Origin of the sequence: Pseudomonas sp. 2024-210, assembly GCF_045062345.1 — a bacterium.
In the GTDB taxonomy this organism is placed as follows: Bacteria; Pseudomonadota; Gammaproteobacteria; order Pseudomonadales; family Pseudomonadaceae; genus Aquipseudomonas.
In genome coordinates, this window is the sequence record NZ_JBJGEJ010000008.1 from 1 (window position 1) to 113,171 (window position 113,171).

The following is a 113,171-nucleotide window of genomic DNA, read 5'->3' on the forward strand; positions in this document are numbered from 1 at the left end:
GGGCTGAGCGGGCTTTGCTGGTGCGCAGCAGCAGGTCGATAAAGCTGTCCAGCAGGTGGGTGGCTTTGGCGGTGACGGTCATCGTTGGCAGAACTTTGGCAGTGTATTTGACTGCCAGCCCCATCCCTCCGGTCAGAACAACACCGATCAGGATGTCGATCAGCACCTCGCTGGTCAGGCGCGTAACTATTTCAGTGCATAGGAGTGGCGGCAGCAATTGCAGCCAGGCTTGGAAGGTGGAGAAATACGCCCACAGCAGCGGTTCGTCACTGGCGATTAAGTAGAGGGCCTGCAACGATTGGCCCGAGGCGTTTATGAGGTCGTCGAGTTGTTCCGGGTTAAGGAACTCTGCGAGTTTTTCGAGATTCTTTTTCGGGTGCGTGATGAGATCGAACAGTTTGACGAGGCTGTCCCAAAGTCCGATCAGCGTATTGCCAAAACCCTTGAGGGCGCTTTGTGCGTGCAGCAGCAGTTGGTCTGCATTACTGGCGTTATCGTAGGCGCGCCAGAGTGGCTGGAATTCGCTGTTCCATTGCTGCGAGAGCCAGCCACCGAGATCGTTGAGCAGACCTTGATAGGAGTCGAAGTAGGCGTCGATCTCTTGCGGTGTGGTCTGGGGGTAGAAGGTGACGCGATAGCGCTGATCGGGTTTACAGCCTTCGAGCAGCTTTATGCCGCTATTGTCGATGAGGGTGTGGAGCTCTTCACCGTCGGTATCAAGTGAACTGGCAAAGCCATAATTGTCCGGACGCAGGGGTTTTGAGCGCAGGGGCGTCAGACGGACAGGGGTGTTGCCAATCGGCACAAAGTGCGCGGATTCGAAGGCATGAATCAAGGTCAGCGTGCCGTCTTTCTTGCATTGGGCATAGTGAATCGCCGGGCCTTTGCTCTCTATATTGCGGGTGATGGCACTGTCGCCGGCACTGAATTTTTGCTCAGCGGCAATAAGGCCGCCGTACCACTTTGAGGTTTGCAGGCGGTACTCGGCCAGGCAGTTTCTGTGTCGCAACAGGAGGGTGGGTACATCGGGCTGGATGCTGTCAGTCATTGACCTGTTTCCTTACGCTGGAGAGCACCTGAGGTCCTTCAACCATCAGGATTTTTCGGTGGCGCAAGTGTGCAAGGCGATAATTAAAATGGCTGTAAGACGGGTCTATAGCTGAGGGGGGTTTAAAGCGTGTTTTGAGTGAGATGCCTTACTGGTTGATGTCAGCGGTCTCTGACATGAATCAAGGCTGAAGAGAATTCAGAGCATAAAAAAGGCCACATTAAAGTGGCCTTTGATCAAACAGATAGCGTGCAATCAATAATCGTCGTCTTTATCAAACTGCCGCGCTTCACGCTGCAGTTGATAGACAAAACGTTCAACCTGGCGCTGCACGGCACCGCTGATGTTGTGAAAACGCATGCCAGCAAAGGTGATGTTGAGTCGCTCTTCAAAATGCAGGTAACGCATCTCCACCGGCGTCGTCATGGTGCCAAAGGGCAGGGCAGCGTTAAAGCGTTCATACACCTGACCCAGTTGCATGCTTTGACTGATATCACCCTCAAAGCGCAACTTGCAGCCTGTGGCGGAGACGTCCAGCAATTTACCTTTGATCGGGGTTTTGAGCTTCTCGCCCGCCACTTCGACACTGATCAGGTTGGCCAGTCTTAACGCCGCGCGGAATGCGTTTCGGCGCTGGTGATAGACCACTTCGCCCGGGAGTGCGCCGCGATAGCAGCGATGACCGTTGACGTCATCAATGGTCAGTGAGGTGGTGCATTCCCAGGCAATTCTTACGCCGTCATGGAAGCCTTCGACCCGAAAAGGTACGCCCGCTTCAAGAAAACGTTCACCCTCTCGAGGGATCATTTCGTCCAGCGCGAGGCTGTTATTCTCACGATTTACATCCACCACATAGCTCTGGAAACGCTGGGTGCGATCCTGGAATGTGATGATCAACGGGTCATGGCTCTCTTGTAGCAACCGCAGGTTAGAGGCTATTTCCAGCGGGGTGGTCAGCACCTTGGGCGGCTGCGGAGCATCTTGGGCATCGAACACGGTTCATCTGTCTCCAGGCAAGTACAGCAACACAAGAGTGCGGCATTTTGCCATCATGCTGAGCATCTCGCTAGGCTGCTTGACGACTCGCGTTCACACCTGGCTGTAGGCGCGAGGCTTGTTTAGCATCGAGGTGGTGCCGCGTGCGGTGTACAGGGAGGGCACTTCGCCGCCATGCAGGATGCGCAGTTGATTGACCGTAATCGCCTGTTGGGTCTGAATTGATTGGCCATTGAGCTGATTGGCGGCATGGCACTGCGCAAGCAACTGGCTCAACAGATCGCTTTGGCTAAGCAACTGCTCGCCCACGCTTGAATGGCTGGCGAGGCTTTCGAGGCCTTTGCGGTTGGTCGTCAGACCCAGGCTGGCCAAAATCTGGCTGCGTTTGCGGCCATGTTGATCGAGCAAAATGATCAACGAATGTTTACGCGCCAGAATGTGTTCCAAGTGCACCATATCGCGCCCTTTGAGGGCGATGGACTCTTCCTGCAACAAACCGAGCAGTTGCTCAGCGGGTGCGAGGTCGTCATTGATCAGTTGCAGCAAATTTTCGTCGTGCATGGCGGGCTCTGGGAGTTAAGCGTCCAAAAGCCTGGCACCCGCCCCAAGGGCTAGTGCTGGGCTTCGATGTTTAGCAGTTTGCTGGCGACCCGACTGCTGTCGACTTTATAACTGCCATCGGCAATGGCTTGTTTCAGCTCGGCGACTCGATCGCTGTTGACCACCGGTTGATCGCGCAGTGAGTCGCTGATTTTTTGTAACTGCTGAGCCTGCGGGCTCAAGCTAACCGATTCACCGCTCGGGGCACTGGTGGTGGGCTCAGGGCTTTGCGCAGGGGCCGCTTGCGTGGCGCTGCCTGCTTCTTGGGCGGTATTGCTGCGCGTACTGCCGGTAACTGGCGGGGCGCTGTTGAGACGACTGAAGTCGATAACCATAACGAAAAACCTCTGGGTATTTGGACGCTTGCCATGTTTTCGGCCATACCCGGAAAAACTTTAGGCTTGATTAATCATAGGTGTGACTGAATACGTACTGATCTGGGTCAGGTAACAGTGTAGGAAAGTCGCAAGACTGATGCCAGAAAAGCTTACAGTGCCACCTCGACTTGACCAGGCCCAGTGATCCGCGCCTTGATCACACGTTTGGAGTTCAGGTTTCTGACGCGTATCTGCTCGCTCAAGCCGCCGTCTGACAGCGCCTCGCCGGGCATCTTGACGCTTAGGGTGCCGCTGCGAGCACTGATGACCACGTGGTCGCCTTTGCGCACGGCGGCGTTTTGCTCCAGATGCGTCAGGGTCAGCACTTGGTCAGTCACCACAGGACGCAGCAGTTTTTGCCCCACGGCCAATTCGGTCGCGGTCATATAGCCTTGATTGATTTGGCTGACGTCACGTTCGCGCAAGGTGACATCGGCGTAGTCCACAACCATGCCGCGTTTCAGTGGATGGGTGACGATCACCACATCGCGGAAAAGTCTGACTTGAGCCGGGACAAAGATGGTCCAGGGTGAGGCCCCTTCGCAACGAACCCGCACGATCACTCGGCCCATGGGCTGGGCCGGGCTTTCAAGCGTGGCTGTCAATTCTCTGTCGCACTCCGCCAGACGCAGGCGTGGATCGAGATTGTTCACTTGAATCTCATAGCGGCCTTCTATCTGACCAGTGGCAAGGTAGTCTTCGACAGTGAACTCAAGAAAGCCCTGAGTGACGCCGATAAGCTGAGTAGGAGATGTGAAGCCATCAGCGTAGGAATATTTGCCTACGCTAAGCAGGCACGCGACTGCCAACAGACTCAGGCATCGACGGCGAAGGCTGAAGGGGTTGGACTCGCGGCAGGAATTTGTCGTTTTGCTGTTCATGAAAGATAAATAGCAAAGCCCGTGCCGTTTACCGGGCTGCGTGTGTCGTAACTTAAAGTTTTAAAAGGAGCTGAGTATGGCTGGGGTGATGGATGCGGTTAACCAGCGCACTCAATTGGTGGGGCAAAACCGTCTGGAGCTGTTGCTGTTTCGTCTGGACGGGCCGCAGCTTTATGGGATCAATGTGTTCAAGGTCAGGGAGGTGCTGCAATGCCCCAGGCTGACGATGATGCCTCGATCCAATCCGGTGGTGTGCGGCGTGGCGAGCATTCGCGGCGCGACTATTCCGATTCTTGATCTGGCAATGGCCACCGGCGCGGGTCCACTTAAAGAACGGGATAACCCGTTTGTCATCATCACGGAGTACAACACCAAGACTCAGGGCTTTCTGGTGCGTTCGGTCGAACGCATTGTCAACATGAATTGGGAAGACATACATCCGCCACCTCAGGGCGCAGGCCGTGATCATTATTTGACGGCGGTGACGCGCATGGATGAGCAGTTGGTCGAAATCATTGATGTGGAAAAAGTACTGGCCGAAGTGTCGCCTACCCCTGAGACCATTTCCCAGGGTGTGGTGGATGTTGAGACTCAGGCCAGGGCATTGTCTTTGCGGGTGCTGACCGTCGATGATTCATCGGTGGCGCGCAAGCAGGTGGCCCGTTGTCTGCAAACGGTCGGGGTAGAGGTGGTTTCGCTGAACGACGGCCGTCAGGCGCTCAACTATCTGCGCCAGATGGTGGAGGAGGGTAAAGACCCGGCCGAGGAATTTCTGATGATGATCTCGGATATCGAGATGCCGGAAATGGACGGTTACACCCTGACAGCCGAAATCCGCAACGATCCACGCATGAAAAAGTTGCACATCATTCTGCATACTTCTTTGTCCGGGGTATTTAATCAGGCGATGGTCAAGAAAGTCGGTGCTGATGACTTTTTGGCCAAGTTTCGGCCCGATGACCTGGCATCCCGGGTAGTTGACCGGATTAAAGCAGCAGACCACAGCCAGGGTCAGTCCCTGGCGGTCAACACGATTTAAGAGGCAGGATCATTTGTCGACGGCTAATTTGGATTTTGAACAGTTCCGGGGCTTCCTGGAAAAAGCCTGTGGCATTGTGCTGGGTGAAAACAAGCAATACCTCGTTTCGAGCCGCCTTAACAAGCTGATGGAGCAGCAGAGCATCAAATCGCTGGGTGAGTTGATTCAGCGCATGCAAAGCCAGCCTCGCAGCGGGCTGCGTGAACAGGTGGTGGATGCCATGACCACCAATGAAACCTTGTGGTTTCGTGATACCTACCCGTTTGAAGTATTGAAGAACAAGGTCTTGCCCGAGTTTATCAAGGCCAATCCGGGGCAGCGGTTGCATATCTGGTCGGCGGCGTGTTCCTCGGGGCAGGAACCGTATTCGCTGTCGATGAGCATTGACGAGTTTGAACGCAGTAACCTTGGGCAATTGAAGGCAGGCGCACAGATCTTTGCCACTGACTTGTCCAGTCTGATGCTCAATACGTGCAAAACCGGTGAGTACGATAATTTGGCGATTGGCCGAGGCTTGTCGCAGGAGCGCTTGCAGCGCTATTTCGAACCCAAGGGGCCGGGGCGTTGGGTAATCAAGGCGCCGATCAAGAGCCGGGTGGAATTTCGTTCATTTAACCTGCTGGACAGCTACGCAGCGTTCGGCAAGTTTGACGTCGTGTTCTGTCGCAATGTGTTGATTTACTTCTCGGCCGAGATGAAAAAAGACATTTTGCTGCGACTCCACAGCACATTGAAGCCGGGTGGTTACCTGTTTCTGGGCGCCTCAGAAGCCCTCAACGGGTTGCCCGACCATTACCGGATGGTGCAATGCAGCCCCGGAATCATTTATCAGGCGAAATAGGCTGCGTTAACCCGTAGCAGCTGCCGAAGGCGGCGTTCGGCGACGCAGTCGTCGCAAAGAGTTCTAAACCTCAGTGCTCATTGTTGCGATCGCTGCGCGATCGGACGCAGCCTTCGGCAGCTGCTACGGGGGGGCGCGCACGTGCAATCAGGCGGCAGAAAAGCGGCAGTCAGCGGTCAGCCTTTGCCGCTTTTCTGACATTGGCGCCGCCCACTCCCTGCGCAAAGCCCTGAAACATGCGGTTATTCGATCTGGCACGAGGTTTGCTGTGTACCTGTCATCCACACCTGAATCCGTTTCAGGTCAGCTGACAAAGGTTTCCCGACATGAGCATCAGCTTCGATAAAGCGCTCGGTATCCATGAACAAGCCCTGGGTTTTCGTGCACAACGTGCCGAAGTGCTGGCCAACAATATTGCCAACGCTGATACCCCGAACTACAAAGCGCGGGATCTGGATTTCGCTTCTGTGCTCGCGGCACAGAACGACAAGAACCAGAACGCCACCTTTGCCCTGAACAAGACCAACAGCCGCCATATCGAAGCCCAAGGCCTGAGCATGGGTGACGAAGCCCTACAGTACCGCACGCCGATGCAGCCCTCGATCGACCAGAACACCGTGGACGCTCAGCTTGAGCAGTCGAACTATGCAGAGAATGCGGTCAACTTTCAGGCCAGCTTCACCTTGCTCAACAGTAAATTCAAAGGGCTGATGTCGGCCCTGCGCGGGGAGTAACTCATGTCTTTAGCCAGTGTGTTCAATATTGCCGGCAGCGGCATGAGTGCCCAGACCACGCGTCTGAATACCGTCGCCAGTAACATCGCCAACGCCGAAACCGTCTCGTCGAGCCTCGATCAGACGTACCGCGCCCGTCATCCGGTATTTGCCACAATGTTTCAGGGGGCGCAAAACGGCACCGGTGATTCGCTGTTCAATAATCAGGATGCCGCCGGCCAAGGCGTGCAGGTGTTGGGTGTGGTCGAAGACCAGAGCAACCTCGAAGCCCGTTACGAGCCCAACCATCCTTCTGCCGACGCCAAGGGCTATGTCTACTACCCCAACGTCAACGTGGTCGAAGAAATGGCTGACATGATTTCCGCCAGCCGTTCGTTCCAGACCAACGCGGAAATGATGAACACCGCCAAAACCATGATGCAGAAGGTGCTGACCCTCGGTCAGTGATAAGGGGCAAGGCAAATGAGTGTGACCGATTCCACCAGTGGCATGAGCCTCAATCAGGTTCTCGCCAACTCCGGCCAGACCACCACGACTGACAACAGTCTGGCAGCGGCTTCCAAGGCGGTGTCAGGCAGCTCCTCGCTGGGCAAGGATGCGTTTCTGCAATTGCTGGTGACCCAGCTGAAAAACCAGAACCCGCTGGACCCGCAGGACAACACCGCGTTTGTCGCGCAGTTGGCCCAGTTCAGTAGCCTGGAAGGCATCACCACCCTCAATGACACGGTTAATTCGATCTCGGGCAATTTCCAGTCCTCGCAAGCGTTGCAGGCCTCATCCCTGGTGGGCCGTTCGGTGATCGTGCAAACCAGCGAAGCCTATGTCGACCCGGCCAGTGGCAAGGCATTCAACGGCACGGTTGTGGTCGCTGATGCCAACTCGACGCCGACGGTCACTATTACCAATGCCGACGGTGAGGTGGTCAGAACTCTGGATCTGGGCACACAGCAAGCCGGCAACAGTGAATTCACCTGGGACGGCAAGGATGACGAAGGCGTTCTGCTGGATAAAGGGTCTTACACCTTTACGGCGGCGAGCAAAACCGACACCGGCAGCACGGCCCTCACCACTTACCTGCCGGCCACGGTCAACAGCGTGACACTGAGCAAAACCGGTGGCGAAATCATGCTCAACCTCGCGGGGCTGGGCAGTATTGGCATGTCAAAAGTTCAGACCATTGGCCTTTAAATCCTAAGCCGACTTACATGTTTCAAGGAGTTAACCATGTCATTCAATATCGGTCTTAGCGGCCTCTATGCGGCAAACAAACAACTCGATGTGACCGGCAACAACATTGCCAACGTCGCCACCACGGGCTTCAAATCCTCCCGTGCAGAATTTGCCGACGTGTACTCGGCCAGCAAGCTGGGCGTCGGCAGCAAGACCATCGGCAGCGGCGTCAACCTGGCCAATGTGTCGCAAAGTTTCAGTCAAGGTGCGATCAATAACACCGGCAACCTGCTGGACATGGGTATTCAAGGCAGCGGTTTCTTTGTGCTGAGCGACAACGGCGCCTTGAGCTACACCCGTGCCGGCACGTTCAAGGCCGATAAAGATGGCTTTGTGACCAGCTCCGATGGCACCCAGCGCTTGCAGGGTTATGGCGTGGACGCTAACGGCAAGATAATCAACGGTGTGTTGACCGACTTGCGCATCGACACGTCCAACCTGGCACCCAAGGCCAGCAGCACCGTGGACTCGACCATTAACCTGAATTCCAGCTCGGACGTGATCGATCAAACGGTGAATGCATTCGATCCAAACGAAACTTCCAGCTACAGCAAAAAGTTCAGCACCACTATTTACGACACTCAGGGCAATGCGCACCCGATGGACCAGTACATGGTCAAAACAGGTTCCAACACCTGGGAGACCTATACCCTGATCGACGGGCGTAACCCTGACGGTACTGCGGTGACGGGGGCGAATGCAGTAGCCCCGGTGCCGTCGACCATGGTGTTCGACTCGGCCGGTGCGCTGACCAGCGTGACCACGCCCAACCCGGTGACGGGTCAGCCTGACATCGTCAGCAGCACCTTGACCGTGAGCAACTGGATGCCGGGCGCTACGGTCAATGGCGACTGGGTTTCCAACGGCGCTGCGGCGAACGGTGACGGAATTGCCATCAATATGGCCAAGACTACTCAGTACAACACTGACAGCTCGCGTAATCCGCCGACTCAAGACGGCTACGCCACCGGCCAGATCAACAACCTGAGCATCGACGGTTCAGGCGTATTGTTCGCCAACTTCAGTAACAGCCAGAGCCGTGCTATCGGTCAGATCTCGCTGGCCAGTTTCACCAATGAGCAGGGCTTGCAGCCTGCGGGCGGCACCGCCTGGAAAGAAACCTTCGCGTCAGGTCAGGCAGGCTACGACGCGCCAAAAGTCGGCACTTTGGGTTCCGTTGTGTCCAGCTCGCTGGAAGATTCCAACGTTAACCTGACCAGCGAATTGGTCGATTTGATCAAGGCGCAGAGTAACTACCAGGCCAACGCCAAAACCATTTCGACTCAAAGCACCATCATGCAGACCATCATTCAGATGACCTGATAACAGCGGCGGCGCGTGATGAAAAAACCCCGGCGCCAGCGTCGGGGTTTTTGTTATTACGCCATGAGCTTAGTGGCGTGCCGTTGCCACCTGTTCCAGCATTTGCCTGAAGCAGCCCAGTTGCTGCGGCGTGCCCCCGCAAGCCTCCCACACGTGCTCGATCTGGGCCGGTGTTGCGTGCTTGAGCAGCAACAGTTCAATTGACCGGTGCCATAGGGCCCGCTGACAGTGTGGGCGCAAGTCAGGGGCGAGGGGCAGTGTCAGGCCTTGGATGATCAGTTTGGCAGCCGCTTTGAAGGGCTTTTCGACGCGCAGCAGGCGAGGCAGTGCCTTGATTTTGGCCAGCAGCGACGGCTCCGGAAAAAACACTGGCACCCTCGCGGATAGCCGTGGCAGTGCCGGGTGGTACTGCTCGCCGTGCTTGTCGAAGAAGCCTCTGTTCATTGCATGGTAATAGCGTTTTTTGGCGTAGTAATGGTTGATGCAATCGTGGGCCGTAACCACACGCGACTGGCCCATCGCGAAAGACACGGCAATCTGTTCGATGGTGTGCAGCTTGCAATAGTGATCTTTCCAGGCGTCGATGCGTTCGATGACACCGTCCATGATCCCGCCATTGCTGCGTACAATCCCGCAGATCCCGCTGTTGTAGAGCTTCATGCAATCGTCAGGGGCTGTACCTTTGGTTGTCAGGTCATGGGCGAATGCCACGTAGTCGGGCCGATGTTTCGCTTCAGCCCATGTCCACTCGAACTGATCCATCAGGTACTGCTGTTCGGTGACGCGGCTAAACAGTTGCGCGGGGTCTTTGAAAAAGACCGTGTCGGTGTCAACGAAAATGGTTTTATCAGCGAGTTTGACCCCCTCGGCAATTGCGCAAGCTTTGCGTCGGTGGGTATAGCCGTGAACACCTTGCCAGTGGGCCAGGGTTTCAGCGTCCAGTGCAATCACGGTGACGGGCCAGCCCTCGAACGCGTGCGGCTGGTCGGTCATTACGGTGATGGTGAAGCTTGCAGGCACGCGTTGCTGGCGAAGCGCCGACAGAATGCTGAATTTGGCTTCCTGGCGGTAAACGGCATTGTTGCCGTACAACAGGTACAACAGTTGATGGGAGTTCATACGTCCGTGCTTGTTGGTCGACCGGGGCGACGGCAGTGCTGCTTCAGCATGCGCCCTAAGTCCAATTGTCAGTTGGCGCGCATTATGCAATATCGCGCCAACTGCAAACAAATCTCAGATGTGATCCTTGTCACCGACCAACACGTTGGCTGAGCGGGTCAGTGCGTTTGAGCACTGTTGAATACCACCTGCTCAGGCACCCGGGTCATCAGCACCTTGCCACCCCGTATCGAGACGCGCGCCTTGGCCTGACGGCGTACGGCTTCGTAGTCACTGTCGGCGTCCAGTATCACCAGATTGGCCGGTCGCCCCACAGCGATGCCATAACCCTCGCCCAGATTGAGGGTGCGGGCGCTGTTGTCGGTGACCAAATCCAGACACCGTTGCAGGTCTTCAAAGCCCATCATGTGGCAGATATGCAAACCGGCATCCAGCACGCGCAGAATGTTGCCGTTGCCCAGTGGATACCACGGGTCCTTGATCGAATCCTGCCCCAGGCACACATTCATTCCGGCGCGATCCAGTTCTGCCACGCGGGTTACGCCACGGCGTTTGGGAAAGCTGTCAAAGCGCCCCTGCAAGTGAATGCTCTCGGTTGGACAGGAGACAAAGTTGATGCCTGACATTTTGAGCAGGCGGAACAATTTGAAGCAGTAGGCGTTGTCGTAAGAGCCCATGGCGGTGGTGTGGCTGGCGGTGACCCGGCTGCCCATGCCGCGCACCCGTGCTTCTTCGGCCAGCACTTCGAGAAAGCGTGACTGCGGATCGTCGGTCTCGTCGCAATGCACATCCACCAGGCAGCCGGTGCGTTCAGCCAGGTCCATCAAGAATTTTATCGAGCTGACGCCCTGATCCCGCGTGTTTTCAAAGTGCGGGATGCCGCCCACCACATCGGCGCCCATTTCCACGGCGCGGGTCATCAACTCGCGTCCGCCCTCGTAGGACTCGATGCCTTCTTGCGGGAAGGCGACAATTTGCAGGTCAATCAAGTGGCGGGCTTCTTCGCGGACTTCAATCATCGCCTTGAGCGCGCCCAGCGTCGGGTCGGTCACGTCGACATGGGTGCGTACATGCTGAATGCCATGCTCGGCAAGCATGCGGATGGTGGTGTGGGCGCGTTCTTTGGTGTCTGCGTGGGTAATGGTTTCCTTGCGCTGGGCCCAGCGTTCAATACCTTCGAACAGCGTACCGCTCTGGTTCCACTCGGGTTGGCCCGCGGTCAGGGCAGCGTCCAGGTGAATGTGCGGTTCAACCAGGGGCGCGATCAGCAGTTGGCCTTGTGCGTCGATATCGCCGGGCTCTGCCACTACACGGCCAGCCTGCAAGGTGATGGCACTGATGCGTGCGCCTTCGCAGGTGACGGTGTGCAGGCCTGGGGTTTTACGCAAGGTGGCATTGATGATGTTCATGGGCGTTCCTGTCGTTGAGTTTCGTTCATGCGCCACACGAGGAGGGCAACCGAAGCATTCATTCTGAAAAGTGGGTCGTCGAGCGACTGTCCGCTGTGTTGCTCGATACGCTGTATTCGTTGTGTAACCGTGTTGCGATGCAGATTCAAACGCTCGGCGGTCTTGAGGGCATTGCCGTTTTCTTGAAGCAGTGCGTCCAGCGTATCTATCAGGCTGTGAGGATGTTTGCGCCGGGGTTCAATGAGTCGGCCGAGGGTCTGCTGGACGAAAGCGTCGATCACCGAGCGGTCGCCAATGGCTTGTAAGAGGCGCAATACACCCAATTCATTGAAATCACACAATCCTGTAGCCGGTCGCAGGTTTTCCGCTACATCGAGCGCCTGGCGTGCCTGATTGAGTGCGTGACGGTAACCAGTACAATCTTCGACCGTACCCGACATGCCCATAAACAAGGCCAGCTCACCGATCATGGCGTGCAACGGCTGATACAGCTCGGCGAGTTGGATGCGGATCGCTTCGTGCTCGGCCAGCAACACTATAAACAGATCACCTTGCACGATCACCGGCAGGGGATCAGGTTGTGCCCGATTCCAGGCGTCGAGGTGATCCTGCACAGCTTGACGTATGTGCTGCAAGCGTCGCTCAGCCTCGTCGGGCGGATGACGATCAAATAATACGTTGACTGCCGATAAACGTAGCGCCACCAGCCGACGGCTATCGTCGAGCGGCAGTTGCAAGTGACTGGCGCGCTGACGGGCCGTGGCCAGGCTGGGGTAATCCCCGCTCAGCAACTGCGCCACAATGTCGTGGCGCGAGCGTTTGGTCTGAGCCATGTGCACCAGTGCCGTGCCGATCAGGTGCGTGACGATCACCATCTTCAGCAAGTACGGTTGCTCGACCAGCGGCAGGCCGCAGGCGTGTGCCCGTGTAATCACCGAAGCGGGTATGCCTTGAATAAACGCGCTGCCCGTTAGGATGACCAGTCCGGCAATGCCGCTGGTATGACCGTCTTCCACCAGTTGCAGCAAATTGGCCTCGTCGCGGGGATGGTTGATGCCCGTGACGAACACCAGCTCGCCGCCCATCACCCATTCGGCAATGCCTTCGTTCTCAGCGACATAAGGCCAGCGTACGCTGCGATGAAGGTTTTGCTCTCCTGCGCGCAGTGTCATTTCTTGCAGGCCGGGCAGGGCCAGAATCTCTTCCAGGGTGAGGCTCAAATGTCCTCCTGAGCGACGGGTAATACGGCGCGGCGACGGCTGATTTCGAGTAAGGCTACGTAACACACTGCCGAAGCACCAATGCCCACCAGCGGCGCGATCCAGGGCGAGCTATATGCCAGCACCGCCCCTGCGGCATACGCCGACAAGCCCAGCAGGTTGTAGCGCGGCAGGGTGACGCTGGCCAGCGTTGGGTACTGGCCGCGATGGCGATACCAGAAGTCCGCCATGATTACGCCACCAATGGGCGGGATGATTGAGCCCAGCAACACCAGAAACGGAATCAGCATTTCATACATCCCGCCGATGGCGAGCACCACGCCAATGGCGGCGGCGAGCAGGGTCATGGTGCGTCGACGTTCGCTGCGCACCAGATGGCAGGCGGCGGCAGAGACGTTGTAAATGGTTGGCCCCTGAATGGTCCACAAATTCAGGCACAGCATAATCACGGCGGCGAATGACAAACCCTGCAGCATCATGACTTCAACAATATCGGCCTGCTGGTAGACCATGGCGCACCAGGCGCCAGCGACCACCATCAAGCCATTGCCGAGCAGAAAGCTGACCACGCTGGCGATCACAGCCACGCGCCCACTGCGCGACAGTCGCGTCCAGTTGGTGGCTTGGGTGGCGCCGCTGGCAAAAGTGCCGAAGACCATGGTGATGGCGGCCGAGAAGGTCATGGTTTCATGCGGGATCACGGCGGCCAGCCCTTTGAAACCGCCGACATGCTGCGTGGCGATGTACATCGACACAATCAGCAGAATAAACATCAGCGGTACCGACACCCGCGACAGCACGTCGAGCCCTTTGAAGCCGATCAGTGCCGTGATGCTAAAGCCAAAACCGAACAGGATCATCAGCGGCGTGGCGAAGCCCTCGGTCAGGCCGAGCATTTTAACCAGCACGATGGCCACCGTTGCGGTGCCCCAGGCGTACCAGCCGAGTTCGGCAAAGCCGAGCAAAAAATCTGACAACCGACTGCCGGCTTCTCCGAAGCAAAACCGACCCATCAATACGGTGTTCAGGCCGCTGCGGGCGGCGATCAGCGCCAGGGCGGCGGCATACAGGGCCAGCAGGCTGTTGCCGATGACGGCAATCCACAGCATGTCGACAAAGTTAAAGGCCATGCCCAGCTTGCCACCCGCAAACATAGTGCCGGTGAAGAAGGTAAAGCTGAACAACACCATGGAAATGGACAGCAGGCCTTTGCGCGCGCTGCGCGGGGCTTCGCTCAACGGAAACTCGTCGGGTGAACTCATGTTGTATTCCTGCGCCTCAAATGGATAGGGCCGTGGTCAATGGCACACGAGGACAAGAGCAATAAGCGGGCCTGTTTTGGGCAGAGGCTTGCGGCACTCAAAAGCGGGCAGGGGGCATGACAGAAGATGTGCAACGTGCACATAACCGTTAAAAAAGGGAGGGATTCAATGTGCAGAGTGATTCATTTTGAGGCGTTGGTGCACTGTTTTAGCCTGCTGGCGCGATAGTCGTATCGACACCCCTAAAAGCCGCTGACGAGGTACGAGGCTACATCGCTTCGTTTAAGTCATTGACCTTTTTATCCCCACAAAACAAAACCCCCGTTTAAACCCAACTGTTACCAGGGTTTAAACGGGGGTTTTGAGTCAGGCGGTTAACCCGCCTGACAGCTCAGCTTATTGGCAAGCTTCGCAATCCGGCTCGTCAATCGCGCAGGCTTTTGGCACCGGTGCTGGACCGGCTGGCGCTGCAATGACGTCTTCACTGTTTTTACCGCTCGATACAGCGTTGAGCTTGCCCGTGTTGACGGTCGACTTCTCGGTGCTGGTCGCGGCCAGGGCACGGAGGTAGTAAGTGGTTTTCAGACCACGGTACCAGGCCATGCGGTAGGTCACGTCCAGTTTCTTGCCCGAAGCACCGGCGATGTACAGGTTCAGCGATTGAGCCTGGTCGATCCACTTCTGACGGCGGCTGGCCGCGTCAACGATCCACTTGGTGTCGACTTCGAACGCAGTGGCATACAGCTCTTTGAGCTCTTGCGGGATGCGTTCGATCTGCTGCACGGAACCGTCGTAGTACTTCAGGTCGTTGATCATGACCGAGTCCCACAGACCGCGAGCCTTGAGGTCGCGAACCAGGTACGGGTTGATCACGGTGAATTCGCCCGACAGGTTCGATTTCACATAAAGGTTCTGGTACGTCGGTTCGATCGACTGCGATACGCCGGTGATGTTGGCGATGGTCGCGGTCGGTGCGATGGCCATGATGTTGGAGTTACGAATGCCTTTCTGTACACGGGCGCGAACCGGTGCCCAGTCCAGGGATTCGTTCAGGTCAACGTCGATGTACTTCTGGCCGCGCTGCTCGATCAGGATTTGTTGAGAATCCAGTGGCAATACGCCTTTGGACCACAGCGAACCCTGGAACGTCTCGTAAGCGCCACGCTCGTCAGCCAAGTCGCAAGACGCCTGGATCGCGTAGTAGCTGACCGCTTCCATCGACTTGTCGGCAAACTCGACAGCGGCTTGCGAGGCGTACGGAATGTGCTGCAGGTACAGCGCGTCCTGGAAGCCCATGATGCCCAGGCCTACCGGACGGTGCTTGAAGTTCGAGTTGCGCGCTTGCGGCACCGAGTAGTAGTTGATGTCGATCACGTTATCGAGCATGCGTACAGCCACGTCGATGGTGCGCTTCAACTTGTCGGTGTCCAGCTTGCCGTCCTTGATGTGGTTCGGCAGGTTGATCGAACCCAGGTTGCAGACTGCGATTTCGTCCTTGTTGGTGTTCAAGGTGATTTCGGTGCACAGGTTCGAGCTGTGAACCACGCCCACGTGCTGCTGCGGGCTGCGCAGGTTGCACGGGTCTTTGAAGGTGATCCACGGGTGGCCGGTTTCAAACAGCATGGACAGCATTTTGCGCCACAGGTCTTTGGCCTGAATGGTCTTGAACAGCTTGATCTTGCCCGGGTACTGAGCCAGTGCTTCGTAGTACTCGTAACGCTCTTCGAAGGCTTTACCAGTCAGGTCGTGCAGGTCCGGCACTTCGGATGGCGAGAACAGGGTCCACGGGCCGTCATCGAAGACGCGCTTCATGAACAGGTCAGGCACCCAGTTGGCGGTGTTCATGTCGTGGGTACGACGACGGTCATCACCGGTGTTCTTGCGCAGCTCGATGAACTCTTCAATGTCCATGTGCCAGGTTTCAAGGTAAGCGCACACGGCGCCTTTACGCTTGCCACCCTGGTTCACGGCCACGGCGGTGTCGTTCACAACCTTGAGGAACGGAACCACGCCTTGGGATTTGCCGTTGGTGCCCTTGATCCATGAACCCAGTGCGCGAACTGGCGTCCAGTCGTTGCCCAGGCCACCTGCGAATTTGGACAACATGGCGTTGTCGTGAATCGCGTGGTAGATGCCCGACAGGTCATCCGGCACGGTGGTCAGGTAGCAGCTGGACAGTTGTGGGCGCTGAGTACCGGCGTTGAACAGGGTCGGGGTCGACGCCATGTAGTCAAACGAGGACAGCAGGTTGTAGAACTCGATCGCACGGTCTTCTTTCTGCTTTTCTTCGATCGCCAGGCCCATGGCCACACGCATGAAGAAGATTTGTGGCAGTTCGAAACGTACGCCGTCCTTGTGGATGAAGTAACGGTCGTACAGGGTTTGCAGGCCCAGGTAGGTGAACTGCTGATCGCGCTCGTGGTTGATCGCCTTGCCCAGTTTTTCCAGGTCGAAGGTGGCCAGCACAGGGTTCAGCAGGTCGAACTCGATACCTTTGGCGATGTAGGCCGGCAGTGCCTTGGCGTACAGATCGGCCATTTCGTGATGCGTGGCGCTTTCAGCCACGTTCAGGAAGTTCAGGCCTTCGGCACGCAGGGTGTCCATCAGCAGGCGGGCGGTGACGAACGAATAGTTCGGCTCGCGCTCAACCAGCGTACGGGCGGTCATGACCAGTGCGGTATTGACGTCGCTCAGGGCCACGCCGTCGTAGAGGTTTTTCAGGGTTTCGCGCTGGATCAGGTCGCCATCAACTTCTGCCAGGCCTTCGCAGGCCTCGGTGACGATGGTGTTTAGGCGGCCCATGTCGAGCGGCGCAAACGTACCGTCGGCGCGGGTGATGCGGATCGATGGGTGAGCCTGAACTTCAGTCTCGGCCGGTGCGCGGGTGGCGCGCTCCTTGGAGCGGGCGTCACGGTAGATCACGTAGTCGCGCGCGACTTTTTGCTCGCCGGCACGCATCAGGGCCAGTTCAACCTGGTCCTGGATTTCTTCGATGTGAATAGTGCCGCCCGATGGCATGCGACGCTTGAAGGTTGCCGTGACTTGTTCGGTCAGGCGCGCAACGGTGTCGTGAATGCGCGACGAGGCAGCTGCATTGCCGCCTTCAACTGCGAGAAACGCTTTGGTGATGGCGACGGTGATCTTGTCATCAGTGTAAGGAACCACGGTTCCGTTACGTTTGATCACGCGCAACTGGCCTGGCGCGGTCGCAGACAGATCCAGAGTTGAATCAGTACCCTGCGAGTTCTCGCGAGTCGTGTCGGTTTGCATGGGGTGTCTCCACATTCTCTATGTTTGTTTGGGCACCTTTAAGGTGCCCACCGTGACGTCCTGAAGCACTACAACCGATAACAGAACCGGGCATAACCACTTCGGGACGTACAGAAAGGGGGGTTAATACCGCTTCCGTGCCGAAGTTTCGGATGTGCATACCGCCACAAACCGTATTCCTGTCGGGTGACAGTATGTGTACTGCAACACCCGGGCCGCTTTCCTGCTTTAACGCCGGAAAACAGCTGCCATCCGCATAAGCGGTCTGGACTTTGAAAACTGCGTTTGATCTAACCCGACAGGCGCGAGAAAAGGACTTGAAATTCTCGTCTGAGTTGTGTTGGGTTTTTAGCTTGAAACCCTACATATGGGGTTTTTTTACCGACGGGATACAAGATATGCGTTTTATAGGGGTTGTGCAACGTACCGCCTGTGGATAACTCTGTGTGTAAATTGTGTGTGAAACGCTGAAGATCCATGTAGGCCGCACGGCACCGGCCTTTCGCCGTTTGTCACCACAAATGGCAAGAGAAAATCAGTCGCGCTGGATTTTGAGGGCGCGAACCCTACCATAAAAAACAGCGCTGTCCGAACGCATTTTCGGGCCCGTGCAAAGATAGGAAAGGTCAAGCTCAAATTGCTGCTTTCACGGGCCGCAAAGGTTGTGGCAGACCTTTGCGGCAATAGCGCACAGTTACAGCAATTGGAAGCTGTTTTGCTGCACGTTTTGTGAATCCAGACCTATTTGCACGTCAAACTCGCCCGGCTCTGCCACGTACTTCAAGTCAGCGTTGTAAAACTTGAGGTCGTCCTCGCTGAGGGTGAACTGCACCACTTTCTGTTCCCCGGCCTTGAGCATGACTTTCTCAAAGTTTTTCAAGCTTTTGACGGGGCGGCTCATAGAGGCCGTGACATCGCGCAGGTACAGCTGCACGACGGTTTCGCCGTCACGCTGGCCGGTGTTTTTCAACGTCACGCTGGCGGTCAGCGTCGCGCCCGGGGTCAGGGTTTTACTCGACAGTTTGACGTCTGACAGGCTGAAGTTGGTGTAGCTCAAGCCATAGCCGAATGGGTACAGCGGTGTGTTTGGCTCATCAAAGTATTGCGAGGTGTAGTTGCCCGGTTTGCCAGGCGTGAAGGGCCGGCCAATGCTCAAGTGGTTGTAGTAAGTCGGAATCTGCCCCACCGAACGCGGGAAGGTGATGGGCAGTTTGCCGGACGGGTTGTAGTCGCCAAACAGCACATCGGCAATGGCATTACCGCCTTCTGTACCGCTGAACCAAGTTTCCAGTACCGCATCGGCTTGTTGCTGCTGGGTGTCGATGGTCAGTGGGCGGCCGTTCATCAGCACCAGCACCAAGGGTTTGCCCGTGGCTTTGAGGGCATCGATCAGGGCGCGCTGGCTGGCCGGAATATCCAGTTCGGTGCGACTGGAAGATTCGTGGGACATGCCACGCGATTCGCCCACCACTGCGACAACCACGTCGGCCTGATGAGCGGCTTTGACCGCTTCGTCGATCATCACCTGTGCCGGGCGAGTGTCGTTGGTCACTTCCGGGGCATCGAAGTTAAGGAAGTTCAGGTAGTCCACCACCTTCTGATCGTCGGTGATGTTGGCGCCACGGGCATAGACCAATTGGCCTTGCTCGCCGAGCGCAGTGCGCAAGCCGTCATACACCGTCACCGATTGCGCGGGCTGGCCGTTGGCTGCCCAGCTGCCCATCATGTCGATAGGTGCCTTGGCCAGCGGCCCGACCAAGGCAATGTGTGCCTGCTTGTTCAGTGGCAGGGTTTGCGCCTGGTTTTTCAGCAGCACCAGGCTGCGACGCGCGACATCCCGCGCCTCAGCACGGTGCAGGCGGCTTTCGGCATTGAGCTCGGCCGGGTCGTCTTCGGCCTTGCCGATGCGAACATAGGGGTCGGCAAACAAGCCCATGTCGTATTTAGCCCCGAGCACCTCACGCACGGCGTTATCCACGTCGCTCTGCGGTACTTCACCTGACTTCAGCAAACCGGGGAGCTCTTCGCCGTAGGCCTTGTCGTTCATGCTCATGTCGATGCCGGCTTTGATGGCCAGCTTCGCGGCTTCACGGTTGTCTTTGGCCACGCCGTGCTTGATCAGCTCGATAATGGCGCCGTGGTCGCTGACGGCAACGCCCTTGAAGCCCCAGTCCTTGCGCAACAGGTCCTGCATCAGCCACATATTCGAGGTGGCGGGTACGCCATTGATTGAGTTCAACGCCACCATTACACCTCCAGCGCCGGCATCAATCGCGGCGCGGTAAGGCGGCAGGTAGTCCTGATACATGCGGATGGGGCTCATATCCACGGTGTTGTAGTCACGACCGCCCTCTACCGCGCCATACAGGGCGAAATGCTTGACGCAGGCCATTATATTGCCGGGCAGGGCAGGGGAAGCGCCCTGATAGGCGTTAACCATCACTTTGGCGATACGCGAAACCAGGTAGGTGTCTTCACCAAAGCCTTCGGAGGTGCGGCCCCAGCGCGGGTCGCGGGCAATGTCGACCATCGGCGCGAACGTCAGGTCGATGCTGTCGGCGCTGGCTTCCTTGGCCGATACCCGACCGCTCAGCGCGATGGCGTCCATGTCCCAGCTTGACGCCAGCGCCAAGCTGATCGGGAAAATGGTCCGATGACCGTGAATCACGTCATAGGCGAAAAACATCGGAATCTTCAGTCGGCTGCGCATGGCGGCGTCCTGCATGGGACGGTTTTCGGCGCGGCTGATGGAGTTGAACGTGCCGCCAATCCGGCCTGCGGCGATTTCTTTGCGAATCAACTCGCGGGGCATGTCGGGCGCGATGCTGATCAAACGCAGTTGGCCGATCTTTTCATCGACGGTCATCTGCTTGAGCAAATCAGCCACAAACACGTCTTTGGGCGCGAGCGCAGACGGTGGGGTTTGCGCCCACACCGACGGGCTGGACAGGGTGATGGCGATGCCCAACAAACACATCTTTCTCATTGTTTTCTTCTGCGCGGCCGCTTTCATCACAGCGAAGGCAACCTGCGCTGTCGAAGCGATATTGTTCTGGTGGGGGATGTAAGACACCCAAAGCAGGAAATTGCCCTATCTTTAGATTAAGTATTCCTACAAGACAGCCAGTGTTTTATCTGATTCGCGACGAGCAATCCACTGTCGTCCGGAGATTTTGCGTGCAGGTTGAGGAGTTTTTGCGGGATACACGGTGTCTATGAACTCAATGTAGTCAGGCGGAGCGACACAAGCATGGGAATTCAGAGCGTTAAAACCTTGGGCTGGAAGGCCATCGTCGTGATGGTGTTCGCCAGTGTGCTGAGCGGGTGCGGGATTAATACCATTCCTACCTTGGATGAACAGGTTAAAGCGGCCTGGTCACAAGTACAGAATCAGTATCAGCGTCGATCTGATCTGATCCCCAATCTGGTCGAAACCGTCAAGGGTGCAGCCAAGCAAGAGCAGGCAACCTTGACCGCCGTTATTGAAGCACGGGCCAAAGCGACGTCGATTCAGGTCGACGCCAGTACGCTGGACAATCCGGAAAAACTAAAACAGTTCCAGGATGCCCAGAATCAGCTGACGGGAGCGTTGAGCCGTCTGATGGTGGTGTCGGAGCGTTACCCGGATTTGAAATCCAACCAGAACTTCCTGTCGTTGCAATCGCAACTGGAAGGCACGGAAAACCGCATCAGCGTGGCCCGACGCGACTTTATTCTGGCCGTTGAGCGCTATAACACCGAAATCCGTACCTTTCCGGGTCGGCTATGGCATGCGGTGATGTACAGCGACCTGCCGGTTCGTCAGACCTTCGAGGCCACTACCCCGGGCGCCGACAAAGCCCCTGAAGTGAAGTTCTAATGGCTTGTCTGTAGCCGCTGCCGCAGGCTGCGTTCGAGGGCGCAGCCGTCGTAAGTTGTCGAAGCGAGGTGTGCCTGAAAGGCCGCGATCGTTGATTTTACGATGGCTGCGCCATCGGACGTCGCCTTCGGCAACTGCTACGAAGTATGTGATTTATCTTCAACCTTCGAGGTGCTGATGCGCTTATCAAAAACGGGGTTTGGCCTGTTGCTCTGGTTCTGTCTGGCCACAGCGCAGGCGCTGACGTTTCCTGCACTCAGCGGTCGAGTGGTCGATGAGGGACAGATGCTTGATCCCGCCACGCGTCAGCAGGTGGCACAAGCCCTTGAGGCTCACGAAAAAGCCACGGGCGAGCAAGTGGTCGTGGTCACAGTCCCGGATCTGCAAGGCGTTCCCATTGAGGACTTTGGGTATCAATTGGGCCGTGCATGGGGCATCGGACAAAAGGATAAAAACAACGGTGCCTTACTGATCGTTGCCCGCGATGACCGCAAACTGCGTATAGAGGTTGGCTACGGTCTGGAAGACCGCCTCACCGACGCCCAATCTTCGGTCATCATCAATCAGGTCATCACCCCGGCCTTTAAAGCCGGTAACTTCAGCCAAGGCATCAGCGCCGGTACGGCGGCTATCCTCCAGGTGCTGGGCGGTGATCCCTTGCCGGTGGCGTACGCCAGCGAGCAAGGCGCTGGCAGTGATTTTGTGGGCGAACACCCCGGCATTGTCGTCCTGTTGTTTGTGTTGTTCGTCCTCGCCATGGCGGCGTGCCAGTTCTATGGCATCTGCACCTCGGGCGGCGGCGGAACCCGTGGAGGCGGCTTTGGCGGTGGTGGTTTCGGCGGCGGTGGAGGCGGAGGCTTTCGCGGTGGCGGCGGCAGTTTTGGCGGCGGCGGGGCTTCAGGCGGCTGGTAACTCACTTATTTAATGAGCATTGACCCTTATGGCTTTATTGACGCAACAGCAACAACAGCAGGTCGCGCAGGCGGTGACCCGCGCCGAGCAACGCACCGACGCAGAGATCGTCACGGTGCTGGCACCGCGGGCGGATGACTACAGCTATATCCCGTTGCTCTGGGCCAGCTTGATCGCCTTGCTGGTGCCAGCGGTGCTGCATGTTCTGAACAGTGGCATGGCCATTTATTCCTTGCTGATGGCTCAGTGGGCCACCTTTGTATTGCTCAGTCTTATCTTTCGTATTCCCGCGATTACCACTCGCTTGATCCCGCCTCGCGTACGGTATTGGCGAGCCAGCAACCTGGCCCGACGTCAGTTTCTTGAACAAAAGCTGCATCACACCGAAGGGCGAACGGGCGTGCTGATTTTTGTCAGCGAGGCCGAACGTTACGTCGAAATCCTGGTGGATGAAGGTATCTCTCGGCACTTGGATAACAGCGACTGGGGCACGATCGTCAGCGATTTCACACGCCGTGTTGCCCTTGGGCATACGGCTGAAGGCTTTATTACCTGCATCGATGCCTGCGCAGAATTGCTGGAAAAGCACGTACCCAGAACCCAGCCGCGCAACCAATTGCCCAATCGCCTGGTGCTCTTGTAAGCGTGGCCGTATGAAATAAGCCCGTGCTCCTGGCGGCTAACACGCCTAAAATAGCCGCCATTGTTTTTTGATATTCCCTCCTGCACCCCCCGAGGCACCTTTTTCAATGTCAGCGACTGCTACCACCGCCCCGTCTGCGCCGGATCACCGTGCGCAATTTTTGAGCCTGCTGGAGACCAGTCTGGCGCAAAACTCCTTTATCAAGCTGGTGCTGGCCAAGTACGTGGGCCCTGAGGCTGAGTTGCAGCGCATTATCATCAAGCAGGTGACGGTCAAGGATCAGCCTTGCCTGTCGTTTGTGTACCGCTACAAGACCCGTGACATCACCAAAAACTTTTCGCTTGAAGAGGCTGTGGCCAACATCGCCACGCTGTTGCCGGAATCGTTCAAGAATGCGCATTTACTGACCCTGACCGACGAAGTGCAGCTGGAGTACAGCAAAAAGGGCAAAAGCTCGCTGTTTAAAGGTAAAGGCCAGCAAGAGCGTGAGTTGCCGTCAGCGGAACACAACCGCGAGAAGAATCGCTTTCTTGACCTGACTCGGCCGTTTCTGGCGGACCTGGGTGTCACCAACAAGCAGCAAGAACTGATCCCGGCGATGTCGCGCAAGTGGAAACAGATCAACAAGTTTATCGAGGTGTTTTCCCACGCCCTGAGCAACTCGCCACTCAAACTCGATCAGCCGGTCAAGGTGGTGGATTTCGGTTCGGGCAAGGGCTATCTCACCTTCGCCATTCACGATTACCTGCGCCACAGCCTGCAAGCCGAAGGGTGGGTGACCGGTGTTGAGCTGCGTGAAGACATGGTGACCTTATGCAACAACGCCGCCCAGCGTCTGGAATACCCCGGTCTGACGTTCCAGCATGGCGATGTGCGCAGCTTCGCGCCGACGCCGATTGACGTGATGATCGCCCTGCATGCCTGCGACATTGCCACCGACTATGCCATTCATATGGGGATTCGTTCGGGAGCAGCCATCATCATGTGCTCGCCGTGCTGCCATAAGCAGATTCGTCTGCAAATTCAGAGCCCGGTGTTGCTCAAGCCAATGTTGCAGTACGGCCTGCACTTGGGTCAGCAGGCCGAAATGGTCACTGACAGCTTGCGTGCGTTGTACCTGGAAGCCTGTGGCTATGACACCAAAGTGTTCGAGTTCATCTCGCTGGAACACACCAACAAAAACAAAATGATTCTGGCGGTCAAGCGTGCCGAACCCCAGGACCCGACGCAGTTGCTGGAAAAGATTCAGGCGTTGAAGGCGTTCTACAGCATTCAGGAACATTGCCTCGAAACGCTGCTGCAAGCGGATGGTTTGCTCAAATAATCCTGTAAGTCGCGTCTGGCGGGTACGTAGTACCAGGCTATTACCCGTACGGGCGCACAGGGCGTACCTTGGCTACTCTTAATTCCCCAAGGTTCACCCCACAGGAGCACGCACAATGGCAGCGAAAAAAATCCTCATGCTGGTTGGCGATTACGTCGAAGACTACGAAGTGATGGTGCCGTTTCAGGCGCTGTCGATGGTGGGGCATCACGTGCATGCAGTGTGTCCGGGTAAAACGGCGGGTCAGACCGTGCGCACGGCTATTCACGACTTTGAAGGCGATCAGACCTACAGCGAAAAGCCGGGTCACCTGTTTGCCCTCAATTTTGATTTCGACAAGGTCAAGGCCAGTGCTTACGACGCACTGGTGGTGCCGGGTGGTCGTGCGCCGGAATACCTGCGGTTGAATGAGAAAGTCCTGGAGCTGGTGCGTGAGTTCAACAAAGTGGGTAAACCCATTGCCGCGGTCTGTCACGGTGCGCAGCTGTTGGCCGCGGCGGGGACGCTCGAAGGTCGCGAGTGCAGCGCTTACCCCGCGTGTGCACCTGAAGTGCGTCTGGCCGGTGGCACCTTTATTGATATCGACGTGACCAAGGCGCACGTGCAGGGCAACTTGGCGACAGCGCCTGCCTGGCCGGCGCACCCGGCGTGGTTGGCGGCTTTTCTGGTGCTGCTCGGCACCAAGATCGTTTTGTAACGAGAGGGCGTGACCATGTGCGAACTTTATGTCAAAGCCGATCCGATTCTTTACGAGTCGCGCTCACGGTCATTGCGTATTTGTGGCGTGGTCACCACGTTGCGTCTGGAAAACCAGTTTTGGGACATTCTCAGCGAGATTGCCGCAGTGGATGGCATGACCACCAATCAACTGGTGGCCAAGCTCTATGAAGAAGTGATGGATTACCGGGGTGAAGTGGTGAACTTTGCCTCGTTTCTGCGCGTGAGTTGCACCCGCTACCTCAGTCAGCGCCGGGGGCAGGTGCCCGCACTGAGCGTGGTTTCGCGTTCTGGCTGAAACGGGTGATCAGCCTTACCCTCACCCCAACCCTCTCCCGGAGGGAGAGGGGGCTGATAAGTGGCATTGCGCAGATCTACATTGCTCTTAGTCCCCTCTCCCGGAGGGAGAGGGGGCTGATGAGTGGCATTGCGCAGATCTGCATTTGCTCTTAGTCCCTTCTCCCGGAGGGAGAGGGGGCTGATGAGTGGCATTGCGCAGATCTGCATTTGCTCTTAATCCCCTCTCCCGGAGGGAGAGGGGGCTGATGGGTGGCATTGCGCAGATCTGCATTTGCTCTTAGTTCCCTCTCCCTCTGGGAGAGGGCTAGGGTGAGGGTGCTTCTAAAGGGTGCTTCTAAAAGAACCGCGTCACGCTGATCTTGGCATTGCGCCCTTGGCTGTAGGCGTTATCGCCACTGAGCATCGGCTGGTAACGCTTATTGAACAGGTTGTCCACGGTGAAGTTGACCTCCGTACCTTTCAGGTAACGCTGCTGCGGTGTCCAGTTGGCAAACAGGCCTTGCACGTTATAGCCGTCGTTGGCGAATTGGTCGTAGTAACTGTCACCCAGCGCACTTAGCGGATTGCTGCCGTACTTGTCGCTCGGCAGTCGGTCGGTCTTGCGAACAAATTCGCCTTTCCAGCCCACCTTCGCATCCCACGCCGGTATTTTAGTGCCCAGTACAGCAATCCATTTAGGCGCCGGAATGTCGCGCGCCCAGACATTGGGCCCCCATGGGTTGGTATAGGCCCCTTCGTGTTTGCCGGTCATCCATGCATAAGACAATGAGCCGAATACATACGTCGAGTCGTAAAAACTTTCGACTTCAAAACCCTTGATGGTGACGCTGCCAATGTTGCGGTAGTTCGGGATGTTGCCCGGGCCGCAGTCTTTGGACACGCTGCCTGTGGGCGTTTGAGCGGCACACCCTACGCCCGTGGCCTTGAAAATTTCATGGTCGACGGTGTTTTGAAACAACGTTGTACGGATCAGTGCGTGGTCGCTATCGCCAAAAATCTGATCAAAGTTGGTGATGTTGCCTGCACGCCAGCCGGTAATTTCTTCGGGCTTCAAGTCCATGCTGGTCGCTGTGCGGCTGCCCAGCGCCTGAACCTCGTATTGCTCATCAATGACCGGAGCACGCCAGGTTTTGCTGTAGTTGATAAACAACGCAGTTTTCGGCGTGATTGTCCAAAAAGCAGACAGGCGCGGCGACCAGCCGGTGTAGGTTTTATCGCTGTAATCGTGACCTAGTTCCGGATGGTTGTAATACGGCGCGTCGTTTTCCTCGCCACGATTGCGCACATGGTCGTAACGCAAGGACGGCGTCAGAGTGAAGTTGCCGAGCGTGATCGCGTCCTGGACGTAGAAACTGTTGGTATCGACTTTGCCCTTGGGCATGAAGTTGGGCTGGTAGTGGCCGTAGTTGTATTTTTCCACTTCGTAGGACTTGCCCGGCATCCACATGTCGACGTCACGCTTATGCTTGCGAAACTGCACGCCGGTGGTCACTGCATGGTCTAAAAAACCTGTGGGAAACAGACTGATGTTTTCGACTTGGAGCATGTCGTCGGTATAGCCGGTTTCCATCTTGCGGCCGCCCGTTGCGGGCTGGAAGAAAGCCTGTTCGCCGCGGGTGTCGGTTTGTTCGGTATTGGAGTGCGAGAACTTCACCTCAAGATCCACCAGCGGATTGTCGATCGGCTCGTATTTGTATTGAGTGGACCAGGTGGTATCGATGGTCGAACGGTTGGACAAGTAGCGCCGGGCTGCCACGTCATAGCCGTATTTGTCGATGTTGGCCTGGCTCGGCGGTGCGGGATAGCTGATCGCCGAAAAAGGCACCCACAGGTAGTTGTTCGAGCGTGAATACGACATGGCGACGCTGTGTTCATCGTTCAGGTGCACATTGAGCTTGAGCAGTTGTGCGTCAAGATCCTGAGCGGTGTTGGGCAAGCGCTTGGGGTTTATCGGGTAAGCGTTTTTCGGGTCGGGCATATGACCGGCCAGTTTCATGTCGTCGCCATCGCGTTTGGTGTAATACACCAGTGCGTCGGCGCGGCCATCGTCGGTGCGGCCATAGACGGCGCCACTGTAGACCTGTTGATGGTCGTTGCTGCTGTAGCCGTACTTGAGCATGGCGCCGGTATTTTTACCTTCTTGGAGCAAATCCGGAGCGTCTTTGGTTTCCATGTGCACGGCTCCGGCGAATCCGCCGTTGCCGGTGTGAATATCGTGCGGGCCTTTTTCGACTTCAAGGCGTTTGATCAGCTCAGGTTCGATAAAGATCGTGCCTTGCATATAACGTTCAAAACCGCTTTTGGTCGCACCGTCCACGGTCATCTGGACGTCTTCGGCTTCACCCATGCCCCAGATATTGATGGTCTGACCGCCGGGTTTAAGCGAGCCGCCCAAGTTGATACCCGGTAACGTGGCCAACAGGCTGGGAATGTTGTTGGACTGGTAACGGTTGATTTCGGTTTGTGTCATGGTCGATTTGCCGACGTTGCTGGAGTCGACTTCATTGCCATTACCCACCACGCTCAACGCGCTCAACTCCAGGCTGTTGCTGGTGGTAGTGCCTTCTTCCCGGGGTCGCACCACGTAGGTGCGGTCGACTTGAATCAAGCTGAAATCGGTGCCCTGGAGCAGTATCTGGATAGCGTCTTGGGGGCTGTAGGTGCCCCTCAGGGCGGGAGCTTGCACATTGCGCAACAGGTCTTCATCGAATAACAACTGGATATTGGCTTGCTGCGCCACGTCACTCAGGGAACTGGCCAGTGACTGCGTCGGCAGTTGCCACTGGATTGCGTCAGCCTGGGCTTGCACGCTGATAGCCATGCACACGGCGAGGAGCGTCGGGCGTGTGCATACGTGTGAGAAGTGATGTGGTGCGCGAAACATGAAGTCCCCCAGTGCGGCAACAAAGGCCAAAAAGACGTGCGCTAACAACGCAGACCAGAAGAAGACGCGGCACCGGGGAAAAACCACATATGCGAATGCAAAATATTCGCATATGTATTTTATCGAGGTTCTATGCGGATTTTGCCGCTGTCCAGCAGTACGGTTTTGACCGGAATCAGAGCGGGCAGCGCTTTGACCAATGCCAGCGGATCATTAACGTCAAGATTGCCCGAAACCTTGTACCGGCCCAGTGGGCCTTGGGCCAGTTGAATGACGCCGGGGCGGTACAGATCCAGTTCATCCACCAGGCTGGCGAGCTCGCGATTGCGAAAGGCCAGATGACCGCTGCGCCAGTTGGCGATTTCATTGGCACCGAGGGTGTGCTCTTGCAGCGTGCCTTGGGCGAAGTCATAGGTGGCACGTTGTTGTGCGCCGAGCAGCGTAGCGGTGTTGGGGGCGGGAGAAAATGCGACCTTCCCGTGGGCGACACTGACCACCAGTTGGCGTGCGCTGCGGCGTACGTCAAATCTCGTGCCCACGACTTTGATTCGGGCATCACCGGCATGCACCACCAGCGGCTGTTCTTTGTTGGCAGCGACTTCGAGATAGAGCTGGCCCTGATCGAGGTAAATATCGCGTTGCTGAGCGTTAAAGTCGATGCGTAGCCGAGTGTTGGCGTTGACGTTCAAGGTACTGCCATCGGGCAGGCTCAGGGTCTTGGCGCCTTGGCCCAAAGTGGCGACCTGCTGTTGATACAGGGCCTGCGCAGTGCCGAGGTTGACGGCAAACACCGCGCACACTAGCGCTGCGGCGGTCGCCAGCATAAAAGCAGCCGCACGCCGAACGGGTTTTTTTACAGTAAAGGTCTGCGGGGTGTGCAGTTCTTCACATTCGCCCAAATCAGCCCATAGCGTCTCAAATTCGTTGTACGCCTGAGCATGTGCCGGGTTTGTCTGCCAGGCCTTGAATTGTTCGCGGGTGTGTGCGCTGTGTTCGTTGCGATTACGGGCAAACCAGTGGGCCGCTTGCGCGTCGATGCTGTCGTTATCAATGGATTGAAAAGGGCTCATTCTGGCTGCTCCTTGCCGCTTTCGCGTTGGAGGTGTTGCTTGCAGTGCAACAAGGCGAAAGCAATGTGCTTTTCGACCATGCTGACGGAGATACCCATGCGTTTGGCAATCTGCGCCTGACTTAAACCTTCGAAACGGTGCAGCATAAGGGCTTCACGGCGTCGGGGCGAGAGCTGTGCCAACACCGCTTTGAGTTGTTCCAGGCGTTGCAGACGTTGCGCAGCGGCCATCGGATCATCCTTGTCGTCGCTCAACGGCTCGGGTTCACTCTCGATGTGCCCGTTGTGTACGGAGTGCCGCACCTGTTGGCGGCGCCAATGGTCGCGCAGCAGGTTGCGCGCCATCTGGAACAAAAACGCCCGTGGCTGCTCGACGTTGGCCCGGTCTTGGTAACCCAGCCACTGCGTGAACACATCCTGTGTCATGTCAGCGGCATCGCTGGCGTTATCGGTTCGCTTGCGCAAGAAGTGCAGAATCGGCGTATAGAGCTCGCGAAAGGATTCGGCCACCAGCGGGTCGGGTTTGAAGCGAGACATGAAGATCCTTGTGGACACTGCGATGCAAATAAGTCGCGAATGGTATCGAGAATTATTGCTGTTTGTCTCGCTTGATTGCGCATCACCTCTTGATGCAGGTCGTGTTTACACCTCTAACGGTACCGAATGCTGCGGATAACCCAGCGGGTGAGTTTTGGCGTTATAGAAACGTAATGTCAGATTTTTGTCCGCAAATAACGCCGTGTAGTGATTTTTCTGGAAGCGAATAAACGCTTCACTGCGCGGGTAAATAGAGATGCACACCGTTTTCAGCGGGGCTTGGCGCAGTGCGTCGATCAGGTGCTGATCCTGCTCGCCCAAACTGTGGCCAAAGATGCACAGGGCGTCTTTATGAGCCATCAGTTGCTCATGACAAAAGGACAGGTAGTCGCATTGGCGGATGGATTTGCGCTTGTCGTCGCTGCTGCTTTCGCTGATGAACAGTGGCACATCGTCCAGCGCACTGATTGAGTGATTGATCGCAAAGTTGCTCAGCAGCGTGGGTTGCGTACCGGTGAGCTTGCGGGCTTTACCTTCCTGATTTTTGACCAGATGCAGGGCGCCGTGCAGGTAGAGCACCCGGGTGGCCTTGCTTTTGGTCAGTGCGGTGTTTAGTTCGAAGGTGGCGGCGGTCGTATCAAACAGGTCGTTGAAATTTTTCGGTGCCTGCATCAGGGCCCAGGGGGTGAGCAGGTCGTAGTTGGAGCAATACACGGTGGAATAGCGCGCCAATGCTTCGTTCCAGCAGGTCAGCGTCTCTGGCTGCATCAAGCGCCAAGGGATGTGCACATCCTGCATGCTGTTGATCAGCGCTTCTTTAATGGCGTAGTAGCGCTTGCGCGGCGAGGCCGAGTTGATAGCCAGTGCTTTATTGACCTTGCTCGCGGTTTTAAGAGCGCTCAGCACCTGCTCGAAGTTTCGGGTACTCAAGGCCTCAAATACGCTGAGTTCGGTTTGGCTAAGGGGCTTCTCGGCAATACTTTTGGTTTTTTCAAACAGTGATTCGTAATAAAAGTCGTGCCATACGGCCATGCTTGCACCGTTACCCAGTAGCAGCCCGCTGCACGGCGTGCTGGCGCTCAGGGCATTCCAGTCTTCTAGTTGGGCGTCAAATTCCTGGAAAGGGGTCATCGCTAATAGGGTCTCAGGGCGTGGGCGGTGTAGGACTTTATCATGCTCATGTGTTGAGCCAGATCAACATTGGTGCATACAGATTGGGGGAAGCTGTGAGGACCGATTTAGCCAGTGACCCGCCAAGAGGACTCGCCATGACCAGCACTTTCTTTATTCCTGCCGTAAACATCATGGGTAACGGTTGCCTGAATGAAGCCATGACTGCTATCAGCAATTATGGGTTTCGCAAAGCCTTGATCGTGACTGACGCCGGGTTGGCCAAGGCGGGTGTTGCCATACTGATCGCTAAAAAGCTGGAAGAGCAGGACATAGACTCGGTAATTTTTGACGGAGCCAAGCCAAACCCGAGCATTGCAAACGTCGAAGCGGGTTTGAAGGTGCTCAAGCAGCATCAGTGTGACTTTATTGTGTCGCTGGGCGGTGGATCGCCCCATGACTGCGCCAAAGGGATTGCGCTGTGCGCCACCAATGGCGGGCATATTCGTGATTACGAAGGGGTTGATCGCTCGGCCAAGCCTCAGCTGCCGCTGGTTTCGATCAACACCACGGCCGGGACCGCCAGCGAGATGACGCGGTTTTGCATCATCACCGATGAGGAACGTCACGTAAAAATGGCCATTGTTGACCGCAATGTAACCCCGTTACTGTCGGTCAACGATCCTGAGCTGATGGTGGCGATGCCTAAAAGCCTGACAGCGGCGACGGGAATGGACGCTCTGACCCATGCCATCGAAGCGTATGTGTCGACGGCAGCCACAGCGATTACCGACGCCTGTGCAATCAAGGCGATGGAGTTGATCAGCCAGAATCTGCGCCAAGCGGTAAATGATGGCAAGGATTTAACCGCGCGGGAGAATATGGCTTACGCGCAGTTCCTCGCCGGGATGGCGTTTAACAATGCGTCGTTGGGTTTTGTGCATGCGATGGCGCACCAGTTGGGCGGTTTTTACGATTTGCCACACGGCGTGTGTAATGCAGTGCTGTTGCCCCATGTGCAAACGTTTAACGCCAGTGTTTGTGCGTCTCGCCTGACCGATGTGGCGCATGCCCTGGGTGCTGATGTGCGTGGTTTGAGCCCGGAAGAGGGCGCGCAGGCGGCCATCGCGGCGATCAGGACGTTGGCCAAGGATGTGGACATTCCTGCAGGTCTTCGGGATTTGGGCGCCAAAGTGGATGATATTCCGTTGCTGGCGACCAATGCGTTGAAGGATGCGTGTGGTTTTACCAATCCACGTAAGGCAGATCAGGGGCAGATTGAAGAGATTTTCCGGAATGCGTTTTGATTTGATAACGCTCCCTCACCCCAACCCTCTCCCAGAGGGAGAGGGAGCTGATTGGCGGTGTTGCGCGAATTTACTTCTGCCTTTAGTCGCTCTCCCTCTGGGAGAGAGCTGATCTGAGGTGTTGCGCACATCTGCTTTTGCTTTTAGTCCCCTCTCCCTCTGGGAGAGGGCTAGGGTGAGGGTGTTTTTGACAAGCAAAAAAAGGCCGGGCTATTAACCCGGCCTTTTCGTGTCTGACGAATCTGTGCTTACTGCACTTCTACCGCCAGGCTTTCGCTGATTTTCTTCTGCCAAATGGCCGGGCCGGTGATGTGTACCGACTCGCCCTTGCTGTCGACTGCCACGGTCACGGGCATGTCTTTAACGTCAAACTCGTAGATCGCTTCCATGCCCAATTCGGCAAAGGCCACCACGCGTGATTTCTTGATGGCCTGAGCCACCAGGTACGCTGCGCCGCCCACTGCCATCAAGTACACCGCTTTGTGTTCTTTAATAGCCTCAATGGCGGTAGGGCCACGCTCGGATTTGCCGATCATGCCCAACAAGCCGGTCTGATCGAGAATCTGGCGGGTGAACTTGTCCATCCGCGTGGCGGTAGTCGGGCCTGCCGGACCAACCACTTCGTCACGCACTGGATCAACCGGCCCTACGTAGTAGATAAAGCGGCCCTTAAGGTCCACCGGCAAGGTTTCACCCTTGTTCAGCATTTCAACCATGCGTTTGTGCGCAGCGTCACGACCGGTGAGCATTTTGCCGTTCAGCAGAACGGTTTCGCCCGGCTTCCAGCTCTGTACGTCTTCCGGGGTCAGGGTGTCGAGGTTAACGCGACGGGCTGACGGGCCAGCTTCCCAGACGATTTCCGGGTAAGCGTCCAACGGTGGTGCCTCGAGGGATGCCGGGCCGGAGCCGTCGAGTACGAAGTGGGCGTGACGGGTGGCCGCGCAGTTCGGGATCATGCACACCGGCAGGGATGCGGCGTGGGTCGGGTAATCCATGATTTTGACGTCAAGCACGGTGGTCAGACCGCCCAGGCCCTGAGCGCCGATACCCAGTTGGTTGACCTTCTCGAACAGCTCGATGCGCATCTCTTCGATACGGTTGGACGGGCCGCGCTTGATCAGGTCATGAATGTCGATGGACTCCATCAACACTTCCTTGGCCATCACCGCTGCTTTTTCCGCTGTGCCGCCAATGCCGATACCCAGCATGCCCGGTGGGCACCAGCCCGCGCCCATGGTCGGAACGGTTTTGAGCACCCAGTCAACGATCGAGTCGGACGGGTTGAGCATGGCCATTTTCGACTTGTTCTCGGAACCGCCACCCTTGGCGGCGACGTCCACTTCCACGGTGTTGCCCGGAACGATGGAATAGTGGATAACGGCCGGGGTGTTGTCCTTGGTGTTGCGGCGAGCGCCAGCCGGGTCGGCCAGAATCGATGCGCGCAGGACGTTTTCTGGCAGGTTATAAGCGCGACGCACGCCTTCATTGATCATGTCGTCCAGGCCCATGGTGGCGCCGTCCCAGCGCACGTCCATGCCCACACGCACAAACACGGTGACGATGCCGGTGTCCTGACAGATCGGGCGGTGGCCAGTGGCACACATGCGCGAGTTGATCAGGATTTGCGCCATCGAGTCACGGGCCGCTGGCGATTCTTCGCGCAGGTAGGCTTCGTGCATGGCCTGGATGAAGTCCACGGGGTGGTAGTAGGAAATGAATTGCAGGGCGTCAGCTACGCTCTGAATCAGGTCGTCTTGCTTGATCACGGTCATGGGTCGCGCTCCTTTATAAGACGGGAACATACAATCAATAAGGTGTTTGCGACCTGGTGCTTCGGTCTGTCGAAAACATCTTTGCTAGGCCTACCGGCACGCATGACCGGTACAAAAACGGCGCGGCAGTATAACCCGGCCTAGCCCGCGATACACCCGCCGGGTGTCAAACGAAGGTAGGGGGGTGGACCGGATCAACCGTAGCAGTTGCCGAAGGCTACGTTCGATGGCGAAGCCGTCGTAGAATCAGCCATCGCGGACTTTCATTCAGACCGCACTTTCAGTTCTTACGATCGCTGCGCAATCGAACGTAGCCTTCGGCAACTGCTACGAATCAGGAGGCCAGAGTGCCCGAGCTACACGTTGCCGACCAATGCTGGCCAGTTGCAAGCGGGAGCAATTTACTCGATGCCTTGAATCAAGCCGGTATAGCGGTGCCTTACAGTTGCCGCGCGGGCAGTTGTCATGCGTGTCTGGTGCGCTGTGTGCAAGGTGAGCCGGCAGACCTCAAACCTGAAGCGTTGAGCCGGGTGCAGCGTGAGCAAGGCTGGCGACTGGCTTGCCAATGCCAGGTGGTCGGCGATCTACAGGTCGAGGTGTTTGACCCTATGCGTGATGGCATGCCTGCCCAAGTGCAGGCCCTCGACTGGCTCAGCCCCAGTGTGCTGCGCTTGCGTCTGACGCCGCAACGGCCGTTGCGTTATCGCGCCGGGCAACATGTGGTGCTGTGGGCTGAAAGCCGCATTGCTCGACCTTATTCGCTGGCCAGCCTGCCGGAAGAGGATCGCTTTCTGGAGTTTCACCTCGATTGTGCTCATCCCGGTGAATTCGCCGATGCGGCCAGAGCATTCAAAGTGGGTGATGCGCTGCGTTTGGGCGAGTTGCGGGGCGGGGCCTTGCGCTACGATCCTGACTGGCAAGACCATCCCCTTTGGCTGCTGGCCTGCGGTACGGGGCTGGGGCCATTGTTTGGTGTATTGCGCGAGGCACTGCGACAGGATCATCAAGGCACGATCCGTGTGGTGCATGTGGCGCGCGATGAGCAGGAGCACTACCTGCAAAATGAATTGCTGTCTTTGGCGGGCATTCACCCCAACATCGAACTTGAGTTCCTGGAACGCCGGCAGTTGCCTGATTTTCTAGTCCGCATGCGTCTTGTCTCCCGTCGAACCCACGCTCTAGTCTGTGGGCATCCCGACGGTGTCGAGGCATTCGCCAAACAGTTATTTCTGGCCGGGCTGGGGCGCAATCAACTCTTGGCAGATGCTTTTCTGACACGCAGTTGAGCGCTGATTTTATAAGCGGTGAGGGCGGATATGAATCAGAACATTATTGTTGAACGCGAAGGTGCAGTGCTGACGTTACAGCTCAATCGCACGAACAAGAAAAACGCGCTGACCCGCGAGATGTACAGCGCGTTAGCGAAGGCGCTGGAGCAGGCCGATGCCGATGCCTCGGTGCATGCGGTGCTGTTGACGGGCTCCGCTGAGTGCTTCACCAGTGGCAACGATATTGGCGATTTTCTGCAGCAGCCGCCGGTGGACATGCAAAGCCCGGTGTTCTGTTTTATGCGCAGCCTGCTGGAATGTCGCAAGCCGGTTGTCGCGGCTGTCGCGGGTGCTGCTGTGGGTATCGGCACAACCTTATTGCTGCATTGCGACCTGGTGTATGTCAGCGCAGATGCACGTTTGCGCATGCCCTTCGTTCATTTGGGACTCAGCCCGGAGTTTGGTTCAAGTGTGTTGCTGGCGCAGGTGGTAGGGCCGGTGAGGGCGGCGCAGTTGCTGTTGCTGGGCGAAGGCTTCAGTGGAGGGCAGGCGGCCGAGTGGGGGCTGGCCAATGCGGCATTGCCCACGGGAAATGCCGCAATTGAAAAAGCCCGCGAAGCCGCGCACAGCCTGGCACGCTTGCCTGCGGCGGCGGTGCAGGACAGCAAACGTTTGATGAAAGCGCCTGTGCGTGAGCAATTGCGGCAAGTGATTGAAGATGAGAGCTGGTTGTTTATTCGGCGTTTGAACTCGCCAGAAGCGGTGGCGGCGTTGTCGGGGTTTGTGAACAAACAACCCTCACCCGGAGTAAGAGGGGGCTAATGGGCGGTGTGCCTAGCGCTCACTCGCAATCAGTGACCTTGGGTTCAAATGAAAAAAGCCCCGCTTGATCTCTCAAGCGAGGCTTTTGGTTACGGCCTGTTAAGACTTAAACCATTTTGTCGCCGACATGCAGAATCTTCATGCCGTTGGTGCCACCGATGGTGTGGTAGCTGTCGCCCTTGGTCAGGATGACCCAATCGCCTTTTTCAACGACGCCGCGCTTGAGCAGTTCGTCGATGGCGGCCTGGCTGACCTGTTCTGGCGGCAACGAAGCCGGGTCGAACGGCACGGTGTAAACACCCCGGAACATCGCTGCGCGGGCTTGGGTTTCACGGTGCGGGGAGAACGCGTAGATCGGCACGGAAGAGCGGATACGCGACATGATCAGTGGCGTATAACCACTTTCGGTCAGGGCGATGATCGCTTTGACACCCGGGAAGTGGTTGGCGGTGTACATGGCCGCCAGCGCAATGCTCTGGTCACAGCTTTCGAAGGTCTTGCCGATACGGTGGCTGGACGTTTTGCTGGTCGGGTGCTTTTCAGCGCCGACGCATATACGCGCCATGGCCTGCACCGCTTCCAGCGGATAAGCACCGGCAGCACTTTCAGCCGAAAGCATCACGGCGTCGGTGTAGTCGAGAACAGCGTTGGCAACATCGGACACTTCGGCACGGGTTGGCATCGGGTTCTGGATCATCGACTCCATCATCTGGGTCGCAACGATCACCGCTTTGTTGTGGCGACGTGCGTGCAAGATGATTTTTTTCTGGATGCCGACCAGTTCAGCGTCGCCGATTTCAACGCCCAGATCGCCACGGGCAACCATTACAGCGTCGCTTGCCTTGATCAGGCCGTCGAGGGTTTCGTCATCAGCGACCGCTTCGGCGCGTTCAATCTTCGCCACCAGCCAGGCGGTACCACCTGCTTCGTCACGCAGTTGGCGGGCGTATTCCATGTCCGCAGCGTCGCGTGGGAACGACACAGCCAGATAGTCGACCTGCATTTCTGCTGCCAGCTTGATGTCAGCCTTGTCTTTTTCAGTCAGGGCTGGTGCAGTCAGACCGCCGCCGCGACGGTTAATGCCTTTGTGGTCCGACAGTGGACCGCCGATCAGCACGGTGCAATGCAGCGCGTCGTCGGTGGCGGTATCAACGCGCATCACCACACGGCCGTCATCGAGCAGCAATTCGTCGCCGACGCCGCAATCTTTTACCAGGTCCGGGTAGTCGATACCGACCACTTGCTGGTTGCCTTCGGTCAACGGATGGCTGGTGGAGAAGGTGAATTGATCACCGACTTTCAGCTCGATCTTTTTGTTGGCGAATTTGGCGATACGAATTTTCGGGCCTTGCAGGTCACCCAGCAGGGCAACGAAGCGGCCATGTTTGGCGGCGATGTCGCGCACCAGCTTGGCACGGGCCTTGTGCTCATCGGGCGTGCCGTGGGAGAAGTTCAGACGGGCAACGTCCAGGCCAGCCAGAATCAGCTGCTCCAGCATTTCCGGTGAGTTGCTGGCAGGGCCAAGGGTGGCAACGATTTTAGTTCGACGAACAGACATGCAAAGACTCCTGAGTTCAAGCGCTGCCAAAGGCTACTATGGTCTTTGGCTGTAGTCATTGTTCCTCTGCACTACTTTAGGCTTAAGTTGTGGTGCATACGGTCTGTGGAAGTTGTGTCGCGTGCCTATTCAGGCGTCAAGAATTTGCCCGTGGGGTCGATAAAAGGGTTAGAACAGGAGATACCCATGCGCTTTTTACTCGTTTTGTTGGTCGCAGGCACTATGACCGGTTGCACCCGGTGGTCGATGAACCACCATCTCAACAGCGCTTATCGCGCGTATGACCAAGGCAACTGCGAAGCGGTTATGCTGGAACTGTCCGAAGTTGACCGCGAAAGCCGAAACCGTCCCTATATCTGGCCGCAAACGGCGATGATGCGCGGGCTATGTCTGGAACGTACGAAGTTTTATCTGGATGCTGGCCAGACCTATCAATGGATTATCACTGAGTTTCCGAAGAGCGAATGGGCCTACAGGGCCAAGGCGCGGATAGAGACGTTACGCATTCTCAAGTTCATTCCCGGCCCTGCAAACAATCAAGCCATTACGACCCTCCCTGGCACGATTTAAGAGTAGGGATATTGGTCTGGCCTATAGCCATCTATTGGCTATTATCAAAATGTTTACAGGTGTATACATAAAAGTGAGTCGCTGGATGTCTCTTATTTCTGTTATCGGGCATTTCACGCAGGTGCGGCCCTGCATCCATGCCTTTCTATAGTGATGTCACCATGATTATTGAACAGGGTATCCAGCGTCATCAATTGACGTTTTTTTTAAACGTGTTCAATCGAATTACGGATAAACCCTTAGGGTATTTGGGAGGGGTTTCACAAGGCGGCTTGATGCTGATCAGTCACCTGCCGATTCTGGTAGATGCCACGTTTGACCTTCGGCTCAAACTGCCTGGTCAGACCGTTGATCTGAAGGCGCGTAGCCTGTGGTCCCACGAGGATGTTACGCCGCATCACTATGATTCAGGTTTTGTGCTGTACGAGCCCCCTGATGAGTACCGGGTGCTGATTCATTCTTTACGCCAATATTTCAGTTTTCATCCGTGGCAGGCTCCTGCGTAAGCTCGGTGCATGGGGCTGGTCTTGATCGGGCTTGAACGCCTAGACTGAACAGGTCAACTGTTCAGGAACACCCCGTGACCTCAATATTTTGGTACGACTACGAAACCACCGGCATTAATCCGCGCTGCGATCGAGCTGTGCAAGTGGCAGGTATCCGTACCGATGCCGATCTTAATGAGATTGACCAGCCGCTTAACCTTTACTGCCAGCCCGCCGACGATATTCTTCCTCACCCCATGGCTTGCCTTATAACCGGCATTACCCCCGGGCGTCTGGAAGACCGCGGTCTGGGCGAAGCCGAATTCATGACCCGTACTCATGCGCAATTGGCGCAACCGGGTACGTGTGGCGCGGGGTATAACTCCTTGCGCTTTGATGATGAAGTCACGCGCTACAGCCTGTATCGAAATTTCTTTGACCCTTACGCGCGCGAATGGCAGGGCGGTAACACTCGCTGGGATTTGATAGATGTAGTGCGCGCCGCTTATGCCTTGCGACCTGAGGGGATTGTCTGGCCTGAGGAAGAGGGGCGGGTAACACTCAAGCTTGAGCGCCTCACAGCGGCCAATGGCATCGACCACGGTCAGGCCCACGATGCGCTATCCGACGTGCGGGCAACAATCGCCCTGGCGAGATTGATCCGTGACAAGCAGCCCAAGTTGTATGAGTGGTTATTCAAATTACGAACCAAACAACGCGTACTTGATCAAGTTCGTTTATTGCAACCCATGGTGCATATATCCGGCCGATTTTCAGCGGCCAGGCATTATTTGGGGGTGGTATTACCCTTGGCGTGGCATCCCAAAAATCGCAATGCGCTGATTGTGTGCGACCTGCACTTTGATCCGCAGCCTTTACTGGACATGGACGCCGGGGCTTTGCGCCAACTGCTTTATACGCGTCGTGAAGATTTACCGGCGGGTCAATTACCCATTGGGCTAAAGCTGATACACGTTAATCGCTGCCCAGTGGTAGCCCCAATGAATGTTTTGCGAGCACAGGATCAAGCGCGTTTGCAGTTGGACATGCCCGAGTATCAGGAGCGTGCCGCCCGTCTTATTGAGGCCGCACAAGTTTGGCAAGACAAGTTAACGGCTATTTATGCCAGCGAAGACTTCACCCCTAGTGAAGACCCTGAACAACAGTTGTATGACGGCTTTCTGGGTGAACGCGATCGTCAGTTATGCGAGCGTGTCAGGCTCAGTGACCCGGAGCAATTAGGTAAAGAAGCGTGGCCTTTTGATGATGCGCGTTTACCGGAATTATTATTCAGGTACCGCGCACGGAACTTTCCCCATACCTTGAGCGTGCAAGAGCAACAGCGTTGGCAACTATTCTGCCAGCAACGATTGTCAGACCCTGCCAAAGGTGCTCCGTTGACTCTGGAGGGCTTCATGATGGCTGCACAAGAACTGTCCCGTAGTGCTACACCTGCCCAGCTAAAGCTGCTGGATGAGTGGCAGCGTTATGCGCTGCGGCTGGGTCGTCGTATCGGGCTGATATCAGAAGAAGAGGTTGAGGGGTAAAACACGAGGCCATAAAAAACGCCAGCAAGCTGGCGTTTTTTGAGTAGCGTTGCGCGCAGAGTGCGCGCGGTATCACTTAGTCAAGCAGAGTTGCCCAACCTTCTACCACGTCGCCGCCCCACTTGGCTTTCCACTCTTTCAGCGTTTTGTGGTTGCCACCTTTGGTTTCAATCACTTCGCCGTTGTGCGGGTTTTTGTATTGTTTAACCTTGCGGGCACGTTTGGTGCCGGTGGTTTTAACAACACCGCGGGGTGCTTTGCTTACTTTGGATTCTGGATCCAGCAGGGCGATAATGTCGCGCAGCGATTTTTGGTATTCGCCCATCAGGGTGCGCAGTTTGCCTTCAAATTCCAGCTCGGTTTGAAGTTTGTCGTCTTCCGACAGGTTCTTCAGGCGGGCTTGCAATTCTTTGATAGCTTCTTCTGTTGCGCGGTATTCGTTGATCAAGGACATGAGGATAACCTTATGTTGAAAAGGGATTGCAGGGATACAGTGGGGGCAATAATAGTCAGGCTGTTACAACAAGTAAACCTGCGTGGGCAATTAATTTAAAAAATAAGTATTAATGTGAGTGATGTTCTATATCAGCGCTATTAAACAACGGGTGTTCGGGGAATGTTAAGAAAGATTAATAAATCATCCCTGTTCAGGTTAAAACTTCACGTTTCTGATCCTTGACTGATGAAGGCGCGTCTGCTCGTCATCGGGATGCAGGCAACGCCACCCTTAAGGATTACTGCAGTTTTGCTGCGCACTCGCTAGAATGGCGGCTTTAGTAAAGTTTCTGGAGTTTTTCCCTCATGCGCACTTTTCGGTTGGTGATCGCCTGCCCCGACGGCGTCGGTATTGTTGCCAAGGTCAGTAATTTCCTGGCTTCGCACAATGGCTGGATCACTGAAGCGAGCCACCATTCGGATGATCAAAGCGGTTGGTTCTTTATGCGTCACGAAATTCGTGCCGATTCTCTGCCCTTCGGCTTGCAAGCCTTCCGTGAAGCGTTTGCTCCGATAGCCGAAGAGTTTTCGATGCAGTGGCGCATCACCGATACAGCGCAAAAGAAACGCGTGGTATTGATGGCCAGCCGCGAATCCCATTGTTTGGCCGACTTGCTGCACCGTTGGCACAGCGATGAACTGGACTGCGATATTTCGTGTGTCATTTCTAACCATGATGACCTGCGCAGCATGGTCGAATGGCACGGTATCCCGTTCTATCACGTACCGGTTGATCCGAAAGACAAAGAGCCAGCATTTGCTGAAGTCTCGCGCCTGGTCAAGCATCATGACGCTGAAGTAGTGGTACTGGCGCGTTACATGCAAATCCTGCCACCAGAGCTGTGCCGCGAATACGCAGGGCAGGTCATTAATATTCACCATAGCTTCCTGCCGTCTTTTGTCGGTGCCAAGCCGTATCACCAGGCATCGCTGCGCGGCGTGAAACTCATTGGTGCAACCTGTCATTACGTAACTGAAGAGCTGGATGCGGGCCCGATCATCGAACAGGATGTGGTGCGTGTCAGCCACAGTGACAGCATTGAAGACATGGTCCGCTTTGGGCGTGACGTTGAGAAGATGGTGTTGGCCCGTGGCCTGCGCTACCACCTGGAAGACCGCGTTCTGGTACATGGCAACAAAACGGTCGTGTTCTGATGCCACTGCCTGTGGTCGCTGACGCGGTATGAGGGTGTGCCGGGCGGTGATGCTGCACTCAGGGCTGCGTTGCAGCCCATCGCAGCCTACGGCAGCGGCTACACAGGTGTTTGTGCAATGACTGATCCTCTGAGTAAAGCCACTTCAACTCCACCGCCAACGCTTGGGGAGGGCTGCTTGAGCCGTTACGACCCCCAAGCGTTAAGCCCGGAGGATGGCACCGACTTTGCGGATGCCCGCACCTTGTGGTTAACGCTCAATCCGCCATTGCCTGCTGAACCCGACACCCCCTCAGAGCCCTTCTCGGGTAAGTCCGGTGCTTAGCCAGGTACTTTTAGTCACGGGATTGCGCCCGTTGGCAATCAGCCGTTGCAGCGTCTCGAGCCAGTAGTGGCGGGAAAAGCGATGGCGCATATCGACGGGATGCAACCCCAGCCTTATCAGCGGGGCATCTTGCCAACGCTGCTCACGCACATCGCACACTACTTTTGACAGACCCCGCCGCCAAGCGCTGCCCGCACTCCAGACAAGACCTGGTGCTTTGACGGGCGAAAAGTCCGGCAAAAGATAGAGGTTTTGTGGGTCGCTGGTATAGCCCAAAGGGAGTTTGCGTAACGCCTGACGCGTGCCTTCACTCATCAGCCAGGCCGGGGCGACAAACCCCTGCACGGGCCACTGATACCGCTCAAACACCTCGAGGCCCTGCTGCAATCGGCTCAATGCCTGTGCTTCGGATAACGTATAAAACTCCCCCTCCCATGTATACACCCGGCGCATAAACCAATCGTAAGGCGTGCGCGGAGCAGGCTGGTCATCGGCATGAAAATACCCGTGCAACGCCAATTCATCGCCTTTTTTGACACGGTTGTCGAGCATCTGTCGAAATGCTTGGGCACCGTTCAGCGAGCCGCAATGGTGAAAATCGGGCACCACCAACCAAGTGATCGGGATCGACCCCAGAGCATCTACGGCCTCGACAAAGGGCTGATAATCGGGCCAGGTCTGCGGGGCCACGTCATGCAGCACGAGCGCAACAGACAGGTCAGACATGGGCAACCACGGGCTGCTCAGTGCCGAGCACGGCGTGGTAATGCATGAGCAAGTCCTGTACGACACGATCCCACGAATAATGCCGCTCGGCATGCAGGCGCGCCAGACGGCCGTGCTGCGCCGGGTTGTGGGTGAACAGTTCACGTACCGCGTCAGCCATCGCTTGCGGGTTGTTCGGCTGGCACAGAATACCTACTTCGTCATGTACCAGCTCGCTGAATGCTCCCGCGTCGACGGCGACCACAGGAATGCCACTGGCCATGGCTTCAAGCACCACCAAGCCAAAGGTTTCCTGATCACCGGCATGCACCAATGCATCTGCGCTGGCCATATAGCGCGCCACTTGAGCGCCTGGGCAAAAATGATCAATGACGGTCACGTTATCCGGCACCTGTGCTGGCATTTGCGAGCCGACCAGCAAGAGATGCCAGGCACTGCCAAGGTTACGCATGCATTCCAGCAGGACGGGCAGATTTTTCTCTCTGGAGCCACGCCCGGCAAAAATCAGCAGATGTGCGTCGGGGTCTATGCGTAGCTCGGCACGCAAGTCGGGATCCCGGTGTTGGGGGTTGAACGTCTGTAAATCGACGCCCAGTGCTTGCACGAACACATTGTCGACACCCAGCTCGATCAATTTGTTTGCCATGATCTGGCTCGGGGCTAGCACTCGATCAAAATTTCGGTACAAACGACTGACATACGCTTCTGCGTTAGGCGTCAGCCAGTTGCCCATGCGATTGCGTACCAGCAGCGGCAGATCGGAGTGATAGAACCCGATCACCGGGACGTCTAGCTGACGGCGCGCATCCAGCGCCGCCCATGCAGTGAGGTAGGGGTCGCCGACTTCGATCACGTCGGGTTTCAGGCCTTGCAGAATATTGCACCAAGGCGCCAAACGGATCGGGAAGCGAAAGCCGTTGCCAAAGGGCAGAACGGGGGAGGGAACCTGATAAATACCATCTTGAACGGAGCGGTCGCTGCCCGGTATCAACAGGCTGTGCCGGATCCCTGGCAAGCGGCTCAGGCGTCGGTGTTTGGCATCCAGGTAAGTGCGCACGCCGCCGCTGGCGGGTGCGTAAAACATCGTGATGTCAGCAATATGCACGGCCTTGAATCCTTTGAATATCCAGCGTCTTGAGGGGGTGCCCTTATTGGATGATAGATGTTCGCAAATTTTTGGCTGGTCAAAATGCTGCTTGACTGCTCATGGTGCAGTCAAGCGGTGTGCTGCAAGGCGTGATCAGATGCGGAAACTGCCCACCAGTTGCTTGAGGCGCGCGGCTTGCTGTTCCAGATCTGTGCAGGCCCTGAGGGTGGACTGAAGATTTTCAACGCCTTCCTGATTCAGCGTGTTGATTTCAGTAATGTCCATATTGATCGACTCAACCACGGACGTCTGTTCTTCGGTGGCGGTCGCCACAGATTGATTCATACCATCAATCTCGCCAATGCGCTGGGTCACGCTGACCAGACGTTCGCCCGCGCTATTGGCGATCACTACACTGTCTTGGCTGTGGCGCTGACTTTGTTCCATGGTGCTGACCGACTCGCGCGCGCTGACCTGCAACTCCTCAATCATGCTTTGCACTTGCTGGGCCGACTCCTGAGTGCGGTGCGCAAGGTTGCGCACTTCGTCTGCGACCACGGCAAAGCCACGCCCGGCTTCGCCGGCACGGGCTGCTTCAATGGCCGCATTGAGCGCCAACAGGTTGGTTTGTTGAGAAATGCTGGTGATCACCTCAAGGATTTGCCCGATGTTGACCGTTTTGGCATTCAACGACTCGATATGGCTGCTGGAAGTGGCGAGCAATTGCGACAGTTGCTGCATCGATCCGATGCTGCGTTCAACCACCTGCTGGCCCTCTTCAGCCAGGCTGCGCGCATCGCTGGCTTGATGTGACGCCTGGGCTGCATTACGGGCAATTTCCTGTGCCGCCGCACCCAGCTCATTGATAGCGGCGGCCACGCTGTTGGTGCGGCTGGCTTGCTCATCAGAGTTGAGCATCGACGAGTTAGAGGCGCTGACCACGCGCAGGGCCACTTCATTGACCTGCTGCGTTGCCGACGACACTTGGCTCATGGAGGTGTGAATGCGTTCTACAAACCGATTGAACGCATTCCCCAGCGTGCCGAATTCGTCATTGGACTCAATGCTCAGGCGGCGGGTCAGACCACCTTCGCCCTCGGCTATGTTTTGCATGGCGCGGGTCATTACATGCAGCGGTTGCATCAGCAGGCGTATCAGCATACCAAGCAGGGCAATGATCGAAATCACGGCAATGGCAGTCGCAATGATCGCTGAAGTGCGGAACGTACTCAGTGCTGCAAACGCCTGATCCTTATCAATCGACAGACCAATGTACCAATTAACCGTGCCCAGCCCTTTGATCGGCGCAAAGGTCACGATCCGCGGGTTGCCTTTCAACTCGGTCTCACTGATCTGGGTGCTGATCGGCGGGGTGTTATGCGGGTAGATGTCGGTCAGGTTTTGAGTGATCAGGGATGTGTCCGGGTGAGCCAGGATTTTTCCGTCGCCATTGATCAAGAAGGCGTAGCCCATGCCGTTGAAGTTCAGGGCGTTGATCGTATCGCTGATGGTTTGCAGGTTCAGGTCAGCGCCCGCCACACCTAGGGTTTGGCCGGCTTTTTTCACCGCAGCCCCGATTGAAATAATCATCTGCCCGGTGACAACGTCTATAAAGGGTTCGGTCAGGCTCGCCGTATTGCTGTTCAGTGCACCTGTGTACCAAAGCCGGGTGCGTGGGTCGAAGCCCTCCGGCATCTTGCTGTCAGGGCGCATGGTAAAGCCGCCTTGATCGTCGCCATAGTAAACGGCCATAAAGGTGCTGCTCAGCGCCTTTTGCTCAAGCAGGCTGGCCAATTGGGCGGGGTCAGGGTTGATGGCTATCGACTCGGCAAGGTTTTCAACCAGCAGGGTGCGTCCGCTTAGCCATGTCTGAATATTATTGGCCGTCACGCTGCCCATTTCATGCAGATAACTGTTGAGGTTGTTGCTGATGGCGTTGCGCTGCAGATAGTCGTTGTACACCGTGAAGAGCGAGAACGCGGCGATCACGATCAGGGACGCGGCAAGCAAAATCTTGTGGCTGAAACGAAGGTTTTTATTCATGGCTTGAAGAGTCCGCAAAGAAAAATGTAATGCCAACACCCTGGAAAAAAGCGCACTGTCTGAACCGCCGCCAAAATCGGAAGCGAGATTTATCGGTGGCGAGTTTATCCGTACAAAATCCGTTTTTTTCTGGTCTAGCATTAACGTTATATCGACGCTGGATCGCGAAAGATTAATAAAAGGTGGCAATATGCCTGACTCGTCTTCTCTTCTACTTGGCGCTGACCTTGCCGGTCAGCCGATTGCTCAATCGTTGCGCCTGGCAAATCGTCACGGTTTGATCGCGGGGGCCACCGGTACGGGTAAAACCGTCACCCTTCAACGCTTGGCTGAACAGTTCAGTGATGCGGGCGTGGCCGTATTTGCCGCCGACATAAAGGGCGATCTGTGCGGGCTGGGTGCAGCGGGCAACCCCCAAGGCAAAGTCGCCGAGCGCATTGGCACCATGCCGTGGCTTAACTATCAGCCCAAGGCTTATCCGGTAACGTTGTGGGACATAGACGGTAAAACGGGCCATCCATTGCGCACAACATTGAGCGAAATGGGGCCGTTATTGCTCGGGAGTCTGCTGGAGTTGACCGATAGCCAGCAATCGGCACTGTATGCAGCCTTCAAAGTGGCTGATCGTGAAGGGCTATTGCTGCTGGATTTAAAAGATCTCAAAGCTTTGCTTAATCATCTGCGTGATAACCCTGAAGTGTTGGGCGACGACGCGGCCTTGATGACTACGGGGTCAACTCAAGCGTTGTTGCGTCGCCTCTCAACACTTGAACAGCAAGGCGCAGAGGCGCTGTTTGGTGAGCCTGCTCTGCAACTTGGGGATATTTTGCAACCTGCCAGCGATGGTCGAGGTCGGATTCACCTGCTTGACGCCAGTCGCTTGGTACATGAGGCGCCCAAGGTGTATGCCACCTTCCTGTTGTGGCTACTGGCTGAGCTTTTTGAGCAGTTGCCAGAGCGCGGCGATGCCGATAAACCCTTGCTGGCGCTGTTTTTTGACGAGGCGCATTTGCTCTTTGCCGGAACGCCCAAGGCGTTACAAGACCGTCTGGAGCAAGTGGTGCGGTTGATACGCTCCAAAGGCGTCGGGGTTTATTTTGTGACTCAGTCGCCTGCTGACTTACCCGATACCGTACTCGCCCAATTGGGCTTGCGTATCCAGCATGGGCTGCGGGCGTTCACGGCCAAGGAACAAAAGTCGCTGAAGGCTGTGGCCGAAGGGTTTCGCCCTAATCCGGCATTCGATGCGTTAGCGGTACTGACCGAGCTGGGTACGGGCGAGGCACTGGTCGGCATGCTTGAGGAAAAAGGTACGCCGGCCATGGTGCAGCGGGTAATGATTGCGCCGCCGCAGTCGCGAATCGGCCCGCTGACGGAAGCAGAACGCGCTGCGCTGATAGCCACCTCGCCGCTGCAAGGGCGTTACGACAAACCGATTGATCGGGAATCAGCCTATGAAGTGCTGATGGCGCGCAAGGGGCAAGCGCCAGAAAATGCTGAGCAAGCCAAGCCCGAGCCGGGGTTGCTGGATCAGGCGGGGGCCTTTCTGGGCACGACGGCGGGCAAGGCATTGCAGTCAATGGCGCGTCAGGCTGCGAGTCAGATGGGCCGTCAATTGATCCGTGGTTTGATGGGTTCGCTATTGGGCGGCAGCAAGCGTAAATAATCCATCGCTGCGCATGTTGCTGGTTATTGCAGGGCACGTCCCTCAGGTCTGTGAGGGGCCTTTAGGTTTGGCATGACTGGCCAGCCGTTCGAGTGCTGCCCGTAATGCCGGGTCAGAGATGCCGTCCGCGGTGGCTTGAATGGTCTGGCCGGCATCGACTGACAGGTCGAGTGTATGACCGGCCACTTTGGCCATCACCGTGGGCGGCTGCACTTTGAACAGAATGCGGGTCAGGCTGGCGAATTCGTCAAATGCCTGAAGTTGGCGCTGCAAGCGCTTTTGCTGATAGCGCAGGCGAGTGGCCCAATGTCCGTCAGTCACGATTAGCAAAAGACTGCCTTCACGCCAGGAAGCCACGTGACAATGTTCGCGGGCAGCCGGCTGTAATTGGCTTTCAAGCAGGCGCTGCAAGTGCGCCAGACGCTTTGCGTGGCCAAAAATAGCTTTGAGGGGCTTGGCCTCGCGCAGCAGAACGGAGGGTGCCCGTGCCGGGTGTGGGCGAAATGCCATGTGCAGACACCTGATAGAACAGAGCCGTAATCTTAGCAGAAACCGCCCGAATCACTCGTCCTGCTCAGGGGTTGATTAAGAATATTTGTGAAATCAATGAGTAACTTATGCGTCTGATGGGTTGAAGTTCGGCCAAAAGGCCTTATTTTAGTGAGGCCCCGTCACAACGCTGCACCAGTATCGTGGAATAACGCCACTTTCCTCACCGACGTTTCCGGGTAGAATGCTCGCTCGCATGCGGCCATCAGGGCTGCTCGGGCGACTCACGGGGCCGCCCTCCATCCCTATGTGTGGAAGATCCTGCCGATATGTTTGCGCCTTTGTTAAAGAAACTTTTTGGAAGCAAGAACGAGCGCGAAGTTAAACGCATGCTCAAGACGGTACAGATCGTCAACTCACTCGAAGAGCAAATGGTTGCCCTGACCGATGAGCAATTGCGCGCCAAGACCGAAGAGTTCAAGGCCCGCATAGCCAAAGGTGAGACCCTTGACCAATTGTTGCCGGAAGCCTTTGCGGTCTGTCGTGAAGCAGGCAAGCGCGTCATGGGCATGCGCCACTTTGACGTTCAGTTGATCGGTGGCATGACCTTGCACGAAGGCATGATCGCAGAAATGCGTACCGGTGAAGGCAAGACCTTGGTCGCAACGCTGGGTGTTTACCTCAACGCGTTGTCCGGCAAGGGCGTACACGTTGTGACCGTGAACGACTATCTTGCACGCCGTGATGCCAACTGGATGCGTCCGCTTTATGAATTCCTCGGCCTGACGGTCGGCGTGGTTACGCCGTTCCAGCCGCCTCAGGAAAAGCGTGAAGCCTACGCAGCCGACATCACTTACGGTACCAACAACGAGTTCGGTTTCGATTACCTGCGCGACAACATGGCGTTCAGCATGGAAGAGAAATTCCAGCGAGAGCTGAATTTCGCCGTGATCGACGAAGTCGACTCCATCCTGATCGATGAAGCCCGTACACCGTTGATCATCTCCGGTCAGGCTGAAGACAGCTCCAAGCTGTACATTGAAATCAACAAGCTGATCCCGCGTCTTGAACAGCACATTGAAGAAGTTGAAGGCGAGGTGACCAAGCAGGGTCACTACACCATCGACGAGAAGACCCGTCAGGTCGAGCTCAATGAAGCGGGTCACCAGTTCGTTGAAGAGATGCTGACCCAGATCGGTTTGCTCGCAGAAGGCGAAAGCCTGTACTCGGCGCACAACCTGGGCCTGCTGACTCACGTATATGCAGCTCTGCGCGCGCACAAGCTGTTCAACCGCAACGTTGAATATATTGTTGAAGACGGTCAGGTGTTGCTGGTTGATGAGCACACCGGCCGTACCATGCCGGGCCGTCGCCTGTCCGAAGGCCTGCACCAGGCCATCGAAGCCAAAGAAGGTCTGAATATTCAGGCAGAGAGCCAGACATTGGCCTCGACCACCTTCCAGAACTACTTCCGTCTGTACAACAAACTGTCCGGTATGACCGGTACAGCTGACACTGAAGCGTTCGAATTCCACCAGATCTACGGTCTGTCGGTGATGGTTATTCCGCCGAACAAGCCGTTGGCGCGTAAAGACTACAACGACCTGGTGTTTCTGACCGCCGAAGAGAAATACGCGGCCATCGTGGCTGACATCAAGGAATGCATGGCCAAAGGCCGTCCAGTTCTGGTGGGTACAGCGACCATCGAAACCTCCGAGCACATGTCCAACCTGTTGAATCAGGAAGGTATCGAGCACAAGGTTCTGAACGCCAAGTTCCACGAAAAAGAAGCTGAAATCATTGCACAGGCCGGTCGTCCGGGTGCGCTGACCATTGCCACCAACATGGCCGGTCGTGGTACTGACATCCTGTTGGGCGGTAACTGGGAAGTCGAAGTGGCCTCCCTTGAAAACCCGACCCCTGAGCAGATCGCCCAGATCAAGGCTGACTGGCAGAAACGCCACCAGCAAGTGCTGGAATCGGGTGGCCTGCATGTGATCGCTTCCGAGCGTCATGAATCGCGCCGTATCGACAACCAGCTGCGCGGTCGTGCCGGTCGTCAGGGTGACGCGGGTTCGAGCCGTTTCTACCTGTCGCTGGAAGACAGCCTGATGCGCATCTTCGCCTCTGACCGGGTGAAGAACTTCATGAAGGCCCTGGGCATGCAGTCTGGCGAGGCGATTGAGCACCGCATGGTGACCAACGCAATCGAAAAAGCTCAGCGCAAGGTTGAAGGTCGCAACTTCGATATCCGTAAGCAATTGCTGGAGTTCGATGACGTCAACAACGAACAGCGTAAAGTGATTTATCACATGCGTAACACGTTGCTGGCCGCCGACAATATCGGTGAAACCATCGCGGACTTCCGTAAAGACGTGCTTGAAAGCACCGTTAGCGCTCACATTCCGCCACAGTCGTTGCCGGAGCAGTGGGACGTTAAAGGGCTGGAAGCTGCGATCGAAACCGGCTTTGGTGTCAAGCTTCCGATCCAGCAATGGCTCGACGAAGACGATCACCTGTACGAAGAAACCCTGCGCGAGAAGTTGCTGGACGCTTTGCTAGAGGCTTATCGCGAGAAAGAAGAGCAAGCCAGCCCGGAAGCGTTGCGCACGTTCGAGAAGCAAATTGTCCTGCGCGTGCTGGACGACTTGTGGAAAGATCACTTGGCGACCATGGATCACCTGCGTCACGGTATCCATCTTCGTGGCTATGCGCAGAAGAACCCGAAGCAGGAATACAAGCGCGAGTCGTTCAACCTGTTTTCCGAGCTGCTTGATTCGATCAAGCGCGATTCGATCCGCGTGTTGTCGCACGTCCAGGTTCGTCGCGAAGATCCGGTAGAAGAAGAGTCCCGTCTGCGTCAAGAAGCCGAAGAGCTGGCTTCGCGGTTGCAGTTCGAGCATGCCGAAGCACCGGGTCTTGATGAGCCTGAAGCGTTGGCTCAGGTGCTCGAAGGCGCCAGTGTGGAAGAAGTGGTACAGGCTACCGAACCTGCTCGTAACGAGCAGAAACTGGGTCGCAACGAGCTGTGCTACTGCGGCTCGGGCAAGAAATACAAGCATTGCCACGGGCAGATCAATTAACGCCTGCTTCAACTGCTGAAACACCTGCGCCGCGACCGGCCTTAGCCGTCGCGGCGTTTTACCATTGAATTCCCGCCCCCTTTGTGGCGGCGCACAGAACTTTTTGAGGAGCGCGTCATGGCTGTTGGTCTTGGTCCTTTGCCTACTTTGCACCCGGTAGCCGGTTTTGAGTTGGGTATTGCTTCAGCCGGTATCAAGCGTGTGGGCCGTAAGGACGTGGTGGTGATGCGCTGCGCCGAAGGTTCCAGCGTGGCAGGGGTGTTCACGCTGAATGCCTTTTGCGCCGCGCCTGTGATTCTGGCCAAGCAACGCGTACAAGGCCCGATTCGCTATCTGCTGACCAACACGGGCAATGCCAACGCGGGCACAGGCGAGCCAGGTCTGGTAGCTGCAACCCGCACCTGTGCAAAATTGGCAGAGCTGACGGGCGTAGATGCCAGTGCGGTACTTCCGTATTCCACAGGCGTGATCGGCGAGCCATTGCCGGTCGAGAAGATCGAAGGGGCCTTGCAAGCAGCGCTGGATGATTTGTCCGAGAACAACTGGGCGCAAGCGGCCACCGGTATCATGACCACTGACACCTTGCCTAAAGGTGCCAGCCGTCAGTTCGAACATGAAGGTGTGACCATCACTGTGACGGGTATCAGCAAGGGCGCGGGCATGATTCGACCCAACATGGCGACCATGCTGGGCTACATCGCAACCGACGCTAAAGTATCCCGAGAGGTGCTGCAAAACCTGCTGCTCGACGGTGCCAACAAGTCGTTCAACCGCATCACGATCGATGGCGACACTTCCACCAACGATTGCTGCATGTTGATCGCCACAGGTAAAGCGGCATTGCCTGAAATCACCGAAGCCAGCGGTCCGCTGTTCAGCGCGCTGAAACAGGCGGTGTTAGAGGTGTGCATGGACGTGGCGCAGGCCATCGTGCGAGACGGCGAAGGCGCGACCAAGTTTGTGACCGTTGAAGTGAATGGCGGCGCTAATCATCAGGAATGTCTGGACGTGGGTTACACCGTGGCCCATTCGCCATTGATCAAGACTGCGCTGTTTGCCTCCGATCCGAACTGGGGTCGTATTCTGGCGGCCGTGGGCCGAGCCGGTGTGCCAGATCTGGATGTCAGCAAAATCGACGTGTTCCTGGGTGAAGTGTGCATCGCCAGCGGCGGCGCGCGTTCAGCCACTTACACCGAAGAGCAGGGGGCGGCCGTGATGGCTCGTGAAGAGATCACCATCCGTATCGAGTTGGGTCGTGGTGATTGCAGCGAGACCATTTGGACCACCGACTTGTCTCATGAATACGTGAAAATCAACGCCGAATACCGTACCTAAGTCGTCTCGACATGGCGGGCCTTTCTGTTGAGTCTGTAAGACTGGCCCGTATGTAAACCCGGTTATCGACCTGACTGAAGGAAGCAAAAGAGTGAAGCGAGTTCATGTGGCTGCGGCCGTTATCCGAGGCACAGACGGCAAAATTCTGATCGCTCGTCGCACTGACGCTCAGCATCAAGGCGGTTTGTGGGAGTTTCCGGGCGGCAAAGTCGAGCCGGGGGAGACGGTAGAAGCTGCGCTTGGGCGCGAACTGCAAGAAGAGCTGGCAATTGTAGTGAGCGCTGCACGACCTTTGATCAAGGTTCAGCACGATTACCCGGATAAGCAGGTATTGCTGGATGTTTGGGAGGTGTCGGCCTTTACCGGCGAGCCTCGAGGTGTCGAAGGCCAGCCCTTGGCGTGGGTGTCTGCACGTGACTTGCCTGAGTATGAATTTCCGGCAGCAAATCAGGCGATTGTGACGGCTGCCCGTTTGCCCGATCAGTATTTGATCACACCGGACGGGCTGGAAACCCCTGAGTTTTTGCGCGGTTTGCAGAAGGCCATCGCGGGCGGTATCAAACTGGTTTCGTTGCGCGCGCCCAACGGTTATGACCCCAAATACCGCGACTTGGCGGTGGATGCGACTGGGTTATGTGCAGGCAAGGCGCAGTTGATGCTCAAAGGGCCGTTTGAGTGGCTGGGGGATTTTCCCTCCGCGGGCTGGCATGTGACCGCTGATCAATTACGCAAGTACGCCGCCAAAGGGCGCCCACTTGCAAAAGATCGCTGGTTGGCAGCTTCCTGCCATAACGCTGAAGAGTTGGCATTGGCTGAGCAAATGGATGTGGATTTCGTGACGCTGTCGCCGGTGCTGCCGACGCAGACTCATCCCGATGCGCAGCCATTAGGCTGGCAGCAGGCGCAGCAATTGATCGCGAACTTCAGCAAGCCGGTGTTTCTTCTGGGCGGCCTGGGGCCGGATGATCGGCAACAGGCGTGGCAGGCGGGGGCTCAGGGCGTGGCCGGGATCCGCGCATTCTGGCCAAAGGTTTAAGCTTGCCAAGCTCAACGTAGCAGTTGACGAGTAGTACGAGACTACGTTCGACGATGCAATCGTCGCAAGCGCTGTGAAATACGGTATCTCAGACTCCCAAAGCCGGCCATAGTGATGTGCCTCTAGCACCGGGTTGAATGTTGCTGCGACGGCTTTGCCGCCGATCGCAGCCTCGCAGAGCTCGTCAGCTCCTACAGGAGCTTTGCCCGCCCTGTTTATCAGGTGTTCTTGACATTGCCAAGCGCTCAAACTTGAGGCTTTAGTGCGGCCTGCCACAGAATTTCAGCTACGCCTTGGCGCCTGGCAATCAGCCTCGCCGCGACAAACAGCAAGTCCGACAATCGATTGATGTACGCCAATCCCACGCCGGCCAACGGTTCCAGCGCATTCAGTTGCTGGCATCGCCGCTCCGCACTGCGTGCCACGCTTCGGCACACATGGGCCTGAGCAATCAGGCTTGAGCCTCCAGGCAGAATAAAATTCTCCAGTGGCCCCACTTCTTCATTCCAGCGATCAATCACGGCTTCCAGACGTTCAATCTCATGGTTATCGAGCGCCTGATACACCGGCATGGCCAACTCACCGCCGAGGTCAAACAGTCGATGCTGGCAAGGCTCCAGCACTTCAATCAGCTCGTTTAATCCTGGAAATGTCGCGCTCTGCTCGACGAGTCCTGCCAGTAGCAAACCCACCTGACTATTGAGTGTGTCGACTTCACCTATAGCTTCTATACGCGGGTGATCCTTGGGCACGCGGCGGCCGTCCCCAAGGCCGGTTTCGCCTTTGTCGCCGGTGCGGGTGTAAATTTTAGATAAGCGAAAGCCCATGGTTACAATTCCACTGTGGTTGATTCGTGTGGCATTGGATTGACAGCCAGCGGCAGGCGCAGAGTGAAACAGGTCCCTTGCCCCTGGGTTGAGTGCACTTCCATTTGGCCTTTGTGGTTATTGGTAATAATGAAGTACGACACTGACAGGCCAAGGCCTGTGCCCTGTCCGACTTCCTTGGTAGTAAAGAACGGCTCAAAAATCCGTTTGCGCACAGGCTCCGGCATGCCGACACCATTGTCTTCGACCTGAATTTCAGCCCACGGCGGATTGAGCTTTGTGCGCAGGATGATATGCCCTGGTTGATGCTTGTCAGGGCGTTGGTGGATCGCTTGTGCGGCATTCTTCAGCAGATTTAGCAGTACCTGCTCAAGCTCGTTGGGAATGCACGGCACGGGGCCCAGATGCGGATCGAACTGGCGGGTAACCGCATGCCCCTTGAAGTCAAAACCGATGGTCAGGTCAAAGTCATTGCTGGCGATGTCCAGCGCCTGATCAATCAGTGCGGGTAAATCGCAGGGGCTCATTTGTCGATTGCTGCGCCGACTGAAGCTGAGCATGTGGGTGACGATTTTTGCTGCCCGTGCACCAGCCTGTTGAATCCCGTCGAGCAATTTTGGAACTTCCCGGGCCTGCAAGTAGCGGTTGATGGCGTCCAGTTCGATGCCGACCTGTTGTGCCTGTTCAATATTCTTGGGCAGCTCGCTGGACAGGCGTCGGCGAATGTTTTGGACGTTATGCAGAATGGCGCCGAGCGGATTGTTTATCTCATGTGCCATGCCTGCCGCCAGCCCGCCGACGGAGAGCATTTTTTCCGATTGCACCATTAAGTCTTCCAGAGAAAGCCGCTGCGTGATGTCATCGATTCGAATCACCACGCCGCGTCCGCCTCCGCCTGTCAGCGGGTAGAAGGTTAACGCGTAATGCCGGGCTTCCTCGCCCTGACCCCAAGTGACCCGCTCTATCTTTACAACCCGATGGTTATCAATAGTGTCTTTGAGTTGCGGCAGAAAAGGTTTGAGGGGTTCAAAGGCAAGGTAAATCGGCTGATTGAGGGCTTCATCCAACTGAGTGCCCGAGAGGGCGCTGGCTTCCTGGTTCCACTGAGTGACATAGAGCTGCTCGTCCAGAGCGATCAGCGCCGAAGGCATGGAGTCGATAATGCTGTTCAGGTATTTCTGAAATCCGGTCAGTTTTTTCTCGATCTTGCTGCGAACCTGGACTTCCAGCTCCAGCTTGCGATTGGTATGACGGGTCTCCTCGGCAAGCGCCTGAGCCTGATCGTAAGCCGCCTGGGCTTCATCCCGCGCGCGTTTGAGCTCTTGCTCACGGGCTTCAATGCGCGACAGCATGGTGTTAAATGCCTCGGCCAGGCTGCCAATTTCGTCGTTGTTACCTGCCGTTGCCCGCAATGCGTAATTTTCTTCTCGGGTGACTTGCCGAGACAGTTCTTCAAGGCGGTGAATGGGTTGGGTAATCAAGCGTTTGATCTGTCGGGCCACAACGAACCAGAGCAGGGCGCTGAAAATCAGAATGCCCACGCTGGCGGTAAAGGTGCCGGTATAAAAGGCCATAGGTAACTCGCTGCTGGCAATCAGCAGCAGATGGCCGGGATTGCCGTCGCCATGAGGCAGTCGCGACAATTGAGTGCTGCGCAACTCGGTCAGGCGCCACGCTTCAATTTGATGATAGCTTTTGGGCAGATCCAGGCGTTCGCCGTGTTGCAACTGCGCCAGAAGATTGCCAGCACCGTCATAAATAGCGGCGGCGCGCAGGGGCGCATAGGTGCCGATTTCATTAAGCAGGGCCTGGGCACTCTGCTCAGAATCAAGTGCATTGGCGACCAGATCCGGTTTCGATGCCAGCTGACCAAGGGTTTGCAAGGCTTGAGGCGCGGTGCTCTCGTGGGAAATCCAGTAAGCAGCGCTGATAAACGTCAGATTGGCAACAAGCAAGACCGTGGCCAGTAAGACGAGCAGGGCGGCCAGCAGCTTCTGGCCTACCGGAAGGTTTTCAAGGCGCTGGCGCAAGGGCATGGTGGTGTCGTCTGCAGAAGAACAAGTCAGCAGGGTAGCGCGGGCCTCAGGCGCAGGGCAATCCGTGCTGTTGCAAGTGTTCGCGGAGGCGCTGGTGCAACGCCTGTAAATGCACCGCATTAAATTGCCTGTCATGCGCAGCGGCGCAGGCGTAGCCGAGCAAATAGCTGATTTCAGTGCGACGGCCTTGGGCGACGTCCTGATGCATGGAGGAGTAGTTGTTGGCGGTGGCCTGGATTACACGATTCACTTCCGAGATCAGATCGCGCGCGGCTTCAGACTGGCCGCAGTGCGCCAGCAAGTTGCTCAGTTCAATACACAGCAAGTTGACTTCGTCGCTGTGGCGTTGCAAGTCGCCGTTACGGCAGTTGTAAAGAACGGTCAGAGGGTTGATCGCACAGTTCAAAGCCAGTTTGCGCCACAAACGCGTCAGGATATTCGCGCTCCACTCGTGGCTTATGCCGCTTTGTTGAAGCTCTTTGAGCCACGATGGTGGGGCACCCTGAGCGCTCTCGCCCAGCCAAGTGTGGCCGTGACCGGCATGCACTACTCGCCAGTCACTCTCACGAAAAGCCCCTTCCGTGCTGGAAGCAAAAATACAGCGTGCCTGTGGCACAAGATTGGCGACCGCTTGTTGGCTGCCGAGCCCGTTTTGCAGCAGAATCAACTCTGCATCGGGGCTTAACCGCCCAGCGATTTGCGCGACGGCGCGTTCTGCGTCATACGCCTTGCACGTCAGCAGTAAGCGCCGGATGGGCTCGTCGGTTTCAGGGGTTTGAGCCTGAATATCAAACCGTTGCGAATGGTTACCTTCGACCAGTGTTAAACCCTGTGCTTCTTTATACAGGCGCAAGCGGTCTGCGTTACGCACGATCAGCGTGACAGGCAGGCCTGCTCGGGCCAGTCGCGTCGCCCACAAGATGCCCATGCTTCCTGCACCCAGAATGTGCCAGGTTGCTTGAGCCTCAGCGGTTGTGTGGGGCGAAGTGGGGTGCAAGGTTGAGTCGGGCATGTATGCTCGCAAGTGAATGATGCTTAAGAACCGCTATAATGCTGGCGCATTTTAACTGTCAAGCCTGGCGCGCTCCATCTGTGTTGAGCGCGCCCTTTGTTATTGGAGAAAATCACATGCCTTCGTTCGACGTGGTATCCGAACTGGACAAACACGAAGTTACCAACGCAGTCGAGAACGCCGTCAAAGAGCTGGATCGTCGTTATGACCTCAAAGGCAAAGGCTCTTTTGAATTCAAAGAGAAAGACCTCACCGTCAATATGACTGCTGAGGCTGACTTTCAGCTGGAGGCAATGATCGAGATTCTCAAGCTAGCGCTGATCAAACGCAAGATCGACGCGCAATGCCTTGAAATCAAAGATGCCTATGCGTCCGGTAAGTTGATGAAGCAGGAAGTGGTGCTTAAAGAAGGCATCGACAAAGAGCTGGCGAAGAAAATAGTCGCTCACGTCAAGGACGCCAAGCTTAAAGTTCAAGCAGCAATTCAGGGTGAGCAAGTCCGTATCACGGGGAAAAAGCGCGATGACTTGCAAGAGGCAATCGCAGCGCTGCGTGCCAAGACATTCGACTTGCCGCTGCAATTCAACAATTTCCGCGACTGATGACTGGCCTGGGAACCTCTGGGCGTTGGCGACGTCCGAATTTCCCGGGCACTGCATAAACGACTAGGCTTAAGTCGTTGCTCTAAATCGTCGCAGGGAATGAGGTAAGGAGAAATACGTGGATTTGAATGCTGAAGTTGATCAGTTGATCAAGGCCTCACAGGCCTGGGTCCCGATGATTATGGAATATGGCAGTCGTGTGCTGCTGGCATTGGTTACCCTGGCGGTAGGCTGGTGGTTGATCAACAGGCTGACAGTCAAGATTGGGCAATTGCTGGCGCTGAGAAAGGCTGACCTGGCGTTGCAAGGCTTTATCAGTAGCCTGGCCAATATCATTCTCAAAATTTTACTGGTCGTCAGCGTTGCTTCGATGATCGGTATTCAGACCACGTCGTTCGTGGCTGCGATAGGTGCTGCCGGTTTGGCTATCGGTCTCGCCTTGCAGGGCAGTCTGGCAAACTTTGCGGGTGGGGTACTGATCCTGTTGTTTCGTCCATTCAAGATTGGTGACTGGATCGAGGCGCAGAGCGTAAGCGGCACCGTCGACAGTATTCAGATCTTCCATACTGTATTGCGTACCGGTGACAACAAAACGGTCATCGTGCCAAACGGTAATCTGTCTAACGGCATCATTACCAACTACAACCGCCAACCTACCCGCAAGGTCGTTTTTGATGTCGGCGTCGACTACGAAGCAGATCTGCAAAAGGTTCGTGAGGTGTTGCTGGCTATGGCTGATGACCCGCGGGTGCACAAGGACCCAGCACCGGTGGTGGTTGTGAGCACGCTGGGTGATAGCGCCATTACCATGTCTTTGCGTGTTTGGGTCGATACCCCGAATTACTGGGATGTGCTGTTTATGTTCAACGAGCACGCTCGCGACCGTTTGAAGGCGCAAGGGGTGGATATTCCTTTTCCTCAGCGTGTCGTTCGTGTCGTACAGGAAGTGCCCGCTCAATAAACCGTTAGCAATGCGGGAATAATCAACTAAAGGGGCCTAGGCCTCTTTAGTTGTTTCTGTGCCGAGATAAAGGTTTAGAGGGTTATATCTGACGTTCAAGTAGAAGTGAAAGCTCTTGTGTTCAAGTACGATAGTTAGCTTGCTATATATAAATATGTTGAGGACAAATAAAAAGCCACGCCCTATTAAAAGGGCGTGGCTTTCATACAACATCGTTATGTAGCGAATGCTCAGGGCATTAATTACAGGATGTTGAAAGGGTACTCTACAATGACGCGAACATCGTTGGTGTCCGCACCGTAGTTGCTGGTAGTGCGGTAGATAGCGCTACGCAGACGGAAAGACAAGTCTTTTGCCGGGCCTTCCTGCATCACGTATTTGCTCTCGAAGTCAAATTCGTGCTCTTTACCTTCGCCAGTGTCAGTGGAGATGTTGTCGCCTTTGACGTAGCGAGCCATAAAGCTCAGACCTGGTACGCCGTAGCTGGCCATGTTCAGGTCGTAGCGACCCTGCCATGAGCGTTCGTCTTTACCGTTGAAGTCGGAGTACTGCACGGAGTTGGCGAGGAAAATAGTGCCGCCGCCATCTACGCCGTAGTAGTAACCGCTATCACCGGTGGAGCGCTGGTGAGCAAGGGTGAACTTGTGGGCGCCGATGCTGTAAGCCGCTGCCAAGCTCCAGATTTTGTTGTCGACATTACCTGCGCGCTCTTCACCTTGGCTCGACGTTCTGTACCCGTTGAGGTCGAAGTTAAGGGCTTGGGATTCAGCGATAGGCAGGGTGTAGTTGAGGTTGACGTATTGCTTCTTGAAGTACTCGTCAACATCGGACGCTGCCACGCCACCGACCAGGTTGTCAGTGAACTGATAGGTTGCACCAGCAATGTTTGCGGCGGTCAGGCCGGGCTCGTGCGGGCCGTTGATGCTGTCACGTGCCATGCCGGTCTGCGAACTCAGAGCGGTGAAGCGGCCTGCAGAAAGCTCCAGGCCTTTGATTTCCTTGCTGGTAATCAATGTGCCGGTGGCGACTTCTGGCAGCAAGCGGCTGTCATCGGTAGAGAAAACCGGGCTTGCCACAAACTGGTTGCCGTATTTCAACACGGTATCAGAAAGGCGGAATTTAACAGCACCACCGATTTTCGATTGGCTGTCTTCCGGAGAACCGTCGCTTCTGCTGCCAAACAGACCGTTGCCCTGGCGACCAGCGCCGCCGTCCAGACGCAGAGTGCCCATGGCGAATGCATCCACACCGACACCGACGGTGCCTTGGGTGAAGCCGGATTCGTAGTTAAGCAGTTCGCTCAGACCCCAATCTTCGCGATAGCCACTTTTGCCGCCATTGGTAGGGTTGCTGGCACCGTTACGGAAGTCACGGTTCATGTACAGCATGCGGGTTTTGGAAGTCAGTGTGCTGTCTTCGATAAAACCTTTGGATTCGTCCTGGGACGAGGCCATTGCGAACTGCGTAGTACCAGCTGAAACAGCCAGTGCGATCATGCTCCACTTCATCACGCGCATCGTGATTTGCTCCTTTGGTTTTAGGAAGAGTACTGCCGTCCCCACCTTAATTTTTATCTGGGGCGGCTCTTTCTTTTTGTGTCGGCGAAAACTTATATCACGCCGGCCATGTTGGCGATACTTGGTCTCATAAGCTTTCAGTTTCTTTACAGCAATGCCGCAACAGCATAGCTGTGAACGGTATTTCAGCTATTTTCTTGTGCCATTAATACCTGCTGACACATAAAAAACATTCTGAATCCATTCAGGAGTATCTGGCGCCGTTGAGTGACCTGTTATTGACTGCCTGGCCAATGCCCACGACGCAGGCCGTAACGGCTCTATCGAGAGGTTATGCAACAAGCATGCTCAAAAGGGGCAGGCGCGTTGAAAATATTTTTACGGATTTACAGATTTAGACAAAGCATCCGGATGCAGCTCGGATAGGTCGTACATTCTGCAAGCTTGGTCCGGGTTAATTTCCTTCGGCAGGTCAATCCTGGTGCGATGTGATTGGATAAAGCGTTACCGGTTAACACTTGTTGGGGTAGTCGGTGACGTTTTGGGGGCGCTCAGTCACCCATGCTGTTCAGTTTTGGTGCACAAATGTCTGGCGTCTGTTGCTTATCCATTGGTGCTCCATTCCACATGCGAGCCCGAAGAGGGTGTCGTGATCTGGAAAGCAATCAAGAGTATCCTTTCGGTCTTTGAGCTAGCACCTCGTGAGCCATGGGTGCGAGTTAAAACACAATTCCCCGATGATCAGGAGAGCACGCAGTGTTTACTTTGGATACACGTCTTGACCAAGACACTTGGCTGATTGGGGATCTACCCTTATGCCGCTTGCTGCTGTCCAATGATTCGAATTACCCGTGGTTTATCCTGGTGCCGCGGCGTGAGGGTATTAGCGAATTGTTTCAGTTGGATGACGATGACCAGAAACTGATGTGGAGCGAAACCACGACCTTGGCGCGAGTACTCAAAGAGCTGTTTGGTGCGCACAAGATGAATGTAGCAACGCTGGGTAATGTGGTCAGCCAGATGCACATGCATGTGATTGTGCGTTATCGAACGGATGCCGCGTGGCCCGCTCCGGTATGGGGCAAACTCCCGGCAAAGCCTTACGTAGAAGCTCAAGTGAGCGACATTCGCAGCAAGTTAAAAGAGGCTTTCACTTTTTTGGAGGATAAGTCGTGACGCTTGAAGAGCGAGTGATGGACCTTGAGAGCCGTTTGGCTTTTCAAGATGACACCATTCAGTCATTGAATGATGTATTGGTAAAACAGCAGAACACAGTAGACCGTTTGCAGGCGCAGATGGCCGTATTGCTAAAACGCCAGGAAGAAATGGGCGGGCAGTTTGAGTCGTTTGAGGAGGAAGCTCCGCCACCACATTACTGAGCGTTCAAGCAGGCAATAAAAAACCGCGATCAGCTGGGCTGGTCGCGGTTTTTTTACAGGCTTGTATCAGCGGCGCGGCAGGGCTGCGATCACATCTTCAGCTTGCAGGCCTTTGTCGCGGTTCATAACCGAGAACTCAACGCGCTGCCCTTCCACCAATACTCGGTGGCCTTCGCCACGAATGGCGCGAAAGTGGACAAAAATATCATCCCCGGAATCTCGGGAGATAAAGCCGAAACCCTTGGAGGTGTTAAACCACTTCACAGTCCCGGTGTCGCGGTTGGCCATGTCATAACTTTGCGAGGAGGAGGCCGGCGACGATTTGTAGAGGTTGATGATCAGGTGCAGCGCAACGGCAAGCACGGCAGGAACCAGACTAAGCAAGACAGCTGGTTGTTCGCCAATCGGCAGCAGCAGGCCGAACAGGGTCAGCGTTTGAAGAACAACAGACAGCACCAGCAAGGCGCTTACCAAATTTTGCAGTTGATGACGTGGGCCTTTGTTCCAGTACGGAATGACCGGAGCCAATGTCAGGTTAAGCAGGCCAAGAAAAGCCAGATAAAGAGCATCGTTGTGTTGCAGGTAAGGTACGGCGTCGGTTTGAAGGCTAGGAATGAAGGACAGCAGCAAGGCAGCTGCGCCCGTTATCAGGTGGACGATTTTCAACATTTTTAATTAACTCGCATTAAGACGGATCGCAAGGAAGAGCTGGTTACGCACGGTTCGTTTTGAAAAAAATGGAAAGGTCAGGCACGTGCGGGTATCAGCCTATGCACTGCCGCCAGAAACTTGGCGAAAGCGACACGCTGCCTATTTAACAGCAAAGCCAAGGCCTTCTCAAATTAAGTGCATGGGCGGGCCTGTGTTCGAGTTCTTTCGCGGGGCACAGGCAGAATCGGCAATTCTTCGAGGAAGGGCCCGTTCTAGAGGGGGTTTTGGTGCGTTTTGCCGATGCATGGCTCATCCGTTTATAGCACTTTGGGTGTGAGAATGAGTGTCGATTCGGTAGGGATAATTACCGTTGGTCGTTTTTGTATCGTGCCAGCGCTAAATGGGCGTGAAGGTCCTGCCTTTTAATGCGATTAGAACCCTGAGTAATAAAGCGATATGGATAACAGCAGGGTGAGGCTTGGTTGTAAGGATAAAGTTGCCATAGAAGTGGCGGATTAATAGTAAGGATCGAAGTTTGTCCACTTGCTTCATGGCAGGCGTTCGTGAAGGTGGCTGTCTGCAACTCTCTATGAAGGGGCCTGTGGGTGGCGCTCACCTGCCACGGGCTGGGGGTGATTGTATTCTCCTGCTTGACCCAGAGCTCTCCTACACGCTTGAGGGTGTGGTCTGCTGGATAAGAACCTTTACATAATGTTTTATGAGGTGTGTCCAATTGGAAAATATAACTAACTTTAATGGCGTAGCAATGGAGTATTTTTGGTATGGGACGATTATTACGGCAGGAAAGTACAGGGGGCAGATTATTGCAGAGAGTTAGAATAGATCCCGTTATTCTGGATTTTGGTATGACCCTGGCAAAGCCACTTTCAAGGTCGGTAAGGTTAAATGGTTTTGCCACCTGTCTGAGGCTTGAGGAAGTGTATTGGGATGTGCTGTCCGATATTTCGCGAAGTAATGAGTGCTCAATAAACGCGCTGCTTTCCTACATTGATAGAGAGATTCATCTGCGGCATGGCGGTGTAAAGAATTTCAGCGGCCTCATTCGAGTCGTCTGCGTCATGCATCTGCTGAAGGCTGCACGGGCCTCGCACAGTGCGCCCCCTAGACAGGTGTTTATGGTTTGATCCTGGGTCTCAGGCCGAGCCGGGATGTTCGATGGCTTGTATTGTTTCTAAATTCATGGTGCATTTGAAGCGCAATGGCGATTCCTGCGGCTGCAATAGCTCGATTTACCAGATATAATCTCGCGCTTTGCTGTGTGGCCCTCTGTCTATAGGGTTGCCGCTAACGGATTGTCGAGATACGCCGATGCCTATGTACGATTACCAATGCGCTTCCTGCGGTCATCAGCTGGAAGCCATTCAAAAAATCAGTGACTCGCCACTGGTTGATTGTCCTGCCTGTCAGGCTCCTGAGCTGAAAAAGATGCTGTCCATGCCAGGTTTTCGCCTAAGCGGCACTGGTTGGTATGAAACAGACTTCAAGACAGGCTCGAAAAAGAATCTGGCAGGCGGCGACAAGTCCGACTGAGGTCGGGCGAAGGCAGTCTGAACACAAGCGGGCTCTTGCAGTGTTATCAGCACCGACGGTGCGCAAGACCTCCATCGAATTTCGAATTACGAGAAGTGAAACCACTACCATGATGCGCAGCCATTATTGCGGCCAACTGAACGAAAGCCTGGACGGCCAGGAAATTACCCTTTGCGGATGGGTTCATCGTCGCCGTGACCACGGTGGGGTGATTTTCCTCGATATCCGTGATCGTGATGGTCTGGCCCAAGTGGTGTTCGACCCGGACCGCGCTGAAACCTTCGCCGCTGCTGACCGTGTGCGCAGCGAATACGTAGTTAAAGTAACGGGCAAGGTGCGCTTGCGTCCTGCCGGTGCCGGCAACACCAACATGGCTTCGGGCATGATTGAAGTGCTGGGCTATGAGCTTGAAGTGCTGAACGAAGCGGAGACTCCACCGTTCCCGCTGAACGAATTTTCTGATGTGGGCGAAGAAACGCGTCTGCGCTACCGCTTTATCGATCTGCGTCGCCCTGAGATGCTCGAAAAGCTGCGTTTGCGTTCGCGCATGACCACCAGCATTCGTCGTTACCTCGACGAAAACGGCTTCCTGGACGTTGAAACCCCTATTCTGACCCGTGCCACCCCTGAAGGCGCGCGGGACTATCTGGTGCCGAGCCGTACCCACGCGGGTTCGTTCTTCGCACTGCCGCAATCGCCTCAGCTATTCAAACAGCTGCTGATGGTGGCCGGTTTTGACCGTTACTACCAGATTGCCAAGTGCTTCCGCGACGAAGACCTGCGTGCCGATCGTCAGCCTGAGTTTACTCAGATCGACATCGAAACCAGCTTTCTCGATGAAAAAGACATCATGGGCCTGACCGAAGGCATGATCCGCAACCTGTTCAAGGAAGTGCTGGATCTGGAGTTCGGTGAATTCCCGCACATGACCTTTGAAGAAGCCATGCGCCGTTACGGTTCCGATAAGCCTGACCTGCGTAACCCGCTGGAACTGGTAGACGTTGCCGATCAGCTCAAAGATGTCGACTTCAAGGTGTTCAGCGGCCCGGCCAATGACCCGAAATGCCGTATTGCTGCACTGCGTGTACCGGGTGCTGCGAGCATGCCGCGCAAGCAGATCGACGACTACACCAAGTTTGTTGGCATCTATGGTGCCAAAGGCCTGGCTTACATCAAGGTCAACGAGCGCGCTAAAGGCGTAGAAGGCCTGCAGTCGCCGATCGTCAAGAACATTCCGGAAGCGAACCTCAACGTGATCCTTGATCGCGTCGGCGCAGTTGACGGCGATATCGTGTTCTTCGGCGCCGACAAGTCCAAGATCGTGAGCGAAGCCCTGGGCGCGCTGCGTATCAAGGTTGGTAACGACCTGAACCTGCTGACCTGTGAATGGGCACCGATGTGGGTTGTGGACTTCCCGATGTTCGAAGAGAACGACGACGGCAGTTTCAGCGCCTTGCATCACCCGTTCACTGCGCCAAAATGCTCCCCTGAAGAGCTGGCTGCCAGCCCGGCCACCGCGCTGTCCCGTGCCTACGACATGGTATTGAACGGTACTGAGCTGGGTGGCGGGTCCATCCGTATCCACCGCAAGGAAATGCAGCAAGCTGTGTTCCGTCTGTTGGGTATCGACGAGGCCGAGCAGGAAGAGAAATTCGGCTTCCTGCTGGACGCTTTGAAATACGGTGCGCCACCGCACGGTGGTTTGGCTTTCGGTCTGGATCGTCTGGTGATGCTGATGACTGGCGCTCAGTCTATTCGTGAAGTGATTGCCTTCCCGAAAACCCAAAGCGCTGCCTGTGTCATGACCCAGGCGCCTGGCGCGGTAGACGCTAAAGCATTGCGCGAGCTGCATATCCGTTTGCGTGAACAGCCTAAGGCTGAGTAAGACTGACCCCAAGGGCGCATCTTCGGATGCGCCTTTGTCATTGGGTCGAGAATTTTTATTGCGGGTCATGGCATGTGCCGGGCCGGCAAGGTTTCATAAAGGATTCGGAGTAGGTTATGGCAGGTCATTCTAAGTGGGCGAACATCAAGCACCGCAAAGAGCGTCAGGATGCCAAAAAAGGCAAAATCTTCACCAAGTGGATTCGTGAGCTGACTGTTGCTGCCCGTCAGGGCGGTGCCGATCCTGGCTCCAACCCGCGCCTGCGTCTGGCACTGGACAAAGCCCTTGGTGCGAACATGAGCCGCGATATCATCGATCGTGCGGTCGCGCGTGGCGCGGGTGCTGCCGATACTGATGATATGGTCGAGCTGAGCTACGAAGGCTATGGGCCGGGTGGCGTTGCGGTGATGGTCGAGTGCATGACCGACAATCGCAATCGCACAGCCGCTGCTGTCCGTCATGCGTTTAGCAAATGTGGCGGCAATCTGGGTACCGATGGCTCAGTGGCCTATCTGTTCGAGCGCAAGGGCCAGATCTCCTACGTTGCGGGTGTGGATGAAGATGCTTTGATTGAAGCTGCGATGGAGGCGGATGCCGACGACGTGGTGACCAATGAAGACGGTTCCATCGATGTGTTCACCTCGTTCACCAGTTTCTATGCGGTGCGTAATGCATTGGAAGCGGCAGGATTCAAACCGGCAGACGCCGAAATCGTGATGCTGCCGACCACCAGTGCCGAGCTGGATCTGGAGGGCGCCGAAAAAGTGCTCAAATTGATCGATATGCTCGAAGACCTGGATGACGTGCAAAACGTGTACTCCAACGCTGAAATCCCTGACGCGGTGCTGGAACAGCTAGCCTGATACCAGGGGGCTGTTCCCGATCCTGAAAGCCGGAGCTGCACCGTCGCGATGATCGCGGCGCTGTGCACCTCCGGCTTCTGCCTTTAAGCTGTCCGGGTATGTGCCGGTGGGCGTCACTTCATAAGCTGTAGGCGTTATGACTCTAATTCTTGGTATCGATCCTGGCTCGCGAATCACCGGTTATGGCGTCGTGCGCGACACGGGCCGTGGTTGCGTGTACGTGGCGTCGGGCTGTATTCGTACAGGCAGTGGTGAACTGCACGAGCGGCTACAAATTGTTTATCGCGGCGTTCGAGAGGTTATTCAGACCTACGGGCCGGTGACGATGGGCATTGAAAAGGTTTTCATGGCCCGCAACGCCGACTCGGCGTTAAAGCTGGGGCAGGCGAGGGGGGCAGCTATCGTGGCTGGCGCGGAAGAAAGTCTGGAAATTGCTGAGTACTCCGCCACTCAAGTCAAGCAGGCAGTGGCTGGCACAGGGGGCGCCAACAAAGAGCAGGTGATGATGATGGTCATGCATTTACTCAAGCTGACCATCAAGCCGCAGATCGATGCTTCGGATGCTCTGGCCATTGCGCTGTGCCATGCCCATACCCGCTCCAGTCTTTTGCCTCACGGTCTGGGGGCGGCGCGCAGCCGAGGCGGCCGCCTTCGTCTTTAAAGCCGTTTTTAATGTTATTAAGCTTGCTGACAGGGTGTTTTGCGCAATGATGCAGCCTTGTCCTTCTAGGTGTCAGCCAATGTGCTGGCCAACGAAAAGGATCTGAAACGTGATTGGACGCTTGCGCGGCACCCTGGCTGAAAAACAGCCGCCGCACCTGATTCTTGATGTAAATGGCCTGGGCTACGAGCTTGAAGTGCCGATGACCACACTCTATAGGTTGCCGTCCCTGGGTGAGCCGCTCACCCTGCATACGCATTTGGTCGTTCGCGAAGACGCACAGTTGCTCTATGGTTTTATTGGTAAGCGCGAGCGCGACTTCTTTCGTGAGTTGATCCGGCTTAATGGCGTGGGGCCCAAGCTGGCGTTGGCGTTGATGTCCAGTCTGGAAGTGGATGAGCTTGTACGCTGTGTTCAGGCTCAGGATACGTCTGCCTTGACCAAAGTGCCGGGTGTCGGCAAGAAAACAGCCGAGCGCCTTTTGGTCGAACTTAAGGATCGCTTTAAGGCGTGGGAGCAAGTGCCGAGCATGTTTGCGCTGGTGCCCAATCAGCCGGATTCGCCGGTTCAAGTGGCGAGCGCAGAAAGTGATGCAGTCAGTGCCCTGATTTCTTTGGGTTATAAGCCTCAGGAAGCCAGCAAGGCGGTGGCTGCCATCAAAGACAAGACATTGAGCAGTGAAGACATGATTCGCCGCGCCCTTAAGGGAATGATTTAAGTGATTGAAGCTGATCGTTTGATAACCGCTTCCAGTGGACGGGACCGGGAAGAAGTCCAGGATCGTGCGATCAGGCCTTTGAGTCTGGCGGACTATATTGGCCAGCCCACCGTGCGTGAGCAAATGGAGCTGTTCATTCAGGCGGCTCGCGGGCGTTCAGAGTCACTGGACCATACGTTGATTTTCGGCCCGCCAGGGCTTGGCAAGACCACGCTGGCCAACATCATTGCTCAGGAAATGGGGGTGTCGATCAAAAGCACCTCGGGGCCAGTGCTGGAGCGGCCGGGTGATCTGGCTGCATTGCTGACCAATCTTGAGCCGCACGATGTGTTGTTCATTGATGAAATTCATCGCTTGTCGCCGATTGTTGAGGAAGTCCTGTACCCGGCAATGGAAGACTTCCAGCTGGACATCATGATTGGTGAGGGGCCCGCAGCGCGATCGATCAAGCTTGATCTGCCTCCGTTCACCCTGGTAGGCGCAACAACGCGCGCGGGGATGTTGACCAACCCGTTGCGTGACCGCTTCGGGATTGTGCAGCGGTTGGAGTTTTACAGCACCGACGATCTGGCGACGATTGTCAGTCGTTCAGCAGGTATCTTCGGTTTGCCTCTGGACCCTGAAGGCGCTTATGAAATAGCGCGCCGTGCGCGTGGTACACCGCGAATCGCCAACCGTCTGTTGCGTCGAGTGCGCGACTTTGCCGAGGTGCGTGCCAAGGGGCACATCACCAAGCCGGTGGCAGACCTGGCGTTGAACCTGCTGGACGTTGATGAACATGGTTTCGATCATCAGGACAGACGCTTGCTGTTGACTATGATTGAGAAGTTCGATGGTGGTCCGGTTGGGGTGGACAGCCTAGCGGCGGCAATCAGCGAGGAACGCCATACCATTGAAGATGTGCTTGAGCCGTATCTGATTCAGCAGGGTTACATCATGCGTACGCCGCGGGGGCGGGTGGTTACCCGGCATGCCTACTTGCACTTCGGTCTTAACATTCCGTCGCGCCTGGGGGATATGCCTGTCGCAGACGAGTTTCTAAACGTTTCTGACGATTAATAAGCATTTTAAAGTCGATTTTTTTGGGGTTTCTGCTGTCCTAAGGTCTGGCGCTTGAAATCTTCGGTCTTAAAGTCGTAATAGCGTAAAAAACAGTGGTTTGGCGGATTGGCAACCTGAGGAGTAAGCACTAGAGTATGCGCGCGCAAAACAGGCTTGAGCCGTTCGCACATCGATGTCGCGTTTATTACGAAGACACCGATGCGGGTGGCGTCGTGTATTACGTAAATTACCTAAAGTTTATGGAGCGGGCTCGAACTGAAAGGCTGCGGGAATTGGGGTTTTCCCAGTCCGAGCTGGCAGGCGAGAACCTGTTATTTGTCGTGCATTCCAGCGAGGCGCGTTACCACGCACCGGCGCGACTGGACGACGAACTGTTGATTAGCGCGCAAGTGATAGAACTCAACCGGGCCAGTCTGCGTTTCAAGCAGCAGGTGTGGCGAGCGGCGGATGCAACGCTGCTCTGTGAAGGGCAGTTTTTGGTGGCCTGTGTGCGCGCCGATAGTTTTAAACCCCGGGCCATTCCCGAAGCTTTACGTACGGCCTTTGCCGACGTGAGCGGCACGGGTAAACATTTAGAGCAGGAGATACAGCGTGGAAGCTAACGTCGTCGACCATTCCTCCATGTGGAGCTTGGTCAGCAATGCCAGCATTGTAGTGCAGTTGGTAATGTTGACCCTGCTGGCCGCATCGGTTACCTCGTGGGTCATGATTTTTCAGCGCAGCACTATGTTGCGCGCCGGTCGACGTGCCCTCGAAAGCTTTGAGGAGCGCTTCTGGTCGGGTATCGATCTGTCAAAGCTGTATCGTCAGGCAGGCAGCAATCCGGACCCTGATTCGGGCGTCGAACAAATTTTCCGCGCCGGTTTCAAAGAGTTCTCGCGTCTGCGTCAGCAGTCGGGTGTCGACCCTGAGGCGGTAATGGAAGGTGTTGCGCGGGCCATGCGCGTTGCGATTTCCCGCGAAGAAGAAAAGCTGGAGCAGAGCTTGCCGTTCCTGGCCACTGTCGGCTCCGTAAGCCCTTACATCGGTCTGTTTGGTACGGTATGGGGCATCATGAACTCCTTCCGCGGTCTGGCTACAGCGCAGCAGGCCACGTTGGCGACGGTTGCACCCGGTATTGCCGAGGCCCTGATTGCGACGGCTATCGGTCTGTTTGCTGCCATCCCGGCAGTAATTGCTTACAACCGCTTTGCCGCCCGCAGTGAAACCCTGATCAGCCGCTACTACACCTTCGCCGATGAATTCCAGGCGATCCTGCACCGTAAAGTGCACACCAGCGAAGAATAAGCAGGTAATTTCCAATGGCTTTAATCGCTCGAGCTCGCAAAAAGCGCAAGCCGGTCGCTGAAATGAACGTAGTGCCCTACATCGACGTGATGTTGGTGCTCCTCGTCATTTTCATGGTGACGGCACCGATGCTCAACCAGGGTGTGAAGGTTGATCTGCCCAAGGTCTCTAGCGAGGCTTTGCCGCAGGACAACAACACTCAGGTTCTGACTATCTCGATCAAAGCTGACAAGACCTACTTCTGGAACCTTGGCAGCGAAGTTGACACCGAAAAGCAGATGGACAAGGCCATGACCTTGCCGCAGATGACTGACGCTGTGACTAAAATCATTCGCGCAGGCAATGAGGGTGGCAAACAGACTCAGGTCTTTATCCGCGGCGACAAAACCGTTGATTACGGCGCGGTGATGGGTGCCATGGGCGGCTTGCAGAAAGCCGGGGTCGGGAATGTTGGCTTGATAACCGAGGCTCCCTGATGCGCGAACAGCGGGAGCCGTCCGCCTCTGAAAATTATTTTTGGCCTACAGTCTGGGCGGTAGGTTTGCACGTTCTGATTTTTGGCATGCTGTTCGCCAGCTTTGCCATGACACCAGAGCTGCCGCCCTCCAAGCCGATTGTTCAAGCGACCCTGTACCAGTTGAAGTCCAAAAGTCGGGCGACCACTCAGACCAATCAAAAGATTGCGGGTGAGGCGAAGAAATCCGCCGCGCGCCAGACTGAAGTTGAACAAATGGAACAGAAAAAGGTTGAGCAAGAGGCCGTAAAAGCCGCCGAACAAAAGAAAGACGAGTCTGCTGAAAAAGCAGCTGAAGCCAAGAAGGCAGACGAAGCCAAAGCGAGCGAAGCTAAAAAGGCGGATGAGGCCAAGAAGTCTGATGAAGCCAAAAAAGCCGATGATGCCAAAAAGGCAACAGAAGCTAAAAAAGCCGAAGAGAAAAAACTCGCGGACATAGCCAAGAAGAAGTCCGAAGAGGAGGCCAAGAAGGCCGCGGAAGAAGAAGCCAAGAAAAAGGCTGCTGAGGACGCCAAGAAGAAAGCGGCCGAAGATGCGAAAAAGAAAGCCGACGATGCTAAGAAAGCAGCTGAGGATGCCAAGAAAAAGGCCGTAGCAGACGAAGCGAAAAAGAAAGCCGCCGAAGATGCGAAGAAAAAAGCGTCTGCCGATGCAGCCAAGAAAAAGGCCGTAGAAGCAGCACGCAAATCGACCGAAGAGAAAAAGGCCCAGGCCTTGGCAGATTTGCTTTCTGATACACCGCAACGTCAGCAGGCTTTGGCCGATGAGCAGGGTGATGAGGTTGCCGGTAGTTTCGATGACCTGATTCGGGCTCGTGCAGCAGAAGGGTGGGCTCGTCCACCATCGGCTCGCAAGAACATGACAGTTGTTCTTCAAATCGGCATGTTGCCGGATGGCACTGTAACGTCAGTCACAGTGGCCAAATCCAGTGGTGATGGCCCGTTTGACAGTTCGGCTGTGGCAGCGGTCAAGAACATTGGCCGTTTAACGGAGATGCAGGGTATGAAGCCCAGCGATTTTAATCCTTATCGATCGTTCAAGATGACATTCACACCTGAGGATCTAGCCTTGTGATTAAACTTTTTCGAGGACTGTTGGTTGTTGTCTGCTGCTTGGCAGGGATGGCAGTGGCAGATGAAAAGAACATTCTGGTCACCAGTGGCAGCGACCGGGCGACACCCATTGCAGTAGTGCCATTTGGCTGGCAGGGCGGTACCGTTCTGCCTGATGACATGGCTGAAATTATCGGTAATGACCTGCGTAACTCGGGTTATTACGCGCCGATCCCGAAGCAGAACATGATTGGTATGCCAACGCAGGCCAGCGAAGTCATTTTCCGTGACTGGAAAGCCTTGGGTGCCCAGTACGTCATGGTCGGTAACATTGTGCCTGCGGGCGGACGTTTGCAGGTGCAATATGCCTTGTTCAACGTGGCGACCGAGCAGCCGGTTTTGACCGGCAGTGTGTCGGGTACTACTGAGCAGTTGCGTGACATGGCGCACTACATCTCTGACCAGTCGTTTGAAAAACTGACCGGTATTAAAGGTGCATTCTCTACCCGTCTACTCTATGTAACGGCTGAGCGTTCCAGCGCCACTAACACTCGCTATACCTTGCAGCGTTCGGACTACGACGGTGCGCGTGCCGTAACACTGCTGCAATCGCGTGAGCCGATTCTGTCGCCGCGTTTTGCGCCTGATGGCAAACGTATTGCTTATGTGTCGTTCGAGCAAAAGCGTCCGCGTATCTTTATGCAAAACATTGATACCGGTAAGCGTGAGCAGATCACCAACTTCGAAGGCCTCAATGGTGCACCTGCCTGGTCGCCGGATGGTTCTCGACTGGCATTTGTATTGTCCAAAGACGGTAACGCCGAGATTTACGTCATGGAACTGGCTTCGCGCCAACTCACACGCGTAACCAATAACCCGGCAATTGATACTGAACCGTTCTGGGGTAAAGATGGCAACACCATCTATTTCACCTCTGACCGTGGCGGTAAACCGCAAATCTACAAAACTACCGTCGGTAGCGGTAACGCCGAACGAGTGACCTTTATTGGTAACTACAACGCCAGTCCGAAGCTTTCGGCTGACGAAAAGACCCTGGTAATGATCCACCGTCAGGATGGTTTCACTAATTTCCGAGTTGCAGCGCAAGATTTGCAGCGTGGAAGTGTAAAAATCCTAACTAATACCAACCTTGACGAGTCAGCTACTGTTGCGCCCAACGGCACCATGGTAATCTACGCCACCCGTGATCAGGGCCGGGGAGTCTTGATGCTCGTGTCTATTAATGGACGCGTAAGGCTCCCTCTTCCTACCGCTCAAGGCGAAGTCAGAGAACCTTCCTGGTCCCCTTACCTGAACTGACGTGGTGATAGCTGTACGTTGCATATAACACTTGGGGTTCATTAGGAGTTTTACGATGGAAATGCTGAAGTTTGGTAAATTCGCTGCGCTGGCACTGGCCATGGCTGTAGCTGTAGGTTGCTCGTCCAAAGGCGGCGACAATGCCGGTGAAGGCGCTGCTGTTGATCCAAACGCTGGTTACGGCGCAAACACTGGCGCTGTTGATGGCTCCCTAAGCGAAGAAGCTGCTCTGCGCGCGATCACTGTTTTCTACTTCGAATACGATTCTTCGGACCTGAAACCAGAAGCAATGCGTGCTCTGGATGTTCACGCTAAAGACCTGAAAGCTAACGGCGCTCGCGTTGTTCTGGAAGGTAACACTGACGCCCGTGGTACTCGTGAGTACAACATGGCGCTGGGCGAGCGTCGTGCGAAAGCCGTTCAACGCTACCTGGTTCTGCAAGGCGTTTCTCCAGCACAACTGGAGCTGGTGTCCTACGGTAAAGAGCGTCCAATCGCTACTGGCAACGACGAACAGTCGTGGGCTCAAAACCGTCGCGTCGAACTGCGTAAGTAATTCGTCATGCGAACGTGCCGCCGTGCTGTAACTATTCTGACTCTCAGCCTCATGCCGCTAGCGGTATGGGCTGCGGTTCCTGTGGTCGATGACAACTCTGGCTATAACAATAGCGGGGGGAGTAATCCGTCAACGGGTTACGGTGCGAGCGGCGCCTATGCCGGGGGAGGGGTTTCGGCCCCTGTCTCGGCACAGGGCGAGCTGTTCAACCAGTTGCAACAAATGCAGGAGCAGATTGCGCGCCAACAGGGTGTAATCGAAGTTCTGCAGAATGATGTTTCGCGCATGAAACAAGAAAACCTGGAGCGATACCAGGAACTTGATCGTCGCATTGGATCTGGCGTTGCTCCTGCCGCCGCTCCTGATAATTCGTCTGCGGGTGGTGCTTCTGCCGCCGGCAATAGTGCAGCGCCTGCACCTCAGGTGGCTGCCAGCTCGGAACCCGGCGATCCGGCGAAAGAAAAGCTCTATTACGATGCTGCTTTCGACTTGATCAAAGCCAAGGATTTCGATAAGGCCAGTCAGGCATTTACAGCCTTTCTGCGCAAATACCCTAATAGTCAGTATGCGGGCAATGCCCAATACTGGTTGGGCGAAGTGAACCTGGCCAAAGGCGATCTTCAAGCCGCTGGCCAAGCGTTCGCCAAGGTAAGCCAGCTTTACCCGAAACATGCAAAAGTGCCTGACTCCCTTTACAAGCTGGCTGATGTCGAGCGCCGTCTTGGTCATACCGACAAGGTGAAAGGCATTTTGCAGCAAGTTGTAGCCCAGTACCCTGGTACTTCTGCGGCCCAGTTGGCGCAGCGTGACTTGCAGCGCATGTAACCTGTAGTTGGCTTTTATCGAGAAACCCGCGCTTATCGCGGGTTTTTTCGTTAGAATTCACGCCCTTTTATGAAATACGCTCTTCTGAGTCCTGCGTAGGCAGATTCTTTGGAGTGCCTGACGGAGGCGGACAGCCTGTTTAGCTGTTACGCCCGTGGCGGATATGCAAGACACATTAAGAATTACCGAAGTTTTTTACTCCTTGCAGGGTGAAACGCGAACGGCTGGCCTGCCTACCGTTTTTGTACGCCTGACGGGATGCCCTCTACGCTGTCAATATTGCGACAGTGCCTATGCGTTCAGTGGCGGTACAATTCGCACCCTGGACAGCATTCTTGAGCAAGTGGCCGATTTCCGCCCGCGTTACGTGTGCGTAACCGGCGGCGAGCCCCTGGCGCAGCCCAATGCCATTCCTTTGCTCAAACAGCTCTGCGACGCCGGTTATGAGGTGTCCATTGAAACCAGCGGAGCATTGGACATATCGGCAGTCGACACCCGCGTGAGTCGTGTTCTCGATCTGAAGACGCCGGGTTCAAAAGAGTCCCATCGCAATCTTTACGAAAATATCGGCCTGTTGACTGCCAATGATCAGGTGAAATTCGTGATTTGCTCGCGCGAGGATTACGACTGGGCGGTTTCCAAGCTGATTGAATATGGCCTTGAGCGCCGAGCGGGTGAAGTCCTGTTTTCGCCCAGTCACCATGATTTGAAAGCGAGCGATCTGGCTGATTGGATCGTGGCGGATAACTTGCCAGTGCGTTTGCAAATGCAGCTGCACAAATATCTTTGGAACGACGAGCCGGGGCGCTGAGATGACTGAACAAACTGCTACTACGCAAAAACGCGCTGTCATTCTGCTGTCAGGCGGCCTTGATTCGGCGACGGTTGTAGCCATGGCTCGTGCTGAAGGTTATAGCTGCTACACCATGAGCTTTGACTACGGTCAGCGCCATCGCTCCGAGCTTGAGGCTGCTGCGCGTGTTGCGCGTGACTTGGGCGTCATTGAGCACAAAGTGATAGGCCTGAACCTTGATGGAATTGGAGGCTCTGCGCTCACCGACAGCTCAATTGATGTGCCCGAAACCTTGGGTGAGGGCATTCCGGTGACCTACGTGCCGGCCCGCAACACCGTGTTCCTGTCTCTGGCACTAGGCTGGGCAGAAGTCCTGCAAGCGCGAGATATCTTTATCGGTGTCAATGCGGTGGATTACTCGGGCTACCCCGATTGCCGTCCCGAGTTTGTTGAAGCGTTCGAAGTCATGGCGAATCTGGCGACCAAGGCGGGTGTAGAGGGCAATGGTTTTCGCATCCAGGCGCCGCTGCAAAACCTGAGCAAGGGGCAAATCGTCGCGGCAGGTACAAAGCTGGGAGTGGATTATTCATTGACCGTTTCTTGCTACCAGGCCGACGCGCAAGGCCGTGCATGCGGTAAATGCGATAGCTGCCGACTGCGCGCGCAAGGCTTTGCAGATGCAGGAATCGCCGATCCTACCCGTTACTTTTGAAGATTTTCGAAATTAATTCCAACAAAGTGTTGAATTATCCTTAAAAATCAGTATTATACGCCCCACAACGAAGCGGGTCGTTAGCTCAGTTGGTAGAGCAGTTGGCTTTTAACCAATTGGTCGTAGGTTCGAATCCCACACGACCCACCATATCGCTACACCAAAACAGCCGGTCAAATCCTTAGGATTTACCGGCTTTTTTGTGCCTTGGGTTTAGTGAGGCGGGCGGTTTGACACTTTTCATATACTGAGCGTGAAGAGCTTAAGGCTCTGAAATTTCATCTGCATTTGAAGGTGTCGGCAAGCTCAGTTCTTGCAACCAGGGCCCAAGGCATCCCTATAAATTTCGTGACGGAGTCCAGTACCGAAGGGAGGATTGCCTGATCCAGCGAGTAGCGTTCTGATGGCAAACGCTGAACTTCGGTCAGCAGCTTTGAGTCTGCTGCATGTTTATGCAGCAGTGGGGTCGTCTCAAACTCTATATATATGCGCCTCAGGCGTGGAGGGGGAGATGACGGCCGGAGTTGGTCATTTACACGCCGTTCAAAGGCGATGATGCGGCTCATGCCATTACAACAGGCGGCCCTCTCTCTCTTAGAGATTCATACCCACCGCCAGCCGGTTAAAGGCATTCATCAAGGCTGCTGCTAAAGTCAGATCGGAAATCTCAGCGTCGGAGAAGTGCGTTTTCAAAGGATCGTATAACTCATCTGGCGCACCTTTCTCGCTGATGTAGGTGAGTGTCTCGACCCATGCCAGCGCAGCGCGTTCGCGCTCGTTAAAGAGTTCGCTGATTCGCCAGCCTGCAAGACAATCCAGCTTCTCTTGCGGCACCTCACATTCGCGTAGGGTCTGCGAATGCTTGCCCAGGCAAAAAGCACAGCCGTTGATCTGCGAGATACGCAAATACACCAGTTCAAGCAGCGGCAAGCCTAACGCACTTGTGGCCAGCGCCGTATTGGTGGCGAGCAGGCCTTGGTAGGCTGCAGGCGATAGGGAAGGAAATGGCAGCCTAAGTTGGCTCATGGTGAAAAATCCTGTGTAGAAAAAGTGATTAGACTTCAACGAGGTTGTTGAACAGTGGATCCAGTGACAGTAGGGTTCGGGCATCTTTTACCGTTGCCCGGACCGCCTCTTCACCGAACACCAAACCCTGGAGGTACGTGAATTTCAGGTTGAACAAGCCGAGGGTGTTGAGCGCCTGGCTGAGGTAAGGCGTTAGAAAATCCGGTTGGCTTGCCCGCTCGCCCTGGTGAAAGCCACCTGAACCAACCAATACGTACACAGCGCGGTCCTTCAGCAGACCGGCCTTGCCCTCTGACTGTGTACTGAATGTACGGTGAATGCGTAGAACGTAATCGATCCAGAGCTTGAGCGCGGCGGGGAGCGTGAAGTTGTGCATCGGGGTGGCAATGAGCAGGATATCGCTGCGTTCCAACTCGCCGATCAGCACTTCGGAACACTCAAACACCGGCGAGTCGAAAGGCGTGACAGTGGTCAGAGCCTGGGCGTAGTCCATACCAAGCGGTGGCAACGGATCCGCCCCCAGGTCGCGCTCAACCAGTTCAAGTCTCGGATGCCGGTACCGCAGGGATGTCACCAACTCAAGTGCCAACTGGTTCGCATGGGAGTCCTGCCCACACGGGCTGGCGTTGATCAGCAGGACATTGTTCATGCCAGGCTCCCTGCCCGTAGGCTCTCGGTGAAATGCATGCCACGAGCCAGTAGCCCCTGGCGAAAATAGAAGCGCTGGGCCAACGGCATATGCAATCCGGTATCCAGTACAAAGTGATCACAGTCGCGTTGCACGGCTTCATCGCGAACAGCGGTCAACAGCCGCTCTCCCAGGCCTTTGCCTTGAAAGTCGGGACTCACCACTAGATCATCGACGTAGATGAAGCGCCCGTAGAGCAGGTTTTCCAGCTCGCGGTAACCGATCAGGCCGACGATGTGCTCACCGCCCCATGCGGCTAGCAGACGGTAGCCCTGCTCAGTCTGCCGAGCCAATTGCGCCACATAGGTAGCCGGTTTGGCGACATGGGGCCGCAAGACGCGCATGAGGTCGAAACTGGCCTGAAAGGCTTCCTCGCTCTCGAGATGTTGAAGCGTGTTAGGCATATCCGTCGTCCGTTGAAGAGAGATGGGCCACTTTAGGGGCGTAATGGCCTAAACTACAGGGCCAAAAAATGCATAAATGACTAGGCCATGATCGTTTCCTTCCAGTTGGACCATAGCCAGCCTGCGCCGATCTATCGCCAGCTTTATCAGCGATTTCGTGAATCCATCGCTGACGGCCGCCTGCGCCCAGGGGATCGGGTACCTGCAGTTCGCGCGCTGGCGGCGGAGTTGAATCTGGCGCGCGGTACTGTGGAAGCCGCCTATCAGTTACTGATTGGCGAGGGCTACCTGATTGCTCGCGGGGCAGCCGGGACGTTTGTCACACCACAACTGGCGCCCGTTCCCGCGACAACACTTCGCGCCCCGGTTGCTTCGCCGACGTACCAAGCCACCCATTCCGGGACGCTGCCGCTTGCACTGCAGATGGGGCTTCCCGCACTTGATGCTTTTCCCCGCAAGCTCTGGACACGATTAGCGGGTCGTCAGCTGCGCCAGACTGGGCTCGAAGGCCTCGTCTACCCGGACCCGCAAGGCTATGCACCGTTGCGCTCAGCCATCGCGTCCTATCTGGGGATTTCGAGGGGTATCGCCTGCCACCCGGATCAGGTTTTTGTGTGCGCCGGCTATCGCGCCTGCCTCGACCTGATTAGCCACACGTTAATGCGCCAGGGCGATACGTGCTGGTTTGAAGAGCCCGGCTACTTCATGGCCAGGAACGCCCTACTGGAAGCTGGCGCACAGTTGGTGCCGGTTCCTGTAGACGATCAGGGCCTGGATGTCGCGCAAGGTATAGCCCGTGCTCCGCATGCCGGCTTCGCAGTGGTCACTCCGACCCACCAGAGCCCGCTGGGCGTATCGCTATCACTGCCGCGCCGTTTGGCATTGCTGGACTGGGCCAACTGCCAGGGTAGCTGGATTATTGAGGACGATTACGACAGTGAATACCGCTATCAAGGCAAGCCCTTGCCAGCCCTCAAGAGCCTCGACCAGCAGGGCCGCGTACTTTATACCGGCACTTTCAGCAAGGTACTGTTTCCAGGCCTGCGTTTGGCCTACCTGGTTGTGCCAGCCGAACAGAGCCAAGCATTCGCCCGTCAGGCGGATCGTCTGCACAACCACTGTCCCCACCTGCTTCAGGCGACTGTCAGCGTTTTTCTCAACGAGGGGCATTTCGGTCGGCATTTAAAGAAAATGCGAACCCTTTACGCGCGCCGCCGGCAATGGTTGGTCGATGCACTGCATCAACAATTCGGCGACCGCTTGAAGATCAACCCTCAATTGGGCGGTATGCATCTGGTCGCAGGCCTTTGCGAAGGTGATGATATTGAGCTCGCTCAGCGTGCCCATGCCATTGGCATCGCTGTTGAACCGCTTTCACAGTGGTACTTGGAAGGCAAGCCCAGGCATGGGCTGGTACTCGGCTTCACGAATATTATCAGCGCCGAACAGGCGTCGGTTGTGGCACTTCGATTGGCTCAAATCATGTAGGCATGTCTGGGCCGCGTCGATCAATGTGCTGGTCTTTACTTATTCAAATAAGCACTCAGACGCTCGATAGCAAAACCCTCGAAGCCTTGCAGCGCATCGCTGGCCATCAGTTGCTCCTTGCCGTTGTACTCAACCACGGGCAAGTAAAAGCAGGCATGTTGACTGATCTGGTCAGCAGGGATCTTTTGTTGGCCCACAAAAGGAAAGCCACAGCCCATGCCCAAGAGCTGCAAACGAACCACCCTGAGTTTTTGGCCAACCACCGAGGCGTCACACATCTCCCAATCGATGTTGCGTTTTTCAAGAATGGCGGCCACCGGCTTGTTATCCATTCGAATGAAATGCTCAGCTTCCATCGCGAAGTTGATCGGGTTATCTGGATCGGCGCAGACGCTTGCAATACGCGTGACCTCGAACTCGCCACTGCCTTCAAGTTGCGCCGGAAACTTGCTTTTCTGACTTTCAAATCCGGGGTAAGTCGATGGGAAGGGTTCGCTGGGCATGAGCTCTTTGACCGTCATTCCCTTGGGCATTTCAGGTGTGGCAGCCATGATCACGGGGGCCAAGGCAGCAGAGAGAAGGGCGAGGAGGGTGTTGCGTTTCAGGGCTTTGTTCAACATCTATTCCACCTTGGAAAGTCAGAAGTTACATCCTTGTGCGTAATCTGGGTCGTGCCAGCCTTGAAGGCAACCCCACCGTACTGTCTCTCAGGTTAAAGAGAAACAGAATCCGGTCATGACATCCTCCGTCATGATGGGCGCATTGCGTGATAGTTCGACAACTCTGCAGGAATTCCTTCAGCTCATTAGGCGCCGATAACCTATACATACTATGCAAGCTGTATAACTTCATGGGTCGACACTTAACCCATCGTCTGGGTACTTGGGGAGTATGGCAATGACACGATTTCTGCTGTTACTGGCACTGGTACTCGGCGTGGCGAGCTGCGCCAGTGTGGATGTCGCCCGATATGCGGATCAGCAACCGGCATTGAATCTGGAGCATTTTTTCAGCCAGCCCGTCAAAGCCTGGGGCATGTTTCAGAAGCGCAACGGTGAGGTGGCCAAGCGTTTCGAGGTCAATATTGTTAGCCGTCACGAGGGCAACAACCTGATTCTCGACGAGCGCTTCGTGTACAGCGACGGTACCCGCCAGCGCCGCGTCTGGACCCTCACGCCCGAGGGCCAAGGGCGCTGGAGCGGTCGCGCGGATGATGTGGTGGGTGTCGCCGAAGGCCAAGTCGCGGGAAACACGTTGCACTGGCGTTATCGCCTGAACCTGCCGGTCGACGACTCTACCTATGAAATGAGCATGGACGACTGGATGTATTTGATGGACGAGGACACGTTGATCAACCGCACGAGCATGTCCAAGTTCGGGGTAGAGGTCGGCCAGGTGACGTTGTTCTTCCGGCGCCAGAGCGGCGGAGAGAGCCAATGAACCGCGCATGGACCATGGCTTCGCTGGGCGACGGTTATCGCGCGCTGGTGATCGGCGCCAGTGGCGCCCTCGGCACGGCTTTTTGCGAACAACTCAAACAGGATCCGCGCTGCGCCGGGGTTCGCGAGCTGGGGCGTCATACCCTTCCCGAGCTGGACCTTGAACGACCCGAAACGATTGCCAGCGCCGCCACCGAACTGGCAACCGAAGCGCCGTATCAACTGATCGTACACGCTGCCGGCCTGCTCCACCGCGACCGGATCAAACCGGAAAAAAGCTTCAGCGCGATCGAGCAGGAGGCGCTGCAGGCTGTATTTCAAGTGAACACACTGGGACCCGCATTGGTGTTGCGCCACTTTCTGCCGCTGCTCGACCCCAAGGGAGCGATGGCGATGCTGTCGGCTAAGGTCGGGAGCATTGGCGACAACCGTTTGGGCGGCTGGTACGCCTATCGCGCCTCCAAGGCTGCGCTGAACATGCTGATCAAGACCGCCGCCATCGAGCTGGCGCGCACTTGCCCGCAGAGCCGCTTGCTCAGTCTGCACCCCGGCACGGTTGTGTCCGGGTTGTCGCAACCTTTCCGCGGCGCCTCCAACGCCCGACCGGCAGACGTTGCCGCTGACCAATTACTGACCTTGATTGACCAGTTGACGCCGGCCGACAGCGGCCATTTCTTTGCCTACGATGGAGAACGCCTACCCTGGTAGGCAAGGAGTGAAGCATGAACCTGAAGGCCCTAATGGAGCGTGCGACTAATAGCGAAATTCAGGAGCTGGAGCTTCTGTCTCTCGAAGGAGGTTTTTATGTAGCACGGATCCGACTGGATGACGGCCTGTTCACCTTGCTTGACGATACGGCCAAGCCGATGCACTTGCGTTCGATCACCCAACTGCGTGACTTGCTGCAGACTGTGCCGGCATTTCCTTGCGTATTAGTGCAGCACTGCGTGCACGACGAAATGTGCGGCCGGGATACAGCGCCTGTGGAAGACATGCGTATTCCTTTTTCGCTCACTACACCCTTATGAATCGGAGTCGCCGAGCTGCACTGAATGAATGTTACTCGGCAATTGTTCCTGGTGCTGTGCATTCAGTTGTCTTTAAACCGAGCGTCGTTACCGGTGCTCGATGATTAGCACAGCTCCGATCAAGCACCGCACCCGGGTGGCGTTAAAAGCTTACAGCCTGTGGTATGTCCTACGACAAAACAGTCTTCATCTTTCGTAATCTATTAGTTCGCTCCTACATAACTTTTCGCGTCACTTACCTAGAGTTCAGGCTTTTACGGCGGCTAAAGGACGCGCATGGCTAATAAAAATGCACCCCGCAAAATTTGGCGCCATGTAGGGGGGGAGGGGGGCTATAAATACCTCGACGACATGACCGCCAAAGAAATGGCTGATCAAGAGGTTATAAACCGCAGCTATGACCCTGTCATGGCGGCCGATGCGGCCAGCCACCAAAAGTGCTTTGACTATTACGAGCAAAAACAGCGCGAAGAGCGCGCCAAAAAGTTCGATCTGCGCTTGCGCATCGGTGTGTTCTTCGACGGCACCGGCAACAACGCCAGTAATACCTTCGACGGCAAACGTTGCGGGGCCCATCACCCTGTGCGGGCGGAGGACCTGGACGGTAGTTGCAAAGCGTATATGGCTGATCCCGAGAGCAGTTATGGGAACGATTTGAGTAATGTGGCGCTGTTATCGTCGCTTTATGAATCCGATAAGAAATTGAATGGTAGTGGCAAGAACAAAAGCTTACAGCGTAGGTTTTACATGGATGGCATTGGCACAGTACGCGGTGAGGAGGACAGCTGGATCGGTTCGGGTACGGGGCGCGGCGAAACCGGAGTCGAGGAGCGGGTGGGTAAAATGTTTCAGCAAATGCTCAAATGGTTACAAGACCTTCCCCGTTTATATCCGGACGCCGAGATCAGCGCTGTGACCTTTGATGTGTTTGGTTTTAGCCGGGGTGCAGCCGCTGCTCGTCACTTTGTTAACCAAGTTACCAGTGGTACTCAGGGGTATTGGCGTGAACTCATGGACCGCTCCCAGCTTAAATTCAGTGCTTGTTATGCGCCTTATACCGATGTTCAGCTGGGGTTTGTCGGCCTGTTTGATACTGTCGCCTCCATTGTGGGGTGGGACAACCTGGGCAATTTAAGCAGCAAGCATATTCCTCTTCTGCAACTGTACTTAAGGCCGAACCGGATTAATAACGTGGTGCAATTGGTCGCCCGTGATGAAAAGCGCTTTAACTTAGCATTAAGTGAAGTTGGCCCCGACCATCTCGATATAACGTTGCCGGGCGTGCACTCGGACATCGGCGGGGGCTATCGAGCACTGTTGGAAGAAGAGCTGATGGTCACGCCTCTGCAAGCGCTTGAGGTAACGCTGGATCAGGACGTCACCGACACATCGATTTATCGTGATGCCGTGGAAGCTAAAGCACGCTGGATCGCCGAGGGCTGGCCTGCGGATGCGCTGCATATAGTGACACCCAAGGCAGAGCGACTCCCCCCAGACAGTGAGGACCGTATGGCCCCGCCACGAAAACGGGTTTATGCGGGCTTGCAAATAAGAAGGGAAGTGCGAGGTGAATTATCTCTGGTGTATTTTCGAGTAATGCATGCGTTGGCCAAGGCCAAGAAAGTACCGTTAAAAGATATCGAAGATAAACCTGAGTATCTGATACCCGAGGAGCTTGAGCCACTGTGTGAACGGTTTGTTGCGGGTGATTACACCGTTACACCGACAGAAGAAAGGCTGTTGCGACGCCGCTATATTCACACCTCAGCCCATTGGAACCATCCCTTGGCCAAAGCCAGAGGCAAAGCCATCACGCTGCTTTATATCAACTCCCCCATGGAGAACGGAATACGCGTTCGCCATCCCCATGTGCGAACAACGTGAGCATTATGAAACCACTTAAAACAGTATTTTTACTGCTCAGTCTGTTAGTCCTGACCGCCTGCAAAAACGACTCCTTTCTCAGTAATAGCTCTGTGCCGAGTAAAGACTGGAGTCTTATTGTGTTCAGTCCGCCTTATATGCAGGGTTGGGTTGAGCTGGTCGTTGCTGAGGATGCTCAAGGTAGGCGATCTGTTGGCCCAAGGGGCTTGCTCGGAACGGGCGATGAACACATTGAACAAGAAGTTGCAAGAGGTTGGTACAGGGATGGTGGGTGGGATGTTTATACGATGAGTGGCGCTGATTTGCCAAAACGTATTTACGTGCGCTGGCAGTCCATCATTGAGCAAAAGACCTATAAGGGCTGGATCGAAATTCCCGAGGAAGCTCGCAGAATGATGTACGACTCTGTGCGACGGAAATGCACGAAATTTCCTGGTCGCCCACTGAATACGCTGGCCTCGATCAACGTGGGGGTTGCTCCTGGGGGGGTTATTGGAGTCTGGGTAGAGGATCACTGCATTCTTCCTCATAAGATCGCACGCGCACAGGCAGAGGTTGAACCGTTAGGCCCGTATCAAGGTAAAAATCAAGGACGTTACGCTCACCCCATCGACGAAAACGCCAAACGCTACGTTGAGCGCTGGGGCATTCCTTATGGCAGTTGGTGATGTGCCCATCAGGGCATCTGCTCACTGCTTATACCTTGACCCCCATCATTTCCCATGTGCGAACAAAGGTAGCGTGATGAAACGACTCCAAACAGCTCTCTTGTTGGTGAGCCTATTGATAATGTCTGCCTGCAAAAACGACCCGCTGTCCGGGGCTGACGACCCTAAAAGCGATACCTGGAGCATTGACTTTGTAGGGCCATCTTTCATGCAGGGCTGGATTGAGCAAATCACCGTTGCAGACATCCAAGGACGATTAATCAGAGGGCCGAGTGGCGGTGGGTTGGGTGCTAACAACCAAGCGTTGGATAAGGAGTATGCGAGAGGTTGGGAGCACGAAATAGGTAATGTCTACACCATGACCGGAGCAGATCTACCCAAACTTGTTTACGTACGATGGCAGTCCATCATTGAACAAACTACCTACAGCGGTTGGGTCAATATCTCTGAAAACGCTCGTAGCATCATGCGTGGCTCTACAGCCCGCCGATGCCCTGCCTGGCCTGAGCAGCAAGCCAGTTATTACGCATCACTTACTTTAGGCTTGGCGCCAGGCGGGGTGATTCGGGTTTGGGTGCAGGATAATTGTTCGAACTTTGTTTTGGTCGACCAAGGTCAGGCTCAGGTGGAGCCGCTAGGTCCTGATCAAGGGCGAAATCAAGGACGTTACGCTTACCCCATCGACGAAAACTCCAAACGCTACGTCGAGCGCTGGGGCATTCCCTATGGCAGTTGGTAATGTGCCCATCAGGTAGACCCCGCACCCTGTAGGTTTAAGCCGCGTCTTCAAACTCAAGCGACGCGGACACTCGGGCCGCCTCTTCAATGGCAGAAATGCATTCATCACGTTTCTGTTTGTTTGAAAAGCTCATGCCGCGAGAGCCAAATCGGCCGTGGATAAACAGCTGTTTACCACCTTGTCGGGTGATCTTTCTGATTTGGTCCAGAGGCACTTGTTCCAAAGTGCCCAAGTCAGTGATGAATTTCAGGTTGAAGTAATCACTGACTGAGTAGTTGGCCATGTCTTTGGGTAACAGTACGCGATTGTTGAAGGCGTCCACGAAGACACCGAAATAGGTGGCGGCGATGGATTGGGCAATTTTTACGCAGATCAGCCCGGTGCCGATCAAGGCAATAGGGCCAAGTACATAGCCTATGGGGGAGCCGAATGAATACGCACACACGATATAGGCCAGCAACAGAAATGATCCGGCGGTGATGAAGGCTGGGGCCAAGTTGCCAATATCGAAAATGCGTTGCGAGTATTCGTTCTCGGTGTAGGTGGTTTTGAATGTTTGATACCGCAAAAACGAAATAATCATCAAGGGGATAAATACAACAAACCCGACCAGTAAACACATGGTGCGAGCGTTAGCTTGCTTTTCCTTGGCGGTGGCCATCAATACCTTCCATTGTTAAGGGTGAGTAACTTGGAAGGCTCTATCGGCGCGGAAGGCTATTTCTTTAAGTTTTGTTCTGCTGGCTGACACACAAGGTTACTGCGACTCCGGGGCGTGACTTGCATCCTCTCCCCGGAGTTCGCACTCACAATCCGCTATTACGAACGGTCTTGAGAAACGTCAGCCAGGTACTCGTCATCACTGACGGGCTCCAGCCAGTCGACATTCTTGCCGTCGAGGTACTCGGTAATAGCGATGTGAGTCATGGCGGTGGTTGCCGTGGCGCCATGCCAATGACGTCGCTTGCAGGGGCACCAAATGATGTCACCCGCCGCAATTTCCACTTTTGGGCCACCCTCACATTGGGTCCAGCCTTTGCCTTGAGTCACAATCAGCGTCTGACCCAGAGGGTGCGTGTGCCAGTTAGTACGTGCACCCGGCTCGAAAGTGACGATAGCGCCGGCAATACGTGCCGGTTCTTCGCCCTGAAAAGGACTGTCGATGCGCACGTGGCCGGTGAACCAGTCGGCGGGGCCTTTTTGCGAAGGCGTCGAACCGACACGAGTGATTTTCATAAGCGTGCTCCTAAGGTGAAGTGCAGCAGAGTAAAGCTGAAATTTCAGGTATGACCCCCTGAGCGTCGCTGGGTTCTGCGAGATCAACCTGGGTGAGTACTACGTCAGCGCCGCCGATGTTTTCTTCCTGGCCGTGCCTGCCCATGTTGCACGGTCACATCGCAAGGCTCTGCAAGCGCTCTGATTGCTTCGCTCATCGGTATACTGCGCACTTTCGCTGTTACCTCAATCAACCGTACCGGGATTCTTCATGAGCCGTTCTCTTTCTCTGTCACCAGAGCGCAAATCCTTCGCGCCCTGGCTGGCTTTTGTTCTTCTGTTGCTGGGCGCTGTGTTTCTGCAAAACAGCGTCGGCTCGCGCCAAGTACTGTTGTTGATCGTCGGCGCCGCGCTGGGCTTGACGCTGTATCACGCGGCCTTTGGTTTTACCTCGGCCTGGCGGGTATTTATCAATGATCGCCGGGGCGCCGGTTTGCGTGCACAAATGGTGATGCTGGCGGTGGCGGTGGTGCTGTTCTTCCCCGCACTGGGGGCGGGCACCTTGTTCGGCCAGCCGGTGGTCGGGCTGGTTGCTCCGGTTGGGGTGTCGGTATTGTTCGGTGCATTTATTTTCGGCATTGGCATGCAACTCGGCGGCGGGTGTGCCTCCGGCACGCTGTTCACCGTGGGCGGGGGCAATGCGCGCATGCTGGTGACGCTGTTCTTTTTTATCTGTGGGTCGTTGATTGCCACTCACCACGTCGACTGGTGGTTCGCATTGCCCTCGTTCCCGGCAACGTCCATTGTCCAAACGCTGGGCGTCGTGCCGGCCTTGCTGATGAGCCTGGCCGTGTTTGCGATCATTGCGGCGGTGACCGTGCGGCTGGAAAAAGCGCGTCATGGCACGCTTGAAGCGGGTGTGACCAGTGAATATCAGGGTGTGCGCCGTTTCTTGCGCGGGCCGTGGCCGCTGGTGTGGGGGGCGATCGGTCTGGCGTTGCTCAACTACGCCACGCTGGCGCTGGCCGGTCGGCCGTGGGGCATTACTTCGGCGTTTGCACTGTGGGGCGCCAAGGCGGCAAGTGGTCTGGGCGTCGATGTCGCCAGTTGGGGTTTCTGGCAGATGCCGGGCAATGCCAAGGCCCTGGCGGCACCTGTTTGGGAAGACATCACCAGCGTCATGGATATCGGTATCGTGCTGGGCGCGCTATTGGCCGCCGGGCTGGCCGGACGTTTCGCCCCCAGCCTGAAGATCCCCACCCGCTCGCTGGTCGCAGCGGTGATCGGTGGGTTGCTACTGGGCTATGGTTCTCGCTTGGCCTACGGCTGCAACATTGGTGCGTACTTCAGTGGCATCGCTTCAGGCAGCCTGCATGGCTGGGTGTGGTTGGTGGCTGCATTTATCGGCAACAGCGTGGGTGTGCGCCTGCGACCTTTCTTCTTTGGGCCGGAGCGAAAGAAACTGGTATTAGGTGGCTGCTGAGAACAGGTAATAACCTTTTAAAACGGTGGTGAAATAGAAGGAACTCCTGCCCCGTTGTGACCCTCACACGCTTACAACGTGAGGATTGCATATGACTGACGCTCTGGACGACTACCAAAAGAAGCGCAATTTTTCGGCAACTCCTGAGCCGTCCGGCGCGATCAAGAAAAAATCATCTGGGCATGCCCTGCAGTTCTGCATCCAGAAGCATGATGCGAGCCATCTGCACTATGACTTCCGGCTTGAACTGCAAGGCACGCTCAAAAGCTGGGCGGTACCCAAAGGGCCGAGTCTTGACCCTCACGTCAAACGTCTGGCTGTGGAAGTTGAAGACCACCCGCTGGATTACGCTTCTTTCGAGGGGCATATCCCCGAGGGGCATTATGGCGCGGGCGATGTCATTGTCTGGGATCGCGGTGTGTGGAAGCCTATCGGTGATCCGGTGGCGCTGCTTAAAAAAGGCCGGCTTAAATTTGAGCTGGAGGGCGAAAAACTTCAGGGCATCTGGAATCTCGTGCGCTCTAACCAGGAGGGCAAAAAACAACTGTGGTTTTTGATCAAACATCAGGACGATGCGGCCAGGCCGGAATCTGAATTTGACGTGACCCACGCCATGCCAGATTCAGTGCTCAGCGACCGCACCCTTGGCGAGAAAAAGCCCAAGGCGGCGGTTACACAGAACAAAAAAAAGGCCAGCAAACCTGCGCCAAAACCTGCCAAGCCCCTCGCAACAGAGCAACTGACAGGCGCCACAGCCGGCCCGCAGCCTGCCAGCCTGAAACCTGAACTGGCGACGCTGGTCGAACACCCGCCCGCTGGCGACTGGCTATACGAAATCAAATTTGACGGTTATCGCATGTTGGCCCGGGTCGATAAAGGTGAGGTCAAGCTGTTCACCCGTAATGGCCATGACTGGACTGCTAAGTTGCCCGAACTGGCCAAGGCCATCGCGACGTTGAAGTTGGAGTCAGCCTGGCTCGACGGTGAAGTGGTGGTGCTCGACAGCCAGGGCGTCCCCAATTTCCAACAGCTTCAAAATGCCTTCGACGCGGATAAAAGCAGCGACATCATCTTTTATCTCTTCGACATGCCTTATCTCAATGGTGCAGACCTGCGCAACGTGGCGTTGCAAGCGCGTCGGTCAGCGCTGAAAAAGGTGCTCAAAAACTCTAAAAATACGGCCCTGCGGTATTCCGACGAATTCGCCGAAGATGCCGCCAGCCTGCTGCGCAGTGCCTGCCAAATGAATATGGAAGGCTTGATCGGCAAGCGCGTGGGCAGCCTTTATGTGTCCAAGCGTTCGGACGACTGGATCAAGCTCAAATGCAAGCAAGGGCAGGAGTTCGTTGTGGTGGGCTTCACCGAGCCGAAAGGTAGTCGTAAGTATTTCGGAGCTTTACTGCTGGGGCTGCATGACAAGGACAGCGGTGAGCTGCGCTATGCCGGCAAAGTGGGAACGGGATTCGATGGCAAGACCCTGCAAGCGGTGCATGAACACCTCAAACTGCTGGAAATTAAAAAATCCAGTGTGGTGAACCCGCCTAGCGGGTTTGAGGCAAAGGGGGTTCACTGGTTAAAACCGCAACAACTGGCGCAAATCGCCTACGCCGGAATCACTCAAGATGGCGCTGTTCGCCATGCGGTCTTTCAAGGGCTGCGCCATGACAAGCCGGTCAAAAATATCACCCGCGACGTCGCCAAACCCACACCTTCGGGCAATCACCCCAAGCTCACTCATCCAGAACGGGTCATTGATGCCAGCAGTGGCGCGACCAAACGCCAGCTAGCGGACTACTACATCAGTGTGGCGGACTGGATTTTACCTACACTCAAGGGACGTCCTTTAGCGTTGGTGCGAGCGCCTGAGGGCATCACCGCAGAATTATTTTTTCAGAAAAACGCCCATGGTTTGGCCTTCGCCAGTGAAGGGTCGCAAAAGGGCGAGTCGGTGATTGTTCTCAACAACCTGGACGTACTGCTTGAAGCCGTGCAGATGAACACGGTGGAGTTCCATAGCTGGAACGCGAAAGTGCCTGAACTTGAGCGCCCCGACCGCTTTGTACTCGATCTTGATCCGGACCCGGCCTTGCCGTGGAAAAGCATGGTCGAAGCGACTCAGCTGATCTTGACCCTGCTCGATGAGCTGGGTTTGACTTCGTTTATTAAAACCAGCGGCGGCAAAGGCGTGCATATCGTGGTGCCGCTGACGCGCAGAGACAGTTGGGACACGGTTAAAACCTTCACCCATGAATTGGTGAAGTATATGACTCAACTGATGCCAGGGCGTTTTTCGGCGGTGGCCGGGCCCAAAAACCGAGTGGGTAAGATCTTTATCGATTACCTGCGTAACGGAAAGGGTTCAACCACCATTAATGCTTATTCCGCTCGGGCACGGGAGGGCTTGCCGGTGTCGGTGCCCATCGCCAAAGACGAATTGAGCGACATCAAGGGCGCCAATGCGTGGACGATTGAAACGTTGCCCAAACGGCTGGCATCACTGTCACAGGACCCCTGGGCCGATTACGCAAAGACCCGGCAGATGATCACCAAAAACATGCGTAAAACCATCGGTCTGGACGAATAAGGGAGTCGTGATGATGAGAACGCTGTGGAAGGGCGCTATCAGCTTTGGACTGGTTCACATCCCCGTTGGGCTGGTGTCTGCCACCTCGCAACAAGGTGTGGACTTCGACTGGCTGGACAAGCGCAGCATGGACCCGGTCGGTTACAAACGCATCAACAAAGCGACCGGCAAGGAAGTCACCAAGGAAAATATCGTTAAAGGTGTGGCCTTTGAAAAAGGCCGTTACGTGGTCATCAGCGAAGAAGAGATACGCGCTGCGCACCCCGATTCAACACAGACCATTGATATTTTTGCCTTTGTCGACAGTGCTCAAATCCCTTTGGTGAACATCGATACGCCTTATTACCTGGCGCCGCAGAAGCGAGGCGAGAAGGTGTATGCGTTGTTGCGACAAACTTTGATAGACACCGGCAAAGTAGCCTTGGCTCATGTCGTCATTCGCACCACGCAACATCTCGCGGCTGTGATGCCGGTTGAATCGGCGCTCGTACTGGTTCTGCTGCGTTGGCCAGCAGAGGTGCGCAGTCTGGACACGCTCGAGCTGACCGAGGCAGTTACCGAGGTCACTCTCAACAAAAGTGAACGTGATATGGCCAAGCGACTGGTCAAGGACATGTCGGCCGATTGGCAGCCAGAGGAGTACGTCGATACGTTTCAAGATCAGATTATGCAACTGGTTGAAACCAAAGCCCGGGAAGGCAAGATCGAGAGTGTTGAGACCCCCGCAAGTGAGGATGAGCAGAAGTCGGCTGATGTGATTGACTTGACCGAGCTGCTGAAAAGAAGTTTGAACAGTAAAAAATCGCCTGCCCGCGAAGCCGGGAAAACCTCGGCACCCAGCAAGAAAAAACCGGTGGCCGCCACCAAACGGCGCAGCCCAGCCCGTAAAAAAGCCACCTGAGTTAAAAAGAGCAGGGCGGCCCAGTCCGCCCTGCGGTGCATCGATTATTTGTCAGGCGTAACGCGCCACACCGTATTGGCCAAGTCGTCGGCAATAATCAGGGCGCCTTTGGGGTCGACGGTCACGCCCACAGGGCGGCCTCGGGTCTTGCCGTCGGCGTCACGAAAGCCGGTGGCAAAGTCGACGGGATCACCCGCAGGGCTGCCATTTTTAAACGGCACGAATATCACTTTGTAACCTACCGGGTTGTCACGGTTCCAACTGCCGTGTTGACCCACGAATGCGCCTTCAGTAAAGGTGCTGCCCATGGCCGGTATTGAGAAATCCACACCCAGTGCGGCGACGTGTGAGCCCAGGCTGTAATCGGGCTTGATCGCCGCCGCGACTTTTTGCGGGTTCGGCGGCTGCACGCGGGTGTCTACATGCTGACCCCAGTAGCTATAGGGCCAGCCGTAGAAACCGCCTTGCTGAACCGAAGTCAGGTAGTCCGGCACCAGGTCGGGGCCCAACTCATCGCGCTCGTTGACCACCGCCCATAGCTTCCCGGTTTGAGGCTCAATGGTGAGCGCCGTCGGATTGCGCAGCCCGGTGGCATAAGGCTTGTGGGCGCCCGTTTGCGCATCGATCTGCCAGACCAGTGCACGGTCCGCTTCGACTTCCATGCCGCGTTCAGTAATGTTGCTGTTGGACCCAACGCCCACATACAGCGTCCGGCCATCCGGGCTGATGGTCAGTGACTTGGTCCAGTGGTGGTTGATGGCCGAAGGCAGGTCGGTGAGTTTGATGGCGGGCCCGCTGGCTTGGGTTTGCCCGTCTTCATAATCGAAGCGCATCAGTGCGTCCTGATTGGCGACGTAGATTTTGCCATCGGCGTAGGCCAGCCCGTACGGCGCATTGAGGTTTTCGGCGAAGACCGATTTGACCTCGTAGACACCATCGCCGTCTGCATCACGCAGCAAGGTGAGGCGATTGCCGCCTTTGACCTGAGTGTTGCCTTGCGCCTTGATGTAACTGGCAATCACATCCTTGGGCTTGAGCTTGGCGGCGTTACCGCCGCGGCCTTCGGCCACCAGAATATCGCCATTGGGCAACACCAGCGTTTGACGCGGAATCTTAAGGTCGGTGGCGATCGCCGTCACCGAGTATCCTTGGGGCACCGTAGGCTTTTGTTCGGCCCATTGCACCGGCTCTGCAATTTTCATGCTGGGCAACAAGCCGCGCTGCGGGGCGGGCAATTGCGGGTTCGGACCCACGGCCAGAGTGCTGTCGGCTTCGCCACCGCAGGCACTTAGAAATACCGCCATGCTGATCACTGTCAGTGCGCTGTTAGGCTTCATTTTGTTTCTCCCGAACGCAGACCGGTCAAGCCTACCCAAGTGGTGACGCAGGCCAGCAGTGTCACTATGACCGAAAGCACCAGGCCATAAGGCATGGTCGCCATCGCGTCCTTGGCATGCTCAAAAGCGTTGACCAGCCCGAGTACCCACGTGCACAGCAGCAACAGGAAGTAGATCAGAGGGCGACCACTTTTGGGGTGTGCCTTGATCAGATTGACCAACGCGAATAGCAGTGCCAGACCACAAAAAACCAGCCCTCCCGCAATCAGCCAGGCGGCGAAATTGCTCCACTGGATCTGAAAAGAATTGGAGTAAGCAATGTCGCTTAGCAAAGCGCCCAGAAACAGCGGCACAGTACCGGCGAGCAAGGTGGCATGCAGCGGGGAGGGTGTGCATCTAAAAGCAAGGGGGGTAGAAACGGTCACGACGGCTCCTTGTTGTTGTACGACCCGCCGGTTTCAGTGCGCATGCACTGGCCTTGAAGGTCGCGCTAACGTGCAATGGAACCGATCGTGGTGAGTTGGCGAAAGTTCAATTAAACAGGTATCTGATTGTGTCGGTAGCCACGTCAGGATGCGCTAAGTCCGTGTAGCAGCTGACGAGCTCCGCGGGCTGCGATCGGCGGCGTAGCCGTCGCAAATTCATTCAATTCGGTACATCAGGCATGCTCTCATTGACGGGGTTTAGCTTTTGCGACGATTGCATCGTCGATCGCAGCCTTCGTTCCTCGTCAGCGGCTACGCGGCAGGTGAATCTCGACCGCCTGTATCACGTCAGCTTTGGCGCCCACTGAACCCCATTGATATGCGCGCCGCCATCGACAAACAACGTATTGCCGGTGAGGTAGCGGCTGTCGTCACTGGCCAGGAAAACCGCCACCGGAGCAATGTCAGTCAGTGGATCACCTATTCGTCCCATGGGGTTAGCCTTGGCCATCTCGGCGGCATTTTCAGGATGGTGACGGGCAAAGCGTTGATAGGCGTCGCTGGCTGCACCCGGGCAGATAACGTTGCAACACACCTGATACTGCGCCCACTCACGCGCAGCGGTACGGGTCAGCGTGCGCAGTGCCTCTTTGGCGGCGTTGTAATCAGCGCTGTACAGGTGTGCATTCACGCCATTGAGTGAGCACAGGTTTATCACCCGGCCTGAACCCACCTGCTTGAAATGCGGGAGAGCAGCTTGCATGGCCCAAAAGGCTGCCATCACCGCCATGTCGAAGGCACCGCGCAGTTGTTCGTCGGTCTGTTCTTCCAGGCGGGCAAACCCCGAGCCGCGCCAGGCATTGTTGACCAGAATGTCCAGGCGCCCAAAACGACTGATCGCTTGAGCCACCATCGCCTGTACCTGTGTTTTATCGGTGACATCCACCTGCATGAAACTGACCCGCTTGTGCAGTTCGGCAGGCAAGTGGCTCAGGCACTCATCGCCCGCCGCCACATTAATATCAGCCATCAGCACATACGCACCTGCGCGAGCGTAGGCCTCTGTCATACCGCGGCCAATGCCGGCGGCGCCGCCGGTCACTATTGCCACTCGGTCTTCAAGCGTTCCCATGCTGTCTCCATCATCAGTCGTTCGCTGCAAGGGCAGGCGAATAGATGAGGAAACTGTGCTGGCCGACGCTATGAACGACATCGTCTGTTCGAACTAGGGGCTTGAGTCGCAGGGGTTGCCAGATATATATGAAAATCCGTATATTCGGTTATCCGCATGTAAAGAGCCCCTGATGATCACACCCTGCGATGTTTTCAAGAGCTTGTCCGACGAAACCCGGGCCCGCGCCACCTTGCTGATAGCTCATCAAGGTGAGTTGTGTGTCTGCGAACTGATGTGCGCGCTTGACGACAGTCAACCCAAAATAAGCCGTCACCTCGCGCAACTGCGCAGCAGCGGCTTATTGCTGGATCGCCGTCAAGGTCAGTGGGTTTATTACCGTCTCAATCCGGATCTTCCCGAGTGGGTTCGCCAGGTGCTGCATGTAACGTTCGAAGCCAATATCCAATGGCTCAAGGACAACACTTCGCGGCTGCAACACATGAAAGGTCGTCCCGTTCGTGAAGCAGCCCGCTGCTGACCAGCCCACCCATTCGCCGCCTGTTTAATGCTTGACGCTCTTCAGGAGGAGCCATGTCAGAACACTTACCCAACCTCGATTTATCCCTTTTCGAAGGCCTGCCGACTACGGCCGGGCCTGATCACCCGCCACGCATCCTGTTGTTGTACGGCTCGACCCGCGAACGCTCTTTCAGCCGTCTGATGGTGGAGGAGGCCGCCCGTTTGCTGGAGCATTTCGGTGCCCAGGTGCGCATCTTCAATCCTTCGGGCTTGCCGTTGCCCGACGACGTCCCGGTCGAGCACCCGAAAGTACAAGAGCTGCGCGAGCTGGTGCTGTGGTCGGAAGGTCAGGTCTGGTGCTCGCCGGAGCGGCATGGCGCAATGTCGGCCGTTTTCAAGGCACAGATTGACTGGATACCGCTTGAGATGGGTGCCGTTCGTCCCACGCAGGGCAAAACCCTGGCGGTGATGCAAGTCTGTGGTGGCTCGCAGTCCTTCAATGTGGTCAACCAACTGCGTGTATTGGGCCGCTGGATGCGCATGTTCACTATCCCCAATCAGTCTTCGGTACCCAAAGCCTATATGGAATTTGACGACAGCGGCCGGATGAAGCCATCACCTTTTTACGATCGGCTCGTGGATGTGATGGAAGAACTGGTCAAATTTACCCTGTTGTTGCGTGATCAGCAGGCAACGTTGGTAGACCGTTATTCAGAGCGTAAGGAAACGGCTGAGCAACTGATGGCTCGAGTCAATCAGCGGTCGATTTGAAGGGCAACCCTATACGGTCAGCCGGCCCCGGTGGGCTGACCTGCAACCCCGTGAAAACCAGCCGGTGCAGCAGGTTGTGAGCGCAACTTGTTATAAATTGTTTCACGCTTGTTTTTTGATGTTGTACGATAACGTACCTGTGTTTTCGGCAGACCCGCACATCCAATAATAATGGGGAGACCGACCTGTGAATATTCGCAGCATCGAAATCTTACGCCTTTGTATCCCGTTCACTGCAGGCACTGAACGTCAACAACACCCACGTCAGGCCAAGGACGATGACGCTTTCAATGCGGCGTCGCCGAGTCATCGCACGATGCAAAGCCTGATGCTTAAAGTCACCACTGACACGGGCAGGGTGGGATGGGGAGAAGCGTTCGGGCATGGCTGCAATGGGGTGACATTTGAGGCGTTGAAGAGCGTCGTAGCGCCTCTGTTTATCGGCACGCGGCTTGAAGACCGTGAGCTCACCCTGGAAAAGGCCCGTCGTGCTGTCCATGGTTTTGGCTCCACTGGAGCAATGGTCTATGCGCTCTCGGGTATTGATATTGCGTTGTGGGATCTGGCGGCTCAGAGTGCTGATGTGCCGCTTTATCAACTGCTCGGCGGTACCCGGCGAACGCTTGAGGTTTACGCCAGCCTGGTCAGTTACGGCAACGATCCTGACGAAGTTCGCCGTCAGGTTGCCCGGGCCCGCGCGCAGGGCTTTCGCAAAATCAAACTCCATGAAACCCGCGTTGAAGCCATTGAGGCGGCCCGTGAGGCGCTGCCTGTGTCTGCGGGTGAGTTGATGGTGGATGTCAACTGTCCGTGGTCTGTGGCCCAGGCGCAGGGCATCGCAGCACGCTTGCTTAACCTTGAGTTGACTTGGTTAGAGGAGCCCGTCTGGCCGCCTGACGACGTGGCCGGACTGGCTGAAGTTCGTCGTGTGGGCGTGCCTGTCTCCGCCGGTGAAAATGCGGCAGGGGTAGAAGGCATCAAAGCGTTGCTTGAGCAACACGCAATCGACATCGTACAACCAAGTGTGGCGAAAATCGGAGGTGTCGGCGCCATGCTCCAGGTATTTGCCTTGGCTAAACACCATCAGGTGAAGGTCGTACCGCACTGTTTTTACTTTGGCCCGGGGCTGTTGGCGGTGGCGCACCTGTGCATGTTGCTCCCCCCTGACGTAGCACTGGAGGTGCCCTTTATTGAGTTCGAGCGACTGTTATATCCGGCACTGGCTTTTGAACCGAGCATGGAGCTGCCCCATGTTGCAGGGTTGGGTTTCAGTCCGGATGTGCAGGTGATTGAAGATTATTGCGTGGACCGCGCATTGATCGAGTAAGCCCTCAGTAGTACCCACTTATAAAAAAGGCCATATAAAAATGAAAGGCAAATACCGTTGGAGCATTGCTGGCTTGTTGTTTTTTGCCGGCATGCTGAATTATCTGGACCGTGCCGCTCTCTCGGTGGTCGCACCCCTGCTCAAAACCGAGTTGCATATTGATGACGCTCAAATGGGCTTTATCTTCAGCTCTTTTTTATTGGTTACTGTGCGCTGTGCTTTATTGGCGGATGGGCGGCGGATAAATATGGCCCCAAAAAGGTGTTTGCCTGGGCAGCGGGAAGTTGGTCGTTGTTCTGCGGTTTAACCGCAGTCATCACAGGCTATGTTCAGTTGTTAGTGTTTCGGGTGTTGTTCGGCATGGGTGAAGGGCCGATGGGGACCACCACCAATAAGGCGATCACCAATTGGTTTCCACGAGAAGAAGCGGGCCGTGCATTGGGTTTTACCAACTGCGGCCAACCCTTGGGTGCGGCACTGGCGGGGCCGGTCGTTGGGTTGGTGGCCTTCAATTTTGGCTGGCGAGTGTCCTTTTTGGTCATCGCTGTGCTGGGAGCCTTGTGGCTGGTGGCCTGGTTGATGATTTTCAAGGACACCCCCGAGCAACACCCTAAAGTCAGCGAGGCGGAGCGTGAATTGATTCGCAGCAGCCGCCAGGAAGTGCTGGTGGAGCATGTTGAAGAAGGTCGCAGCCTGGTCAGCTATATCTTCAGTGCCCCGGTGCTGGCCGTCGCGACTGCATTTTTTTGCTTTAACTACGTGCTGTACTTTTTCCTCACCTGGCTGCCGAGCTATTTGATGGACTACCAGCATCTGGACATCAAAAGCATGAGCATCGTCGGGATGGTGCCCTGGTTGGGCGCGGCGGTGGGATTTCTGGGGGGAGGCTTCCTGACCGACGCGCTGGCGAAAAAACTCGATAATGTGATTCTGGCCCGCAAGATCATGCTTACTGTAGGGTTGGGCGTGGCGGCGATCTGCGTATTGATCACGACCCAAGTGGCCACATTAGGCATGGCCGTTGCCTGTATCACGGTGTCCAGCGTTTTCCTGTTTGTAACCCCTCAAATCTGCTGGGCCCTGATTCAGGACATCGTGCCCAAGAACCGGGTCGGTGGAACCGGGGGCTTTGTTCATCTGCTGGCGAATCTGGCAGGTATCATCGCGCCGACCCTGACGGGGCTGGTTGTTCAGTATGGTGGTGGTTACAACGTGGCTTTTGTCATCTCGGCGGCTGTATGCGGACTTGGCATGCTGGTGGTGATACTGGCTGTCAGGGGGCAGAGCCCACAAGGTCAGGTTTCAGTGATCATGACGAGCTGATCAACCCACAGTGCTGGCGCCTGTCGTCTGGGCGCCTACCTGCGCGGTATATTGCTGGAAGCCACTGAGACCTGCCACCAAGGTGAGTCCTCATCAGTAACGATCAGCTCTCGGCGGTTGTCGTGTGTTCAGGCTCGGCTTCAACGGCCAGCTTTAAACGGTCAGCTTTGCTAATGTATTTCACTTTATTTTTTGGGGCTAATTTGGCGCTGGCCTTTTTAGCGTGAGCCTTCAAAAGCTGAGTGATTTTTTTACGACGATTCATGGTGTTCAATCCGGTATAGCGAAGGCCGGGATGATAGCAGTTTGGAAAATCGAACCGCCCTGTGGCGCACGTCGATTTAGTAAAGAAATTCAGATATTCGTGACATTAAGGATTTGCAGTGAATCAGCACACATTGTCCATGCGCCTTGAGCGGGTGGCGGCCCATATGCCTATCGGGGCGCGGCTGGCAGATATCGGTTCGGATCACGGCTATTTGCCGGTGGCCTTAATGCGTCGGGGACTCATTGCGGCGGCGGTGGCAGGGGAGGTGGCTTTGACGCCGTTTCACGCGGCGCAGCGCACCGTGCGCGACAATGGCCTTGAACAGCAGATCACTGTGCGCAGGGCTAACGGTCTTGAGGCGATTGAGCCGCAAGACGACATCACGGCAATCAGTCTGTGCGGCATGGGCGGTGAAACTATCCGCGACATCCTGGAAAACGGTAAAACGCGTTTGAGCGGCCAGGAGCGTTTGATCCTGCAGCCCAACGGGGGCGAGCAGCCTCTGCGCCAATGGTTGATGGAAAACGATTACCGCATCGTCTGCGAAGAACTGCTGAGTGAAAACAGCTTCTACTACGAAATCATCGTCGCCGAGCGTGCTGGGCCGGTGCTGTACAGCGCCGAAGAACTGTACTTCGGTCCGTTGCAGATGCAGGCGCGTAGCCCAGTGTTTCTAAGCAAATGGCAACGCATATTGCGCCATAAACAGCAGACCCTGGCGCAGTTCGCCAAGGCGAGGCAGGCCGTGCCTGACGTAAAAGTGCACGAGGTGGCTCAACAGGCCCGGTGGATTACCGAACTGCTGGCTTGAAAGCAATGCACGGAGCACCACTGACCGTCACCTCGCCAGCCACTACAAGTGGGGGCATTTGCTCACTCCCGATGGGGTTTGCTGAACACTTCGTTTAATGAATTATTTGTTAGTTGTCCTGATACTGGCCCGAGACGACGATAGCGAATATTCATCCACACACGAGGCAACCCCGTCCCATGCAGCAACTAAGACATTCGCCCCGGCATTTCTCCATTCAGCGGTTAGGCCTGAGCACGGCGGGGGTTATCGCGCTCACCTTTGCTGCCTTGAGTGGTGCTCAAGCGGCCCCCTCCGGGACTGACACCATCAAGGCGTTCAAACTCTGTACAGGGGCTGATAACGCCTCGCATGTTCTGGAGGGCACGATTGACCAGAGTCAGCGCAATGACGTGTCCGCGATTCACTTCAAGCAGACCCCGGCGCATGCGGCTTATGACTGGCACAACGACCCGGAGCCGCAATACGTCATCACGTTGTCCGGCACGCTGGCATTCGAGACGCGCGGCGGTGAGACATTCACCTTGCACCCGGGCGAGGTGCTGCTCGCTGAAGACAATACCGGCTCAGGCCATCGCTGGAAGATGGTTGATGATCAGCCTTGGCGGCGTGGCTATGTGGTGCTCAAGGCGGGGGCGTCTGACTCTTTTATTCCAAATGATCCGGTGGCGACGAAGGTGTGTACAGCGCCCTTACCCTTTGCTAGGGCTTAAAGTACTCCTGCGCACGGACTTCAGGAGTGCGTTCAGCCTGTAATTCTGCAGTTCAGTCACTCACGCGGGGGACGGGCGCTTTGTTGCTCAGACGGATCAGTTCATTGGAAAAGCACAACCCTAGAATGATCAGAGCGGCTCCTGCGTAAAGGCTTTCGCGAGGCACTTCGTTAAGCACCACAAATGCAAGCAGAGCCGCGAACAGCGGCTCAGTCAGCTCAAGCGCCTGTACTTGCGAGGGTTTTAGGTACTCAATGGCCTTGGTCGTGCAGAAGAAGCCGAGGATGGTCGGCAGCGCGGCCAGCACGAAGAGTGTAGCCATCGTTAGGGGCGTCAGCTCGCCAATCACGAAGTGATCGCCTGCAGCTGGAATAAGCAGGTATAGGCTGCCGAAGAACAACAGCTGGCGGGTGAAATGCAACCCCCCGGACACACCCATTCGCTTCATGGCAACCGAAAACGCCCCGTACCCGCAGCCGGCCATGCAGGCGAGTGCTGCGCCTTGCAGAGTAAAACCTTGTTGCAGATCGACGCCGAAGATCACTGCGATCCCGGCGATGGCCAGTGCTGCGCCTACGGTCGCATTTGCGGTAATGGCATCTTTAAGGACGATGCGTCCCAGCAGGATCGAGGAGATTGAAGCGCTGGCCATCAAAACTACCACTACGCCCGCTGCGGCGTAATGGCGGTAGGCGGCAGTTTCAAAGTGGAAAAGTACAAAGATACCGAGGAATGCGCAGATGGCGGCTTGCGTCCATTTTGCGGGTGACGTAGGACGTTTGAAAAAAAGCAGCACGATCGAAAGCAGTGTGCAGCCTAGTAGAGTCTTAAAAGCAGCGATACTGCTGGGGGGGAATCCATTGCTCATCAGTACTTTGCTAAGTACGCCGATCGTTGCGTTAAGTGCCGCAGCGCAGAGCGCAAATATAATGCCTTTGCTGAAACTAACGAGCATCGCTGGCGTCCTCTGTTGTTGAATAGGCTTTCGATAGAATGCAGGCCCACATCGACGGAGCAAAGTTTGATGAGACGAAAATACCGCCAAATTTCGAATTTCTTAATGCATAAGCTGGGTCGCTTAACAGTATCCAGTGGGCTCTTTTAAGGTTCCAATAGGGAATCCCAGGAAAAAGATGGTGAATCAGATGGAAGTTCTCTGCGTGCATAGCCGTGAAGAAATGCTCAAGTGGATGGCTGAAGCGGTTTCGTGTTGCCTGTAAGTCGGATTTGGCCTTGGCAATCATTGGATAATGCTCGGCGAGTTCTATGAACCAAGATATGGCCTGGAACGTAGTTAGATACGGTAGCAGCCAATAGAATAAGTAACCTAGCCCCGAAGAGCAGTGTCAGGCACAGTGCGAGAAGCCCTTGGCAGGCCATCACTGATAGAAGTTCACTTTTGCTGGAGTTGCGTATCAGGCGATGGACCAACAGATATTTCAGGCTCCGCGCTGCGCCGATAAACACTATCGGCTTGACTAGATACTCGAGCACGAATCGGTAAGGCGGTCGTGCATCGAACACACCCGCTTGGCGATAATACTTGTAATCGGGATCGCAGCCTGGATCACCCAGCTTGTGATGGTGCTCCAAAGTATGGGAGCGTCGATAGCTGGCCCAAGTCTGAAAGATCAGATAACCAGAACACCAAGTACCGATAAATTTTTCCATTTGTTTACTGCTGCACAGCGCACCATGTGCCGCTTCGTGCAGTAGAGTGGCCAGCGCCCGTTGACGGGATCCTATCAGCAGGATGGCCATTGGCATAAACCAGAAGCTGGATTCACCCAAGTAGATTGCCAGGCTAATCCAAGATGCGTTCTGAAGAAGTGCGAATGGGCCGTGGTAATTGTCGTATAGGCATAACGACTTGATTTGCCACCTGATCGCTTTCGAAAATCGATGTCTGGTTAACATGGAACATCCTGCCAACTAACGCATGGCCATGTTTGGTGTAATGGCAGCGTTTAAAGGGATATGGAATTCAAGTTGTAATTATCGTGTGCGCTTTGCGTTTAACTGAGAACTAGAGTAAACAGCGAGAATAAGATTTAAGTCTGTAAGTTGTGTCTTTATGTGTAAGCGCTGGAGCCATGGGGGGGTACCCTTGGCAATGGATCTATCGTGAAATCCATTCAATCCGGTAGTTTGCGGGCAAGCACGGTGATTAAAATCACTTTTTATTGAATGGCTCTTCAGACCCGAGGTCGACTAAAGCAAAGGCGCCAATCAGAAACGGACTACATATCCCTTTGCTTGAAGGTAGAGGCTGAAGTTCAGATTTGACGCGCCGCCCCGTGCCATAAATAACCTACTCATGATTCGAGTGGTAACTATTTGCAAAGACTTCCAGGAAGACGAAAGGCGCTGCTGCCCCTAAAGTTTTTTTAAAAAACTAGGGGTTTCCAGATGTTCTCTCGACTTTTGACGTTATCCATACTCGTTGCACTGTCGTCACAAACGACTGCCAACTGTGACGTGCCGGATTCACTGGTGAATCAAGCCATGATCAATGTGGCCGATCCTCACTACTCACCCAATAACCCGAACGCCGGCAATTTGCTGCGGTTGAATCTGGCTGAGGGGCATTATCAGCTCGACGTGTTGGGCACTGATGTGGTGTCCACCGGCGATTATGTTTATCGCAAATATGCCAATGGTCTGGGGCAGTTGGTGATGCAGGAGGTCTATCAAGGCGAGCCTGTGCATTACACCCTGACACTGGTCTGTGAAACCGGTCAGCGAGGCACCTTTGTATTCAGCCAGCAATCAGGGCCGATCAAACCCGATGTTCGCCAAAACACCGGGCGTTACACCCTGTCGCACTAACTGCCGGGCGAAACAGGCGATAGTTTCGGTTAAAGCGTCCACTTCAGCGAAAACATCACGTTACGCGGATCGCCATAGGTCCCGCTGCCGCTGGCGGTGGGGATGCCTTGCCAGTACTTTTGGTCAAGCACGTTATTGAGGTTGACCCGTGCGTCCCAGTGCTCATCCAGTCGATACCCGGCCATCAGGCCAACCACCCCATAGGCGCCTTGCTCTGCATGGCCATTGCCGACCCGACCATAGGTCTTGCTTTGAGCCAGTACGTCCGCACCGATGCGGGCTTTGTGCAAGTTGCCTTGCAAGTGGTAAGTGGTCGCGGCTTTGAACAGATGCTTGGGTTGGTTGGGTGCGAACAGGTTACCTTTGTCAAACGCCTTGTCTTTGACGTACTGGCTCAACACCAGGGTGTAAGCGGCTGAAGCTTGCCAGTCCGGGGTGAGGGCGCCACTGATCTCTGCATCCAGGCCCCGGCTTCGCACTTCGCCTGCGGCTTCGTAGCAGGTGCGATTGGTCGCAAGGCAGTTGGCGGGCTGGGTATCAAGCGCATAGGCGCGGTTTTCCTGAGTCATGTCGAACAGCGCCAACGAGGCATTCAGCTCGCCGTCGAAATATTCGCCTTTGATGCCCACTTCATAGCTTTCACCTGTCATGGGTTGGAGCACGGAGCCTGCGACGTCCTGTTGCGTTTGTGGTTTGAAGATTTCGGTGTAGCTGGCGTAGACCGAGTAAGTTTCGTTAAGGTCGTAGATAACCCCGGCGTAAGGCGTGACCTGCTGAGTGACTTTATAGTCCCCTGCGCCTGAACGGTTGTCGTAGTCGTACCAGCTCAACCGGGTGCCGATAATCACGTGCAGTGGGTCAAAGGGGTTGAAACGTGCCGCCGCATAAATGCCTTCTTCAGTCGCCGTATTCTGGCTTTGATACGGGGTGCGATCGGCAATGTCCGGCTTGGGAATCACGCCGGGATCAAAGTTGTAGATGTCTATCGGGATGGCCTTGGACCAGAAACCCCCTTTTTGATCGAACTTTTCCTGACGACGGCTCGCACCCACCGTCAGCTCATGTTCGCGCCCAAACCATTGGAAGGGGCCGGAAAGCGAACCGTCCAGGTTGGTCTGTACATCGGTGGTGTCATATTGCCCCGAGGATTGGGCAAACCCGCCGCCTTTGACCGCACTCAAGTAGCTGGAAAAGGTATTGGACTCGGCCCACACCTTGGCGAAGGCCAGTCTTGACGTCCAGCCGTTGTCGAAGCGCGTGGTGAGGTCGGTGAACAGGGTCACGTTGTCTCGGTCCCAGTACGCCCAGTCATTGCTCAAGAAGGTTGAACGCGGCAGGTGCAGGTTTTCGCCATTCGGGCCTGCGGGCAGGCTCCCCCAGTCCGAGGTGGCATCGTCTCGCTGCTTGGAGGCGCCAAGGGTCCAGGTTGTGGCGTCGCTCAGGTCGGCCTCGACAACACCATAAAAAGTCTGCCGCTGTTTCGCGCGCACATCGATGTAACTTTTATCGTCTTCATAAGCCGCCACGATTCGACCGCGCAGGGTGCCTGACTCGTTGAGCTTGTTAGACGCATCGACCTCGGTGCGATAACGGTCCCAACTGCCTGCGCTGGTGGTGATACTGACTTGGGGGGTGGCGGTGGGGCGTTTGCGCACCAGATTAAGCGTTGCAGACGGACTGCCAGCGCCGGTCATCAGTCCAGTGGCACCGCGCACGACCTCCACACGGTCGTACATCGCCAGATCTGCCCCGGCGACGGTATCGAGCGTGAAAGAACTGAGCGTGGTGGGCAACCCGTCGTACATAAGGTTGTCGATGCTGAAACCGCGTGCCAAAAACTGTTGGCGGTCGCCGCCGAACTTGCGCAGGGTGATACCGGGCGCGTACTTGACCACATCGTTGAGGTCATTCATGCCCTGATCGTCCATGCGTTGGCGGGTGATGACACTGACCGATTGTGGGGTTTCGCGAATCGACAGCGGCAGACCGACCGCTGTGCTCATGGCCCCTGTAGTGTATGACCCACTGCCCTCTGTGGTGGCTGTTCCCGCGACGCCGCTTTCGGCGCTGATCTTCACCTCACCCAGTGTCAATGGGCTTGAAGTGTCTTGGGCCGCCAGAGCGGCGGCAGAGAAACTCAGTGCCAGAGCACCTGTCAACGAAGAGGTAAAGGGAAAGAGCATCGCACAGGCCTGCAAAGGGAAACGAGGGAAGGGCGATACTAGAGACTTATTCGCACTTGTAAATAGTAATTGTTGCTATTTGCGCAAGATTTGCATTTGCGCTGGACGGTCTTTCGTAATTCTTCTATACGTCGCCTGTGTGGGGGCAGGGCGAACGCCATCATCTGAGTGGGGTCTATCGGTGGTCTATGCTCCAGAGCCACACCTGCCGGTGGGCTCTGCGGCGGGATCAGACCCGAAACTCAGGAGGCTAATGATGAGCAAGAAGATACTCGTGGTACTGACCAGTGTTGAAAAATACCCCGACCTTAAGCGGCCCACGGGCTTGTGGCTGGGCGAAGCGGTGCATTTTGTGCAGAAGGTCGAAGCGGCCGGGTATGAGGTCGATTACGTCAGTCCGCAAGGTGGCTACACGCCCATTGACCCGCACAGCCTGGCCGAAGACATGACGTCTGAAATGGATTGGGAGTGGTATCACAACAAGTCGTTTATGAATCGCCTGGGCGCGACGCTCAGGCCAGACCAGGTCAAGCCGGACGACTACGTGGCGATCTATTACGCAGGCGGTCATGGCGTGATCTGGGATTTCCCGGACAACGAACCGTTGCAGGCGCTGAGTCGGCATATTTACGAAAACGGCGGTGTGGTGTCGTCGGTGTGCCATGGCGCTGTGGGCCTGCTCAATATCAAGCTGTCCGACGGCCAATTGCTGGTCAAGGACAAACGGGTGACCGGGTTCTCCAATGAAGAGGAAGCGCTGGTCGGGCTGGATAAAGTGGTGCCTTATTTGACCGAAACAGAGCTGGTCAAACGCGGTGCTCACTATCAAAAAGCCGATAAGCCGTGGGCCCCGTTCGCCCTTGAAGACCAGCGCTTGGTGACGGGCCAGAATCCCGCTTCGGGTGGCGCCGTGGCTGACCTCGTATTGGCAACCCTTCCATAAATTATCCTGCCCTATGTCTGATGCCGACAACGCCTGTCGGTATCAGCGTCACACAAGCCTTCATCTACACCACATTAAACTTTTGAATCGCCTGCATATTCTGTAGCCTTGCGCGCGCAATAGATCATCCGTGCCTGATGACACACACTCTCCCGGCCGGACTCGAAAGGTCCAGAGCCGGTGGTACACTCGACTTTCGCGCACTAGCGCTTGCAGGTCTTGCGAACATGACGCAAATTTCTGAACGACTTCTGGTTCAAGCCCATCTGGATGCCAAGCAACCCAAACCGTTGACTGAGGCACAAGAGGCCACATTGCGCACAGCGATTGCGGCTGAACTCAAAGCCCGCGACGCGGTGCTGGTGGCCCACTTTTACTGTGACCCGGTGATTCAGGCCCTGGCCGAAGAGACGGGCGGCTGTGTGTCCGATTCCCTTGAGATGGCGCGCTTCGGTGCGGCGCATCCGGCCAAGACGATTCTGGTGGCCGGTGTGCGCTTTATGGGTGAGACGGCGAAGATCCTGACCCCTGAAAAACGCATTCTGATGCCGACCCTCGAAGCCACCTGCTCGCTGGATCTGGGTTGCCCAGTCAAGGAGTTTTCGGCTTTTTGCGACCAGCACCCTGAGCGCACGGTGGTGGTGTATGCCAATACTTCGGCGGCGGTTAAAGCGCGTGCTGACTGGGTGGTGACTTCAAGCTGTGCTCTGGAGATCGTCGAAAGCCTGATGGATAACGGCGAAACCATCATCTGGGGCCCGGACAAGCATTTGGGCCGTTACATCCAGCGTCAGACGGGCGCCGACATGCTGCTGTGGGATGGCGCGTGCATTGTTCATGAAGAGTTCAAGTCCAAACAGCTTGAAGACATGAAGGCGTTGTATCCCGATGCTGCGATTCTGGTGCACCCGGAGTCGCCGGAGTCGGTCATTGATCTGGCTGACGCGGTGGGTTCGACCAGTCAGTTGATCGCCGCGGCGCAAAATCTGCCGAACAAGACGTTTATCGTAGCCACTGATCGCGGCATTTTTTACAAAATGCAGCAGCTGTGCCCGGACAAGGTGTTCATTGAAGCGCCCACGGCCGGTAACGGCGCAGCGTGCCGCAGTTGCGCGCATTGCCCGTGGATGGCCATGAATACCCTTGAGCGCACGCTTGAGTGTCTGCAGCAGGGTACGAACGAGATATTTGTCGATCCGGCCTTGGTGCCGAATGCTGTGCGACCACTCAAGCGAATGTTGGACTTTACCCAGGCTGCTCGTTTGAAACTGGCAGGGAATGCCTGAGCCCTCACCCCAACCCTCTCCCAAAGGGAGAGGGCGCTCAGATCTGCTGTTGCTTTTAGTCCCCTCTCCCTCGGGGAGAGGGCTAGGGTGAGGGGCTTTCCAGTCAGTTCATCATTTCTTTGAGCGCCCGCTCCTGATCCATCAGCTCGCGCTTGCGCGCATCCAGTCGTGCCGACAGCTGGAAGTTGTTCGTCAGCTTCTGCGCATAATCCAGTTGTTGAATGGCCTGTCGGTAATCCCCTACCAGCGCAAAATACTCGGCTCGCGCCTGATGCAAGCCAATAATGTTGCCCGACAAGCCTCGTGTTTCGGCCACCGAATACCAGACATCCGGGTCGTCGGGACGGCTTTTGAGCAGGGCTTCCAGCGCTTTGTCCGCTTCCTTCGGCTTGTTCTGCTTGAGCAACAGGTCTACGCGCATCTGGTTAAGCGGGTAATTGCCCGGATACAAGGTGCGCATGCGATCAACCCGTTGCTGAGCGTCATCCAGTCGGTTGTTGGCCATGTCCAGCTCGATTTGCGCCAAGTTGTAGGTGATGTCGTTGGGCGACTTGTCCAACAGCACCTTTAAATTGGCGCGCGCATCGTTGAACTGGCTGCCTTTTATTTGGGCGATCGCCAGACCATAACGGGCAACATCATTTTTCGGGTTTTCGTCCAGCTGCTGGCGAAAGCGTTTGGCCGCAATGCCGGGCGTTTCTTCGTAATTAAGCTGCACGCGGGCGCGAATCAACTGGTAACGCAGGCTGTCTTCCGTGCCGCCGGGCCGGGCTTGCTCAGCACGGTTGCGGGTGTCGGCGATACGCGATTCGGTCACCGGGTGAGTCAGCAGGAATTCGGGAGGCCTGGAATCAAAACGATATTGACGCATCAAGCGCTCAAACATGGTGGGCATGGAGCGCGGGTCGTAGCCGGCTTTTTCCAGATTGAGCAGGCCGATGCGATCGGCCTCTTGTTCATTTTGTCGCGAGAAGCGCCGTTGCTCTTGCAGGGCCGCGGCCTGAGTGCTGGCAATAGCGGCAATGCCGGCGTCACCCGCACCTGCGGCGGCGGCTACGATCCCGGCCAGCAGGGCGGCCATCATCGGCAGTTGCATGCGTTGCTGGGCTTCAACGCCGCGAGCGAAGTGGCGTTGTGATAAGTGAGCCAGTTCGTGAGCGAGCACCGAGGCATATTCACCTTCGGTTTGGGCATTGAGGAACAATCCGCCGTTGACCCCGATGATCCCGCCCGGTGCGGCAAAGGCGTTGAGCTGCGGACTATTGATCAGGATGAACTCAAGACGTCGGTCTTGCACTTGACTGGTCTCAACCAGCTTATAAACACTGGCTTCAACGTAATCCTTGAGCTGCGGATCGTTGAGCTGCGACACCTGCCCGCGCAGCATGCTCAGCCATGCGCGGCCCAGTTGGTACTCTTGTTGTGGGGAGACAATGGACGAACTGGCGTCACCCAGAGACGGTAAATCGTCGGCGAAACTCGGTGATGCGAGCAGGCAAGCGAGCGTCAACAAGGTCGGGCGCAGAAAAGTCATGCACAAAGCTCTGGTTGGTAAAGCGCTTACTGTAGCTGCACACGTGGCTGGCGACCAGTAGCGGCTCGGCTTGGGGTATTCTAGCCGGCCGCAAAAGGCCTACTTCAGAGGAGTCCATCATGAATGAAACCGTCGCCCATGATGTTGAGCTGGATACGTCAGGCTTGAACTGCCCGTTGCCATTGCTCAAAGCCAAGATGGCGTTGAACAAAATGCTCAGTGGCCAGACGCTCAAAGTGATTGCCACGGACGCAGGCTCTGTGCGCGACTTTCGCACCTTCGCGCGTTTGGCCGGGCATGAGTTGTTGCAGGAAAATGTCGATGCCGGCACTTACCGTTACTGGCTGCGCAAGGCTTGAAGCCCGCGCAGCGTTCTTCTGAGGAAAACTGATGTTCAAAGTGTTACGTGGTTGGGTACAGCGCTATTTTTCAGATGAGGAGGCCGTGGTGCTGGCGGTACTTCTGGTGCTGGCCTTCACCGCCGTACTGACTTTGGGCGGCATGCTGGCGCCGGTTCTGGCAGGCATGGTGCTGGCCTATTTGATGCAGGGGCTGGTGGTTGCGCTGGAGCGCCTGCGAGTGCCCGCAGCGGCGGCTGTCGGGTTGGTGTTTGCGCTGTTTATGGGGTTGTTGCTGGTGTTTCTGGTGGTGGTGCTGCCGTTGCTGTGGCACCAGTTGATCACGCTGTTCAACGAGCTGCCTGGCATGCTTGCCAAGTGGCAGTCGCTGTTACTGCTGTTGCCGGAGCGCTACCCGCATTTGGTATCGGATGAACAAGTCCTGCAAGCCATCGAAGTGGCCCGCAGCGAAATAGGAAAATTCGGTCAATTGGCCCTTACCTTTTCCCTGTCCAGCTTGCCACTGTTGGTCAACATCATGATCTATTTGGTGCTGGTGCCGATTCTGGTGTTTTTCTTTCTTAAAGACCGCTCACTGATTGGTCGTTGGGCGCGGGGTTACTTGCCTCGTGAGCGGGCGCTGATTACCCGTGTCGCCGAAGAAATGAACCGCCAGATCGCCAACTACATTCGCGGCAAGGTCATCGAAATCTTTATTTGCGGCGGTGTGACCTACATCGCTTTCGTAACGATGGGGCTTAATTACGCGGCTTTGCTGGCATTGCTGGTGGGGGTTTCAGTGGTGGTGCCCTATGTGGGTGCGGTGGTCGTCACGGTGCCGGTGCTGTTGATCGCGCTGTTTCAGTGGGGCTGGAGCGATCAGTTCATTTACCTGATGGCGGTGTACGGGATCATTCAGACCCTGGATGGCAACGTGCTGGTGCCGTTGTTGTTCTCCGAGGCAGTGAGCCTGCACCCGGTGGCAATCATTTGCGCCGTGCTGTTGTTTGGCGGGTTGTGGGGCTTCTGGGGGGTGTTTTTTGCAATCCCGCTGGCGACCTTGTTCAAGGCCGTACTCGACGCCTGGCCGCGTGAGCAGCAAGCGGTCGCGCCGCTGCTGTGAGTCACTGAACGCCAGACATGAAAAAGCCCCGGACTTCGCAGCCGGGGCTTTTTCGTTACAGCCTCAACTTACGCTTGAATAACCGGGATATTGGCATTGGCTGCCGCTTCACGGAATTCGGCGATCTGATCAAAGCTCAGGTAGCGGTATACGTCCGCTGCCATGGTGTTGATCTCTGCCGCGTAGGCCATGTATTCCTCAACGGAAGGCAGGCGACCCAGGATCGAGGCAACCGACGCCAACTCAGCCGAAGCCAGGTAAACGTTCGCGCCGTCTCCCAGACGGTTCGGGAAGTTACGGGTCGACGTCGACACAACAGTCGAGTTCGGTTCTACACGTGCCTGGTTACCCATGCACAGCGAGCAACCTGGCATTTCCATGCGAGCGCCCGCTTTGCCGTAGATGCCGTAGTAGCCTTCTTCGGTCAGTTGGTGAGCATCCATCTTGGTCGGAGGCGATAGCCACAGACGAGTTGGCAGCTGACCTTTGACCTTGTCCAGCAACTTGCCGGCAGCGCGGAAGTGGCCGATGTTGGTCATGCACGAACCGATAAACACTTCGTCGATCTTCTCACCGGCAACGGTGGAGAGCAGACGGGCGTCATCCGGGTCGTTTGGCGCGCAGAGCACTGGTTCGTTGATGTCAGCCAGATCGATTTCGATGATGTGCGCGTATTCGGCGTCAGCATCGGCTTCCATCAGTTCAGGATTGGCAATCCAGGCTTCCATCGCTTGAGCGCGACGCTCAAGGGTGCGTGCATCGCCGTAACCTTCACCGATCATCCAGCGCAGCAGGGTGATGTTGGAGTTCAGGTATTCGGTGATCGACTCTTTGGACAACTTGATGGTGCAGCCAGCAGCCGAACGTTCTGCCGAGGCGTCGGACAGCTCGAACGCTTGCTCGATGCTCAGGTTGTTCAGGCCTTCGATTTCCAGGATGCGACCCGAGAACTCGTTGATCTTGCCTTTCTTCTCTACCGTCAGCAGGCCTTTCTGGATAGCGACGTAAGGAATGGCGTGAACCAGGTCACGCAGGGTGATGCCCGGCTGCATTTCGCCTTTGAAGCGAACCAATACCGATTCCGGCATGTCCAGTGGCATTACGCCAGTGGCTGCGGCGAATGCCACCAGACCCGAACCTGCCGGGAACGAAATGCCCATTGGGAAACGGGTGTGCGAGTCACCACCAGTGCCGACGGTGTCCGGCAGCAGCATGCGGTTCAACCAGCTGTGGATGATGCCGTCGCCCGGACGCAGGGAAACGCCGCCACGGGTCATGATGAAGTCAGGCAGGGTGTGGTGGGTGGTCACGTCGATCGGCTTTGGATAGGCCGCGGTGTGGCAGAACGACTGCATCACCAGATCAGCGGAGAAGCCCAGGCACGCCAGGTCTTTCAGTTCGTCACGGGTCATTGGACCGGTGGTGTCCTGAGAACCTACGGTGGTCATCTTCGGTTCGCAGTAAGTGCCCGGACGTACGCCAGTCACGCCGCAAGCCTTGCCCACCATCTTCTGCGCCAGGGTATAACCCTTGGTGCTTTCGATGGGTGCTTCCGGCTTTTTGAACAGGTCGCATGGGCCCAGGCCCAGTTCAGCGCGAGCCTTCTCGGTCAGGCCACGGCCGATGATCAGCGGAATACGGCCGCCAGCGCGAACTTCGTCCAGCAGAACCGGAGTTTTCAGTTCGAAGGTGGTGATGACTTCGTCAGTACCGTGCTTGCAGACTTTGCCAGCGTGCGGGTACAGGTCGATCACGTCGCCCATGTTGATGTTGGAAACATCGAATTCGATTGGCAGTGCGCCGGCATCTTCCATGGTGTTGTAGAAGATCGGAGCGATTTTGCTGCCGAAGCAGAAACCGCCAGCACGCTTGTTCGGCACGTAAGGCACGTCGTCGCCGAAGAACCACAGTACGGAGTTGGTGGCCGATTTACGCGACGAACCGGTACCGACTACGTCACCGACGTAAGCGATAGGGAAGCCTTGACCGCGCATTTCTTCAATTTGCTTCATCGGGCCGATGGAGCCTTGCACGTCCGGCACGATCCCTTCGCGGGCCATTTTCAGCATGGCCAAAGCGTGCAGCGGGATGTCAGGGCGCGACCAGGCGTCTGGAGCAGGCGACAGGTCGTCGGTGTTGGTTTCGCCGGTGACCTTGAACACGCGCAGGCTGATTTTATCAGCCAGGGTTGGGCGGTTCTTGAACCACTCGCCGTCAGCCCATGACTGCACAACGGCTTTGGCGTGCGGGTTGCCGTTTTTGGCTTTTTCAGCGACGTCATGGAAGGCGTCGAACATCAACAGGGTGTGCTTGAGTTGCGCGGCGGCCACCGGAGCCAGCTCTGCGTCATCCAGCATCTCGACCAGAGTCACGATGTTGTAGCCGCCTTGCATGGTGCCCAGCAGTTCAACAGCGCGCTTTTTGTCGATCAGGGGGGAAGTGACTTCGCCTTTGGCGACGGCGGACAGAAAGCCAGCCTTCACGTAGGCAGCTTCGTCAACACCAGGTGGAACGCGGTTGGTGA

Annotated in this window: 106 protein-coding genes, 1 tRNA gene and 5 pseudogenes (1 of these 112 running past the window's edge); 68 read left to right on the forward strand and 44 right to left on the reverse strand. The window is 55.9% G+C overall.

Features of this window, described 5'->3' with window-relative positions; all coding sequences use genetic code 11:
- The 5 genes and pseudogenes from ACI7MX_RS13065 to flgA all read right to left on the reverse strand — a co-directional run.
- Positions 1–1,048, reverse strand: a pseudogene (locus ACI7MX_RS13065) (hypothetical protein); the annotation flags it as partial.
- Positions 1,049–1,303: 255 nt separating this feature from the next.
- Positions 1,304–2,044: a flagellar brake protein gene (locus ACI7MX_RS13070; protein WP_405591878.1), complete on the reverse strand. Its 741-nt coding sequence runs from the start codon at positions 2,042–2,044 to the stop codon at positions 1,304–1,306.
- Between the two features lie 93 nt (positions 2,045–2,137).
- Positions 2,138–2,605 (reverse strand): flagella synthesis protein FlgN, encoded by a 468-nt coding sequence (locus ACI7MX_RS13075; protein WP_405591881.1) that lies wholly within the window; start codon positions 2,603–2,605, stop codon positions 2,138–2,140.
- A 50-nt stretch (positions 2,606–2,655) separates the two neighbouring features.
- On the reverse strand, positions 2,656–2,979 hold the full coding sequence (flgM, locus tag ACI7MX_RS13080) for a flagellar biosynthesis anti-sigma factor FlgM (RefSeq protein WP_405591884.1): 324 nt from the start codon (positions 2,977–2,979) through the stop codon (positions 2,656–2,658).
- A 152-nt stretch (positions 2,980–3,131) separates the two neighbouring features.
- Positions 3,132–3,902 (reverse strand): flagellar basal body P-ring formation chaperone FlgA, encoded by a 771-nt coding sequence (gene flgA / locus ACI7MX_RS13085; RefSeq protein ID WP_314488843.1) that lies wholly within the window; start codon positions 3,900–3,902, stop codon positions 3,132–3,134.
- Between the two features lie 76 nt (positions 3,903–3,978).
- Between flgA and ACI7MX_RS13090 the strand changes: the two genes are divergently transcribed.
- The 6 genes from ACI7MX_RS13090 to flgE all read left to right on the forward strand — a co-directional run bounded on the left by ACI7MX_RS13090 (position 3,979) and on the right by flgE (position 9,069).
- On the forward strand, positions 3,979–4,941 hold the full coding sequence (locus ACI7MX_RS13090; RefSeq protein ID WP_405591887.1) for a chemotaxis protein CheV: 963 nt from the start codon (positions 3,979–3,981) through the stop codon (positions 4,939–4,941).
- A 13-nt stretch (positions 4,942–4,954) separates the two neighbouring features.
- Positions 4,955–5,782: a protein-glutamate O-methyltransferase CheR gene (cheR, locus tag ACI7MX_RS13095; protein ID WP_405591890.1), complete on the forward strand. Its 828-nt coding sequence runs from the start codon at positions 4,955–4,957 to the stop codon at positions 5,780–5,782.
- 326 nt (positions 5,783–6,108) lie between these two features.
- On the forward strand, positions 6,109–6,516 hold the full coding sequence (gene flgB, locus ACI7MX_RS13100) for a flagellar basal body rod protein FlgB (protein WP_405591893.1): 408 nt from the start codon (positions 6,109–6,111) through the stop codon (positions 6,514–6,516).
- A gap of 3 nt (positions 6,517–6,519) precedes the next feature.
- Positions 6,520–6,963 carry a flagellar basal body rod protein FlgC gene (gene flgC / locus ACI7MX_RS13105; RefSeq protein ID WP_153378750.1) on the forward strand — a complete coding sequence of 148 codons (444 nt, stop codon included), beginning with the start codon at positions 6,520–6,522 and terminating at the stop codon, positions 6,961–6,963.
- Between the two features lie 15 nt (positions 6,964–6,978).
- Positions 6,979–7,704 carry a flagellar hook assembly protein FlgD gene (flgD, locus tag ACI7MX_RS13110; RefSeq protein WP_314488860.1) on the forward strand — a complete coding sequence of 242 codons (726 nt, stop codon included), beginning with the start codon at positions 6,979–6,981 and terminating at the stop codon, positions 7,702–7,704.
- A 36-nt stretch (positions 7,705–7,740) separates the two neighbouring features.
- The gene (gene flgE / locus ACI7MX_RS13115) at positions 7,741–9,069 is read left to right on the forward strand and encodes a flagellar hook protein FlgE (RefSeq protein WP_314488862.1); all 1,329 of its coding nucleotides are present in this window, start codon (positions 7,741–7,743) and stop codon (positions 9,067–9,069) included.
- A 69-nt stretch (positions 9,070–9,138) separates the two neighbouring features.
- Here flgE and ACI7MX_RS13120 read toward each other — a convergent pair whose 3' ends face one another.
- From ACI7MX_RS13120 to bglX, 6 genes are all read right to left on the reverse strand, one after another.
- A complete protein-coding gene (locus tag ACI7MX_RS13120; protein ID WP_314488864.1) occupies positions 9,139–10,188 on the reverse strand; it encodes a hypothetical protein in 1,050 nt (349 codons plus the stop codon).
- Positions 10,189–10,346: 158 nt separating this feature from the next.
- The gene (codA, locus tag ACI7MX_RS13125; RefSeq protein WP_314488867.1) at positions 10,347–11,597 is read right to left on the reverse strand and encodes a cytosine deaminase; all 1,251 of its coding nucleotides are present in this window, start codon (positions 11,595–11,597) and stop codon (positions 10,347–10,349) included.
- On the reverse strand, positions 11,594–12,817 hold the full coding sequence (locus ACI7MX_RS13130) for a PucR family transcriptional regulator (protein ID WP_405591900.1): 1,224 nt from the start codon (positions 12,815–12,817) through the stop codon (positions 11,594–11,596). Before ACI7MX_RS13130 ends, codA begins: the two co-directional genes overlap by 4 nt.
- Positions 12,814–14,079: a cytosine permease gene (codB, locus tag ACI7MX_RS13135; RefSeq protein WP_405591903.1), complete on the reverse strand. Its 1,266-nt coding sequence runs from the start codon at positions 14,077–14,079 to the stop codon at positions 12,814–12,816. Before codB ends, ACI7MX_RS13130 begins: the two co-directional genes overlap by 4 nt.
- A 396-nt stretch (positions 14,080–14,475) precedes the next feature.
- Positions 14,476–17,349: a ribonucleoside-diphosphate reductase subunit alpha gene (locus ACI7MX_RS13140; protein ID WP_405591906.1), complete on the reverse strand. Its 2,874-nt coding sequence runs from the start codon at positions 17,347–17,349 to the stop codon at positions 14,476–14,478.
- A gap of 694 nt (positions 17,350–18,043) precedes the next feature.
- A complete protein-coding gene (gene bglX, locus ACI7MX_RS13145) occupies positions 18,044–20,335 on the reverse strand; it encodes a beta-glucosidase BglX (RefSeq protein WP_405591909.1) in 2,292 nt (763 codons plus the stop codon).
- Positions 20,336–20,647: 312 nt separating this feature from the next.
- Here bglX and ACI7MX_RS13150 point away from each other — a divergent pair, with 312 nt between their 5' ends.
- The 6 genes from ACI7MX_RS13150 to ACI7MX_RS13175 all read left to right on the forward strand — a co-directional run bounded on the left by ACI7MX_RS13150 (position 20,648) and on the right by ACI7MX_RS13175 (position 25,102).
- Positions 20,648–21,208 (forward strand): LemA family protein, encoded by a 561-nt coding sequence (locus ACI7MX_RS13150; protein ID WP_405591912.1) that lies wholly within the window; start codon positions 20,648–20,650, stop codon positions 21,206–21,208.
- 177 nt (positions 21,209–21,385) lie between these two features.
- Positions 21,386–22,120, forward strand: coding sequence for a TPM domain-containing protein (locus tag ACI7MX_RS13155; RefSeq protein ID WP_314488885.1), 735 nt, complete (start codon positions 21,386–21,388; stop codon positions 22,118–22,120).
- A 28-nt stretch (positions 22,121–22,148) separates the two neighbouring features.
- Positions 22,149–22,763 carry a TPM domain-containing protein gene (locus tag ACI7MX_RS13160; RefSeq protein WP_405589185.1) on the forward strand — a complete coding sequence of 205 codons (615 nt, stop codon included), beginning with the start codon at positions 22,149–22,151 and terminating at the stop codon, positions 22,761–22,763.
- A 106-nt stretch (positions 22,764–22,869) separates the two neighbouring features.
- Positions 22,870–24,087 (forward strand): class I SAM-dependent methyltransferase, encoded by a 1,218-nt coding sequence (locus ACI7MX_RS13165; protein WP_405589182.1) that lies wholly within the window; start codon positions 22,870–22,872, stop codon positions 24,085–24,087.
- Between the two features lie 115 nt (positions 24,088–24,202).
- On the forward strand, positions 24,203–24,784 hold the full coding sequence (locus ACI7MX_RS13170; RefSeq protein ID WP_122783081.1) for a DJ-1/PfpI family protein: 582 nt from the start codon (positions 24,203–24,205) through the stop codon (positions 24,782–24,784).
- A 15-nt stretch (positions 24,785–24,799) separates the two neighbouring features.
- Positions 24,800–25,102, forward strand: coding sequence for a ribbon-helix-helix domain-containing protein (locus ACI7MX_RS13175; protein ID WP_314488896.1), 303 nt, complete (start codon positions 24,800–24,802; stop codon positions 25,100–25,102).
- Positions 25,103–25,438: 336 nt separating this feature from the next.
- Here ACI7MX_RS13175 and ACI7MX_RS13180 read toward each other — a convergent pair whose 3' ends face one another.
- The 4 genes from ACI7MX_RS13180 to ACI7MX_RS13195 all read right to left on the reverse strand — a co-directional run bounded on the left by ACI7MX_RS13180 (position 25,439) and on the right by ACI7MX_RS13195 (position 30,725).
- Positions 25,439–27,988: a TonB-dependent hemoglobin/transferrin/lactoferrin family receptor gene (locus ACI7MX_RS13180; protein WP_405589178.1), complete on the reverse strand. Its 2,550-nt coding sequence runs from the start codon at positions 27,986–27,988 to the stop codon at positions 25,439–25,441.
- 119 nt (positions 27,989–28,107) lie between these two features.
- Complete coding sequence (locus tag ACI7MX_RS13185) at positions 28,108–29,058, reverse strand: FecR family protein (RefSeq protein WP_405589175.1); 951 nt, start codon at positions 29,056–29,058, stop codon at positions 28,108–28,110.
- A complete protein-coding gene (locus ACI7MX_RS13190) occupies positions 29,055–29,594 on the reverse strand; it encodes an RNA polymerase sigma factor (protein ID WP_405589172.1) in 540 nt (179 codons plus the stop codon). The genes ACI7MX_RS13185 and ACI7MX_RS13190 overlap by 4 nt, the downstream gene beginning before the upstream one ends.
- Before the next feature lie 105 nt (positions 29,595–29,699).
- Complete coding sequence (locus tag ACI7MX_RS13195; RefSeq protein WP_405589169.1) at positions 29,700–30,725, reverse strand: DUF4917 family protein; 1,026 nt, start codon at positions 30,723–30,725, stop codon at positions 29,700–29,702.
- 137 nt (positions 30,726–30,862) lie between these two features.
- Here ACI7MX_RS13195 and yiaY point away from each other — a divergent pair, with 137 nt between their 5' ends.
- Positions 30,863–32,011, forward strand: a complete 1,149-nt coding sequence (yiaY, locus tag ACI7MX_RS13200) for an L-threonine dehydrogenase (RefSeq protein ID WP_405589167.1) — start codon at positions 30,863–30,865, stop codon at positions 32,009–32,011.
- A 248-nt stretch (positions 32,012–32,259) separates the two neighbouring features.
- Here yiaY and ACI7MX_RS13205 read toward each other — a convergent pair whose 3' ends face one another.
- Positions 32,260–33,783, reverse strand: a complete 1,524-nt coding sequence (locus tag ACI7MX_RS13205) for a fumarate hydratase (protein WP_122783088.1) — start codon at positions 33,781–33,783, stop codon at positions 32,260–32,262.
- Between the two features lie 347 nt (positions 33,784–34,130).
- On the opposite strand from ACI7MX_RS13205, the gene ACI7MX_RS13210 reads away from it, so the two are divergent.
- Both ACI7MX_RS13210 and ACI7MX_RS13215 read left to right on the forward strand, forming a co-directional pair.
- On the forward strand, positions 34,131–35,069 hold the full coding sequence (locus ACI7MX_RS13210; protein WP_405589163.1) for an iron-sulfur-binding ferredoxin reductase: 939 nt from the start codon (positions 34,131–34,133) through the stop codon (positions 35,067–35,069).
- Positions 35,070–35,099: 30 nt separating this feature from the next.
- On the forward strand, positions 35,100–35,873 hold the full coding sequence (locus ACI7MX_RS13215) for an enoyl-CoA hydratase-related protein (protein ID WP_405589160.1): 774 nt from the start codon (positions 35,100–35,102) through the stop codon (positions 35,871–35,873).
- A 106-nt stretch (positions 35,874–35,979) separates the two neighbouring features.
- On the opposite strand, the gene pyk is transcribed toward ACI7MX_RS13215, so the two are convergent.
- Complete coding sequence (pyk, locus tag ACI7MX_RS13220) at positions 35,980–37,431, reverse strand: pyruvate kinase (protein WP_122783091.1); 1,452 nt, start codon at positions 37,429–37,431, stop codon at positions 35,980–35,982.
- A 186-nt stretch (positions 37,432–37,617) separates the two neighbouring features.
- Between pyk and ACI7MX_RS13225 the strand changes: the two genes are divergently transcribed.
- The 3 genes from ACI7MX_RS13225 (at position 37,618) to sbcB (ending at position 40,033) form a co-directional block, all read left to right on the forward strand.
- On the forward strand, positions 37,618–38,001 hold the full coding sequence (locus ACI7MX_RS13225; protein ID WP_314488652.1) for a tetratricopeptide repeat protein: 384 nt from the start codon (positions 37,618–37,620) through the stop codon (positions 37,999–38,001).
- A 161-nt stretch (positions 38,002–38,162) separates the two neighbouring features.
- On the forward strand, positions 38,163–38,507 hold the full coding sequence (locus tag ACI7MX_RS13230; RefSeq protein WP_405589157.1) for a PilZ domain-containing protein: 345 nt from the start codon (positions 38,163–38,165) through the stop codon (positions 38,505–38,507).
- A 74-nt stretch (positions 38,508–38,581) separates the two neighbouring features.
- On the forward strand, positions 38,582–40,033 hold the full coding sequence (sbcB, locus tag ACI7MX_RS13235) for an exodeoxyribonuclease I (RefSeq protein ID WP_405589154.1): 1,452 nt from the start codon (positions 38,582–38,584) through the stop codon (positions 40,031–40,033).
- 76 nt (positions 40,034–40,109) lie between these two features.
- On the opposite strand, the gene mvaT is transcribed toward sbcB, so the two are convergent.
- Positions 40,110–40,487 (reverse strand): histone-like nucleoid-structuring protein MvaT, encoded by a 378-nt coding sequence (gene mvaT, locus ACI7MX_RS13240; protein WP_048363549.1) that lies wholly within the window; start codon positions 40,485–40,487, stop codon positions 40,110–40,112.
- A 347-nt stretch (positions 40,488–40,834) separates the two neighbouring features.
- On the opposite strand from mvaT, the gene purU reads away from it, so the two are divergent.
- Positions 40,835–41,683 carry a formyltetrahydrofolate deformylase gene (purU, locus tag ACI7MX_RS13245; protein WP_122783095.1) on the forward strand — a complete coding sequence of 283 codons (849 nt, stop codon included), beginning with the start codon at positions 40,835–40,837 and terminating at the stop codon, positions 41,681–41,683.
- Positions 41,684–41,800: 117 nt separating this feature from the next.
- Entirely contained in the window at positions 41,801–42,007 is a 207-nt protein-coding gene (locus tag ACI7MX_RS13250; protein ID WP_314488666.1) for a hypothetical protein, read from the forward strand.
- On the opposite strand, the gene ACI7MX_RS13255 is transcribed toward ACI7MX_RS13250, so the two are convergent.
- The 4 genes and pseudogenes from ACI7MX_RS13255 to ACI7MX_RS13270 form a co-directional block, all read right to left on the reverse strand.
- Positions 41,975–42,733 (reverse strand): polysaccharide deacetylase family protein, encoded by a 759-nt coding sequence (locus ACI7MX_RS13255; protein WP_314488669.1) that lies wholly within the window; start codon positions 42,731–42,733, stop codon positions 41,975–41,977. The genes ACI7MX_RS13250 and ACI7MX_RS13255 overlap by 33 nt on opposite strands.
- Positions 42,726–43,838 (reverse strand): glycosyltransferase family 4 protein, encoded by a 1,113-nt coding sequence (locus ACI7MX_RS13260; RefSeq protein WP_405589149.1) that lies wholly within the window; start codon positions 43,836–43,838, stop codon positions 42,726–42,728. The genes ACI7MX_RS13255 and ACI7MX_RS13260 overlap by 8 nt, the downstream gene beginning before the upstream one ends.
- Before the next feature lie 135 nt (positions 43,839–43,973).
- Entirely contained in the window at positions 43,974–44,813 is an 840-nt protein-coding gene (locus ACI7MX_RS13265; protein ID WP_405596003.1) for a methyl-accepting chemotaxis protein, read from the reverse strand.
- Between the two features lie 18 nt (positions 44,814–44,831).
- Positions 44,832–46,004: pseudogene (locus ACI7MX_RS13270) on the reverse strand (cache domain-containing protein); the annotation flags it as partial.
- A gap of 49 nt (positions 46,005–46,053) precedes the next feature.
- Between ACI7MX_RS13270 and ACI7MX_RS13275 the strand changes: the two are divergent.
- A complete protein-coding gene (locus tag ACI7MX_RS13275; protein ID WP_405589146.1) occupies positions 46,054–47,529 on the forward strand; it encodes a helicase HerA-like domain-containing protein in 1,476 nt (491 codons plus the stop codon).
- A 42-nt stretch (positions 47,530–47,571) separates the two neighbouring features.
- On the opposite strand, the gene ACI7MX_RS13280 is transcribed toward ACI7MX_RS13275, so the two are convergent.
- On the reverse strand, positions 47,572–48,039 hold the full coding sequence (locus tag ACI7MX_RS13280) for a DciA family protein (protein ID WP_314488676.1): 468 nt from the start codon (positions 48,037–48,039) through the stop codon (positions 47,572–47,574).
- Between the two features lie 308 nt (positions 48,040–48,347).
- Between ACI7MX_RS13280 and secA the strand changes: the two genes are divergently transcribed.
- The 3 genes from secA (at position 48,348) to ACI7MX_RS13295 (ending at position 53,472) form a co-directional block, all read left to right on the forward strand.
- Complete coding sequence (gene secA / locus ACI7MX_RS13285) at positions 48,348–51,101, forward strand: preprotein translocase subunit SecA (protein ID WP_405589143.1); 2,754 nt, start codon at positions 48,348–48,350, stop codon at positions 51,099–51,101.
- Positions 51,102–51,218: 117 nt separating this feature from the next.
- A complete protein-coding gene (gene argJ, locus ACI7MX_RS13290; RefSeq protein ID WP_405589140.1) occupies positions 51,219–52,436 on the forward strand; it encodes a bifunctional glutamate N-acetyltransferase/amino-acid acetyltransferase ArgJ in 1,218 nt (405 codons plus the stop codon).
- 91 nt (positions 52,437–52,527) lie between these two features.
- Entirely contained in the window at positions 52,528–53,472 is a 945-nt protein-coding gene (locus tag ACI7MX_RS13295; protein ID WP_405589137.1) for a Nudix family hydrolase, read from the forward strand.
- A 245-nt stretch (positions 53,473–53,717) separates the two neighbouring features.
- Here ACI7MX_RS13295 and ACI7MX_RS13300 read toward each other — a convergent pair whose 3' ends face one another.
- The 3 genes from ACI7MX_RS13300 to ACI7MX_RS13310 are packed head-to-tail and all read right to left on the reverse strand — an operon-like array spanning position 53,718 to position 57,347.
- Positions 53,718–54,299, reverse strand: a complete 582-nt coding sequence (locus ACI7MX_RS13300; protein ID WP_314488685.1) for a cob(I)yrinic acid a,c-diamide adenosyltransferase — start codon at positions 54,297–54,299, stop codon at positions 53,718–53,720.
- A 2-nt stretch (positions 54,300–54,301) separates the two neighbouring features.
- Complete coding sequence (locus tag ACI7MX_RS13305; RefSeq protein WP_405589133.1) at positions 54,302–56,335, reverse strand: ATP-binding protein; 2,034 nt, start codon at positions 56,333–56,335, stop codon at positions 54,302–54,304.
- A 46-nt stretch (positions 56,336–56,381) separates the two neighbouring features.
- On the reverse strand, positions 56,382–57,347 hold the full coding sequence (locus tag ACI7MX_RS13310) for a putative 2-dehydropantoate 2-reductase (protein WP_405589130.1): 966 nt from the start codon (positions 57,345–57,347) through the stop codon (positions 56,382–56,384).
- A gap of 116 nt (positions 57,348–57,463) precedes the next feature.
- Between ACI7MX_RS13310 and ACI7MX_RS13315 the strand changes: the two genes are divergently transcribed.
- Both ACI7MX_RS13315 and ACI7MX_RS13320 read left to right on the forward strand, forming a co-directional pair.
- Positions 57,464–57,949 carry a YajQ family cyclic di-GMP-binding protein gene (locus ACI7MX_RS13315; protein WP_122783108.1) on the forward strand — a complete coding sequence of 162 codons (486 nt, stop codon included), beginning with the start codon at positions 57,464–57,466 and terminating at the stop codon, positions 57,947–57,949.
- A 175-nt stretch (positions 57,950–58,124) separates the two neighbouring features.
- Entirely contained in the window at positions 58,125–58,910 is a 786-nt protein-coding gene (locus ACI7MX_RS13320; RefSeq protein ID WP_405589207.1) for a mechanosensitive ion channel family protein, read from the forward strand.
- Positions 58,911–59,152: 242 nt separating this feature from the next.
- On the opposite strand, the gene ACI7MX_RS13325 is transcribed toward ACI7MX_RS13320, so the two are convergent.
- Complete coding sequence (locus ACI7MX_RS13325; protein WP_314488697.1) at positions 59,153–60,427, reverse strand: OprD family porin; 1,275 nt, start codon at positions 60,425–60,427, stop codon at positions 59,153–59,155.
- A 756-nt stretch (positions 60,428–61,183) separates the two neighbouring features.
- Between ACI7MX_RS13325 and ACI7MX_RS13330 the strand changes: the two genes are divergently transcribed.
- On the forward strand, positions 61,184–61,603 hold the full coding sequence (locus ACI7MX_RS13330) for an HIT domain-containing protein (protein WP_314488699.1): 420 nt from the start codon (positions 61,184–61,186) through the stop codon (positions 61,601–61,603).
- Positions 61,600–61,806: a SlyX family protein gene (locus ACI7MX_RS13335; RefSeq protein WP_314488702.1), complete on the forward strand. Its 207-nt coding sequence runs from the start codon at positions 61,600–61,602 to the stop codon at positions 61,804–61,806. The genes ACI7MX_RS13330 and ACI7MX_RS13335 overlap by 4 nt, the downstream gene beginning before the upstream one ends.
- Positions 61,807–61,872: 66 nt before the next feature.
- Here the strand turns inward: ACI7MX_RS13335 and ACI7MX_RS13340 are convergent, their stop codons facing one another.
- Positions 61,873–62,094 carry a cold-shock protein gene (locus ACI7MX_RS13340; RefSeq protein ID WP_205993822.1) on the reverse strand — a complete coding sequence of 74 codons (222 nt, stop codon included), beginning with the start codon at positions 62,092–62,094 and terminating at the stop codon, positions 61,873–61,875.
- A gap of 108 nt (positions 62,095–62,202) precedes the next feature.
- Positions 62,203–62,475, reverse strand: a pseudogene (locus ACI7MX_RS13345) (cold shock domain-containing protein membrane protein); the annotation flags it as partial.
- A gap of 764 nt (positions 62,476–63,239) precedes the next feature.
- Between ACI7MX_RS13345 and ACI7MX_RS13350 the strand changes: the two are divergent.
- The 17 genes from ACI7MX_RS13350 to ACI7MX_RS13430 all read left to right on the forward strand — a co-directional run bounded on the left by ACI7MX_RS13350 (position 63,240) and on the right by ACI7MX_RS13430 (position 76,406).
- Positions 63,240–63,602, forward strand: a complete 363-nt coding sequence (locus ACI7MX_RS13350; protein WP_314488708.1) for a ribbon-helix-helix domain-containing protein — start codon at positions 63,240–63,242, stop codon at positions 63,600–63,602.
- Between the two features lie 184 nt (positions 63,603–63,786).
- Positions 63,787–64,008, forward strand: coding sequence for an FmdB family zinc ribbon protein (locus tag ACI7MX_RS13355; RefSeq protein WP_003441220.1), 222 nt, complete (start codon positions 63,787–63,789; stop codon positions 64,006–64,008).
- 109 nt (positions 64,009–64,117) lie between these two features.
- Positions 64,118–65,893: an aspartate--tRNA ligase gene (gene aspS, locus ACI7MX_RS13360; RefSeq protein ID WP_122783115.1), complete on the forward strand. Its 1,776-nt coding sequence runs from the start codon at positions 64,118–64,120 to the stop codon at positions 65,891–65,893.
- Between the two features lie 116 nt (positions 65,894–66,009).
- Positions 66,010–66,756: a YebC/PmpR family DNA-binding transcriptional regulator gene (locus ACI7MX_RS13365; protein WP_122783116.1), complete on the forward strand. Its 747-nt coding sequence runs from the start codon at positions 66,010–66,012 to the stop codon at positions 66,754–66,756.
- 136 nt (positions 66,757–66,892) lie between these two features.
- Entirely contained in the window at positions 66,893–67,417 is a 525-nt protein-coding gene (gene ruvC / locus ACI7MX_RS13370; RefSeq protein ID WP_405589122.1) for a crossover junction endodeoxyribonuclease RuvC, read from the forward strand.
- Between the two features lie 109 nt (positions 67,418–67,526).
- Positions 67,527–68,135 carry a Holliday junction branch migration protein RuvA gene (gene ruvA, locus ACI7MX_RS13375; RefSeq protein WP_314488713.1) on the forward strand — a complete coding sequence of 203 codons (609 nt, stop codon included), beginning with the start codon at positions 67,527–67,529 and terminating at the stop codon, positions 68,133–68,135.
- Complete coding sequence (gene ruvB, locus ACI7MX_RS13380) at positions 68,136–69,194, forward strand: Holliday junction branch migration DNA helicase RuvB (protein ID WP_122783118.1); 1,059 nt, start codon at positions 68,136–68,138, stop codon at positions 69,192–69,194. It abuts the gene before it with no gap.
- 137 nt (positions 69,195–69,331) lie between these two features.
- The gene (gene ybgC, locus ACI7MX_RS13385; protein ID WP_122783119.1) at positions 69,332–69,799 is read left to right on the forward strand and encodes a tol-pal system-associated acyl-CoA thioesterase; all 468 of its coding nucleotides are present in this window, start codon (positions 69,332–69,334) and stop codon (positions 69,797–69,799) included.
- On the forward strand, positions 69,789–70,484 hold the full coding sequence (gene tolQ, locus ACI7MX_RS13390; RefSeq protein ID WP_122783120.1) for a protein TolQ: 696 nt from the start codon (positions 69,789–69,791) through the stop codon (positions 70,482–70,484). Before ybgC ends, tolQ begins: the two co-directional genes overlap by 11 nt.
- Before the next feature lie 23 nt (positions 70,485–70,507).
- Positions 70,508–70,960, forward strand: coding sequence for a protein TolR (gene tolR / locus ACI7MX_RS13395; protein ID WP_167654288.1), 453 nt, complete (start codon positions 70,508–70,510; stop codon positions 70,958–70,960).
- Positions 70,960–72,072, forward strand: a complete 1,113-nt coding sequence (tolA, locus tag ACI7MX_RS13400; RefSeq protein ID WP_405589117.1) for a cell envelope integrity protein TolA — start codon at positions 70,960–70,962, stop codon at positions 72,070–72,072. The genes tolR and tolA overlap by 1 nt, the downstream gene beginning before the upstream one ends.
- A gap of 47 nt (positions 72,073–72,119) precedes the next feature.
- Complete coding sequence (gene tolB / locus ACI7MX_RS13405) at positions 72,120–73,370, forward strand: Tol-Pal system beta propeller repeat protein TolB (RefSeq protein WP_240891870.1); 1,251 nt, start codon at positions 72,120–72,122, stop codon at positions 73,368–73,370.
- A 55-nt stretch (positions 73,371–73,425) separates the two neighbouring features.
- Positions 73,426–73,926 (forward strand): peptidoglycan-associated lipoprotein Pal, encoded by a 501-nt coding sequence (pal, locus tag ACI7MX_RS13410; protein WP_003441254.1) that lies wholly within the window; start codon positions 73,426–73,428, stop codon positions 73,924–73,926.
- 6 nt (positions 73,927–73,932) lie between these two features.
- Positions 73,933–74,751, forward strand: a complete 819-nt coding sequence (ybgF, locus tag ACI7MX_RS13415) for a tol-pal system protein YbgF (protein ID WP_405589113.1) — start codon at positions 73,933–73,935, stop codon at positions 74,749–74,751.
- A gap of 163 nt (positions 74,752–74,914) precedes the next feature.
- Positions 74,915–75,562 (forward strand): 7-carboxy-7-deazaguanine synthase QueE, encoded by a 648-nt coding sequence (gene queE, locus ACI7MX_RS13420; RefSeq protein WP_314486328.1) that lies wholly within the window; start codon positions 74,915–74,917, stop codon positions 75,560–75,562.
- Between the two features lies 1 nt (position 75,563).
- Positions 75,564–76,256 carry a 7-cyano-7-deazaguanine synthase QueC gene (gene queC / locus ACI7MX_RS13425; RefSeq protein ID WP_146425709.1) on the forward strand — a complete coding sequence of 231 codons (693 nt, stop codon included), beginning with the start codon at positions 75,564–75,566 and terminating at the stop codon, positions 76,254–76,256.
- Positions 76,257–76,330: 74 nt separating this feature from the next.
- A tRNA-Lys gene (locus ACI7MX_RS13430) sits at positions 76,331–76,406 on the forward strand.
- A 444-nt stretch (positions 76,407–76,850) separates the two neighbouring features.
- Here ACI7MX_RS13430 and ACI7MX_RS13435 read toward each other — a convergent pair.
- From ACI7MX_RS13435 to ACI7MX_RS13445, 3 genes are read right to left on the reverse strand one after another with little or no spacing between them, the layout of a single operon-like run.
- On the reverse strand, positions 76,851–77,282 hold the full coding sequence (locus ACI7MX_RS13435) for a carboxymuconolactone decarboxylase family protein (protein WP_405589108.1): 432 nt from the start codon (positions 77,280–77,282) through the stop codon (positions 76,851–76,853).
- Between the two features lie 28 nt (positions 77,283–77,310).
- On the reverse strand, positions 77,311–77,931 hold the full coding sequence (locus ACI7MX_RS13440; protein ID WP_405589105.1) for an FMN-dependent NADH-azoreductase: 621 nt from the start codon (positions 77,929–77,931) through the stop codon (positions 77,311–77,313).
- Positions 77,928–78,374, reverse strand: coding sequence for a GNAT family N-acetyltransferase (locus ACI7MX_RS13445; RefSeq protein ID WP_405589102.1), 447 nt, complete (start codon positions 78,372–78,374; stop codon positions 77,928–77,930). Before ACI7MX_RS13445 ends, ACI7MX_RS13440 begins: the two co-directional genes overlap by 4 nt.
- Before the next feature lie 87 nt (positions 78,375–78,461).
- Here ACI7MX_RS13445 and ACI7MX_RS13450 point away from each other — a divergent pair, with 87 nt between their 5' ends.
- A complete protein-coding gene (locus ACI7MX_RS13450; RefSeq protein ID WP_314486337.1) occupies positions 78,462–79,862 on the forward strand; it encodes a PLP-dependent aminotransferase family protein in 1,401 nt (466 codons plus the stop codon).
- A 35-nt stretch (positions 79,863–79,897) separates the two neighbouring features.
- On the opposite strand, the gene ACI7MX_RS13455 is transcribed toward ACI7MX_RS13450, so the two are convergent.
- Positions 79,898–80,482 carry a hypothetical protein gene (locus tag ACI7MX_RS13455; protein ID WP_314486340.1) on the reverse strand — a complete coding sequence of 195 codons (585 nt, stop codon included), beginning with the start codon at positions 80,480–80,482 and terminating at the stop codon, positions 79,898–79,900.
- A 97-nt stretch (positions 80,483–80,579) separates the two neighbouring features.
- On the opposite strand from ACI7MX_RS13455, the pseudogene ACI7MX_RS13460 reads away from it, so the two are divergent.
- The 7 genes and pseudogenes from ACI7MX_RS13460 to ACI7MX_RS13490 all read left to right on the forward strand — a co-directional run.
- Positions 80,580–80,681, forward strand: a pseudogene (locus tag ACI7MX_RS13460) (GTP cyclohydrolase I FolE); the annotation flags it as partial.
- A gap of 78 nt (positions 80,682–80,759) precedes the next feature.
- Complete coding sequence (locus tag ACI7MX_RS13465) at positions 80,760–81,302, forward strand: DUF3833 domain-containing protein (protein WP_405589098.1); 543 nt, start codon at positions 80,760–80,762, stop codon at positions 81,300–81,302.
- Entirely contained in the window at positions 81,299–82,009 is a 711-nt protein-coding gene (locus tag ACI7MX_RS13470; RefSeq protein ID WP_405589096.1) for an SDR family NAD(P)-dependent oxidoreductase, read from the forward strand. Before ACI7MX_RS13465 ends, ACI7MX_RS13470 begins: the two co-directional genes overlap by 4 nt.
- 14 nt (positions 82,010–82,023) lie before the next feature.
- Positions 82,024–82,329: a DUF6482 family protein gene (locus ACI7MX_RS13475; RefSeq protein WP_405589093.1), complete on the forward strand. Its 306-nt coding sequence runs from the start codon at positions 82,024–82,026 to the stop codon at positions 82,327–82,329.
- A 276-nt stretch (positions 82,330–82,605) separates the two neighbouring features.
- Positions 82,606–84,213, forward strand: a complete 1,608-nt coding sequence (locus ACI7MX_RS13480) for a T6SS phospholipase effector Tle1-like catalytic domain-containing protein (protein WP_405589090.1) — start codon at positions 82,606–82,608, stop codon at positions 84,211–84,213.
- A gap of 5 nt (positions 84,214–84,218) precedes the next feature.
- Complete coding sequence (locus ACI7MX_RS13485) at positions 84,219–84,881, forward strand: DUF2931 family protein (protein ID WP_405589087.1); 663 nt, start codon at positions 84,219–84,221, stop codon at positions 84,879–84,881.
- A 121-nt stretch (positions 84,882–85,002) separates the two neighbouring features.
- Positions 85,003–85,620 (forward strand): DUF2931 family protein, encoded by a 618-nt coding sequence (locus tag ACI7MX_RS13490; protein ID WP_405589084.1) that lies wholly within the window; start codon positions 85,003–85,005, stop codon positions 85,618–85,620.
- 34 nt (positions 85,621–85,654) lie between these two features.
- Here the strand turns inward: ACI7MX_RS13490 and ACI7MX_RS13495 are convergent, their stop codons facing one another.
- Both ACI7MX_RS13495 and ACI7MX_RS13500 read right to left on the reverse strand, forming a co-directional pair.
- Positions 85,655–86,281, reverse strand: a complete 627-nt coding sequence (locus ACI7MX_RS13495; protein ID WP_314486353.1) for a hypothetical protein — start codon at positions 86,279–86,281, stop codon at positions 85,655–85,657.
- Between the two features lie 158 nt (positions 86,282–86,439).
- Positions 86,440–86,856: a cupin domain-containing protein gene (locus tag ACI7MX_RS13500; RefSeq protein WP_314486355.1), complete on the reverse strand. Its 417-nt coding sequence runs from the start codon at positions 86,854–86,856 to the stop codon at positions 86,440–86,442.
- 250 nt (positions 86,857–87,106) lie between these two features.
- Here ACI7MX_RS13500 and ACI7MX_RS13505 point away from each other — a divergent pair, with 250 nt between their 5' ends.
- From ACI7MX_RS13505 to ACI7MX_RS13515, 3 genes are all read left to right on the forward strand, one after another.
- Complete coding sequence (locus tag ACI7MX_RS13505; protein ID WP_405589081.1) at positions 87,107–88,318, forward strand: YeeE/YedE family protein; 1,212 nt, start codon at positions 87,107–87,109, stop codon at positions 88,316–88,318.
- A 91-nt stretch (positions 88,319–88,409) separates the two neighbouring features.
- Complete coding sequence (gene ligD / locus ACI7MX_RS13510; RefSeq protein WP_405589078.1) at positions 88,410–90,902, forward strand: DNA ligase D; 2,493 nt, start codon at positions 88,410–88,412, stop codon at positions 90,900–90,902.
- Positions 90,903–90,912: 10 nt separating this feature from the next.
- A complete protein-coding gene (locus ACI7MX_RS13515) occupies positions 90,913–91,803 on the forward strand; it encodes a Ku protein (RefSeq protein WP_314486360.1) in 891 nt (296 codons plus the stop codon).
- Positions 91,804–91,847: 44 nt separating this feature from the next.
- Here the strand turns inward: ACI7MX_RS13515 and ACI7MX_RS13520 are convergent, their stop codons facing one another.
- From ACI7MX_RS13520 to ACI7MX_RS13530, 3 genes are all read right to left on the reverse strand, one after another.
- On the reverse strand, positions 91,848–93,140 hold the full coding sequence (locus ACI7MX_RS13520; protein ID WP_314486362.1) for a sorbosone dehydrogenase family protein: 1,293 nt from the start codon (positions 93,138–93,140) through the stop codon (positions 91,848–91,850).
- Positions 93,137–93,565, reverse strand: coding sequence for a DUF2231 domain-containing protein (locus tag ACI7MX_RS13525; RefSeq protein WP_405589074.1), 429 nt, complete (start codon positions 93,563–93,565; stop codon positions 93,137–93,139). Before ACI7MX_RS13525 ends, ACI7MX_RS13520 begins: the two co-directional genes overlap by 4 nt.
- A 343-nt stretch (positions 93,566–93,908) precedes the next feature.
- Positions 93,909–94,697 (reverse strand): SDR family NAD(P)-dependent oxidoreductase, encoded by a 789-nt coding sequence (locus ACI7MX_RS13530; RefSeq protein ID WP_405589071.1) that lies wholly within the window; start codon positions 94,695–94,697, stop codon positions 93,909–93,911.
- 172 nt (positions 94,698–94,869) lie between these two features.
- Between ACI7MX_RS13530 and ACI7MX_RS13535 the strand changes: the two genes are divergently transcribed.
- The 5 genes from ACI7MX_RS13535 to ACI7MX_RS13555 all read left to right on the forward strand — a co-directional run bounded on the left by ACI7MX_RS13535 (position 94,870) and on the right by ACI7MX_RS13555 (position 98,619).
- Positions 94,870–95,217, forward strand: coding sequence for a metalloregulator ArsR/SmtB family transcription factor (locus ACI7MX_RS13535; RefSeq protein ID WP_314486368.1), 348 nt, complete (start codon positions 94,870–94,872; stop codon positions 95,215–95,217).
- Between the two features lie 53 nt (positions 95,218–95,270).
- Entirely contained in the window at positions 95,271–95,969 is a 699-nt protein-coding gene (arsH, locus tag ACI7MX_RS13540; protein WP_314486370.1) for an arsenical resistance protein ArsH, read from the forward strand.
- A 187-nt stretch (positions 95,970–96,156) separates the two neighbouring features.
- Positions 96,157–97,296: a mandelate racemase/muconate lactonizing enzyme family protein gene (locus ACI7MX_RS13545; protein ID WP_405589066.1), complete on the forward strand. Its 1,140-nt coding sequence runs from the start codon at positions 96,157–96,159 to the stop codon at positions 97,294–97,296.
- A 40-nt stretch (positions 97,297–97,336) separates the two neighbouring features.
- Positions 97,337–97,603, forward strand: coding sequence for a hypothetical protein (locus ACI7MX_RS13550; protein WP_405589063.1), 267 nt, complete (start codon positions 97,337–97,339; stop codon positions 97,601–97,603).
- Positions 97,519–98,619, forward strand: a complete 1,101-nt coding sequence (locus tag ACI7MX_RS13555) for an MFS transporter (protein ID WP_405596005.1) — start codon at positions 97,519–97,521, stop codon at positions 98,617–98,619. The genes ACI7MX_RS13550 and ACI7MX_RS13555 overlap by 85 nt, the downstream gene beginning before the upstream one ends.
- Positions 98,620–98,722: 103 nt before the next feature.
- Here the strand turns inward: ACI7MX_RS13555 and ACI7MX_RS13560 are convergent, their stop codons facing one another.
- The gene (locus ACI7MX_RS13560) at positions 98,723–98,884 is read right to left on the reverse strand and encodes a DUF2986 domain-containing protein (RefSeq protein ID WP_314486373.1); all 162 of its coding nucleotides are present in this window, start codon (positions 98,882–98,884) and stop codon (positions 98,723–98,725) included.
- A 118-nt stretch (positions 98,885–99,002) separates the two neighbouring features.
- Here ACI7MX_RS13560 and ACI7MX_RS13565 point away from each other — a divergent pair, with 118 nt between their 5' ends.
- Positions 99,003–99,698, forward strand: a complete 696-nt coding sequence (locus ACI7MX_RS13565; RefSeq protein ID WP_405589060.1) for a tRNA (adenine(22)-N(1))-methyltransferase — start codon at positions 99,003–99,005, stop codon at positions 99,696–99,698.
- 179 nt (positions 99,699–99,877) lie between these two features.
- On the forward strand, positions 99,878–100,411 hold the full coding sequence (locus ACI7MX_RS13570; RefSeq protein WP_405589057.1) for a hypothetical protein: 534 nt from the start codon (positions 99,878–99,880) through the stop codon (positions 100,409–100,411).
- A gap of 52 nt (positions 100,412–100,463) precedes the next feature.
- Here ACI7MX_RS13570 and ACI7MX_RS13575 read toward each other — a convergent pair whose 3' ends face one another.
- Positions 100,464–101,366 (reverse strand): DMT family transporter, encoded by a 903-nt coding sequence (locus ACI7MX_RS13575; protein WP_405589199.1) that lies wholly within the window; start codon positions 101,364–101,366, stop codon positions 100,464–100,466.
- A pseudogene (gene gntB / locus ACI7MX_RS13580) lies at positions 101,356–102,328 on the reverse strand (guanitoxin biosynthesis L-arginine gamma (S) hydroxylase). Before gntB ends, ACI7MX_RS13575 begins: the two are co-directional and overlap by 11 nt.
- Before the next feature lie 492 nt (positions 102,329–102,820).
- On the opposite strand from gntB, the gene ACI7MX_RS13585 reads away from it, so the two are divergent.
- Entirely contained in the window at positions 102,821–103,240 is a 420-nt protein-coding gene (locus ACI7MX_RS13585; protein WP_405589054.1) for a hypothetical protein, read from the forward strand.
- A 29-nt stretch (positions 103,241–103,269) separates the two neighbouring features.
- Here the strand turns inward: ACI7MX_RS13585 and ACI7MX_RS13590 are convergent, their stop codons facing one another.
- The gene (locus ACI7MX_RS13590) at positions 103,270–105,423 is read right to left on the reverse strand and encodes a TonB-dependent siderophore receptor (protein WP_405589051.1); all 2,154 of its coding nucleotides are present in this window, start codon (positions 105,421–105,423) and stop codon (positions 103,270–103,272) included.
- A 256-nt stretch (positions 105,424–105,679) separates the two neighbouring features.
- Here ACI7MX_RS13590 and ACI7MX_RS13595 point away from each other — a divergent pair, with 256 nt between their 5' ends.
- Together ACI7MX_RS13595 and nadA are read left to right on the forward strand one after the other, a co-directional pair.
- Positions 105,680–106,366, forward strand: a complete 687-nt coding sequence (locus tag ACI7MX_RS13595; protein ID WP_405589049.1) for a type 1 glutamine amidotransferase domain-containing protein — start codon at positions 105,680–105,682, stop codon at positions 106,364–106,366.
- A 227-nt stretch (positions 106,367–106,593) separates the two neighbouring features.
- Positions 106,594–107,652: a quinolinate synthase NadA gene (gene nadA / locus ACI7MX_RS13600; RefSeq protein WP_314486383.1), complete on the forward strand. Its 1,059-nt coding sequence runs from the start codon at positions 106,594–106,596 to the stop codon at positions 107,650–107,652.
- Positions 107,653–107,755: 103 nt separating this feature from the next.
- Here nadA and ACI7MX_RS13605 read toward each other — a convergent pair whose 3' ends face one another.
- Positions 107,756–109,186 carry a M48 family metalloprotease gene (locus ACI7MX_RS13605; protein ID WP_405589046.1) on the reverse strand — a complete coding sequence of 477 codons (1,431 nt, stop codon included), beginning with the start codon at positions 109,184–109,186 and terminating at the stop codon, positions 107,756–107,758.
- Positions 109,187–109,305: 119 nt separating this feature from the next.
- Between ACI7MX_RS13605 and ACI7MX_RS13610 the strand changes: the two genes are divergently transcribed.
- Complete coding sequence (locus ACI7MX_RS13610; RefSeq protein WP_405589043.1) at positions 109,306–109,545, forward strand: sulfurtransferase TusA family protein; 240 nt, start codon at positions 109,306–109,308, stop codon at positions 109,543–109,545.
- Positions 109,546–109,576: 31 nt separating this feature from the next.
- Entirely contained in the window at positions 109,577–110,647 is a 1,071-nt protein-coding gene (locus tag ACI7MX_RS13615; protein ID WP_122783177.1) for an AI-2E family transporter, read from the forward strand.
- Between the two features lie 68 nt (positions 110,648–110,715).
- Here ACI7MX_RS13615 and acnB read toward each other — a convergent pair whose 3' ends face one another.
- Positions 110,716–113,171, reverse strand: the 3' portion of a protein-coding gene (gene acnB, locus ACI7MX_RS13620; protein ID WP_405589196.1) for a bifunctional aconitate hydratase 2/2-methylisocitrate dehydratase. The gene runs 145 nt beyond the window's last position; 2,456 of the gene's 2,601 nt are visible here — the last part of the coding sequence; its start codon lies off the right edge, out of view; its stop codon occupies positions 110,716–110,718.

Excerpts from the sequence above, each read along its gene's own strand:
- ACI7MX_RS13075 (WP_405591881.1), bottom strand. The coding sequence starts at position 2,605 with ATGCACGACGAAAATTTGCTGCAACTGATCAATGACGACCTCGCACCC.
- flgM (WP_405591884.1), bottom strand. The coding sequence starts at position 2,979 with ATGGTTATCGACTTCAGTCGTCTCAACAGCGCCCCGCCAGTTACCGGC.
- flgA (WP_314488843.1), bottom strand. The coding sequence starts at position 3,902 with ATGAACAGCAAAACGACAAATTCCTGCCGCGAGTCCAACCCCTTCAGC.
- ACI7MX_RS13090 (WP_405591887.1), top strand. The coding sequence starts at position 3,979 with ATGGCTGGGGTGATGGATGCGGTTAACCAGCGCACTCAATTGGTGGGG.
- flgB (WP_405591893.1), top strand. The coding sequence starts at position 6,109 with ATGAGCATCAGCTTCGATAAAGCGCTCGGTATCCATGAACAAGCCCTG.
- flgC (WP_153378750.1), top strand. The coding sequence starts at position 6,520 with ATGTCTTTAGCCAGTGTGTTCAATATTGCCGGCAGCGGCATGAGTGCC.
- flgD (WP_314488860.1), top strand. The coding sequence starts at position 6,979 with ATGAGTGTGACCGATTCCACCAGTGGCATGAGCCTCAATCAGGTTCTC.
- flgE (WP_314488862.1), top strand. The coding sequence starts at position 7,741 with ATGTCATTCAATATCGGTCTTAGCGGCCTCTATGCGGCAAACAAACAA.
- ACI7MX_RS13120 (WP_314488864.1), bottom strand. The coding sequence starts at position 10,188 with ATGAACTCCCATCAACTGTTGTACCTGTTGTACGGCAACAATGCCGTT.
- codA (WP_314488867.1), bottom strand. The coding sequence starts at position 11,597 with ATGAACATCATCAATGCCACCTTGCGTAAAACCCCAGGCCTGCACACC.
- codB (WP_405591903.1), bottom strand. The coding sequence starts at position 14,079 with ATGAGTTCACCCGACGAGTTTCCGTTGAGCGAAGCCCCGCGCAGCGCG.
- ACI7MX_RS13140 (WP_405591906.1), bottom strand. The coding sequence starts at position 17,349 with ATGCAAACCGACACGACTCGCGAGAACTCGCAGGGTACTGATTCAACT.
- bglX (WP_405591909.1), bottom strand. The coding sequence starts at position 20,335 with ATGAGAAAGATGTGTTTGTTGGGCATCGCCATCACCCTGTCCAGCCCG.
- ACI7MX_RS13150 (WP_405591912.1), top strand. The coding sequence starts at position 20,648 with ATGGTGTTCGCCAGTGTGCTGAGCGGGTGCGGGATTAATACCATTCCT.
- ACI7MX_RS13155 (WP_314488885.1), top strand. The coding sequence starts at position 21,386 with ATGCGCTTATCAAAAACGGGGTTTGGCCTGTTGCTCTGGTTCTGTCTG.
- ACI7MX_RS13160 (WP_405589185.1), top strand. The coding sequence starts at position 22,149 with ATGGCTTTATTGACGCAACAGCAACAACAGCAGGTCGCGCAGGCGGTG.
- ACI7MX_RS13165 (WP_405589182.1), top strand. The coding sequence starts at position 22,870 with ATGTCAGCGACTGCTACCACCGCCCCGTCTGCGCCGGATCACCGTGCG.
- ACI7MX_RS13170 (WP_122783081.1), top strand. The coding sequence starts at position 24,203 with ATGGCAGCGAAAAAAATCCTCATGCTGGTTGGCGATTACGTCGAAGAC.
- ACI7MX_RS13175 (WP_314488896.1), top strand. The coding sequence starts at position 24,800 with ATGTGCGAACTTTATGTCAAAGCCGATCCGATTCTTTACGAGTCGCGC.
- ACI7MX_RS13180 (WP_405589178.1), bottom strand. The coding sequence starts at position 27,988 with ATGTTTCGCGCACCACATCACTTCTCACACGTATGCACACGCCCGACG.
- ACI7MX_RS13185 (WP_405589175.1), bottom strand. The coding sequence starts at position 29,058 with ATGAGCCCTTTTCAATCCATTGATAACGACAGCATCGACGCGCAAGCG.
- ACI7MX_RS13190 (WP_405589172.1), bottom strand. The coding sequence starts at position 29,594 with ATGTCTCGCTTCAAACCCGACCCGCTGGTGGCCGAATCCTTTCGCGAG.
- ACI7MX_RS13195 (WP_405589169.1), bottom strand. The coding sequence starts at position 30,725 with ATGACCCCTTTCCAGGAATTTGACGCCCAACTAGAAGACTGGAATGCC.
- yiaY (WP_405589167.1), top strand. The coding sequence starts at position 30,863 with ATGACCAGCACTTTCTTTATTCCTGCCGTAAACATCATGGGTAACGGT.
- ACI7MX_RS13205 (WP_122783088.1), bottom strand. The coding sequence starts at position 33,783 with ATGACCGTGATCAAGCAAGACGACCTGATTCAGAGCGTAGCTGACGCC.
- ACI7MX_RS13215 (WP_405589160.1), top strand. The coding sequence starts at position 35,100 with ATGAATCAGAACATTATTGTTGAACGCGAAGGTGCAGTGCTGACGTTA.
- pyk (WP_122783091.1), bottom strand. The coding sequence starts at position 37,431 with ATGTCTGTTCGTCGAACTAAAATCGTTGCCACCCTTGGCCCTGCCAGC.
- ACI7MX_RS13225 (WP_314488652.1), top strand. The coding sequence starts at position 37,618 with ATGCGCTTTTTACTCGTTTTGTTGGTCGCAGGCACTATGACCGGTTGC.
- ACI7MX_RS13230 (WP_405589157.1), top strand. The coding sequence starts at position 38,163 with ATGATTATTGAACAGGGTATCCAGCGTCATCAATTGACGTTTTTTTTA.
- mvaT (WP_048363549.1), bottom strand. The coding sequence starts at position 40,487 with ATGTCCTTGATCAACGAATACCGCGCAACAGAAGAAGCTATCAAAGAA.
- purU (WP_122783095.1), top strand. The coding sequence starts at position 40,835 with ATGCGCACTTTTCGGTTGGTGATCGCCTGCCCCGACGGCGTCGGTATT.
- ACI7MX_RS13250 (WP_314488666.1), top strand. The coding sequence starts at position 41,801 with ATGACTGATCCTCTGAGTAAAGCCACTTCAACTCCACCGCCAACGCTT.
- ACI7MX_RS13255 (WP_314488669.1), bottom strand. The coding sequence starts at position 42,733 with ATGTCTGACCTGTCTGTTGCGCTCGTGCTGCATGACGTGGCCCCGCAG.
- ACI7MX_RS13265 (WP_405596003.1), bottom strand. The coding sequence starts at position 44,813 with ATGAGCCAAGTGTCGTCGGCAACGCAGCAGGTCAATGAAGTGGCCCTG.
- ACI7MX_RS13275 (WP_405589146.1), top strand. The coding sequence starts at position 46,054 with ATGCCTGACTCGTCTTCTCTTCTACTTGGCGCTGACCTTGCCGGTCAG.
- ACI7MX_RS13280 (WP_314488676.1), bottom strand. The coding sequence starts at position 48,039 with ATGGCATTTCGCCCACACCCGGCACGGGCACCCTCCGTTCTGCTGCGC.
- secA (WP_405589143.1), top strand. The coding sequence starts at position 48,348 with ATGTTTGCGCCTTTGTTAAAGAAACTTTTTGGAAGCAAGAACGAGCGC.
- argJ (WP_405589140.1), top strand. The coding sequence starts at position 51,219 with ATGGCTGTTGGTCTTGGTCCTTTGCCTACTTTGCACCCGGTAGCCGGT.
- ACI7MX_RS13300 (WP_314488685.1), bottom strand. The coding sequence starts at position 54,299 with ATGGGCTTTCGCTTATCTAAAATTTACACCCGCACCGGCGACAAAGGC.
- ACI7MX_RS13305 (WP_405589133.1), bottom strand. The coding sequence starts at position 56,335 with ATGCCCTTGCGCCAGCGCCTTGAAAACCTTCCGGTAGGCCAGAAGCTG.
- ACI7MX_RS13310 (WP_405589130.1), bottom strand. The coding sequence starts at position 57,347 with ATGCCCGACTCAACCTTGCACCCCACTTCGCCCCACACAACCGCTGAG.
- ACI7MX_RS13315 (WP_122783108.1), top strand. The coding sequence starts at position 57,464 with ATGCCTTCGTTCGACGTGGTATCCGAACTGGACAAACACGAAGTTACC.
- ACI7MX_RS13320 (WP_405589207.1), top strand. The coding sequence starts at position 58,125 with ATGATTATGGAATATGGCAGTCGTGTGCTGCTGGCATTGGTTACCCTG.
- ACI7MX_RS13325 (WP_314488697.1), bottom strand. The coding sequence starts at position 60,427 with ATGCGCGTGATGAAGTGGAGCATGATCGCACTGGCTGTTTCAGCTGGT.
- ACI7MX_RS13340 (WP_205993822.1), bottom strand. The coding sequence starts at position 62,094 with ATGGCCAACCGCGACACCGGGACTGTGAAGTGGTTTAACACCTCCAAG.
- ACI7MX_RS13350 (WP_314488708.1), top strand. The coding sequence starts at position 63,240 with ATGGGACGATTATTACGGCAGGAAAGTACAGGGGGCAGATTATTGCAG.
- ACI7MX_RS13355 (WP_003441220.1), top strand. The coding sequence starts at position 63,787 with ATGCCTATGTACGATTACCAATGCGCTTCCTGCGGTCATCAGCTGGAA.
- aspS (WP_122783115.1), top strand. The coding sequence starts at position 64,118 with ATGATGCGCAGCCATTATTGCGGCCAACTGAACGAAAGCCTGGACGGC.
- ACI7MX_RS13365 (WP_122783116.1), top strand. The coding sequence starts at position 66,010 with ATGGCAGGTCATTCTAAGTGGGCGAACATCAAGCACCGCAAAGAGCGT.
- ruvC (WP_405589122.1), top strand. The coding sequence starts at position 66,893 with ATGACTCTAATTCTTGGTATCGATCCTGGCTCGCGAATCACCGGTTAT.
- ybgC (WP_122783119.1), top strand. The coding sequence starts at position 69,332 with ATGCGCGCGCAAAACAGGCTTGAGCCGTTCGCACATCGATGTCGCGTT.
- tolA (WP_405589117.1), top strand. The coding sequence starts at position 70,960 with ATGCGCGAACAGCGGGAGCCGTCCGCCTCTGAAAATTATTTTTGGCCT.
- tolB (WP_240891870.1), top strand. The coding sequence starts at position 72,120 with ATGGCAGTGGCAGATGAAAAGAACATTCTGGTCACCAGTGGCAGCGAC.
- pal (WP_003441254.1), top strand. The coding sequence starts at position 73,426 with ATGGAAATGCTGAAGTTTGGTAAATTCGCTGCGCTGGCACTGGCCATG.
- ybgF (WP_405589113.1), top strand. The coding sequence starts at position 73,933 with ATGCGAACGTGCCGCCGTGCTGTAACTATTCTGACTCTCAGCCTCATG.
- queE (WP_314486328.1), top strand. The coding sequence starts at position 74,915 with ATGCAAGACACATTAAGAATTACCGAAGTTTTTTACTCCTTGCAGGGT.
- queC (WP_146425709.1), top strand. The coding sequence starts at position 75,564 with ATGACTGAACAAACTGCTACTACGCAAAAACGCGCTGTCATTCTGCTG.
- ACI7MX_RS13435 (WP_405589108.1), bottom strand. The coding sequence starts at position 77,282 with ATGAGCCAACTTAGGCTGCCATTTCCTTCCCTATCGCCTGCAGCCTAC.
- ACI7MX_RS13440 (WP_405589105.1), bottom strand. The coding sequence starts at position 77,931 with ATGAACAATGTCCTGCTGATCAACGCCAGCCCGTGTGGGCAGGACTCC.
- ACI7MX_RS13445 (WP_405589102.1), bottom strand. The coding sequence starts at position 78,374 with ATGCCTAACACGCTTCAACATCTCGAGAGCGAGGAAGCCTTTCAGGCC.
- ACI7MX_RS13450 (WP_314486337.1), top strand. The coding sequence starts at position 78,462 with ATGATCGTTTCCTTCCAGTTGGACCATAGCCAGCCTGCGCCGATCTAT.
- ACI7MX_RS13455 (WP_314486340.1), bottom strand. The coding sequence starts at position 80,482 with ATGTTGAACAAAGCCCTGAAACGCAACACCCTCCTCGCCCTTCTCTCT.
- ACI7MX_RS13465 (WP_405589098.1), top strand. The coding sequence starts at position 80,760 with ATGACACGATTTCTGCTGTTACTGGCACTGGTACTCGGCGTGGCGAGC.
- ACI7MX_RS13470 (WP_405589096.1), top strand. The coding sequence starts at position 81,299 with ATGAACCGCGCATGGACCATGGCTTCGCTGGGCGACGGTTATCGCGCG.
- ACI7MX_RS13475 (WP_405589093.1), top strand. The coding sequence starts at position 82,024 with ATGAACCTGAAGGCCCTAATGGAGCGTGCGACTAATAGCGAAATTCAG.
- ACI7MX_RS13480 (WP_405589090.1), top strand. The coding sequence starts at position 82,606 with ATGGCTAATAAAAATGCACCCCGCAAAATTTGGCGCCATGTAGGGGGG.
- ACI7MX_RS13485 (WP_405589087.1), top strand. The coding sequence starts at position 84,219 with ATGAAACCACTTAAAACAGTATTTTTACTGCTCAGTCTGTTAGTCCTG.
- ACI7MX_RS13490 (WP_405589084.1), top strand. The coding sequence starts at position 85,003 with ATGTCTGCCTGCAAAAACGACCCGCTGTCCGGGGCTGACGACCCTAAA.
- ACI7MX_RS13495 (WP_314486353.1), bottom strand. The coding sequence starts at position 86,281 with ATGGCCACCGCCAAGGAAAAGCAAGCTAACGCTCGCACCATGTGTTTA.
- ACI7MX_RS13500 (WP_314486355.1), bottom strand. The coding sequence starts at position 86,856 with ATGAAAATCACTCGTGTCGGTTCGACGCCTTCGCAAAAAGGCCCCGCC.
- ACI7MX_RS13505 (WP_405589081.1), top strand. The coding sequence starts at position 87,107 with ATGAGCCGTTCTCTTTCTCTGTCACCAGAGCGCAAATCCTTCGCGCCC.
- ligD (WP_405589078.1), top strand. The coding sequence starts at position 88,410 with ATGACTGACGCTCTGGACGACTACCAAAAGAAGCGCAATTTTTCGGCA.
- ACI7MX_RS13515 (WP_314486360.1), top strand. The coding sequence starts at position 90,913 with ATGATGAGAACGCTGTGGAAGGGCGCTATCAGCTTTGGACTGGTTCAC.
- ACI7MX_RS13520 (WP_314486362.1), bottom strand. The coding sequence starts at position 93,140 with ATGAAGCCTAACAGCGCACTGACAGTGATCAGCATGGCGGTATTTCTA.
- ACI7MX_RS13530 (WP_405589071.1), bottom strand. The coding sequence starts at position 94,697 with ATGGGAACGCTTGAAGACCGAGTGGCAATAGTGACCGGCGGCGCCGCC.
- ACI7MX_RS13535 (WP_314486368.1), top strand. The coding sequence starts at position 94,870 with ATGATCACACCCTGCGATGTTTTCAAGAGCTTGTCCGACGAAACCCGG.
- arsH (WP_314486370.1), top strand. The coding sequence starts at position 95,271 with ATGTCAGAACACTTACCCAACCTCGATTTATCCCTTTTCGAAGGCCTG.
- ACI7MX_RS13550 (WP_405589063.1), top strand. The coding sequence starts at position 97,337 with ATGAAAGGCAAATACCGTTGGAGCATTGCTGGCTTGTTGTTTTTTGCC.
- ACI7MX_RS13560 (WP_314486373.1), bottom strand. The coding sequence starts at position 98,884 with ATGAATCGTCGTAAAAAAATCACTCAGCTTTTGAAGGCTCACGCTAAA.
- ACI7MX_RS13570 (WP_405589057.1), top strand. The coding sequence starts at position 99,878 with ATGCAGCAACTAAGACATTCGCCCCGGCATTTCTCCATTCAGCGGTTA.
- ACI7MX_RS13575 (WP_405589199.1), bottom strand. The coding sequence starts at position 101,366 with ATGCTCGTTAGTTTCAGCAAAGGCATTATATTTGCGCTCTGCGCTGCG.
- ACI7MX_RS13585 (WP_405589054.1), top strand. The coding sequence starts at position 102,821 with ATGTTCTCTCGACTTTTGACGTTATCCATACTCGTTGCACTGTCGTCA.
- ACI7MX_RS13590 (WP_405589051.1), bottom strand. The coding sequence starts at position 105,423 with ATGCTCTTTCCCTTTACCTCTTCGTTGACAGGTGCTCTGGCACTGAGT.
- ACI7MX_RS13595 (WP_405589049.1), top strand. The coding sequence starts at position 105,680 with ATGAGCAAGAAGATACTCGTGGTACTGACCAGTGTTGAAAAATACCCC.
- nadA (WP_314486383.1), top strand. The coding sequence starts at position 106,594 with ATGACGCAAATTTCTGAACGACTTCTGGTTCAAGCCCATCTGGATGCC.
- ACI7MX_RS13605 (WP_405589046.1), bottom strand. The coding sequence starts at position 109,186 with ATGACTTTTCTGCGCCCGACCTTGTTGACGCTCGCTTGCCTGCTCGCA.
- ACI7MX_RS13610 (WP_405589043.1), top strand. The coding sequence starts at position 109,306 with ATGAATGAAACCGTCGCCCATGATGTTGAGCTGGATACGTCAGGCTTG.
- ACI7MX_RS13615 (WP_122783177.1), top strand. The coding sequence starts at position 109,577 with ATGTTCAAAGTGTTACGTGGTTGGGTACAGCGCTATTTTTCAGATGAG.